At 74.6% G+C, this 115,343-nt stretch carries 85 protein-coding genes and 1 pseudogene (1 of these 86 running past the window's edge); 47 read left to right on the plus strand and 39 right to left on the minus strand.

Annotation, left to right across the window (positions count from 1 at the left end):
* Positions 1–1,538 (plus strand): ATP-binding cassette domain-containing protein (locus QP089_RS34745; protein ID WP_285917556.1); only part of this gene is annotated, 1,538 nt, incomplete at its 5' end.
* An 896-nt stretch (positions 1,539–2,434) separates the two neighbouring features.
* Positions 2,435–3,016 (plus strand): annotated as a pseudogene (locus QP089_RS34750) (ATP-binding cassette domain-containing protein); the annotation flags it as partial.
* Between the two features lie 261 nt (positions 3,017–3,277).
* On the opposite strand, the gene QP089_RS34755 reads toward QP089_RS34750, so the two are convergent.
* From QP089_RS34755 to QP089_RS34765, 3 genes are all read right to left on the minus strand, one after another.
* Complete coding sequence (locus QP089_RS34755) at positions 3,278–3,883, minus strand: response regulator transcription factor (RefSeq protein ID WP_285917558.1); 606 nt, start codon at positions 3,881–3,883, stop codon at positions 3,278–3,280.
* Between the two features lie 152 nt (positions 3,884–4,035).
* Entirely contained in the window at positions 4,036–4,989 is a 954-nt protein-coding gene (locus tag QP089_RS34760) for an ornithine cyclodeaminase family protein (RefSeq protein WP_285917560.1), read from the minus strand.
* A 58-nt stretch (positions 4,990–5,047) separates the two neighbouring features.
* Positions 5,048–6,040 carry an ABC transporter ATP-binding protein gene (locus tag QP089_RS34765; RefSeq protein ID WP_285917562.1) on the minus strand — a complete coding sequence of 331 codons (993 nt, stop codon included), beginning with the start codon at positions 6,038–6,040 and terminating at the stop codon, positions 5,048–5,050.
* A gap of 323 nt (positions 6,041–6,363) precedes the next feature.
* On the opposite strand from QP089_RS34765, the gene QP089_RS34770 reads away from it, so the two are divergent.
* Positions 6,364–7,443, plus strand: a complete 1,080-nt coding sequence (locus QP089_RS34770) for a S1 family peptidase (protein WP_285917564.1) — start codon at positions 6,364–6,366, stop codon at positions 7,441–7,443.
* Between the two features lie 79 nt (positions 7,444–7,522).
* Here QP089_RS34770 and QP089_RS34775 read toward each other — a convergent pair whose 3' ends face one another.
* From QP089_RS34775 to QP089_RS34805, 7 genes are all read right to left on the minus strand, one after another.
* Complete coding sequence (locus tag QP089_RS34775) at positions 7,523–8,254, minus strand: thioesterase II family protein (protein ID WP_285917566.1); 732 nt, start codon at positions 8,252–8,254, stop codon at positions 7,523–7,525.
* Positions 8,251–8,898, minus strand: coding sequence for a GNAT family N-acetyltransferase (locus tag QP089_RS34780; RefSeq protein WP_285917568.1), 648 nt, complete (start codon positions 8,896–8,898; stop codon positions 8,251–8,253). Before QP089_RS34780 ends, QP089_RS34775 begins: the two co-directional genes overlap by 4 nt.
* Complete coding sequence (locus QP089_RS34785) at positions 8,891–9,100, minus strand: MbtH family protein (RefSeq protein WP_285917569.1); 210 nt, start codon at positions 9,098–9,100, stop codon at positions 8,891–8,893. Before QP089_RS34785 ends, QP089_RS34780 begins: the two co-directional genes overlap by 8 nt.
* 11 nt (positions 9,101–9,111) lie before the next feature.
* Positions 9,112–13,038, minus strand: coding sequence for a non-ribosomal peptide synthetase (locus QP089_RS34790; protein WP_285917570.1), 3,927 nt, complete (start codon positions 13,036–13,038; stop codon positions 9,112–9,114).
* Positions 13,035–20,789: a non-ribosomal peptide synthetase gene (locus QP089_RS34795; protein ID WP_285917572.1), complete on the minus strand. Its 7,755-nt coding sequence runs from the start codon at positions 20,787–20,789 to the stop codon at positions 13,035–13,037. Before QP089_RS34795 ends, QP089_RS34790 begins: the two co-directional genes overlap by 4 nt.
* Positions 20,786–30,358, minus strand: a complete 9,573-nt coding sequence (locus tag QP089_RS34800) for a non-ribosomal peptide synthetase (protein WP_285917574.1) — start codon at positions 30,356–30,358, stop codon at positions 20,786–20,788. The genes QP089_RS34795 and QP089_RS34800 overlap by 4 nt, the downstream gene beginning before the upstream one ends.
* Before the next feature lie 491 nt (positions 30,359–30,849).
* Positions 30,850–32,364: an amino acid adenylation domain-containing protein gene (locus QP089_RS34805; RefSeq protein ID WP_285917576.1), complete on the minus strand. Its 1,515-nt coding sequence runs from the start codon at positions 32,362–32,364 to the stop codon at positions 30,850–30,852.
* 277 nt (positions 32,365–32,641) lie between these two features.
* Here QP089_RS34805 and sbnA point away from each other — a divergent pair, with 277 nt between their 5' ends.
* Both sbnA and sbnB read left to right on the plus strand, forming a co-directional pair.
* The gene (sbnA, locus tag QP089_RS34810) at positions 32,642–33,598 is read left to right on the plus strand and encodes a 2,3-diaminopropionate biosynthesis protein SbnA (RefSeq protein ID WP_285917577.1); all 957 of its coding nucleotides are present in this window, start codon (positions 32,642–32,644) and stop codon (positions 33,596–33,598) included.
* A gap of 38 nt (positions 33,599–33,636) precedes the next feature.
* Complete coding sequence (gene sbnB / locus QP089_RS34815; protein ID WP_285917579.1) at positions 33,637–34,662, plus strand: 2,3-diaminopropionate biosynthesis protein SbnB; 1,026 nt, start codon at positions 33,637–33,639, stop codon at positions 34,660–34,662.
* Between the two features lie 48 nt (positions 34,663–34,710).
* Here the strand turns inward: sbnB and QP089_RS34820 are convergent, their stop codons facing one another.
* Positions 34,711–35,289: a Uma2 family endonuclease gene (locus QP089_RS34820; RefSeq protein WP_285917580.1), complete on the minus strand. Its 579-nt coding sequence runs from the start codon at positions 35,287–35,289 to the stop codon at positions 34,711–34,713.
* 161 nt (positions 35,290–35,450) lie between these two features.
* Between QP089_RS34820 and QP089_RS34825 the strand changes: the two genes are divergently transcribed.
* The gene (locus tag QP089_RS34825; protein WP_285917582.1) at positions 35,451–35,693 is read left to right on the plus strand and encodes a hypothetical protein; all 243 of its coding nucleotides are present in this window, start codon (positions 35,451–35,453) and stop codon (positions 35,691–35,693) included.
* A 169-nt stretch (positions 35,694–35,862) separates the two neighbouring features.
* Positions 35,863–36,954, plus strand: coding sequence for an acyl-CoA dehydrogenase family protein (locus QP089_RS34830; protein WP_285917583.1), 1,092 nt, complete (start codon positions 35,863–35,865; stop codon positions 36,952–36,954).
* Here QP089_RS34830 and QP089_RS34835 read toward each other — a convergent pair.
* The gene (locus tag QP089_RS34835) at positions 36,938–37,348 is read right to left on the minus strand and encodes a DUF2000 domain-containing protein (RefSeq protein WP_285917584.1); all 411 of its coding nucleotides are present in this window, start codon (positions 37,346–37,348) and stop codon (positions 36,938–36,940) included. The genes QP089_RS34830 and QP089_RS34835 overlap by 17 nt on opposite strands.
* Before the next feature lie 84 nt (positions 37,349–37,432).
* Here QP089_RS34835 and QP089_RS34840 point away from each other — a divergent pair, with 84 nt between their 5' ends.
* The 3 genes from QP089_RS34840 to QP089_RS34850 all read left to right on the plus strand — a co-directional run bounded on the left by QP089_RS34840 (position 37,433) and on the right by QP089_RS34850 (position 40,160).
* Positions 37,433–38,239: an AraC family transcriptional regulator gene (locus QP089_RS34840; RefSeq protein ID WP_285917585.1), complete on the plus strand. Its 807-nt coding sequence runs from the start codon at positions 37,433–37,435 to the stop codon at positions 38,237–38,239.
* 15 nt (positions 38,240–38,254) lie between these two features.
* Positions 38,255–39,253 (plus strand): ADP-ribosylglycohydrolase family protein, encoded by a 999-nt coding sequence (locus tag QP089_RS34845; RefSeq protein ID WP_285917587.1) that lies wholly within the window; start codon positions 38,255–38,257, stop codon positions 39,251–39,253.
* A 106-nt stretch (positions 39,254–39,359) separates the two neighbouring features.
* Complete coding sequence (locus QP089_RS34850) at positions 39,360–40,160, plus strand: alpha/beta fold hydrolase (RefSeq protein ID WP_285917589.1); 801 nt, start codon at positions 39,360–39,362, stop codon at positions 40,158–40,160.
* On the opposite strand, the gene QP089_RS34855 is transcribed toward QP089_RS34850, so the two are convergent.
* From QP089_RS34855 to QP089_RS34865, 3 genes are all read right to left on the minus strand, one after another.
* The gene (locus QP089_RS34855; RefSeq protein WP_285917590.1) at positions 40,157–40,579 is read right to left on the minus strand and encodes a TIGR03668 family PPOX class F420-dependent oxidoreductase; all 423 of its coding nucleotides are present in this window, start codon (positions 40,577–40,579) and stop codon (positions 40,157–40,159) included. The genes QP089_RS34850 and QP089_RS34855 overlap by 4 nt on opposite strands.
* Positions 40,580–40,689: 110 nt before the next feature.
* Positions 40,690–41,493 carry an enoyl-CoA hydratase gene (locus QP089_RS34860; protein ID WP_285917592.1) on the minus strand — a complete coding sequence of 268 codons (804 nt, stop codon included), beginning with the start codon at positions 41,491–41,493 and terminating at the stop codon, positions 40,690–40,692.
* Between the two features lie 33 nt (positions 41,494–41,526).
* Positions 41,527–42,171, minus strand: a complete 645-nt coding sequence (locus QP089_RS34865) for a class II aldolase/adducin family protein (protein WP_285917594.1) — start codon at positions 42,169–42,171, stop codon at positions 41,527–41,529.
* A gap of 72 nt (positions 42,172–42,243) precedes the next feature.
* On the opposite strand from QP089_RS34865, the gene QP089_RS34870 reads away from it, so the two are divergent.
* Complete coding sequence (locus tag QP089_RS34870) at positions 42,244–43,161, plus strand: carbohydrate kinase family protein (RefSeq protein WP_285917596.1); 918 nt, start codon at positions 42,244–42,246, stop codon at positions 43,159–43,161.
* 184 nt (positions 43,162–43,345) lie between these two features.
* Here QP089_RS34870 and QP089_RS34875 read toward each other — a convergent pair whose 3' ends face one another.
* Together QP089_RS34875 and QP089_RS34880 are read right to left on the minus strand one after the other, a co-directional pair.
* Positions 43,346–44,899, minus strand: coding sequence for an AMP-binding protein (locus QP089_RS34875; RefSeq protein WP_285917597.1), 1,554 nt, complete (start codon positions 44,897–44,899; stop codon positions 43,346–43,348).
* A 65-nt stretch (positions 44,900–44,964) separates the two neighbouring features.
* Positions 44,965–45,603 carry an ACT domain-containing protein gene (locus tag QP089_RS34880; protein ID WP_285917598.1) on the minus strand — a complete coding sequence of 213 codons (639 nt, stop codon included), beginning with the start codon at positions 45,601–45,603 and terminating at the stop codon, positions 44,965–44,967.
* Between the two features lie 181 nt (positions 45,604–45,784).
* Here QP089_RS34880 and QP089_RS34885 point away from each other — a divergent pair, with 181 nt between their 5' ends.
* From QP089_RS34885 to QP089_RS34925, 9 genes are all read left to right on the plus strand, one after another.
* On the plus strand, positions 45,785–46,510 hold the full coding sequence (locus QP089_RS34885) for a nucleotide exchange factor GrpE (protein WP_285917599.1): 726 nt from the start codon (positions 45,785–45,787) through the stop codon (positions 46,508–46,510).
* Between the two features lie 7 nt (positions 46,511–46,517).
* Positions 46,518–48,101 carry an Hsp70 family protein gene (locus QP089_RS34890; RefSeq protein WP_285917600.1) on the plus strand — a complete coding sequence of 528 codons (1,584 nt, stop codon included), beginning with the start codon at positions 46,518–46,520 and terminating at the stop codon, positions 48,099–48,101.
* Positions 48,102–48,114: 13 nt separating this feature from the next.
* Positions 48,115–50,763, plus strand: coding sequence for a SaeA-related protein (locus QP089_RS34895; protein WP_285917601.1), 2,649 nt, complete (start codon positions 48,115–48,117; stop codon positions 50,761–50,763).
* Complete coding sequence (locus QP089_RS34900) at positions 50,763–52,004, plus strand: TRAFAC clade GTPase domain-containing protein (RefSeq protein ID WP_285917602.1); 1,242 nt, start codon at positions 50,763–50,765, stop codon at positions 52,002–52,004. The genes QP089_RS34895 and QP089_RS34900 overlap by 1 nt, the downstream gene beginning before the upstream one ends.
* 2 nt (positions 52,005–52,006) lie before the next feature.
* A complete protein-coding gene (locus QP089_RS34905) occupies positions 52,007–54,364 on the plus strand; it encodes a GAP1-N2 domain-containing protein (RefSeq protein WP_285917603.1) in 2,358 nt (785 codons plus the stop codon).
* A gap of 4 nt (positions 54,365–54,368) precedes the next feature.
* Positions 54,369–56,147 (plus strand): TRAFAC clade GTPase domain-containing protein, encoded by a 1,779-nt coding sequence (locus QP089_RS34910; RefSeq protein WP_285917604.1) that lies wholly within the window; start codon positions 54,369–54,371, stop codon positions 56,145–56,147.
* Between the two features lie 124 nt (positions 56,148–56,271).
* Positions 56,272–56,880, plus strand: a complete 609-nt coding sequence (locus QP089_RS34915) for a malonic semialdehyde reductase (protein WP_285917605.1) — start codon at positions 56,272–56,274, stop codon at positions 56,878–56,880.
* Entirely contained in the window at positions 56,873–58,111 is a 1,239-nt protein-coding gene (locus QP089_RS34920; RefSeq protein ID WP_285917606.1) for a multidrug effflux MFS transporter, read from the plus strand. Before QP089_RS34915 ends, QP089_RS34920 begins: the two co-directional genes overlap by 8 nt.
* A 19-nt stretch (positions 58,112–58,130) precedes the next feature.
* Positions 58,131–59,033, plus strand: coding sequence for an LLM class flavin-dependent oxidoreductase (locus QP089_RS34925; protein WP_285917607.1), 903 nt, complete (start codon positions 58,131–58,133; stop codon positions 59,031–59,033).
* On the opposite strand, the gene QP089_RS34930 is transcribed toward QP089_RS34925, so the two are convergent.
* Positions 59,030–59,671: a TetR/AcrR family transcriptional regulator gene (locus QP089_RS34930; protein WP_285917608.1), complete on the minus strand. Its 642-nt coding sequence runs from the start codon at positions 59,669–59,671 to the stop codon at positions 59,030–59,032. The two genes, QP089_RS34925 and QP089_RS34930, sit on opposite strands and share 4 nt — an antisense overlap.
* Positions 59,672–59,772: 101 nt before the next feature.
* Between QP089_RS34930 and QP089_RS34935 the strand changes: the two genes are divergently transcribed.
* The 4 genes from QP089_RS34935 to QP089_RS34950 all read left to right on the plus strand — a co-directional run bounded on the left by QP089_RS34935 (position 59,773) and on the right by QP089_RS34950 (position 65,020).
* Positions 59,773–60,750, plus strand: a complete 978-nt coding sequence (locus QP089_RS34935; RefSeq protein WP_285917609.1) for a phosphotriesterase family protein — start codon at positions 59,773–59,775, stop codon at positions 60,748–60,750.
* A gap of 129 nt (positions 60,751–60,879) precedes the next feature.
* Entirely contained in the window at positions 60,880–61,965 is a 1,086-nt protein-coding gene (locus QP089_RS34940) for a S1C family serine protease (protein WP_285917610.1), read from the plus strand.
* Positions 61,966–62,018: 53 nt separating this feature from the next.
* A complete protein-coding gene (locus QP089_RS34945; protein WP_285917612.1) occupies positions 62,019–64,295 on the plus strand; it encodes an FdhF/YdeP family oxidoreductase in 2,277 nt (758 codons plus the stop codon).
* 62 nt (positions 64,296–64,357) lie between these two features.
* The gene (locus tag QP089_RS34950) at positions 64,358–65,020 is read left to right on the plus strand and encodes a DUF1707 domain-containing protein (protein WP_285917613.1); all 663 of its coding nucleotides are present in this window, start codon (positions 64,358–64,360) and stop codon (positions 65,018–65,020) included.
* A gap of 45 nt (positions 65,021–65,065) precedes the next feature.
* Here the strand turns inward: QP089_RS34950 and QP089_RS34955 are convergent, their stop codons facing one another.
* Positions 65,066–66,085, minus strand: a complete 1,020-nt coding sequence (locus QP089_RS34955) for an aldo/keto reductase (RefSeq protein ID WP_285917615.1) — start codon at positions 66,083–66,085, stop codon at positions 65,066–65,068.
* Positions 66,082–66,528 (minus strand): VOC family protein, encoded by a 447-nt coding sequence (locus QP089_RS34960; protein ID WP_285917617.1) that lies wholly within the window; start codon positions 66,526–66,528, stop codon positions 66,082–66,084. The genes QP089_RS34955 and QP089_RS34960 overlap by 4 nt, the downstream gene beginning before the upstream one ends.
* 69 nt (positions 66,529–66,597) lie before the next feature.
* On the opposite strand from QP089_RS34960, the gene QP089_RS34965 reads away from it, so the two are divergent.
* Positions 66,598–67,251 (plus strand): TetR/AcrR family transcriptional regulator, encoded by a 654-nt coding sequence (locus QP089_RS34965; RefSeq protein ID WP_285917618.1) that lies wholly within the window; start codon positions 66,598–66,600, stop codon positions 67,249–67,251.
* An 18-nt stretch (positions 67,252–67,269) separates the two neighbouring features.
* On the opposite strand, the gene QP089_RS34970 is transcribed toward QP089_RS34965, so the two are convergent.
* Positions 67,270–67,965 carry a TetR/AcrR family transcriptional regulator gene (locus QP089_RS34970; RefSeq protein WP_285917619.1) on the minus strand — a complete coding sequence of 232 codons (696 nt, stop codon included), beginning with the start codon at positions 67,963–67,965 and terminating at the stop codon, positions 67,270–67,272.
* 162 nt (positions 67,966–68,127) lie between these two features.
* Here QP089_RS34970 and QP089_RS34975 point away from each other — a divergent pair, with 162 nt between their 5' ends.
* Complete coding sequence (locus tag QP089_RS34975; protein WP_285917620.1) at positions 68,128–69,141, plus strand: alcohol dehydrogenase catalytic domain-containing protein; 1,014 nt, start codon at positions 68,128–68,130, stop codon at positions 69,139–69,141.
* On the opposite strand, the gene QP089_RS34980 is transcribed toward QP089_RS34975, so the two are convergent.
* Positions 69,128–70,522 carry an amidase gene (locus tag QP089_RS34980; RefSeq protein WP_285917621.1) on the minus strand — a complete coding sequence of 465 codons (1,395 nt, stop codon included), beginning with the start codon at positions 70,520–70,522 and terminating at the stop codon, positions 69,128–69,130. The two genes, QP089_RS34975 and QP089_RS34980, sit on opposite strands and share 14 nt — an antisense overlap.
* A gap of 5 nt (positions 70,523–70,527) precedes the next feature.
* Positions 70,528–71,556, minus strand: a complete 1,029-nt coding sequence (locus tag QP089_RS34985) for a D-2-hydroxyacid dehydrogenase (RefSeq protein WP_285917623.1) — start codon at positions 71,554–71,556, stop codon at positions 70,528–70,530.
* Between the two features lie 259 nt (positions 71,557–71,815).
* Between QP089_RS34985 and QP089_RS34990 the strand changes: the two genes are divergently transcribed.
* The 7 genes from QP089_RS34990 to QP089_RS35020 all read left to right on the plus strand — a co-directional run bounded on the left by QP089_RS34990 (position 71,816) and on the right by QP089_RS35020 (position 77,796).
* Positions 71,816–72,298 carry a DUF3830 family protein gene (locus QP089_RS34990; RefSeq protein ID WP_285917854.1) on the plus strand — a complete coding sequence of 161 codons (483 nt, stop codon included), beginning with the start codon at positions 71,816–71,818 and terminating at the stop codon, positions 72,296–72,298.
* Between the two features lie 16 nt (positions 72,299–72,314).
* Entirely contained in the window at positions 72,315–73,076 is a 762-nt protein-coding gene (locus QP089_RS34995) for a maleate cis-trans isomerase family protein (protein WP_285917624.1), read from the plus strand.
* Between the two features lie 49 nt (positions 73,077–73,125).
* Positions 73,126–73,890 carry a maleate cis-trans isomerase family protein gene (locus tag QP089_RS35000; RefSeq protein ID WP_285917626.1) on the plus strand — a complete coding sequence of 255 codons (765 nt, stop codon included), beginning with the start codon at positions 73,126–73,128 and terminating at the stop codon, positions 73,888–73,890.
* 16 nt (positions 73,891–73,906) lie between these two features.
* Entirely contained in the window at positions 73,907–74,566 is a 660-nt protein-coding gene (locus tag QP089_RS35005) for a GntR family transcriptional regulator (RefSeq protein ID WP_285917627.1), read from the plus strand.
* Positions 74,567–74,635: 69 nt separating this feature from the next.
* Positions 74,636–75,889: an aspartate aminotransferase family protein gene (locus QP089_RS35010; RefSeq protein WP_285917628.1), complete on the plus strand. Its 1,254-nt coding sequence runs from the start codon at positions 74,636–74,638 to the stop codon at positions 75,887–75,889.
* Between the two features lie 40 nt (positions 75,890–75,929).
* Complete coding sequence (locus QP089_RS35015; RefSeq protein ID WP_285917630.1) at positions 75,930–76,622, plus strand: TetR/AcrR family transcriptional regulator; 693 nt, start codon at positions 75,930–75,932, stop codon at positions 76,620–76,622.
* Positions 76,623–76,656: 34 nt separating this feature from the next.
* A complete protein-coding gene (locus QP089_RS35020; protein WP_285917632.1) occupies positions 76,657–77,796 on the plus strand; it encodes an acyl-CoA dehydrogenase family protein in 1,140 nt (379 codons plus the stop codon).
* 59 nt (positions 77,797–77,855) lie between these two features.
* Here the strand turns inward: QP089_RS35020 and QP089_RS35025 are convergent, their stop codons facing one another.
* Positions 77,856–78,713, minus strand: a complete 858-nt coding sequence (locus tag QP089_RS35025) for an esterase/lipase family protein (RefSeq protein ID WP_285917634.1) — start codon at positions 78,711–78,713, stop codon at positions 77,856–77,858.
* Between the two features lie 251 nt (positions 78,714–78,964).
* Positions 78,965–79,624: a TetR/AcrR family transcriptional regulator gene (locus tag QP089_RS35030; RefSeq protein ID WP_285917636.1), complete on the minus strand. Its 660-nt coding sequence runs from the start codon at positions 79,622–79,624 to the stop codon at positions 78,965–78,967.
* A 54-nt stretch (positions 79,625–79,678) separates the two neighbouring features.
* Here QP089_RS35030 and QP089_RS35035 point away from each other — a divergent pair, with 54 nt between their 5' ends.
* Both QP089_RS35035 and QP089_RS35040 read left to right on the plus strand, forming a co-directional pair.
* Positions 79,679–81,121: an MFS transporter gene (locus QP089_RS35035; RefSeq protein WP_285917638.1), complete on the plus strand. Its 1,443-nt coding sequence runs from the start codon at positions 79,679–79,681 to the stop codon at positions 81,119–81,121.
* Positions 81,118–81,498, plus strand: a complete 381-nt coding sequence (locus QP089_RS35040; RefSeq protein ID WP_285917640.1) for a cupin — start codon at positions 81,118–81,120, stop codon at positions 81,496–81,498. The genes QP089_RS35035 and QP089_RS35040 overlap by 4 nt, the downstream gene beginning before the upstream one ends.
* Before the next feature lie 44 nt (positions 81,499–81,542).
* Here QP089_RS35040 and QP089_RS35045 read toward each other — a convergent pair whose 3' ends face one another.
* On the minus strand, positions 81,543–82,685 hold the full coding sequence (locus QP089_RS35045) for a CaiB/BaiF CoA transferase family protein (RefSeq protein WP_285917642.1): 1,143 nt from the start codon (positions 82,683–82,685) through the stop codon (positions 81,543–81,545).
* A 137-nt stretch (positions 82,686–82,822) separates the two neighbouring features.
* A complete protein-coding gene (locus QP089_RS35050) occupies positions 82,823–84,358 on the minus strand; it encodes a hypothetical protein (protein WP_285917644.1) in 1,536 nt (511 codons plus the stop codon).
* 381 nt (positions 84,359–84,739) lie between these two features.
* Here QP089_RS35050 and QP089_RS35055 point away from each other — a divergent pair, with 381 nt between their 5' ends.
* A complete protein-coding gene (locus QP089_RS35055; RefSeq protein WP_285917646.1) occupies positions 84,740–86,395 on the plus strand; it encodes a serine/threonine-protein kinase in 1,656 nt (551 codons plus the stop codon).
* 22 nt (positions 86,396–86,417) lie between these two features.
* On the opposite strand, the gene QP089_RS35060 is transcribed toward QP089_RS35055, so the two are convergent.
* Complete coding sequence (locus tag QP089_RS35060) at positions 86,418–87,368, minus strand: threonine ammonia-lyase (RefSeq protein ID WP_285917649.1); 951 nt, start codon at positions 87,366–87,368, stop codon at positions 86,418–86,420.
* Between the two features lie 16 nt (positions 87,369–87,384).
* The gene (locus QP089_RS35065; RefSeq protein WP_285917651.1) at positions 87,385–87,564 is read right to left on the minus strand and encodes a hypothetical protein; all 180 of its coding nucleotides are present in this window, start codon (positions 87,562–87,564) and stop codon (positions 87,385–87,387) included.
* An 18-nt stretch (positions 87,565–87,582) separates the two neighbouring features.
* On the opposite strand from QP089_RS35065, the gene QP089_RS35070 reads away from it, so the two are divergent.
* Complete coding sequence (locus tag QP089_RS35070) at positions 87,583–88,296, plus strand: hypothetical protein (protein WP_285917653.1); 714 nt, start codon at positions 87,583–87,585, stop codon at positions 88,294–88,296.
* Here QP089_RS35070 and QP089_RS35075 read toward each other — a convergent pair.
* The 5 genes from QP089_RS35075 to QP089_RS35095 all read right to left on the minus strand — a co-directional run bounded on the left by QP089_RS35075 (position 88,202) and on the right by QP089_RS35095 (position 96,520).
* Positions 88,202–90,415: a transglutaminase TgpA family protein gene (locus tag QP089_RS35075; RefSeq protein WP_285917655.1), complete on the minus strand. Its 2,214-nt coding sequence runs from the start codon at positions 90,413–90,415 to the stop codon at positions 88,202–88,204. The genes QP089_RS35070 and QP089_RS35075 overlap by 95 nt on opposite strands.
* Positions 90,388–91,518, minus strand: a complete 1,131-nt coding sequence (locus QP089_RS35080; RefSeq protein WP_285917657.1) for a DUF58 domain-containing protein — start codon at positions 91,516–91,518, stop codon at positions 90,388–90,390. The genes QP089_RS35075 and QP089_RS35080 overlap by 28 nt, the downstream gene beginning before the upstream one ends.
* Position 91,519: 1 nt before the next feature.
* Positions 91,520–92,503 carry an AAA family ATPase gene (locus tag QP089_RS35085; protein WP_285917659.1) on the minus strand — a complete coding sequence of 328 codons (984 nt, stop codon included), beginning with the start codon at positions 92,501–92,503 and terminating at the stop codon, positions 91,520–91,522.
* Entirely contained in the window at positions 92,503–94,674 is a 2,172-nt protein-coding gene (locus QP089_RS35090) for a fibronectin type III domain-containing protein (RefSeq protein WP_285917660.1), read from the minus strand. Before QP089_RS35090 ends, QP089_RS35085 begins: the two co-directional genes overlap by 1 nt.
* 253 nt (positions 94,675–94,927) lie before the next feature.
* The gene (locus QP089_RS35095; RefSeq protein WP_285917662.1) at positions 94,928–96,520 is read right to left on the minus strand and encodes a CocE/NonD family hydrolase; all 1,593 of its coding nucleotides are present in this window, start codon (positions 96,518–96,520) and stop codon (positions 94,928–94,930) included.
* A 231-nt stretch (positions 96,521–96,751) separates the two neighbouring features.
* On the opposite strand from QP089_RS35095, the gene QP089_RS35100 reads away from it, so the two are divergent.
* The 6 genes from QP089_RS35100 (at position 96,752) to QP089_RS35125 (ending at position 104,992) form a co-directional block, all read left to right on the plus strand.
* Complete coding sequence (locus QP089_RS35100) at positions 96,752–97,498, plus strand: M50 family metallopeptidase (RefSeq protein ID WP_446474112.1); 747 nt, start codon at positions 96,752–96,754, stop codon at positions 97,496–97,498.
* A 58-nt stretch (positions 97,499–97,556) separates the two neighbouring features.
* Positions 97,557–98,849: an SWIM zinc finger family protein gene (locus QP089_RS35105; protein WP_285917666.1), complete on the plus strand. Its 1,293-nt coding sequence runs from the start codon at positions 97,557–97,559 to the stop codon at positions 98,847–98,849.
* Positions 98,846–100,429, plus strand: a complete 1,584-nt coding sequence (locus QP089_RS35110; protein ID WP_285917667.1) for a DUF5691 domain-containing protein — start codon at positions 98,846–98,848, stop codon at positions 100,427–100,429. Before QP089_RS35105 ends, QP089_RS35110 begins: the two co-directional genes overlap by 4 nt.
* Positions 100,426–101,535 carry an ATP-binding protein gene (locus QP089_RS35115; protein WP_285917669.1) on the plus strand — a complete coding sequence of 370 codons (1,110 nt, stop codon included), beginning with the start codon at positions 100,426–100,428 and terminating at the stop codon, positions 101,533–101,535. Before QP089_RS35110 ends, QP089_RS35115 begins: the two co-directional genes overlap by 4 nt.
* On the plus strand, positions 101,496–103,787 hold the full coding sequence (locus QP089_RS35120) for a DUF5682 family protein (RefSeq protein ID WP_446474113.1): 2,292 nt from the start codon (positions 101,496–101,498) through the stop codon (positions 103,785–103,787). Before QP089_RS35115 ends, QP089_RS35120 begins: the two co-directional genes overlap by 40 nt.
* A 62-nt stretch (positions 103,788–103,849) precedes the next feature.
* The gene (locus QP089_RS35125; RefSeq protein ID WP_285917855.1) at positions 103,850–104,992 is read left to right on the plus strand and encodes a VWA domain-containing protein; all 1,143 of its coding nucleotides are present in this window, start codon (positions 103,850–103,852) and stop codon (positions 104,990–104,992) included.
* A 16-nt stretch (positions 104,993–105,008) separates the two neighbouring features.
* Here QP089_RS35125 and QP089_RS35130 read toward each other — a convergent pair whose 3' ends face one another.
* Positions 105,009–106,727 (minus strand): serine/threonine-protein kinase, encoded by a 1,719-nt coding sequence (locus QP089_RS35130; protein WP_285917673.1) that lies wholly within the window; start codon positions 106,725–106,727, stop codon positions 105,009–105,011.
* A gap of 129 nt (positions 106,728–106,856) precedes the next feature.
* Between QP089_RS35130 and QP089_RS35135 the strand changes: the two genes are divergently transcribed.
* Genes QP089_RS35135 through QP089_RS35145 form a run of 3 tightly spaced genes read left to right on the plus strand, consistent with a single transcriptional unit; the run spans position 106,857 to position 109,431 of the window.
* Positions 106,857–107,987, plus strand: a complete 1,131-nt coding sequence (locus QP089_RS35135) for a DUF6777 domain-containing protein (protein ID WP_285917674.1) — start codon at positions 106,857–106,859, stop codon at positions 107,985–107,987.
* Between the two features lie 23 nt (positions 107,988–108,010).
* On the plus strand, positions 108,011–108,400 hold the full coding sequence (locus QP089_RS35140; protein ID WP_285917675.1) for an ArsR/SmtB family transcription factor: 390 nt from the start codon (positions 108,011–108,013) through the stop codon (positions 108,398–108,400).
* Positions 108,397–109,431: a cation diffusion facilitator family transporter gene (locus QP089_RS35145; RefSeq protein WP_285917677.1), complete on the plus strand. Its 1,035-nt coding sequence runs from the start codon at positions 108,397–108,399 to the stop codon at positions 109,429–109,431. The genes QP089_RS35140 and QP089_RS35145 overlap by 4 nt, the downstream gene beginning before the upstream one ends.
* A gap of 131 nt (positions 109,432–109,562) precedes the next feature.
* Here QP089_RS35145 and QP089_RS35150 read toward each other — a convergent pair whose 3' ends face one another.
* The 4 genes from QP089_RS35150 to QP089_RS35165 all read right to left on the minus strand — a co-directional run bounded on the left by QP089_RS35150 (position 109,563) and on the right by QP089_RS35165 (position 114,282).
* Positions 109,563–111,074 (minus strand): cellulase family glycosylhydrolase, encoded by a 1,512-nt coding sequence (locus tag QP089_RS35150; RefSeq protein ID WP_285917678.1) that lies wholly within the window; start codon positions 111,072–111,074, stop codon positions 109,563–109,565.
* 21 nt (positions 111,075–111,095) lie between these two features.
* A complete protein-coding gene (locus QP089_RS35155; RefSeq protein WP_285917680.1) occupies positions 111,096–112,238 on the minus strand; it encodes a GH12 family glycosyl hydrolase domain-containing protein in 1,143 nt (380 codons plus the stop codon).
* A gap of 173 nt (positions 112,239–112,411) precedes the next feature.
* Complete coding sequence (locus QP089_RS35160) at positions 112,412–113,320, minus strand: amidohydrolase family protein (protein WP_285917682.1); 909 nt, start codon at positions 113,318–113,320, stop codon at positions 112,412–112,414.
* A gap of 17 nt (positions 113,321–113,337) precedes the next feature.
* Positions 113,338–114,282: an alpha/beta hydrolase gene (locus tag QP089_RS35165; protein WP_285917684.1), complete on the minus strand. Its 945-nt coding sequence runs from the start codon at positions 114,280–114,282 to the stop codon at positions 113,338–113,340.
* A 164-nt stretch (positions 114,283–114,446) separates the two neighbouring features.
* Between QP089_RS35165 and QP089_RS35170 the strand changes: the two genes are divergently transcribed.
* On the plus strand, positions 114,447–115,343 hold the 5' portion of the coding sequence (locus tag QP089_RS35170; RefSeq protein WP_285917685.1) for a diacylglycerol/lipid kinase family protein. The gene runs 90 nt beyond the window's last position; only the first 897 of its 987 coding nucleotides appear in the window; it begins with the start codon at positions 114,447–114,449; its stop codon lies off the right edge, out of view.

Raw genomic sequence — 115,343 nt, forward strand, 5'->3', positions numbered from 1 at the left:
CGCCCGGCGGGCCGCCCGCCGCCGCCGCGCTGTGGCCATGCGTCGCGCTCGTCGCGGTGGCGGCCGCCGCCGAGATCCTGTCCGAGTTGGCCACCGGCTGCGGCACGGCGCGCGCCACCGCGTGGCTGCGGCACCGGCTCGTCCGGCACCTGCTCGCCGCCGGCCCCGCGCTGCGCCTGCCGCCCGGCGACGCGGCCGCCCGCGTGGTGGGCGGCGCCGCCGAGGCCGGGACGGCGCCCGCCGCGGTGATCGAGGCGGCGGCGGGGCTGCTGCCGTCCGCCGGGGCGCTGGCCGCGCTGGTCCTCATCGACGGGCGGGCGGCGATCGCGATCGCGGTGGCGCTGCCCGCGATCGCGCTGCTGCTGCGGATGTTCGTCCGCGACGTCACCGCCTCGGCGCACCGCTACCTCGACATCCAGGGGACGATCGCCGGGCGCCTCGCCGAGGCCCTCGCCGGCTCCCGCACGATCGCCGCCGCCGGCACCGCCGAGCGCGAGGCCGCGCGCGTCCTGGCGCCGCTGCCCGGCCTGCGCGCGGAGGGCGAGACGATGTGGCGGGTGCAGGGCTCGATCGCCGCGCGCGGCCTGCTCACCCTGCTGCTGCTGCAGGTCGCGGCCGTCGCGGTCGCCGGGACGGAGCTGGCCGCGGGCCGGATCACGCCGGGCGAGCTGGTCGCGACCGTCCAGTACGCGGGCCTGGCCGCCGGGTTCGGGCCCGTGCTGACGCAGGTGCTGCGGCTGGGCCGGGCCCGCGCGGGCGCCCGCCGCGCCGCCGGGATCCTCGCCGTCCCGGCCCGCGCGCACGGCACCGCCGCGGTGCCGCCCGGGCCCGGCCTGCTGGAGTTCCGGGGGGTGCGCGCCGGCGGCGTGCTGGACGGCCTCGACCTCACCGTGCCGGCCGGGCGCGCCGTCGCGGTCGTCGGCCGGTCCGGCTCCGGCAAGTCGCTGCTCGCGGCGCTCGCCGGCCGGCTCGCCGACCCCGACGAGGGCGAGGTGCTGCTGGACGGCGCGCCCCTGCCCCGCCTCGCCCGGACGTCCCTGCGCCGCGAGATCGGGTACGCGTTCGCGCGGCCCGCGCTGTTCGGCGCGACCGTCGAGGACGCCCTCACGTTCGGGCCGGCGCGGCCGCCCGCCTCGTGGCTGCGCGAGTCGGCGCGCGCCGCGCAGGCCGACGCGTTCATCCGCCGCCTCCCGGACGGCTACGCCACGCCGCTCGCGGACGCGCCGATGTCGGGCGGCGAACGGCAGCGGATGGGCCTGGCCCGCGCCTTCGCGCACGCCGGGCGCGTCCTGGTCCTGGACGACGCCACCTCGAGCCTCGACACCGTCACCGAGGTCCAGATCACCGACGCGCTGCTGACCCGGTTCGCCGGCCGCACCCGCCTGCTCATCGCGCACCGCGCCACGACCGCCGCGCGCGCCGACCTGGTCGTCTGGCTGGACGGCGGCCGCGTCCGCGCCACCGGCACCCACCTGGCCCTGTGGGACGACCCGGACTACCGCGCCGTCTTCACCGCGCCGGCGGCGGACGGCGCATGAGCACGGGGCGCGGGGAGCTGATGCGGACGGTGCGGCGAGCCGTCGCGGGGGTCGTCCGGGCGCACCCCCGGGCCGTCGCGGCCGGGCTGGGATGGTCGGTGGTGGAGGCGGTGCCGACGGCGGTCCTCGGGACGGCGGTCGGGCGCGCGACCGACGCGTTCCGCGGCGGCCGGACGCGGGACGCGGCGGTGTGGCTCGCGGTGCTGGCCGCCGCGGCCGCCGTCGGGGCGTTCGGCAGCCGGCGGCTGTACCGGGCGCTGGCGGCGCTGGTGGAGCCGTTCCGCGACGAGCTGGTGCGGCGGGTCGTCCGGGGGGCGCTGCGCCGGTCGCTGGACGGGGCGGCCGACACCGGCGCGGTGGCGCGGCTCACCCACCAGGTGGAGATCGTCCGGGACGCGTTCGGGGGGCTGCTGATCGTCGCCCGCGGGTTCGCGTTCTCGGCCGCGGCGGCGCTGCTCGGGCTGCTGGCGCTGATGCCGGAGGTCGCGGGGCTGGTGCTGCCGCCGCTGCTGGCGGGGCTCGCGCTGTTCTGGGCGGCGTTCGGGGCGGCGGCGGTCCGGCAGCGCGCGCTGGTCGTCGGCGAGGAGGCGATCGCGGCGCAGGCGGCGGAGCTGGCCGGCGGGCTGCGCGACGTGGCGGCGTGCGGCGCGGAGGACGCGGTGCGGGACGCGCTGGGCGGTGCGGTCGACGCGCAGGCGGCGGCCGGGAACGCGGTCGCGCGGTTCGCGGCGTTCCGGGCGCTGGCGCTCGCGGTGAGCGCCTGGGGGCCGGTGCTGGCCGTGCTGGCGGCGGCGCCGTGGCTGATGCGGCGCGGCGCCACGGCGGGCACCGTGATCGGGGCGCTCACCTACGTGCTGCACGGGCTGCAGCCGGCGCTGCGGACGCTGGTGCAGGGCATGGGCAGCAGCGGGCTGCGGCTCGCCGTCACCCTCGGCCGGATCGAGGAGACCGGCGCGACCGGGGCGCTCGTCCCGGCAGTGCCCGCGCGCGCGGAACGGAGCGGCGCGCCGCGGGCGCCCGCCGTCGAGCTGCGAAAGGTCACCTTCGCCTACGGGAATGGCCGGGAAGTGATCAGCGAGCTCGATCTGACCATTCCGCACGGTGATCATCTGGCGGTGGTGGGGCCGAGCGGCATCGGCAAATCGACGCTCGCCGCATTGTTCGCCGGAACGCTCTCGCCGACCGGCGGAGAAGTGCTCGTGGAAGGCGCGGCGGCGGGCGATCCACGGATTCGTGCGCTCATTCCGCAGGAGGCCTACCTTTTCTCCGGCACGGTCCGGGAGAACCTGACGTATTTCGCGCCGGACGCGGACGTGCCGGAGGTCTGCCGGGCGGTGGACGCGGTGGGCGCGGGACGGCTCGTCCGGGACCTCGGCGGGCTCGGCGCGGACCTGGACCCGGCGGCGCTGACCGAGGGGCAGGGCCAGCTGCTCGCGCTGTGCCGCGCCTACCTGTCGCCCGCGCCGGTGGTGATCCTTGACGAGGCGTCCAGCCGGCTGGACGCGGCGGCGGAGGCGCGGGCGGAGGCGGCGTTCGCCGCGCGCGGCGGCACGCTGATCGTCATCGCGCACCGGATCGCGTCGGCGGCGCGTGCGCGCAGGGTGCTGGTGCTGGACGGGACGCGCGCGCTGGTCGGGACGCACGCCGGGCTGCCGCGGGTCTCGCCGCTCTACCGGGACCTGGCCGGGCGCTGGGAGGCCGGGGCGCCGCCGCCCCGCCCGGGGCCTGAGGGCGCGGGCTCAGAGCCATCCGGCGTCCTCGGCGATCCGGATGGCGTGCACCCGGTTCCGGGCGCCGATCTTGCGGTTGATGCGGGACAGGTGGTTGCGGACCGTGCCGATCGTCAGGACGAGGTGCTCGGCGATCTCGGCGGCGGTGGCGCCGCGTGAGGCGAGCGCCAGCACCTCGATCTCGCGCTCGGTGAGCGGGCCGCGGGCCGAGCCGAGCTCGGTGAAGGCCATGTCGGCGTCGATGACGCGGGCGCCGGAGGCGGCGCGGCGGATGGCGTCGGCCAGCTCGCCGGGCGAGGTGTCCTTCAGCACCAGGCCGGCCGCGCCCGCGGCCACCGCGCGGCGCAGGTCGCCGCTCCGGCAGCGGCCCGCCATCAGGACGGTGCGGCACTCCGGGACGGTCTCCTTGAGCGCGCACGCGGCGGAGAAGCCGTCCAGGCCGGGCAGCCCGACGTCGACCAGCGCGACGTCGGGGCCGCACCGGCGGGCCGCCCGCAGCACCTGCTCGCCGCGGTCGACCGAGGCGACGACCTCCAGGTCCGGCACGCTCTCGAACAATGCGACGAGTCCGCCGCGGAGCAGCTGCGCCCCTTCGGCGAGCAGAATCCGAATCATCTTCGACTCCCGAGGCAGCCGGCGTCGCCTTGACAGGGCGCGGTCAGGGGCAGCGCATACCCAGTGAAGTTAACACTATTCTGCATAGCGCCGTAAAGATACGACGGATTCCCACAAAGCACGACATCGGGTATTCCGCGAAATGCAGAGTCTCACTCCAGGAAGTCCATTTCCCGGCCGGTTCCGGACGCGCGGGCGGCCCGGTAGGCGGTCCAGCTCAGCACGAGGTCCTGCCACGGAAGCCCGACCGGTGCGTACACGGTGACCTCGCCGTCCTTCACCCGGCCCGGGACCTCGCCGAGCAGCAGGTCGCGCAGCGTCCCGGCGGCGTGCTTGACGTCCAGGCCGGCTCCGGCCAGCACGCCCATCTCGACCGCGAGCGGCACGTCGTCGACCACGACGCGGGCGCCCTCCAGCAGGTCGGCGGCCAGCTCGGCCTTGCCGGGCTCGTCGGCGCCGAGCGAGGTGACATGGGTGCCCGGCGGGACGTCGGCGGCGTGCAGCAGCGGCCGGCGCGCCCACGTCGCGACGACGACGATCCCGGCGCCGCGCACCGCGTCGCGCGGGTCGGCCGCGACGGACGCCCGCGCGCCGAGCCGCGCGCCGTGCCGTTCGGCGAACGCGGCGGCGCGTTCGGCGTCCAGGTCGCAGACCGTCAGCCCGCGCACCGGGCGCAGCTCGGCCAGCCCCCGCATCACCAGCTCGGCCTGCGCCCCTGCGCCGATGACCGCGACGGTGTCGGCGGCGGACCGGGCGAGCGCGTGCGTGCCGAGCGCGGCCGCGAGGCCGGTGCGCCACGCGGTGACGGTGGCCGAGTCCAGCAGCGCGAGCAGCTCGCCGGTGGCGAGGTCGTGCAGGCACACCACGCCGCGCAGCGCGGGCCGCGATCCGGGGAACTTGGCGTTCACCTTCACCGTGTAGGCGGGGACGTCCTCCACCACGCCCGGCAGCAGCGCCGTGGCGGTGCCCTGGCCGGGCACCTTCGCCACGACGCGGCGCGCGACGGACTCGTTCCCAGCGGCGGTGAACCCGCGGCGCAGCGCGCCGAGGCACTCGGTGGGCACGAGCAGCGATTCCAGGTCCGAACGGGACAGAAGCAATGTCACCGGTCCATTCTCCCGGCCGCGGCCCCGGCTGTCACCCGCGCCTCCGGCGCCGCCCGCGTCACTCCGGGCGGCGGCGGGCCGCGGTCAGCTCGTCCCACCCGGCCATCCAGTCGTTGCCCTGGCCGTCGATGAACGACCCGGGCGGCGGGGTCACCCCGTGCTCGCGGAGCCAGGCGCCCGGGCGGCGCATCGAGGGCCGCACGCTGCCGTCGCTCGGCATCAGCTGCGGCGGGATCGGCCCCGGCATCGCCTGCGGGAGCCGCTCCTCCTCCGCCGCGTCCGCCTGGTCCTTCTCCTCGGCCATCCCGATCGGGCCCTCGCGGCGGGCGTTGAAGAACTGGTTGACCGCCGGGTGCGTGCTGGACAGCACCATCTCGCGCGGGCCGAACATCACCAGCCCGCGGCGGAACAGCAGGCCGAGGTTGTCGGGCAGCACCCGGGCGGTGCCGATGTCGTGCGTGACGATCAGGAACGTCGCGCCCATCTCGGCGTTGAGGTCGACGAACAGCTGGTTGAGGTAGGCGGTGCGGACCGGGTCCAGGCCGGAGTCCGGCTCGTCGGCGAGGATGATGTCGGGGTCCAGGACGAGCGCGCGGGCCAGCCCGGCGCGCTTCTTCATGCCGCCGGAGATCTCGCCGGGCAGCTTGTGCTCGGAGCCGGCGAGGCCGACCATGTCCATCTTCTCCAGCACGATCCGGCGGATCTCGGTCTCGCCCTTCCTGGTGTGCTCGCGCAGCGGGAAGGCGATGTTGTCGAAGACGTTCATGGAGCCGAACAGGGCGCCGTCCTGGAACAGCACGCCGAAATGGCGGCGCATCTCGTACAGCCGGTTCTCCGCCAGCCGCGGGACGTCGCCGCCGCCGACGTAGACGTGGCCGCGGTCGGGGCGCAGCAGCCCGACGAGGTTCTTCAGGAACACCGACTTGCCGGTGCCGGACGGCCCGAGCAGCGCGGAGATCTCGCCCGCCGGCACGGTGAGCGACACGTCCTCCCAGATGACCTGGCGCCCGAACGACTTCTTCAGCCCTTCCACCCGGATCTCGACTCCCATGGGCACTCCCGTGCCGGGGAACCGGGGGCGGGGGGATCCGCGTCGTATGTCCGGTCCCCCGCCGTCTCGACTGTACGACGCGGGCCGCACGGCCGGGAGGCCCACTGGACGCCGCGTCCAGCCGCGGCCGGTGCGCCCCGGCCCGGTTCCGCGCGCCCGAAGACGCCCCACCGCCCGCGACCGGGCGCGCGTACCCATTGTGACAATCCGTTCACCGGCGCTTAGGCACTTTCTTCCCTTTCGTCCCCATTGGGGCTTCTTCCACCATGTGCGGTGACCTCCGGCGCACCACTCGGGTGCGCCCGCTCCCCCCTGGAGGCACAGTGAAGTTCCGTCACGCACGCATCGGCGGCGCCGCCACGCTGACGGCGACCGGGCTGCTGGCGACCGCCCTCGCCGGCGGACCCGCCGCGCACGCCTCGACCACGGCCGCCGCGGCGCGCACCGCCCCGGCCGCCGACGCCGCGGCCCGGCAGGGCGCGGTCGCCACGGCGCTCGCGCAGCGGCTCGGCTCCCGCACCGCTGGCTCCTACCTGAAGGGAGGCAAGCTGGTCGTCACGGTGGCCGACGCCGCGTCCGCCCGCGCCGTCCGCGCCGCCGGCGCCGTGCCGCGGACCGTCGCCCGCGACGGCGGCGACCTGAAGAAGGTCATGGCCGCGCTCAAGCGCGACGCGGCCGTCCCGGGCACCGCCTGGGCCGCCGACCCCGCCACCGACCAGGTCGTCCTCACCATGGACAGCACGGTCAAGGGCGCCGCGCTCAAGAAGGTGAAGGCCGCCGCCGCCAAGCAGGGCGCGGCCGTCCGCACCGAGCGCGTCGCCGGGACGTTCCGCACGTTCACCCGCGGCGGCGAGGCCATCTACACCAGCGGCGCCCGCTGCTCGCTCGGCTTCAACGTCCGGCGCGGCAGCACGTACTACTTCCTCACCGCAGGGCACTGCACCAACATCGGCTCCACCTGGACGGACTCGTCCGGCCGCACGCTCGGCCGCACCGCCGGCAGCAGCTTCCCCGGCAACGACTACGGCATCGTCCAGTACACCTCCACCCCCACCGACACCCAGGGCTCCGTCAGCCTCTACGGCAGCGGCACCCGCGACATCACCGGCGCCGCGAACGCCACGGTCGGGCAGACCGTGTACCGCAGCGGCAGCACCACCGGCGTGCACAGCGGACGCGTCACCGCCCTCAACCAGACGGTGAACTACCAGGAGGGCAGCGTCAGTGGCCTGATCCGCACCACGGTGTGCGCCGAGCCGGGCGACAGCGGCGGCTCGCTGTTCGCCGGGTCCAGCGCGCTCGGGCTGACCTCGGGCGGCAGCGGCAACTGCTCCTCCGGAGGGACCACGTTCTTCCAGCCCGTCACCGAGCCCCTGAGCGTCTACGGCGTGTCCATCTACTAGATCGGCACCTAATAGATCGGCACCGCTCTCGGCGGCGGGCCGGTGGTCACCACACGTCCGGCCACCGGCCCGCCGCCCGTCAGACGGGGATCTCGAGGGTGCGGTGGATCTCGGCGACGACCTGCGGCTGCCGGTCGTTGAGGTAGAAGTGCCCGCCGGGCAGCACCTTCAGCGCGAACCGGCCGGCGGTGACCTGCGCCCAGCCCTTGGCCTGCGCCTCGGTCACGTGCGGGTCGGCGTCCCCGATGATCGCGGTGACCGGGACGGTCAGCCGCGTCCCGTCCCGGTGCGCGTAGTCCTCGATCAGCGCGAAGTCGTTGCGCACGTACGGCAGGACGAGCTCGCGCAGCTCCGGGTCGCGCAGCGCCTCGGCGTCGGTGCCGCCGAGCTTCAGCATCGCCTCGACCACGCCGTCGTCGTCGCGTTCCGCGACCCGCTCGTCGCCGCGGTCGTGCGGGGGCCGGGCGCCGGAGGCGAAGACGTGCACCGGCGGGGTGCCGCGCTCCTGCAGCAGCCGCGCCACCTCGTAGGCCAGCACGGCGCCCATGCTGTGCCCGAACAGCGCGGCCGGGCGGTCCATCAGCGGTGCCATCGCGCCGGCGATCAGCCGGGCGAGCTGGTGGGCGTCGGTGACGAACGCGTCCACCATCCGGTCGGCGCGGCCCGGGTACTGGACGGCCTGCACCTCCAGGGCCGGGCTGACCGCCTTCACCCAGGGCCGGTAGAACACCGCGGACCCGCCCGCGTGCGGCAGGCAGAACAGCCGCATCGACGCCCACGGCCGGGGCTCCGGGCAGCGGAACCAGCTCACGTGATCAGCTCCTCCTCCTCGTGCCGGCGGGACGCCGCGCGCGGGTCCCGCGGCAGCGGCCACGGCGCGATCCGCGGGTCCGGGACCAGCTTCGGCGCGGTCGTCTCCGCCGCCACCTTGAAACCCCGGCGCCGGTAGTTCGCCATCGCGTTCGGGTGATCGAGCGTACTGGTGCGCAGCCACACGCGCGAGGCCGGACCGCTGCCGCGGGCCCACAGCTCGCCGCGCCGCCACGCCCGCCGGGTGCACTGCTCGACCAGGTGGCCGCCGCAGCCGCGGCCGACGAACGCCGGGGTCAGCCCGACGAGGTGGATCTCGGTGTCGCCGCCCGGCTGGGCCTCCAGCTCGAAGAACCCGGCGATCGTCCCCTCGGCCGTCACCAGCCAGGTGGACAGCTCGGGGCGCTCCACCCAGGCGCACCAGTCGGCGTGCGACCAGGGGAAGCGGTCCGTCCAGCAGACGCGGGCGCCGACCATCGCGTACAGGGCCCGGCTGACGTCCGCGGACGGCACCCCGGCCAGGGTGACGGTCATCTCGACGCCGGGCGGCGGCGCGGGCCGCAGGTCGGCGGGGTCGAGCATCTCCATCGCCCACTCGGTGACCGCGGGGATCTCCAGCGCGCGCCCCGCGCCCGGGTCACTCACCCATGGCCTCGACGAGGCTCTTCGGGCGCATGTCGGTCCAGTTGGCCTCGATGTACTCCAGGCACGCCTGCCGGGTGTCCTCGGCCTTGGCGACCGTCCACCCGGCGGGGACCTCGGCGAACGACGGCCACAGCGAGTGCTGGCCCTCGTCGTTGACGAGGACGGTGTAGGTGCCGTCGGCGTCCTCGAAGGGGTTCGTCATCGGTGTCCCTTTCACTGCTTTCCGAGCGTTCGGTCGTTGACGTGGAGTTTGTCGAGCTTGGCGGCGAGCACGGCGCCCATCTCGGCGGCCGGTCCGGGCTCCAGCAGGAAGTGGTGCTCGACGTCCAGGGGGTAGTCCTCGATCTGCCCCTCGACGAGCGGACCCCAGTTGGACGGGCCGGTCGGCGAGTCGGGGGTGCGGCCCTGCAGGGCGGTGAAGAACACGACGTCGCCGCGGTACCGGCCGGGCCGGTACCGCTCGGCCTGGTGGAGCCCGTTCTCGTAGTTGCGGTAGACGTTGACGAGGTCGTCCTCGCGGAGGGTGGCGAGGGCGTCGTCGCGTTCGGCGAGCACCGCCATGATCTGGGCCATGTCGGGGTTGCCGTCGTCGGCGACCATCTTCGCGTCGATCCCGATGGACTCCAGCAGCTCCGGCAGGATCTCCCGCTTCTCCGACTCCAGGTCCTGGCTGTGGTAGGCGTCGATGAGCGCGAGCAGCCCGACGCGTTCGCCGGCGGCCTGGAGCCGGACGGCCATCTCGTAGGCGATGAGGCCGCCGAGCGACCAGCCCACGAGGTGGTACGGCCCGGACGGCTGCACGCTCCGGATCTGCTCGATGTAGTCCTGCGCCATCTCCTCGACCGAGCCGGGCAGCTCGGAGCGGGTGAACGCGCTGCCCTGCAGGCCGTAGACGGGCTGGTCGGGGCCGAGGTGCCGCTGGAACTGCAGGTAGCTCCAGGCGAGCCCGCCCGCCGGGTGGACGAAGAAGACCGGCGGCCGGGTCCCGGTGGTGCGGATCGGCAGCAGGATCTCGAAGCCGAGCCGGTCCTCGGGCTCGCCGGCGTGGACGAGCGCCTCGACGGTCTGGTGGGTGAACACGTCGCGGGGGGTGAGCTCGATCCCGGCCTGCCGGGCGCGGGTGACCAGCTTCAGCGCGGCGATGCTGTCGCCGCCGAGGTCGAAGAAGCTGGCGTCGGCGCCGACCCGGTCGAGGCCGAGGACGTCCGCGACGATCCGGCAGAGCGCCTCCTCCTCGGGCGTGGCCGGGTCGCGTCCGGCGGAGGCGGCGTAGTCGGGCGCGGGCAGGGCGCGCCGGTCGAGCTTTCCGTTCGGGCCGACGGGGAAGGTGTCGAGCCGGACGAACGCGGCGGGCACCATGTACTCCGGCAGCCGCGCCGCGACGAACTCCTTCAGCTCCTCGGTGTCCGGGGCGATGACGTAGGCGACGATGGTCTTGACGCCGGGGGCGTCCTCGCGGGCGACGACGGCGGCGTTCGCGACGGCCGGGTGCGCGGTGAGGACGGCCTCGATCTCGCCCAGCTCGATCCGGAACCCGCGGACCTTCACCTGGAAGTCGACCCGGTCGACGTACTCCAGGGTGCCGTCGGGGCGGTGCCGGACGAGGTCGCCGGTCCGGTACATGCGGGTCCCGGGCGCCCCGAACGGGTCGGGCAGGAACCGCTCCGCGGTGAGGGACGCGCGCCGCAGGTAGCCGCGGCCGAGCCCGGGACCCGCGATGTAGGCCTCGCCGACCACGCCTGGCGGGACGGGCCGCAGCCCCTGGTCCAGGACGTACACGCGCCGGTCGTCCATCGGCCGGCCGAGCAACGCGGTCGTCTCGGACGGGTCGGCGAGCCGCGCCCGCTGCCGGTCGACGGTGGTGTAGGTGGTCGCCTCGGTGGGGCCGTAGACGTTGCCGACCTCGGTGTCGGGGCACGCGGCGAGGACCTTGCGGATCGCGGCCGTCGACCCGGCCTCGCCGCCGGTGAGGACCTCGCGGAGCCCGGCGAACGCCCGCGGCCGCTCGTCGGCGACCAGGTTGAACAGCGTGGTGGTGATGAACAGGCCGGTGACGCCGTGCGCGCGGGTCAGCTCCTCGATCGCCTCGCCGGTCAGGTGGCCGGGGGGCGCGACGACGACGGCGCCGCCCTGCAGCAGCGGCGTCCAGATCTCGTAGACGTGCGCGTCGAACGCGTGCGGCGAGTGGAACAGCACCCGCTCGTGGGCGCCGCCGCGCAGCTCCCCGTCGGTGGCGAGGCTGACCGCGTCGCGGTGGCGGAGCATGACGCCCTTCGGCACGCCGGTCGAGCCGGAGGTGAACAGCACGCAGGCGAGCTGCTCGGGATGGCACGGGACGTCCGGGGCCGTGGCGGGCTGCGCGGCGGTCTCCGGGTCGTCGTCCAGGACCAGCACGTGCGCGGCGGTGCCGAGGCCGGCGACGCGGCCTCGCATCGCGGTGTCGACGAGCAGGACGGGCGCGTCGACCTCGGCGACGGCCCACGCCGTCCGCTCGGGCGGGTAGGCGTGGTGGATCGGCGCGTAGGCGCCGCCGGCCTTCAGGACGGCCAGGGACGCCACGACGGTGGAGGCCGACCGCTCCAGCAGGACGGCGACGGGCGTCTCGCGGCGGACGCCGAGCCCGACCAGCCGGTGCGCCAGCCGGTTCGCGCGCTCGTCCAGCTCCGCGTAGGTGAGCGACTCCTCCCCCGCGGCGACGGCGACGGCGTCCGGGGCGGCGGCGAGCTGCTCGGCGAAGCGGCCGGTCACGGTGCCGGGCCTGCGCTGGGTGTCCGGGCCCTGCCAGGCGCGCTGGACGAGGTCGCGCTCGTCGTCCTCCAGCACGTCGATGCGGCCGAGCGGCAGGTCGGGGCGGTGGGCGACGGACTCCAGGATGCGGACGAACCGGCGCATCAGCCGCTGCGCCTCGTCCTCGCCGAACAGGTCCGTGCGGAAGTCCAGCCGCAGCGACAGGCCCGCCTGGCCCGGCACGGCGGCGAGCGCCAGCGGGTAGTGCGAGGCGTCGTAGCCGTCGACGTCGTGGAGGGTGAGGCCGCCGAGGTCGGTGCCGGCGGCGTCGGGGTCGAACGGGTAGTTCTCCAGGACGGTCATCGTGTCGAACAGCGGGCCGGTGCCGGCGAGCCGCTGGATGTCCGACAGGCCGAGGTGGTGGTGCGCCATCAGCGCGGCCTGCTCGTCCTGCAGGCGGGTGAGCGCCGCGGCGACGGTGTCGCCGGGCCGGACCCGCACCCGGACCGGCAGCGTGTTGATGAACAGGCCGATCATCTGCTCGACGCCGGGCAGCTCGGGCGGGCGCCCGGACACGGCGGCGCCGAACACCACGTCGCCGGAGCCGGTGAGGCGGCCGAGCAGGGCGCCCCAGCCGAGCTGGAGCACGGTGTTGAGGGTGACGCCCTGGGCGCGGGCGCGCGCCGACAGCGCCGCGGTGAGGTCCTCGGTGAGCCGGATCCGCACCCGTCCGGGCGCGGCGGCGCCGGAATCCGAGGGGCCGCGCTCACCGGCGCCGGGCGCGACGAGGGTCGGGCCGTCGACGCCGTGGAGCGCGCGGCGCCAGGCGTCCTCGGCGGCGGGCCGGTCCTGCGCGGCGACCCACGCGAGGTAGTTCTTGTACGGGGTGACGCGCGGCATGCCGGTGTCGTCGCCCCCGGCCAGGTACAGCGCGAACAGCTCGGTCTGCAGGACGGGCGTGGACCAGCCGTCCAGCAGGATGTGGTGGTTGGTGAACACCATCCGGTGCAGGCCGTCCGCCAGCCTGATCAGCAGGAAGCGCAGCAGCGGCGGCCGGGCCATGTCGAACGGGCGGGTCCGCTCGGCCTCGGCCAGCTCCCGCGCCCGCGCGTCCCGCTCGGCCGCGGGCAGCCCGGTCAGGTCGGCGTCCCGCCACGGCAGCCGGACGGTGCGGTGCACGACCTGGACGGGCGAGCCCTCCTTGCGCTGCCGGAACCCGGCGCGCAGGTTGGCGTGCCGGCGCAGCAGGGTCGCGGCGGCGGCGCGCAGCGCGTCCGCGTCGAGGGGGCCGCGCAGGTCGAACGCGATCTGCGCGGTGTAGACGTCGTGCCCCGAGTCGTAGAGGGCGTGGAAGAACAGGCCCTGCTGCAACGGGGACAGCGGGAGGATGTCCTCAAGCTGCGACGTGGTCAATCCAGCTCCCATTCACCGTCGAGTTCGGCGGCGAGTTCGTCGATCTCGTCCTGGCTGACGTCGACCAGGGACAGGTCGGAGGGGGTGAACCCGCCGACGGGCCCGTCGGCGGGCGCGTCGAGGACGTGCGCGACGAGGCCGCGCAGCGCCGCGAACCAGCGTCCGGCGAGGTCGCGGACGGCGTCCTCGCCGAACAGGCCGCCCGCGTAGGTCCAGGTGGCGCTCAGCTCGGGGCCGCCGGGCAGGTCGCGGGTGTGCGCGTTGACCTCGATGGCGTGGACGAGGCCGAGCGCGCCGTCCTGGCCGCCGCCGAGCGCCCCGGCGTCGGCCTGGCCGGCGGGCCCCCAGTCGGTGGCCTCGGGCACGGCGGACCGGCCGAGGTAGTTGAACGCGATCTGCGGGTGCGGGCGCCCGCCGAGCCGCCGCGCGGCGGCCGGGTTGAGGTGGCGGAGCAGCCCGTACCCGATGCCGTTGTCGGGGATCTCCCGCAACTGCTCCTTGACCCGTTTCAGGGCGGTGCCGACGGCCTGGCCGCCCTCCCGGACATCGCCGGGCTCCAGACGGCCGGCGTCCAGCCGCACCGGGTAGATGGCGGTGAACCAGCCGGCGGTGCGGGACAGGTCGACGCCCGGCACGATCTCCTCGCGGCCGTGGCCCTCCAGGTCGATGAGCACGGCGGTGTCGTCGGAGACGCCCCGGTCTCGCCGCCATTCGGCGACGGCGAGGGCGAGGCCGGTGAGCAGGACGTCGTTGGCGCGGCCGTGGAACGCGGCCGGGACGTCGGTGAGCAGCGGCCCGGTGACGTCGGCGGGCAGGTCGAGGGTGAGGTGCCGGGCCGTCGCGAACGTGTCGGCCTTCGGGTCGAGCGGGCGGGCGCCGAGGACCGGGTCGGGGGTGGCGAGGACGTCCTCCCACAGCGGCAGTTCGGCGGTGCGGGACGGGTCGGACGCCTCGGCGACCAGGCGCTGCGCCCAGCGGCGGAACGAGGTCGGGACCGGGTCGAGCGTCCCGCCCGCCCAGGCGGTGACGAGGTCGGGCAGCAGGATCCGCCAGGACACGCCGTCCACGACCAGGTGGTGCAGCGTCAGCAGGAGGCGGCCGGACGCGGCGGGTCCCGCGTCGAACCACACGAGCTGCGCCATCATGCCGGCCTCGGGGTCGAGGCGGTCGCGGGCGGCGCGGGCGTGCTCGGCGAGGACGGCGCGCAGCGCGTCGCCTTCCAGGCCCGTCACGTCGACGCGGTGGACGAGCGGCGCCGCGTCGACCGCGCCCGGCTCGGCGACCTCGAACTCGCCGTCGCGCACCCGCAGGCGCAGGACGTCGTGGTGATCGAGCAGCGTCTGGAGCGCGGCCGCCAGCCGGTCGACGCCGAGGTCCGGCGGGACCTGGAGCAGCATCCGCTGGCTGTAGCCGGAGACGGGGCCGTCCAGTTCCTGGAACCAGCGCATGATCGGGGTGGCCGGGATCTGGCCGACGCCCGCGCCGGGCGGCTCGGCCTCGACCCGCTCGTCCTCGCCGACCGGCCGCGCGACCGCGGCGAGGTCCTCGACGGTCTGGTGCTGGAAGACGTCGCGGGGCGTGATGACCAGGCCCGATTGCCGGGCCCGCGACACCAGCTGGATCGCGATGATCGAGTCGCCGCCCAGGTCGAAGAACCCGTCGTCGACACCGACCCGCTCCAGGCCCAGCACCTCGGCGAACAGGCCCGCGAGGGTCTCCTCCTCGGCGGTGCGCGGCGCCCGCGACGACGCCTTCGCCGAAAAGTCGGGCGCGGGCAGCGCCTTGCGGTCCAGCTTGCCGTTGGCGGTCAGCGGGATCGCGTCCAGCTCCACCACGGCGGCCGGGACCATGTAGTCGGGCAGGTCCCGGCCGGTGAACGCGCGCAGCTCGGCGGGATCGGCCTCGCCGGTGGTCACGACGTAGGCGACCAGGCGGTCGTCGCGGACGACCACGGCCGCGTCCGACACCGCCTCGTGCCTGGTCAGCGCTGACTGGACCTCGCCCGGCTCGATACGGAAGCCGCGCAGCTGCACCTGCTGGTCGCTGCGGCCCAGGTATTCGAGGGCACCGTCGCCACGCCAGCGGCCGAGGTCGCCGGTGCGGTACATGCGGGTGCCGGGGGCGCCATGCGGGTCGGCGACGAACCGCTCGGCGGTCAGCGCCCGCCGGTTGAGGTAACCGCGCGCCAGGCCCGCGCCCGCGACATACAGCTCCCCGACGACGCCCGGCGGGACCGGCTGGAGACGGTCGTCCAGAACGTAAACGCGCAGGTCGGGGATGCCGATGCCGATGACGCTGCCGGGCGCGGTCGCGGCGTAGGCGCGGTCCAAGGCGATGTACGAGACGTGGACGGTCGTCTCGGTGATCCCGTACATGTTGACGAGCGTCGGCGCGTCCTCGGGACGCCGCGCGTACCAGTCTTCAAGCCGGCCGAGGTCGAGCGCTTCGCCGCCGAAGACGATGTACCGCAGCGCCAGCTCGGTGCCCGGGTTCGCCTTGTCGGCCGCCATCAGCTGGTAGAACGCCGACGGCGTCTGGTTCAGAACCGTCACCCGCTCGTCGACCAGCAGCTTCAGGAACTCATCCGGCGAACGCGACGTCAGGTACGGCACGACGACGAGACGCCCGCCGTGCAGGAGCGGCCCCCACAGCTCCCACACCGAGAAGTCGAAGGCGTAGGAGTGGAAGAGCGTCCACACGTCGTCGGGCCGGAAGTGGAACCACTCTTTGGTGGAGCGCAGGAGCCGGACGACGTTCTGGTGCGGGATGACGACGCCCTTGGGGCGTCCGGTCGATCCCGAGGTGTAGATGACGTACGCGGGGTGGTCGGGCGAGATCGCCACGTCCAGGTTCGCGTCGTCGTAGCCGAACGCATCGAGGTCGTCCGGGCCGAGGGCCAGGACGGGCGCGGCGTCCTCGACCATGTACTTGATCCGGTCGTCCGGGTAGGTCGGGTCGATCGGGACGTAGGCCGCCCCGGCCTTCAACACCGCCAGGATCGCCACGACCAGATCCGCCGAACGCGGCAGCTTCAACGCCACGAACTGCTCAGGCCCAACACCCTGCTCGACCAGGCGACGCGCCAACCGGTTCGCCCGCGCATTCACCTCGCCGTAGGTCAGCGACACACCCTCGAACGTCACCGCCACCGCATCCGGACGCACCGCAGCCTGCGCCTCGAACAACACCGGAATCGTCGACCGCTCCACCTCGGGCGCCTTGCCGCCCGCCCACTTGCGCAGGATGGTGCGGCGTTCCGAACGTTCCAGGATCTCGGCGGTGCCGATCGGCGCGTCGGGGTCGGCGAGGAGGTCGCGGACGAGCCGCTCGAACCGTCCGGCGATCGCGACGGCCGTGCCGGGGTCGAACAGGTCGAGGGCGTACTCCAGACCGGCCTCGATCCCGGCGGGCGCGCCGTCGCCGGCGTGCCGTTCCTCCAGGTAGAGGGACAGGTCGTACTTGGCGGCGCCGGCGGTCAGGGGTTCGGCGCCGCCGGTCGTCCCGTCCAGTTCCAGCCGTGCCTCGGGGTTGTTCTGGAACGACAGCGCGACCTGGAACAGCGGGTGCCGGGCCATCGACCGGGTCGGGTTCAGCACCTCGACGAGCCGCTCGAACGGCAGGTCCTGGTGGGCGTAGGCGGCGAGGTCGGTCTCCTTGACCCGGGAGATCAGCTCGCGGAAGGAGGGGTCGCCGGAGGTGTCGGTGCGCAGGACGAGCATGTTGACGAACATGCCGACGAGGTCGTCCAGCGCCTCGTCGGTGCGGCCCGCGATCGGCGACCCGATCGGCACGTCCGTGCCCGCCCCGAGCCGGGTCAGCAGCGCGGCGTAGGCGGCCTGCATGACCATGAACAGGCTCGCGCCGCTCTCGCGGGCGAGCCGCAGCAGGCCCGCGTGCAGGTCGGCGTCCAGCTCGAAGGCGTGCGTGCCGCCCCGGTAGGACGCCTCCGCCGGGCGCGGCCGGTCGGCGGGCAGATCCAGTTCCTCGGGGAGCCCGGCGAGCGCGTCGCGCCAGTAGGCGATCTGCTGGGAGATCAGGCTCTCCGGGTCGTCCTCCGAGCCGAACAGCTCGCGCTGCCAGAGGGTGTAGTCGGCGTACTGCACCGGCAGCGGCGCCCACTGCGGCGCGCGGCCCTCCGCGCGGGCCGCGTAGGCGAGGATCACGTCGCGGGCCAGCGGCGCCATCGACCAGCCGTCCGCCGCGATGTGGTGCAGCACCATCGCCAGGACGTGGCCGCCGCCGTCGAGCGCGAACAGCCGGGCCCGCAGCGGCGGCTCCACCGACAGGTCGAAGCCCCGCCCGACCTCGGCGGCCAGCGCGGCCGGCAGCGCCGCCTCGCCGGTCGGGACGACGTCGAGGCGCGGCCGGGCGGCGGCCGGGTCCAGGACGAGCTGGCGGGCGCTGCCGGACCCGTCCGGGAAGATCGTCCGCAATGACTCGTGCCGTTCGACGACGTCGGCGAGGGCGGCGCGCAGCGCGTCCAGGTCCAGGGCGCCGTCCAGCCGCAGCGCGACCGGCATGTTGAAGGTCGCGGACGCGCCCTCGAACCGGTTGAGGAACCACAGCCGCTGCTGCGCGTACGACAGCGGCACGACCTCGGGGCGTTCGGCGCGCACCAGCGGCGGCCGCACGGTCCCGCCCGCCCCGGCGAGCCGTTCGGCGAGGCCGGCGACCGTCGGGGCCTCGAACAGCGCCCGGACGGGCAGCTCGGCGCCGAGCGCGGTGCGGACCTTGCCGACGAGGCGGGTCGCGGTGAGCGAGTCGCCGCCGAGGTCGAAGAACCCGTCGTCGACGCCGACGCGCGGCACGCCGAGGATCTCGGCGAACAGCCCGCACAGGATCTCCTCCTGCGGCGAGCGCGGCGCGCGGCTGACGGACGCGCCGCCGCCGGGCGCGGGCAGCGCGGACCGGTCCAGTTTCCCGTTGACGGTCAGCGGCAGCGCGTCCAGCACGGTGAACGCGGGGACCATGTAGTCGGGCAGCCGCTCGGCCGCGAACCTCCGCAGCGCGGCGACGTCCAGGGCCTCGGGCAGGGCGGCGGGCACGACGTAGGCGGCGAGCCGCCGGTCGCCGGGACGGTCCTCGCGGACGACGACGGCGGCCTGCGCGACGCCGTCGAACGCGGCGACGACGTTCTCGATCTCGCCGGGCTCGACCCGGAAGCCGCGGATCTTGACCTGGTCGTCGGCGCGGCCGAGGTACTCGACCGTCCCGTCCGGCAGCCACCGGGCGAGGTCGCCGGTGCGGTACATGCGGTCGCCGGGGGCGCCGAACGGGTCGGCGACGAACCGCTCCGCCGACAGCGACGGGCGCCCGAAGTAGCCGCGCGCGAGCTGCGCGCCCGCGAGGTACAGCTCGCCGGGGACGCCGGGCGGGGCGGGCTGGAGCGCGGCGTCCAGCACGTAGGCGCGGGTGTTGCGGTGGGGCGCGCCGATGGAGACCCGCTCCGCCCGCGCGACGACCTGGTTCATCGTGTCGATCGTCGACTCGGTCGGGCCGTAGAGGTTGCGGGTGGTCACGCCGGGGAGCTCGCGCAGGTCCGTCCAGAGGCCGTCGCTGAAGGCCTCGCCGCCGAGGAGCAGGTGCGTGGGCAGGTGGCGTCCGTCGTCGCTGAGCAGGCCCGCTTCGCGGAGGGAGGCGAAGTGCGACGGCGTGGTGTTGACGAGGTCGATGCGCGCGCGAGCCACGTATGCGGTGTACGCCTCGACGTCGCGGCGGGTCGCGTCGTCGATGAGGTGCAGCTCGTGGCCGTGCATCATCCACAGCAGGCCGTGCCAGGAGGTGTCGAACGAGAACGACGCGAGGTGCGCGAACCGCATCCGGCGGCCGCCGGCCGCCTCGACCGCCGGGTCGATGAACGCGTCCCGGTGCGCCTCGTAGTAGTTCAGGACGCCGGTGTGCGGGATCGTCACGCCCTTCGGCCGTCCCGTGGAGCCCGAGGTGTAGATGACGTAGGCGGCGTTGGCGGAGCGCAGCGGCCGGACCCGCTCCGCATCGGTCGGGTCGTGCGCGGGCCGTCCGGTGCCCTGCGGGAAGTCGCCGGCGGTGATGGTGAGGGCGGGACGGCAGTCGTCCAGCATGTAGGCGATGCGGTCGGCTGGGTACTCGGGGTCGATCGGCACGTACGCGGCGCCCGCCTTCAGCACGCCGAGGATCGCCACGACGATCCCGGGAGTGCGGGGCAGGACGATCGCGACGCGGTCCTCCGCGCCGATGCCGCGCGCGATCAGCTCGTGCGCGAGGCGGTTGGCGCGCTCGTTCAGCTCGGCGTAGGTGAGGGCCGTTCGGTCGCAGACGAGCGCGATCTCGTCCGGCGTGCGGGCGGCCTGGGCCTCGAACAGGGCGGGGAGGGTGCCGGCCGGGACGCCGGCGGACGTGTCGTTCCAGCGCGCCAGGGTCGCGCGCTCCTCGTCGCTCGCCAGGCCGACGGCGCCGATGAGCTGCGACGAGTCCTCGGCGAACGCTTCGAGGAAGCGGCGGACGCGGGCCAGCAGCGCCTCGACGACCTCGTGCTCGAACACGTCGGGCCGGTAGTGCAGCCGCAGCGACAACCGGTCGTCCGGGACGGCGACGAACGACAGCGGGAAGTGGGTCGCGTCGTAGGAGTCGGCGGCGGCGATGCGGACGCCGTTCAGCGAGCCGTCCAGCATGGCCGGGTCGAACGGGTAGTTCTCCAGCACCGTCATCGTGTCGAACAGCGCGCGGCCGTGGCCCGCGACCCGCTGGATGTCGGTGAGGCCGAGGTGGTGGTGGGCCAGCAGCGCGGTCTGCTCCTCCTGGAGCCGTTCCATCAGCGCGGCGAGGGACTCGTCCGGGCGGTGCCGGACGCGGATCGGCAGCGTGTTGATGAACAGGCCGATCATCTGCTCGATGCCGGGCAGCTCCGGCGGGCGGCCGGAGACGGTCGCGCCGAACACGACGTCGTCGCTGCCGAGGAACCGGCCGAGGACCAGGCCCCATGCGCCTTGGAGGACGGTGCTGAGCGTGACGCCGTGCCGGCGGGCCGCCCGGGAGAGGCGGCGGGTCGTCCGCTCGTCCAGCTCGGCGATGGTGCGCTCCGGCGGGCGCGGCGCGCGGTCGGCGGCCTCCGGCGCGACGAGGCTCGGCTCCTCGACGCCTTCGAGGGCGCGGCGCCAGGCCTCCTCGGCGGCGGCGCGGTCCTGCTTCGCCAGCCACGCGAGGTAGTTCTTGTACGGGGTGACGCGCGGGAAGCCGGTGTCGTGGCCGCCCTGCACGTACAGCATGAACAGCTCGGTCGCCAGGATCGGCGTGGACCAGCCGTCCAGCAGGATGTGGTGGTTGGTGAGGACGAGACGATACTGCGCCGCGCCCGTCCGGACCAGGACGAAGCGCAGCAGCGGCGGCGCGGTCATGTCGAAGCCGCGCGCCCGCTCCCGCGCCACGATCGCGTCGGCCTCGGCGGCGTCCGCCGCGTCGGTCTCCTCCCACGGCAGCTCGACGGTGCGCGGGACGACCTGGACGGGCCGCGACAGGTCCTCGTGCCAGAACGCCGCCCGCAGGTTGGAGTGCCTGCGCAGCAGCGTCTCGGCGGCGGTCCGCAGGGCTCCGGCGTCGAGCGGCCCGTCGAGGTCGAGGACGAGCTGCGCGGTGTAGACGTCCCGGCCGGACGCGCCGTCATCGGCGCCGGTGCCGCCATCGGTGCCGGTCTCGGCGTCGAACAGCGCGTGGAAGAAGAAGCCCTGCTGCAAGGGAGACAGCGGCAGGATGTCCTCGAGGTCCCCCCGGTTCACGTCTGCTTCCTCCAGGCGCTCTGCAGCTTGTCGATCTCGCTCTGATCCAGGTCCACGAGCAGGTCGGACGGGGTGAACCCGCCGGCGGCGCCGTCATCGCCGGCGGCGGCGACGTGCGCGACGAGGCCGCGCAGCGCGGTGAACCAGGCGTCGGCCAGCTCGCGGACGGCGGCCTCCTCCAGCAGCCCGCCGGGCCACGTCCACGTCGCCGACAGCACCGGGCCGCCGGCCGCGTCGCGGGTGACCGCGTTGATCTCCAGGACGTGCGCGACCGGCATCCGCGGGTCCTCGCCTGCGGGAGTCTCCTCCGGCGCGAGCGTCCAGTCGCCGTCCCCGTCGCCGGGCGCGACGCGGCCGAGGTAGTTGAACGCGATGGGCGCGGCGGGCGGCTCGGCCAGCTCCTCGGCGGCCTCGCCGCCGCCGTACCGCAGCAGGCCGTAGCCGATGCCGCCGTCCGGAATGGCCCGCAGCTGCTCCTTCACCTTCTTGATGGCGGTGCCGACGGAGGCGCCGCCGTCGCGGACCTCCGCCCAGTCGACGGTGCCCGCGTCGAGCCGGACGGGATGGATGGAGGTGAACCAGCCGGCCGTCCGGGACAGGTCGACGCCCGGCACGACGTCCTCGCGGCCGTGGCCTTCGAGGTCGATCAGCACGTCGGTGCCGCGTCCCGCGCCGTGGTGGCGGCGCCACTGCGCGACGGCGAGGGCGAGGCCGGTGAGCAAGACGTCGTTGGCGCGGCCGTGGTAGGCGGCGGGCACGTCGGTGAGCAGCGGGCCGGTGACGTCGGCGGGCAGGTCGACGGTCAGCGACCGGGCGCGGGCGGCGATGTCGACGCGCGGGTCCAGGGCGCGCGGGGCGAGCCGCTGCGGCGGGCCGTCCACGATGTCGAGCCAGTCCTCCAGCTCGTCCTCGCGGTCGGCGGCGGTGGCGGTGAGCCGCTGCGCCCAGCGGCGGAACGAGGTCGGGACCGGGTCGAGCGCGCCGCCCGCCCAGGCGGTGACGAGGTCGGGCAGCAGGATCCGCCAGGTGACGCCGTCCACGACCAGGTGGTGCAGGACGACCAGGAGGCGGCCCTGGTCGTTGCCCGCGTCGAACCAGACGAGCTGCGCCGTCATCCCGGCGACCGGGTCGAGGCGTTCGCGGGCGGCGACGGCCTGCTCGCCGATGACCACGGCGCGCTTCTCGGCGTCGAGGCCCGCGATGTCCACCCGGGTGACCAGGGCGGCGGCGTCCACCGTGCCGGGCTGCCGGACGACCGGCTGCCAGCCGCCGTCCTCGACGTCGAGGCGGAGCCGGAGGACGTCGTGGTGGTCCAGGACGGCCTGGAACGCGGCGGCGAGCCGGTCGGCGCCGAGCGCGGGCGGGGTGCGCAGCAGCATCGACTGGTGGAAGCCGCTGATGAGCGTCGCGTCGCCGTCGACCCGGTCGCGCAGCCAGGCGACGATCGGCGTGACGGGGATCGGCCCGACGCCCGCGCCGGGCGCCTCGGCCTCGACCCGCTCGTCCTCGCCGACCGGCCGCGCGACCGCGGCGAGCTCCTCGACGGTCTGGTGCTGGAAGACGTCGCGCGGTGTGATGACCAGGCCCGACTGCCGGGCCCGCGACACCAGCTGGATCGCGATGATCGAGTCGCCGCCCAGGTCGAAGAACCCGTCGTCGACACCGACCCGCTCCAGGCCCAGCACCTCGGCGAACAGACCCGCGAGGGTCTCCTCCTCGGCGGTGCGCGGCGCGCGCGACGACGCCTTCGCGGAGAAGTCCGGCGCGGGTAGCGCCTTGCGGTCGAGCTTGCCGTTGACGGTGAGCGGCAGCGCGTCCAGCTCCACGACCACGGCCGGGACCATGTGGTCGGGCAGGTCGCCGCCGGCGAATTTGCGCAGGTCCGTCGGGTCCACCGGCGCGGAGGCGACCACGTAGGCGACCAGGCGGTCGTCGCGGACGACCACGGCCGTGTCCGACACCGCCTCGTGCCTGGTCAGCGCGGACTCGATCTCGCCCAGCTCGATACGGAAGCCGCGCAGCTGCACCTGCTGGTCGCTGCGGCCGAGATATTCGAGGCGGCCGTCGTTCAGCCACCGCCCGACGTCGCCCGTGCGGTACATGCGGGTGCCGGAGGCGCCGTGCGGGTCGGCGACGAACCGCTCGGCGGTCAGCGCCCGCCGGTTGAGGTAGCCGCGCGCAAGGCCCGCGCCCGCGACATACAGCTCCCCGACGACGCCCGGCGGGACCGGCTGGAGACGGTCGTCCAGAACGTAAACGCGCAGGTCGGGGATGCCGATGCCGATGACGCTGCCGGGCGCGGTCGCGGCGTAGGCGCGGTCCAAGGCGATGTACGAGACGTGCACCGTGGTCTCGGTGATCCCGTACATGTTGACGAGCGTGGGCGCGTCCTCGGGATGCCGCGCGTACCAGTCTTCGAGCCGTCCGAGGTCGAGGGCTTCGCCGCCGAAGACGATGTACCGCAGCGCCAGCTCCGTACCCGGGTTCGCCTTGTCGGCGGCCATCAGCTGGTAGAACGCCGACGGCGTCTGGTTCAGAACCGTCACCCGCTCGTCGGCCAGCAGCTTCAGGAACTCATCCGGCGAACGCGACGTCAGGTACGGGACCACGACGAGACGCCCGCCGTAGAGGAGCGAGCCCCACAGCTCCCAGACGGTGAAGTCGAACGCGTACGAGTGGAACAGCGTCCACACGTCGTCCGGCCCGAAATCGAACCACTCTTCGGTGGAGCGCAGCAGGCGCACGACGTTCTGATGCGGCACCACGACGCCCTTGGGCCGCCCGGTCGAACCCGACGTGTAGATGACATACGCGGGGTGGTCGGGCGAGATCGCCACATCCAGGTTCGCGTCGTCGTAACCGAACGCATCGAGGTCGTCCGGGCCGAGGGCCAGGACCGGTGCAGCGTCCTCGACCATGTAGGCGATCCGGTCCTCGGGATAGTCCGGGTCCATCGGCACGTAGGCCGCCCCGGCCTTCAACACCGCGAGGATCGCCACGACAAGCTCCGCCGAGCGCGGCAGTTTCAACGCCACGAACTGCTCGGGGCCCACACCCTGCTCGACCAGGCGGCGCGCCAACCGGTTCGCCCGCGCATTCACCTCGCCATACGACAGCGACACACCCTCGAACGTCACCGCCACCGCATCCGGACGCGCCGCAGCCTGCGCCTCGAACAACGCCGGAATCGTCGACCGCTCCGCCTCGGGCGCCTTGCCGCCGGCCCATTCGCCGAGGATCAGGTCGCGCTCGGCAGGGTCGAGGACGGCGGCGGCGCCGATGGGCGCGTCGGGGGCGGTGAGGAGTGCGGTCAGGATCCGCTCGAAGCGGGCGACCAGCCGCTGCGCGGTGGCCGGGTCGTAGAGGTCGAGCGCGTACTCCAGCTCGCCGTCGAGGCCGTCCTCGCGCTCGGTGAGGATCATCAGCAGGTCGAACCGGGACACCCCGGCGTGCAGCGGCTCCACCTCGGCGGTGAACCCGGGCATCTCCAGCCGCGCCTCGGGGTTGTTCTGGAACGTCAGCCCGACCTGGAACAGCGGGTGCCGGGCGAGGTGCCGCGGCGGGTTGAGGACCTCGACGAGGCGCTCGAACGGGACGTCCTGGTGGGCGTAGGCGGCGAGGTCGGTCTCCTTCACCCGCGCGACCAGCTCGCGGAACGTCGGGTCGCCGGAGGTGTCGGTGCGGAAGACCAGCATGTTGACGAACATGCCGACGAGGTCGTCCAGCGCCTCGTCGGTGCGGCCCGCGATCGGCGACCCGATCGGCACGTCCGTGCCCGCCCCGAGCCGGGTCAGCAGCGCGGCGAACGCGGCCTGGGCGACCATGAACGGGCTGGCGCCGGTGTCCAGGGACAGCGCGCGCAGCGCGGCGTGCACCTCGGGGCCGAGGCGGAAGCGGGCCGTCGCGCCCCGGTAGGACGCCTCCGCCGGACGCGGCCGGTCGGCGGGCAGCTCCAGCTCCTCGGGAAGCCCCGCCAGCGCGTCGCGCCAGTACGCGATCTGCTGGGAGATCAGGCTCTCCGGGTCGTCCTCGGAACCGAACAGCTCCTGCTGCCAGAGGGTGTAGTCGGCGTACTGCACCGGCAGCGGCGCCCAGTCCGGCGCGGCGCCGTCCGCGCGGGCGGCGTAGGCGGTGATGAAGTCGCGGGCGAGCGGCGCCATCGACCAGCCGTCGCCGCCGACGTGGTGCAGGAGCAGCAGCATGACGTGCTCGTCCGGCGCGAGCCGGAACAGGTGCGAGCGCAGCGGCGGCTCGGCGGAGATGTCGAAGGCGTACCCGGCGGCCATGGCCAGCCGCGACGGCAGCTCGGCCTCCGCGGTGGCGGTGATCTCCAGTTCCGGGCGGGCGGCGGCCGCGTCGAGCACCTGCTGGCGCGGCACGCCGCCGCTGTCCGGCAGGATCGTGCGCAGCGTCTCGTGCCGCTCCACCAGGTCGCCGACGGCGGCGCGGAGCGCGTCCACGTCGAGCGGGCCGCGGATGCGCAGCGCGATCGGCATGTTGTAGGTGGCGGACGGCCCCTCGAACCGGTTGAGGAACCACTGCCGCTGCTGCGCGTACGACGGCGGGACGGTCTCGGGCCGCTCGCGCGGCTCCAGCGCGGGGCGGCCCGGCGCGGCCTCCCGGCCGTCCAGCAGCGCGGCGAGCCCGGCGACGGTCGGCGCCTCGAACAGCGCGCGGACGGGCAGCTCGGTGCGCAGCACCCGGCGGATCCGGCTGACGACCCGCATCGCGATCAGCGAGTTGCCGCCGAGCGCGAAGAAGTCGTCGTCGGCGCCGACGCGGTCGAGGCCCAGCAGGTCGGCGAAGACGGCGGCGACGGCCTCCTCCCGCTCCCCGGACGGCGCCCGGTAGGCGGTCGCCGGGACGGCGGGGGCGAGGTCCGGCTTCGGCAGCGCCTTGGTGTCGACCTTGCCGTTCGGGGTGAGCGGCATCTCCTCCAGCACGACGACGGCGGCGGGCACCATCGACTCGGGCAGGTGCGCGCGGACGTGGGCGCGCAGCTCCTCGGGGTCGACCGCCGCGCCGGGCGCGGCCACGACGTAGGCGACGAGCCGCTTGACCGCCGGGCCCTCCGCGGGCTCGGCGACCTGGACGAGGGTGACGCCGGGCAGGTCGAGGCCGTCCACGGTGACGGCGGCGCGGGTCGCGGCCACCTGCTCGAGGATGCGCAGGTACCAGCCGGTGAGGCGCTCGGCGGTGCCGGCGTCGAACAGGTCCCGCGCGTACTCCAGGGTGCCGGCGAGGCCGCCGTCCGGGGCGTCCTCCAGCAGGAACTCCAGGTCGAACTTCGCGACGCCCGGGTCCACCGGCTCGACCGCGACGTTCAGGCCGGGCAGCTCGACCGACGGCTCGGGGTTGTTCTGCAGGGTCAGCATGACCTGGAACAGCGGGTGCCGGGCCAGCGACCGGACCGGGTTCAGCACCTCGACGAGCCGCTCGAACGGGACGTCCTGGTGGGCGTAGGCGCCGAGGTCGGCCTCCCGGACGCGGGCGAGCAGCTCGGCGAACGACGGGTCGCCGGAGGTGTCGGTGCGCAGCACGAGCGTGTTGACGAACACGCCGACCAGGTCGTCGAGGGCCTGGTCGGTGCGGCCCGCGATCGGCGAGCCGATCGGGACGTCGGTCCCGGCGCCGAGCCGGGTGAGCAGCGCGGCGAGCGCGGCCTGCAGCACCATGAACACGCTGACCTGGTGGCCGCGGGCGACGGCGCGCAGCCCCTCGTGCAGGTCGGCCGGGACCTCGAAGGCGGCCCGCCCGCCCCGGTAGGAGGCGCGCTCGGGGCGCGGCCGGTCCAGCGGCAGGGCGATCTGGTCGGGAAGCCCGACGAGGGCGTCCTTCCAGTAGGCGATCTGGCGGGCGGCGAGGCCGTCCGGGTCGTCCTCGGAGCCGAGCAGCTCGCGCTGCCAGAGGGCGTAGTCGGCGTACTGCACCGGCAGCGGCGCCCACTCCGGCGCCTTCCCGTCGCTGCGCGCCAGGTAGGCGGTGATGACGTCGCGGGCCAGCGGCGCCAGCGACCAGCCGTCGCCGGCGATGTGGTGCAGGACGAGCAGCAGCAGATGCTCGTCCGTGCCCGCCTCACCCGTGCCCAGCCGGTACAGGTGCGCGCGGACGGGCGGCTCGGACGCCAGGTCGAATCCGCGCGTGGCGTCGGCGAACAGCGTCCCGAACAGGTCGCCCGGGTCGGCGTCGCCGACCGTCAGCGGCGGGTCGGCGTCGGCCGGGTCCAGGATGATCTGGACCGCTTCGCCGTCGGCGTCCCCGAAGACGGTGCGCAGCGACTCGTGCCGGGCGACGACGTCGCGGAGCGCGGCGCGCATGGCCTCGACGTCGAGCGCGCCGGTCAGCCGGAGCGGGATCGGCATGTTGTAGGTGGCGGTGCGGCCTTCGAGCCGGTTGAGGAACCAGAGGCGCTCCTGCGCGTGCGACACCGGCAGCGGGTCGGGCCGCTCCATCGGCCGCACCGCCGGGCGCCGGGCGTCCGTCGCGGACGCGGCGATCCGCTCGGCGAGGCCCGCCACGGTCGGCGTCTCGAACAGCGCCCGGACGGGCAGCTCCACGTTCAGCGCGGCGCGGGCGCGGGCGACGACGCGGGTGGCCTTCAGCGAGTCGCCGCCGTGGTCGAAGAAGCCGTCGTCGACACCGACCCGGTCCACGCCGAGGACGTCGGCGAAGATCCCGGCGAGGATCTCCTCGCGGGCGTCGCGCGGGCCCCGCGCGGACTCCGGGGCGGCGAGGTCGGGCTCGGGCAGCGCGGCCCGGTCGAGCTTGCCGGCCGGGTTGAGCGGCATCGCGTCCAGCACCACGATCGCGGACGGCACCATGTAGCCGGGCAGCGTCCGCCCGACGAACTCGCGGAGGGCGGCGGGCTCGGGCGGGCCGCCCGCGGCGCCGACCACGTAGCCGACGAGGACGGTGTCGCCGGCGGCGTCGCGGCGCGCGACGACGACGCTCTGCGTCACGCCGGGGTGCGCCGCCAGCGCCGCCTCGATCTCGCCCAGCTCGATGCGGAAGCCGCGGACCTTCACCTGGTGGTCGAGGCGGCCGAGGTACTCCAGGTGCCCGTCGCCGATCCAGCGGACGAGGTCGCCCGTCCGGTACATCCGCTCGCCGGGCCCGCCGAACGGGCAGGCCACGAACCGGTCGGCGGTCAGCGACGGGCGGCGCAGGTACCCGCGCGACAGGCCCGTGCCGGCGATGTACAGCTCGCCGGGGACCCCGACCGGGACGGGCCGCAGCCGCGCGTCCAGCACGTACACCCGGGTGTTGGCCAGCGGCCCGCCGATCGGCGCGACCGCGGCGGGGTTCCCGTCGTCGAACCAGCCGGTCACGACGACCGTCGTCTCGGTGGGGCCGTAGATGTTGGAGATCCGCGCGTCCGGCAGCAGCGCCCGGACGTCCTTCAGCAGCCGCGGCGGCAGCGCCTCGCCGCCGAGCGCCATGTCCTGCACCTCGAGCCGGAAGTCGCCGCGTCCCAGCAGCGCCGACATCGCCGACGGCACGCCGCCGATCAGCGAGCCCGACCAGCCGCCGCGCTCGGCGACCTCGAGGAGGTCGCGGACGACCTCGATCTCGCCGCCGGCGGTCAGCGGGACCAGCCATTCGAGCACCGACAGGTCGAAGTTCAGCGACGTGGCGAACAGCACGCGGCGCAGCCGGTCGGCCCCGTAGGCCGCGAGCGACCGGGCGTGGAAGCCGGCGAAGTTCTCGTGCGAGATGGGGACGCCCTTCGGGCGCCCCGTCGAGCCCGAGGTGTAGATGATGTAGGCGAGGTTGCCGGGGCGCAGCGGCCGGACGCGCTCCGCGTCGGTCACATTCTCCCCGGGGAGGTCGTCGAGCGCGAGGGCGTCCAGCTCGACCCGGGGGGTGCCGGCGGGCAGCTCGCCGGAGCGGGTGGTGATGACGCAGGCGGGGCCGGCGTCGGCCAGCATGTAGGCGACGCGGTCTGGCGGATAGGTCAGGTCGATCGGCTGGTAGGCGGCGCCGGCCTTCAGCACGGCCAGCGCGGCGACGACGAGGTTCTCGTCGCGCGGATGGGCGAGCGCGACGAAGTCGTCGGTGCCGACGCCGCGCGCGATGAGGTGCCGGGCCAGCCGGTTCGCGCGCGCGTTCAGCTCGGCGTAGGTGAGGCGGGCGTCGCCGGCGATGACGGCGGTCCGGTCGGGCGTCCGCGCGGCCTGCGCCTCGACCATCTCCGGTGCGGTGCGGGGGTCGACCGGGTGCGCGACGTCGTTCCACCCGCGCAGCACCAGGTCGCGCTCGGCGCCGTCCAGCAGCTCCACGTCCCCGAGCGGCGTGGACGGGTCGACCTCGCCGAGCGTGCGCAGGAACCGGAGGTAGCGCTCCTGGTGCGCGGCGACCTGGTCCTCGGTGTACAGGTCGGGGTGCGCCTCGAAGTCGACGCGGATGCCGGCGCCGTCGAGGTTGTCGTAGATGTTGATCGCGAGGTCGTCGATCGGCCCGATCGTGAGGGCGTGCATCCGGGCCGGCAGGCCGGCGAAGTCGAGCCGGTAGTCGAACGCCATGATGTTGATGACCGGCCCGTACAGGCGGCGCCGCTCGCCGAGCAGCTTCAGGTCGCGCAGCAGGTCCTCGCGGCGGTAGCGCTGGTGGCGCAGCGCCCGCGCGCTCGCCCGCGTCGCGGCGCGGACCAGCTCGTCCACCGTCATGTCCGGGCGGACGTGCACGCGCAGCGGCAGGACCGTCGACAGCATCGCCGGCGTCTCCCTGGCGATCTGCGTGGTGCGGCCGCTGACCGCGAGGCCGAGGATGACGTCCTCGGTGCCGGTCATCCGCGCCACGTACGCGGCGGTCGCCGCGATCGCGAGGCCCTGCGTGGCGGTGCGCAGCCGCCGCGCGCCGGACGCGAGCGCCGCGGACTCCCGCGCCGGGACGACGGCGACGCGGCTGATGAAGTCGGCGGTCGGCTCGGCCATGTCGTCGGCGAGGCTCACCGCGACCGGCTTGTCGGCGAACCGCTCGGTCCAGTACGCGCGGTCCCGCTCGAACCGCTCCGACGCCCGGTACTCCTCCTCCTCGGCGAGGACCCGGCGGTAGTCGCCGAGTTCCGCCGGGACGTACTCGCCGCCGTTCGCCAGCGAGGTGTAGACCTCCGCGGCCCGGTGCATGATCAGCGGTCCGCTGTGGCCGTCCTGGATCGCGTGGTGGGTGCGGATGAACCACCGGTGCAGGACGGGCGACAGCCGCAGCATCGCGGTGACGAACAGCCGGTCGCCGTCCAGCGGCATCGGCTCGGCCATCCGCGCCTTCATCCACGCCCGCGCCGCCGCGTCCGGGTCGGGCTCGCCGGACAGGTCCACCAGGGGGACGGAGACGCTCGCGTCCGGGTCGAGCACCTGCCGCACCACCCCGTCCCGCTCGGCGAACCGGGCGTGCAGCGCCAGCACCTCGTGCGCGCCGATTCGCGCCACCCGGTCGAAGAGTTCGTGGTCGAGCGGGCCCTCGATCTCGATGTACTGCGCGATGTGGATCGGCGTTTCGGGCGCCAGCTGCTGCGCGTACCAGACGCTCTGCTGAGCGGCCGAAAGAGGGACGTACTCGGTGGACGACATCAAGTGCTTTCCCGGTCGAAGGGGGTTTGCTTTGTGCCAGGCATCGGCGCCCGGAAGGCGCCGGCGGGCGGAAATTCAAAGGAAATGACCACAGAACTGATCGGGCTGCTCCCCGTCCCCTTTCACCCGAGTCCCTTCCGGAACGCGGCGGTGCGCGGACCCCGAGGATCGACGCCCCGTGATCCCGCCCGTACAGAGCGCCGCCGCTTTCCGCCCTCGACCGGGACCCGCCCCGCGCCCCATCGTCCTACTCAGGAGTAGCGGGGCCACAGTTAACCAGCCTGTCACATGCCTCGCAATCCCCTCGAAAGTAGAACTTGACCCCGCCAATTGCTCACGGGAGTGACAAAAGAGCCGGTCACCGGCGGGGTGCGCCGCGCGCCCGACGCTCATCCGGTGACAAAGGTTGGCAACCCAACACGGACAATGCGATTACACAGCGTTATATGATCACCGTTTCCGACGCCCGGCGGCCGCGCCATCCGGCCGCGCTACCCGGCCGGGTACTCGTGCACGACGACCGCCGCGGCGCCCACCGCGGGGTGCCGCTGCAGCACCGCCTCGATCTCGCCCAGCTCCATCCGCACGCCGGAGATCTTCACCTGCCGGTCCACCCGCCCCAGGTACTGCAGGGTGGGGCGGTCCGCGCCGCCGGCCCCGGCGGGCAGCAGCCGCACCGCGTCGCCCGTCCGGTAGAGCCGGCCGGTCGGCGACTCCCCGAACGGGTCGCGGTAGAACGCCTCCCTGGTCCGCTCGTCGTTGCCCAGGTAGCCGCGGCCGACGGCGACGCCGCCGACGAACAGCTCGCCGGTCTCGCCGGCGTCGCACGCCGCCCACGTCCCGTCGTCCTGCGCCCGCAGGACGTACAGGCGCGCGTTCACGATCGGGACGCCGATGGGGAGCCGCAGCAGGTCCAGGTCCCCGGCGGTCACGGTGTGGTGGGTGACGTCGTCGGAGCACTCGGTGGGGCCGTAGGCGTTGAGCAGCCCGGCGTGCGGCATCGCCTCCAGCCAGCGGCGCGCCAGCTCAGCCGGCAGCTCCTCGCCGGTGGCGATCATCCAGCGAAGGCCGCCCAGGCTTCCTTCAGGGGCGTCGGGCAGGTCGTCCAGCAGGTGGCGGACCATGGTCGGGACCAGCTCGACGACGGTGATGCCCTGCCCGTCCACCGCGCGGGCGAAGGCGACCGGGTCGTGGCCGACCTCGTCGCCGATCACGTCGACCCGGCCGCCGACCAGCAGCGGGCACAGCATCTGCCAGATCGAGATGTCGAAGCCGAGCGGCGCGGTGAAGGCGACCACGTCGTCCCCGGTCAGCCCCAGGTCGACGATCTTCGCCCACAGGTGGTTGACCATCCCCTGGTGCTCGACGACCGCGCCCTTCGGCAGGCCCGTGGACCCGGAGGTGAACAGCACGTACCGGGGGCGGTCGAGCGCGTCCAGGCGCGGCGCGCCGGCCCAGGGCTCGCGGCCCGCCGCGTCGGCCGCCCGCAGCACCCGGCAGCCGGCCTCGGCGGCGCCCTCCAGCAGCGCCGGGGCGCTCTCCGCCTCGTCCGCGACGACCAGCACGGACGCGCCCGCCTGGTCGAGGACGTCGCGGACCCGGCCCGCCGGCCAGGTCTCGTCGGCGGGCACGTACAGCGCGCCGATCAGCTCGATGGCCAGGAACGCCGCGACCACCGCGGCCGAGCGCGGGCCGCCGACGCCGACCACGGTGCCGGGCTCGACGCCCGCGTCCTCCAGCAGCGCGGCCAGCCGGCGCGCCTCCCGGGCGAGCCCGCCGTAGGTCAGCGACCGGGCCGCGTCGGTCACCGCGGGCCGGTCCCGCTCGGCGGCGAACCGCTCCACCCGGGTGATCACCGGGTCGGCCAGGTCGACCTCGCGCTCGGACACCATCGCGTGCCGCGCCGCCAGCTCCCGCGCCCGCTCCGCCTCGGCGGCGGGCACGGCGAGGACGGGCAGGCCGTCCAGGGGCAGCAGCCGGTCCACGGCCGGGCCGCGAGCGCTCATCTTCACTCTCCGTGATGTCGTTCTGCTCCACCGTCATCGGAAAAGGAGCGGAGGTCATAGCTTATGTCCGGCCCCGGTCGGTGATGCTCCGGATTGCGGGGATTGGATGCTACTCGCCGGTAATCGGGGGTTGCGACGGAACATGCCCGAAGGTACGGTGAGGCTCCGCCATGACCCTGGCGTGAGGCTCGCGGCGTACTCGGGGGAAGATGAGGGAATTGCTTCTTCATTCAAGGGTGACAGCGTGCCGATAATCACCTCGCCGCAGGATTTCAACGTGGACGACCTTTACGTCGATCTGCGCCGCGTCATCGACCGCCCGCTCTTCCTCAAATGCGAGGGATTCAATTTCGCCGGATCGGTGAAACTGAAGGCCGCCGCCGCGATGGTGGAGGCCGCCGAGCGCGACGGCGTGCTCGCGCCCGGCTCGACGATCGTCGAGTCCTCCTCCGGCAACCTCGGCATCGCCCTCAGCCTGATCGCCGCCGACCGCGGGCTGCGGTTCGTCTGCGTCACCGACCCGCGCTGCAACCCCGCCTCCGTCCGGCTCATGCGCGCGCTCGGCGCGGAGGTCCGCGTCATCTCCGCCACCGACGCCAACGGCGGCTTCCTGGAGAGCCGGATCCGGTACGTCCGGAACCTGTGCGACTCCGACGAGCGGTACGTCTGGCTGAACCAGTACGCCAACCGCAACAACTGGCTCGCCCACTACCGCGGGACCGCTCCAGCGATCGACAGGCAGTTCCCCGACCTGGAGGTCCTCTTCGTCGGCGCCGGCACCACCGGCACCCTCATGGGCTGCGCCCGCTACTTCCGCGAGCACCGCCGGCCCGTCACGATCGTCGCGATCGACGCGGTCGGCTCGGTCACCTTCGGCGGCATCCCCGAGCGGCGCCTGGTGCCCGGCCTCGGCACCAGCGCCCGGCCCGCGCTGGTCGACGAGTCCTACGTCGACGACGTCGTGCACGTCGCCGAGTCCGACACGATCCGCACCGTGCACGCGCTCGCCTCGCGCGGGTTCCTGTTCGGCGGCTCGACCGGCACCGTCGTGTCCGGCGCGTCCCGCTGGCTCGAGGCCAAGTACCCCGGCGAGGAGCCGGTCGCCGTCGCCATCGCGCCCGACCTCGGCGAGCGCTACCTGGACTCGATCTACGACGAGACCTGGCTCGGCGAGCACTTCGGAGAACTGCTCCCCGGCCTCGATCTCCCGGCCGCCGGTATTCTCGGCGTCTGATCATCCCGAGCACCGCGAAAAGGACACGGAGTTCCCCCATGACGCAGGCCCCCACGTTCGCCGTGATCTCCGGCGCCCAGGTGCACGACGCGATCGCCGGGCGCGAGGAGCAGGTCATCGGCATGGTCGAGGCCGCCTACCGGCTGCACGGCGAGGGCCGGACCGTCAACCCGGACTCCTACTTCCTGCGCTTCCCCGACCGGCCGTCCGACCGGATCATCGCGCTGCCCGCCTCGGTCGAGGGCGACGTGGACGTGCACGGCATCAAGTGGATCTCCAGCTTCCCCGGCAACGTCGCGAACGGGATCCCCCGCGCGTCCGCCGTGCTGATCCTCAACGACGCCGGGACCGGCTACCCGTTCGCGTGCCTGGAGAGCTCCATCATCTCCGCCGCGCGCACCGCCGCGTCCGCCTCGCTCGCCGCCGCGACCCTCGCCGACAGGCGCGGCGACCGGCCCCGCCGCGTCGGCTTCGTCGGCGTCGGCCTCATCGCCCGCTACATCCACACCTACCTGGCGGGCAACGGCTTCGCCTTCGACGAGCTCGGCGTCCACGACCTGTCACGCGAGCACGCCGAGGGGTTCCAGGGCTACCTCGAACGCTCCGAGAAGGGCGCGATCACGATCCACGACTCGGCCGAGTCGCTGATCCGCTCGTCCGACCTGGTCGTCTTCGCGACCGTCGCCGGCGAGCCCCACGTCCACGACCCGGCCTGGTTCGCGCACAACCCGCTCGTCCTGCACGTGTCGCTGCGCGACCTCTCCCCCGAGATCATCCTCGCGTCCTACAACGTCGTCGACGACGTCGAGCACTGCATGAAGGCCAGCACGTCCCCGCACCTGGCCGAGCAGAAGACCGGCAACCGCGACTTCGTCGCCGGGACCCTCTACGACGTCCTCACCGGCGCCACCACCCCGCCCGCCGACAAGCCCGTCGTCTTCTCCCCGTTCGGCCTCGGCGTCCTCGACCTCGCCGTCGCCAAGTACGTCCACGACCAGGTCACCGCCGCCGGGAACCTCCACACGATCCCCGGCTTCTTCCACGAGCTGAAGCGCTACGGCTGACACCCGCGCCTCGGATGGGACACCCGTCCGCACGGCGTCCCACCGGCCTCACGCGAACTCGGACGTGTCCAACTCGAACCCGAACGGCTCCGGCAACGGCAGCCCCTTGCCGAACGGCACCTGGTGGGCGCGGCTGCAGTCCTTGCCGTCAGGTTCACTGAAGAGGATCGCCTTCTGCTGCTCCCGGTCCACGAGCAGGTAGAGCGGTATGGCCGCCCGAGCGTACCCGCGCCGCTTGACCTCCCGATCCAACTCCGGTCGAGACGATGTCACCTCGACCACCAGGCAGAGGCCCGCAGGCTGGATCCAAGAGTCCTCGTTGTCGAAGACATCGAGCTCGAGGGGGGCGAAGGTCGCATCCGGGATCACCAGGTTGACCTTGTGCTGGACATCGCTCGGCACCCTGAGACCCTTGTTGGGGACGTATTCGAGCTCGCTCGAACTCTTTCGCGCCACCTGGAAGACGATCTTCCCGATGTTCCTGTCGTGCCTACTGCTGGGGGGTGGGGTCACGACGATCTCTCCGTCGATGAGTTCGGCTCGATAGCCCTCGGGGAGGTCGAGGGAGAGGAAGTCGTTCAGGAGGATGTCCTCCTGGCTCCGGGGCTCATGAACCATCGCCGTCATGCCCTGCTCCTTTCCTCGCGGGCGAGTATATGAGCAGAGCGCCACCCTTCGCATACAGATCGTAGCCATCGGTGCGTTCGTCCTCAGCCTACGATCCCCCGTGCGCCGGCGTCCGCACACTCGCCGGCAATAGAACGGCGGGGAGCGGGCACGTTCTCGTCATGGACGAGCAGGATGCCGGGCGCGGGGACGTTCAGGAGCTGAGCGACTTCGAGCTGGCGGTGTACGAGACCGTGGCGGAGATCGACGTCGAGGGCCGCGCGGCCGACTTCGAGACGCTCGAACGGCTGATGGAGGCGCCCGAGGAGGACCTCTGGGCGGCGCTGGGCCACCTGGTGTCGATCAACCACCTGCACTCGACGCCGAAGGGTTACGTCCTCGGCCCACACGACTGGGACGCGTAACCGTCGACTTGCGGCGAGTCGTCGTTATGAGCCGTCCTATAACGACGACTCGCCGCAAGTGAACGTGGTTCGGGGGCGTCCCGGTGAGCGGGAGCGGGCGGTCGCGGGGCGGGGCGGCGCGGAAGGATGGTCGACTGCCGTACACGCGTCTGGTCAGGGAGGCCGCCGGATGGAGCTCGTCGTCACCGAGGAACAGCGGGAGCTGCGCGACGCGCTGCGGCGGTTCTTCGCCGACCGGTCGCCGTCCGCGGAGGTGCGGCGGCTGATGGAGACGGCCGAGGGCTACGACGCCAAGGTGTGGGCGCAGATGGCCGAGCAGCTGGGTCTGCAGGGCCTCGCGATCCCCGAGGAGCACGGCGGCGCGGGGTTCGGCATGCGGGAGCTGGCCGTCGTGTTCGAGGAGATGGGGCGGGCCGTCGTGTGCGCGCCGTTCCTCGCCACGATCACGGCCGCGGCGGCACTGCAGGCCGGGGACGGCGGGCACGACCTGCTGCCCGGCATCGCGGACGGCTCGACCATCGCCACGCTCGCGGTCGCGGAGGACGGCGGGAGCTGGGATCTCGACGCCGTGGAGACGCGGGCCGAGGGCGGCGCTCTGCGCGGGACCAAGAGCTTCGTGGTCGACGGGTGCGTCGCCGGGCTCGTGCTCGTGGCGGCGAAGGACGAGGACGGCGTCGGGCTCTACGCGGTGGACGCCGACGCCGAGGGCATGGCCAGGACGTCCATGCCGACGCTCGACCAGACGCGGAAGCTGGCGCGGATCGAGTTCGACGGGACCCCGGCGCGCAGGGTCGGCGGCGCGGACGCGGTCCGGCACGCGCTGGACGTCGCGGCGGTGGCGCTGGCGGCCGAGCAGCTCGGCGGCGCGCAGCGGACCCTGGACATGACCGTCGAGTACGCGAAGGTGCGGCACCAGTTCGGGCGGCCGATCGGGTCGTTCCAGGCGATCAAGCACCGGTGCGCGGACATGTTCGTGCTGGTGGAGTCGGCGCGGTCGGCGGTGCTGAACGCGGCGGCCGCCGCCGACGAGAGCCCGGAGGAGCTGCCGCACGCGGCGGCGCTGGCGAAGGCGTACTGCTCGGACGCGTTCTTCCACACGGCGGGCGAGGCGATCCAGCTGCACGGCGGCATCGGGTTCACCTGGGAGCACGACGCGCACCTGTACTTCAAGCGGGCGCAGTCGTCGCGGCAGCTGTTCGGGTCGCCGGACGCGCACCGCGAACGCCTCGCCGCGCTCGCCGGCATCACGGGTGCAGGCTGAGCCCTTTCAGGACCTTGTCGACGCCGTTCTTCGGACCGTGCACGGCGAACCCGACGAGCGGCATCTCCTCAGCGGTGACGGCGCGGACGGTGGCGCGGTTGGCCTCGTCGTGGCCGGTCTTGAACATGTCCTCGATGTAGACGGCGACGTCCATCTCCCGAGCGAGCGCCCGCACGTGGGCGGCCTTGATGGCCTCGGCGTCGGCCTCGTAGACGAGGACGGGCTGGCGGAACATCGCGAGATAAGCGTTGCCGGAGGCGTCCTCGTAGGGGTCGCCGATCACGCCGGGCGCTCCCCCGGCCACCGCGCTCGCGAGGAACGCGGTGACGTTGAGCCGCTGCCACGCGGCCAGGTCGTCGCGGACGACGATGCCGATCTTGGTGTCGAAGCGCATGCCGTCCAGGCTGGCGGGACGCGCGGGCGGCGGTCTTGAACGCTCGTGCGCCGAGCCGGTCCGGAAGCAGGCCAGACTGGAGGCGTGGACTGGAGCAGGTACTGGCGGGCGGCCGACCGTCCGCTGGAGGCGATGCACGCGCACTTCGAGCGGCACGTCTACCACCGGCACAGCCACGACACGTACTCGTTCGGCGTCACCGAGGACGGCTACCAGGCGTTCAGGTGCCGGGGCGGCGCGCACACGAGCGCGGCCGGGATGGTCATCGCGTTCAACCCCGACGATCCGCACGACGGCCACGCTGCGGACGATCTGGGTTTCACCTACCGCATCGTGCACATCGGGCCGGAGCTGGTGTCGGAGGTGCTGGCCGACATCGCGGGAAGTCCGGCCGGGCCGCCGCTGTTCGACGCCCCGGTGGTCGGCGATCCCGTCCTCGCGCGGAACCTGCGGGCGCTGCACGCGGCGCTGCTCGGCGGTGCCCCGGCGCTGCGGCGCGACGAGCTGCTCACCGCGACGGTCGGGGCGATGGTGAACCGGGCCGCGTCCGATCGGCTCCGCGTCGGGCCGTCGTCGGGTGCGGCCGCCCGCGCCCGGCGCCGTCTGGAGGGGTCCTACCTGGACGACGTGGGCGCGGACGAGCTGGCGGAGGCGGCGGGGTGCAGCCGGTTCGCGCTGTACCGGTCGTTCCGGCGGGCGTACGGGATGGCGCCGAGCGACTACCAGCGGCAGCTGCGGCTGCGCGCGGCGCGGCGGCGGCTGGCGCGCGGCGAGCCGATCGGGGACGTCGCGGCGGCGACCGGGTTCGCCGACCAGAGCCATCTGACGCGGTGGTTCGTCCGCTGCTACGGGATGACGCCGGGGAAGTATCGGGCTGCTTGCGCAGGTTGAGGCAGAATGCCGCTCATGATGCGGGCGAGCGGGGCGATGTTCGGGCTGGCGTACGGCGACTCCCTGGGGGCGCCGACCGAGTTCCTGGACATGGAGCAGATCCGGCGGCGGTTCGGTGAGCACGGGCCGACACAGCTGAACGGCGATCCCGCGCTCGTCACCGACGATACGCAGATGGCGATCGCGGTCGGCCTCGCCCTCCTGGACGCCCTGGCGAACCCTCCGCTCACTCCGGACCTGGTCACGCCGATGTGGCGGCGGAGGTTCGTGGACTGGCTGAACAGCCCGGACAACAACCGGGCGCCCGGGAACACGTGCCTGCGAGCGTGCGGGGGCCTGGCCGCCGGGAAGCCGTGGGTGGAGGCGACCGTGGCGGGCTCGAAGGGCTGCGGCGCGAACATGCGGGTGGCGCCGGTCGGCTTGGCGCCGGGCCTGTCGGACGAGACGCGCGCCGGCGCGTCGCAGTTGCAGGCGGCGTTGACGCACGGGCATCCGACCGGGCTGGCGGCGAGCGAGCTGACGGCGTTCGCCGTCCGATGGCTGGCCGACGGCATGGCGCCCGGCGACCTGTCCACCGCGCTGCGCGCCCGCTGCCACGAGCAGCGGGCCGTCTACCACGAGCGATGGCTCGGCACGCTGTGGCGGCAGCCCGGCATGGACGCGCCGGAGACGTTCATCGCGCGCGGCTGGGACGAGTGCCTGGAGGTCCTCGACCGGCTGGACGAGGCCGTCGCGCGGGGCGACCGCGCGTCCGACCCGTGCGCGATCACCGGTGCGGGCTGGTGCGCGGAGGAGGCCCTCGCCACGGGGCTGCTGTGCTTCCTGCTGTTCCCGGACGAGCCCGTCGAGGCGATCTGGCGCGGCGCCGCCAGTTCCGGCGACTCCGACTCGATCGCGTGCCTGGCGGGCGCGTTCGCGGGCGCGCATCTCGGCATGGACGCCTGGCCGCGGGAGTGGGCCGGGCGGATCGAGTACGCGGCCGAGCTGACCAGGATCGGGAGCGCCTGGGACTGACGTCCGGACGGCCGTGCGGAACCACCTCGCAGAAGAGGGTTGACCCTGCATAGCTCGTAAGCTAATGTTCTTAGCTATAGAGCTACACCGAATTACGGAGCACGCGATGAGCGACCAGACGCAGTACCTCGACCTCCCCGGCGGGCGCCTCGCCTACGACGACAGCGGCGAGGGGCCGCTCATCGTGTGCCTGCCGTCCATGCTCGACCTGCGCTCGCAGTTGCGGTTCCTCAGGCCGCGGCTGCTCGAGGCCGGATACCGGGTCGTCACCGTCGACCAGCGCGGGATGGGCGACAGCAGCGCCGACTGGCCCGAGTACGGCAGCACGCCCCTCGCCCACGACCTGATGGCCCTGCTGCGGCACCTGGACGCCGGCCCGGCGCTGGTCTACGGCTGCTCGAACGGGGCAGCGGCCGCCGTCTACGCCGCCGCCGAGGCGCCCGAGCTGATCAGGGGCCTGGTGCTGGCGGCGCCGTTCGTCCGCGACGGGAAGGCGGGCCTCGCGCAGAAGCTCACCATGGGCCTGTTCCGGATCCCCGGCCTGGCGGTGCCGCTGTACCTGTCGTACTACCCCAAGTGGGAGCCCAAGCGCCCGGCCGACTTCGACGAGCACAAGGCGCTGCTGAAGGCCAACCTCAAGGAGCACGGGGGCGGCAAGGTCATCGCGTCCTACATGGGCATGTCGCACGCCGAGGCCGAGGCGCGGCTGGACAGGGTCACCGCGCCCGTCCTGGTCATCATGGGCACCGGCGACATCGACTGGCCCGACCCGGCCGCCGAGGCCGAGTGGGTCGCCGGACGCCTGGACGGCAAGCTCGTCATGCTGGACGGCGCCGGGCACCACCCGCACGTGGAGTACCCCGCCGAGATCGCCGAGGCCGTCCGCACCTTCGACGCGGGCCTCTAGGGGACGGCGGCCCAGCCCGTCCAGGCGTCGATGGTGACCGCGATGACCGGCCCCTCGGGCGGCCGGTCCCGGTACTGGGCGTAGCGGCCGGCGAGGAGCCGGACGGGCTCGGCGCGGCGCGCGTCGTCCTCGACCACGGCGGCGTGGCCGTCGACGCGGACCCACCACAGCCGGTCCCAGTCGTCCTCGTAGTGGTCGGCGAGCAGCGCGACGCGCGGGTTGGCGCGGATGTTGGCCAGCCGGCGCAGGTCCCGGGTGCTCTTCGGCTTGTGGTCGACGGCGGTGTAGACCGACCCGCGGTGCACGGCGAAGGTGACGGGGACCAGGTGCGGGCGGCCGTCCTCCCCCACGGTCGCGAGCCGCGCGACGGGGACGCTCGCGAGCAGCCGGCGCGCGTCGTCCGGCGAAAGCCTGGGCATGGGCGGCAGCCTGCCACGGCGCGGCGGCGGATCCCAGCCTCCCCGCGCGGGCGAGGCGGATCGCCTCGGCGCCGCCGCCTTCCGGCCGGCGCCGCGCCCGGCCCGCCGCGTCAGTCCTTGAAGTCGGGCGGGCGGTTCTGCTTGCGCGCCGCGATGGCCTCGTCGAAGTTCTGCGTGGTGAGCCGGACGTACAGCTGCCCGAGGCCCTCCTGGCCCATGTGCGCGTCGAGGCTCGACGCGTCCAGCCCGGACCACAGCGACCGCTTGGTCAGCTCGACGCCGGGACGGCTGAACGCGGCGATCCGCTCGGCGAGGTCGTAGCAGGCGTCGAGCAGCTTGTCGCCGGGGACGGTGCGGGAGACCAGGCCGATCCGCTCGGCCTCGGCGGCGTCGACGTCCCGGCCCGACAGCATGATCTCGAACGCGCGGGACGCGCCGATCGCGCGCGGCAGCAGGTAGCTGAGGCCGAGCTCGCTCGCGGTCAGCCCGTTGTTGATCCCGGCGGCGCGGAACAGCGCGGTCTCGGCGGCGAGCCGGATGTCGGCGGCCAGGCCGAGGCACATCCCGCCGCCGATCGCCGGCCCGTTGATCGCCGCGATCACCGGCTGGTGGACGCGGCGCATCGCCCGGACGACGTCGTCCAGCAGCTCCATCGAGCGCAGCGCGATCGTCGACAGCGTCAGCCCGTCGATGCCGGGGGGCGCGCCGGCCGACTCCAGGTCGGCGCCGGAGCAGAAGCCGCGCCCGGCGCCGGTGATGACGACGGCGCGGGTGTCGTTGTCGCGGCTCACCTCTTCGAGGGCCTCGCGGAAGGGCACCATGACGTCGAACGCCATCGCGTTCATCCGCTCGGGCCGGTTGAGGGTGATGAGCGTGACGTGCGGGCGCGGCTTGTCGATCAGGACGAAGGGCAAGATGACCTCCCGGGTGGCCTAGCAAGCGCTAGGTTACACAGGCGGGAACTCCGGGGGCGCGAGGCCCCGCTCGACCACCTTCGCCAGCTCCTCGTCGGTCAGGATGCGCGGCTCGCCGACCATCTTGGCCCGCACGTAGACGCCGCACAGCCACTCCAGCAGCCGCGCGTTCTCGAACGCCTCGTCCAGGTCGCGGCCGATCGTGACGCCGCCGTGGTTGGCCATCAGCGCGGCGCGCTTGCCGCCCTCCATCGCGACCCGGACGTTCTCGGCCAGCTCCGGCGTCCCGTACGTGGCGTATTCGGCGACCTTCACCACGCCGCCCAGCAGCAGCGTGTTGTAGTGGATCGGCGGCAGCTCGGTCATGGTCGTCGCCACGACCGCACCGTACGTCGAATGCGTGTGGACGACCGCCGCCGCGGGCGTCTCGCGGTACAGCGCGAGGTGCATCGGCGTCTCCGACGACGGGGCGCGGTCGCCCTCGACGAGCCGGGCGTCCAGGTTCACGACCGGGCAGTCCTCCGGCCGCATCCGGTCGAGCATCATCCCGCCCGGCGTCACCGCGACCAGGTCCCCCGACCGGACGCTGACGTTGCCGGACGCGCCGGTCACCAGTCCCGTCCCGGCCAGCCTGCGGCCGACCGCGCACAGCGCGCGCCGCTCGTCCTCCAGCAACATGCGAATCCCTCTCACGTTCTAGGCCCTGCCCGTCGTACGCTACGGCCCTGACGATCACGAGGGAGACCCGGCATGGCAACAGTGGTCACGGTCGGAGCGCACATCCTGGACGTGCTGGCCCGGCCCGTCGACGGCATTCCGGACGGCCAGGACACCGTGGTCGTCGACCAGATCAGGGTGACCGCCGCCGGCGCCGCCGCCGGGACCGCCGTCGCACTCGCCCGGCTCGGCGACCGGGTCGTCTCGGTCGGCGCGGTCGGCGACGACGACCTCGGCGACCTGCTCGTCACGATCATGACCCGGAACGGGGTGGACGTGACCGGGCTCGTCCGCCGCACCGCCGAGCAGACCAGCGCGTCGATCCTGCCGATCCGCCCGGACGGAGGCCGGCCGAGCTTCCACGTCCCCGGCGCGAACCTCACCCTCACCGCGCACGCGGTCGAGCCCGGCCTGCTCGCCGCCGCGAACGCCGTGCACCTCGGCGGCCCGGACGTCACGTTCGGGCTGAACGACCCGGACTTCTTCGCCGCGCTCGACGCGGCCCGCGCGTCCGGCACGGTCGTCACGATGGACCTGCTGTCCAACATGCCCGACCTGGTCCGGGGCGCCGCCGCGTTCCTGCCCCACGTCGACCACTTCCTGCCCAACGAGGAGCAGGCCGCGGCGATGACGGGCGAGGACGACCCCGAGAAGGCCGCCCGCGCCCTGCTCGCCCAGGGGCCCGCCACGGTCGTCGTCACGCTCGGCGGGGAGGGCAGCCTCGTCGCCACCGCCGGCGGCGTGCACCGGCTGCCCGCCCTGCCGGTCGAGGTCGTCGACACCACCGGCTGCGGCGACGCGTACTGCGCAGGGTTCATCACCGCCCTCGGCCGGGGCGAGGACGTCCTGGAGGCCGCCCGGTGGGGCACCGCCGCCGCCGCGACCGTCGCCCAGGGCCTCGGCTCCGACGCCGGCCTCACCGACCTCGACTCCGTCCTCGCGCTGCTTTGATTGCATTGCCCTCGGCGGTCGGGCGCTGGACGCCCTCCCTTCAACGGGCAATGCGTGCGATCGCTGCATCGCTCCGGCTCGCCCAGGGGCTCGCTGCGCGATCAAGTTCTCGCAAGCTCGAACTTGGCTTCGCTCGCGATCGCAGCGCTTGCGGTGGGAGCGTGGCCGGTGCACGGGCGGATGCTCAGCGGGCGTCCTGCCAGTAGGGGTCGCGGAGGAGGCGCTTGTAGAGCTTGCCGGTGGGGGTGCGCGGCATCGCGTCGACGAAGTCGATCGAGCGCGGGGCCTTGTAGCCGGCGAGCGAGGCGCGGACGTGCTCGATCAGCTCGCCGGCGAGCGCGTCGGACGGCTCGGCGCCGTCGGCGAGCTCGACGGCGGCCTTCACCTGCTCGCCGAACTCCTCGTCCGGGATGCCGAACACCGCCACGTCGCGGACGGCGGGATGGGTGATCAGCACGCCCTCGATCTCGGCCGGGTAGATGTTCACCCCGCCGCTGATGATCATGTCGATGACCCGGTCGGCGAGGAAGAGGTAGCCGTCCTCGTCCAGGTAGCCGGCGTCGCCGGTGGTGAACAGCCCGTTCGCGCGGTGCACCGAGCGGGTCTTCTCCTCGTCGCCCCAGTACTCCACGTCGTCGCCGCTGGCGTAGCGGAACCAGATCTGGCCGCGCTCCCCCGGCGCGGCGGGCTCGCCGTCCTCGCGCAGGATGTGCACCTCGGTGGTGGGCAGCGGGCGGCCGACGCTGCCGGGCCGCTCCAGCCACTCCGAGGCGGTGATGACGCTGTTCACCGACGCCTCGGTGGAGCCGTAGTACTCGTGGACGATCGGGCCGAACCAGTCGATCATCCGGCGCTTGACGTCCGGGGAGCAGGGCGCGGCGCCGTGCCAGACGACCTTCAGGCTGGAGCCGTCGAACGCCTTGCGGGCCGCCTCGTCCACCCGCAGCAGCCGGACGAACTGGGTGGGCACCAGGTGCACGTTCGTGATCGCGTGCTCGTCGATGAGCCGCAGCGTCTCGGCGGCGTCGAAGCCCCGGCGCATCACCACCGACCGCCCGCCGAGCAGGAACACGTGCGACCACAGCCACTGCGCCGAGTGGTAGACGGGTCCGACGAGCAGGGTGCGGCCGTGCTCGGGGATCTGCAGCACGCCCGCCATCAGGTCGCCGAGCAGCCTGGCGTTCTCGATCGGCCCGCCGGCGTCGGTGAGCTTGCGGGTGACGCCCTTGGGGCGGCCGGTCGTGCCGGAGGTGTAGAACATCGGCAGCCCGGTGGACGGGTCGGCGATCTCCTCCTCGGCGCCCGTCGCGAGGAACTCCTCGTACGGGGCGAACCCCTCGACCGGCTCGCCGAAGGCGATCCGCGCGGTCAGGCCGAGGTCGTCGGACGCCTCGCGCGCGACGTCCCCGAAGGCGTCCTCGGAGAACAGCACGCGGGCCTTGGCGTCCTGCAGGACGTAGCGCAGCTCGTCGGCGGTCCAGTGCCAGTTGACCAGGACGTAGCGCAGGCCGATGTGGCCGGCGGCGCACATCGCCTCGAAGAACTCGCGGCGGTTGCCGGAGTGGATCGCGATGACGTCGCCGGTGCCGAGCCCCAGGCCGCGCAGCGCGTTCGCCAGCCGGTCGGTCCTGGCGTCCAGCTCCCGCCAGGTGGTGGTGCCGCGCTCGTCGGTCAGCGCGGGCTCGTCCGGCCGGGCGTCGGCGTGCGGGCGGAGCAGTTCGGCCATCGGTCGCCTCATGGAACGTGACAAATCCTAGAACGCGACTCTAGAACTACCTCGGCCGCGACACCAGGGGCCCCTCCTCAGGATGTCCGGACGACGTCGGTGGCCAGCACCGCCTCCGCCGCGTTCACCAGCTGCTCCAGCCGCAGCACCTCCGTCCGGTGGAAGGGCGGCGCCCCCGTCCGCGCGACGACGATCACGGCGCGGCCCGCCGACAGCGGGCAGACCGCGTACTCGGTGCCGTCCGGCGCGGTGAAGGCGCGCGGCCGCAGCGGCGGCAGCACCGGCAGCTCGGTGCCCGCCATCCCGCCGACGCTGGCGTGCACCAGCACCGCGGTGTCCCGCTCCCCCACCTCGGCGAGCCCCGCCCAGTCGGCGCTGAGGATGCCCGGGACCGCGTCGGCCAGCGTCGCCGCGCCGCGCTCGGGCAGCGCCGCGATCTGGCCGATCACGGCGGCGTCCGGGAACGCGCCCTGCGGCTCGACGGTCGGCCAGACGCCGAGGATCTCGACGCCGGGCACCGAGCCGAGGCCGTCGCGCAGCCGCTCGACGCCCGCCCCCGCGGGCCACAGGACGGTGAAGTCGTCCAGCGCCCGCCCGTTGTCGCGTTCCAGCACCGCCATCTGGACGACGTCGGCGCCCGCGGCGCCGAGCGTGCGCGCCACCTGTCCCAGCGAGCCCGGTCGGTCGGGCAGCCGGACACGGATCCTCAGCAACATCGCCACCTCCCTCTCCATGCGTCGCGTCCAGCTTCGCCGCGACGCGTTTCCCACGTGTTACCCATCGGTGTCGACGCGAAGAAGTCGGTGCTGGAATGGCGGGGAGGCGTCAAACTAGAGTCCAATGAAGGTCAACAGCAGACCTATCGCCTCTGCCCCCTCATCATTAAGGTGACTGCACGTGTCGAGCGACGGGGATCGCACAGTCAACGCCGAGGCCGGTCCGGGCGCGGACGGCGCCGCGCCGCCGGCGGCCGACGGCGCCACGGAGGCAGCAGAGAGCACGGGGGGCGCAGAGAGCACAGAAGGCACCGAAGGCGCGGAGGGGGACGGCCGCGCCGCGTTCGAGGCCGAGGTCAGGGACGCCCTGGCGGGGCTGACCGCGCGGCTGGACCGCGAGCACGAGCGCGCCGCGCACCGCGAGGCGGTCATCGACCGGCTGCACGAGGAGAACCAGCGGCTGCGGCGCGGGGAGCTGCAGGCGATGCTGGAGCCCGTCCGCACCGCGCTGTACCGGCTGCACGACCAGGCCCGCCGCGAGGCGTGCCGGCTGTCGGACCCCTCGCTGGCCGAGCCGCCCGACCCGGTCCGCACCGCCGGGCTGCTGTCCGCCGTCGCCGACGACGTGGCCGACGCGCTGGCGCGGCTCGGCGTCGAGCGGTTCGGCGCCGAACCCGGCCAGCCCTACGACGCCGCCCGGCACCGGCCCGTCGCCGTCACCCCGGTCACCGACCCGGCCCGCGACGGCCTGGTGACCGGCGTCGAGGCGGACGGCTTCGAGCAGGGCGGCCGGGTGCTGCGCAAGGCGGCCGTCAGCGTGGCCAGGCTCGACCGGGGCTCCAACGGAACCACCGCCGCCGCGGGGCGCGGCGAGACGACGAACAACCGACTCGGCACCGATGGGTGAGAGGGACATGACCGTCTACGGGATCGACCTGGGAACCACGTACTCCTGCATTGCCTCGATCGACGACGTGGGGCGGCCGGCGGTCCTGCGGAACCTGGAGGGCACCGACACCACGCCGTCGGTGGTGTACTTCGAGAGCGGCGAGAACGTCGTCGTCGGCGCCACCGCGAAGGACACCGCGGTGCTGGAGCCCGACAACGTCGTCAGCCTGATCAAGCGGGACATGGGCCGGGACGTGACCCGCCCGATCCACGGGATCGACTTCACCCCCGAGGAGCTGTCGGCGTTCATCCTGCTGAAGCTGGCGACGGACGCGCGGACGACCACCGGCGAGGAGACCCGCGACGTCGTCATCACCGTCCCGGCCTACTTCGGCGCGGCCGAGCGGGACGCGACCCGCAAGGCGGGCCGGATCGCGGGGCTGAACGTCATCGACATCGTGTCCGAGCCGATCGCCGCCGCGATGACCTACGGGGTGCTGAACCCCGACACCGACCGGACGATCCTGGTGTACGACCTCGGCGGCGGCACGTTCGACACGACCGTCATCGCGCTGCGCGGCGGGCACATCGAGGTGGTGTGCACCGACGGCGACCACGAGCTCGGCGGCGCCGACTGGGACGCGCGGCTGGTGGAGTACCTGGCCGAGCGGTTCCGCGCCGAGCACCCCGACGCGGGCGACCCGCTCGACGACAAGCAGACCGAGCAGCAGCTGCGCCGCGACGCCGAGGACGCCAAGAAGGCGCTCACCACCCGCACCGCGCACACCGTCCGGGTGATGCACGCCGGGCGGGTCGCGGCGATCGAGGTGACGCGGGAGAAGCTGGAGGAGCTGACCAAGGACCTCCTCGACCGCACCATCGAGATCACCGGGCGGACGCTGTCGACCGCCGCGGAGAAGGGCGTGCACGACTACGACGACCTCGTGCTGGTCGGCGGGTCGACGAAGATGCCGGTGGTGGCGGCGCGGCTGGAGACCGAGCTCGGGCTGTCGCCGCGCCTGCAGGACCCGGACCTCGCCGTCGCCAAGGGCGCCGCGCTGTACGCGTTCGAGGAGACCTACCGGCGGCTGATGCGCGAGGGCGACGCCGAGCGCGCCGAGGAGATGGCGAGCCGCGCCGGGCTGTCGGCCGAGCAGCAGAAGCAGATCGCGGGGCGGCAGATCCGCACCGTCGCCTCGCACGCGTTCGGGATCGTGGTGGTCGACCGGGAGTCGGGCGCCGAGCACGTCGCGCACCTCGTGCACGCCAACGACGCGCTGCCCGCCGCCCGCACCGAGGACTTCTTCACCGTCTACGACGACCAGACCTCCGCCGACGTCCGGGTGATGGAGCAGGCGGGCAGCGTCGAGTCCGCCGAGCTGATCGACAACACCGAGATCGCGACCGGGGAGATCCGCGTCCCGCCGGGCAAGAAGGCGGGCTGGCCGATCGGGGTGACGTTCGCCCTCGACTCCTCGGGGCTGCTGAACGTGACCGCGGTGGAGAAGGAGTCCGGCGAGCGGCTGGAGCTGAAGGTGGACGTCGGGGGGATGTCGGAGGAGGAGGTCGAGCGCTCCCGCAAGGCCCTCTCCCGCGTCCAGGTGAGCTGATCCGGCGCCTTCGGTGACCTTCGACGAGGAGTACCGGCGGGAGGTGCTGGAGCCGGCGCGGGCCGCCGGCGACCAGCCGCCCGAGGACCTGCGGGTGCGGTACGCGCTGGCCGACCCGCTGACGGCGCGGGGCGTCGAGGCGCGGGTGAAGCAGGTGCGCCAGTGCTGGCGGCGGGCCCGCGGCCAGCTGAAGTACCGCAGGCTGATCGACCGGCTGGAGGCCGAGCACCGGGAGCTGGCGCCGCTGTTCACCGCCGCCGGGCGCGGCGACCTGCGCGCGCTGGACGAGCGGCTGGCGGGCGGCCGGGAGCGCACCGAGCGGCGCCGCGCCCAGGCCCGCGCGGGGCTGGCGGACGCCGCCGGGTTCCTGCGGACGGTGACGCCCGCCGAGGTCGAGGCGATCGCCCGGACGGGCGGGGTCGCGCGCGCCGAGCTGGAGGCGCTGGCCGCCGCCGAGGGCATCGCCGTGCGGGAACCGGACGCGCTGCCGGCCGCCGCGCCCTACCCGGCGTACCGCAAGGTGCGCGAGTCGCTCGGCGTGCTGGGCAAGCGGCATCTGGCCGACTTCGTGTTCGGGGCAAGGATCGCCGGCCCGATGCGGGTGCTGGACGGGTTCGCGGCGCCCGCGGCGCCGGGCGCGCCGGGCGCGTCCGCGCTGCGCGGCGGCCTGCTGCGGCTGGACGCCGGCGCGGTCGCCGCGGCCGGCGAGGAGTGGGCGCGCCGCAGCCGCGACACCAGCACCACGCACGCCGGAACGGTCCTGGCGGCGCTGCGGTCGGGCGCCGACCTCGCCGAGCTCGTCCGGTACGACATCGTGGACCGGCTGCGGGAGCGGTTCCGGCAGCGGGCGTCCGAGCGGGCGCTGCTGCGGCACGCGACCGAGGACCTCGGCGTCCACGCCGAGGACGCGCGGCGGCTGGTGTTCGCGGTGGTCCGGGAGACCGGGCCGGGCGGCGGGCCCGCCGGGCGGCTGCGCGCGCTGCTGGACGCCGGCGAGGTGTTCGCGGCGGCGGAGCTGGCGGACGCGTCCGGGATCGCCGCCGCCGCGGAGGGCGAGCCGTCGGAGGAGGAGGTGCTGGCCGCGGAGGCGCGGCACCGCCTGGACACCGCGCTGCGGCTGCGCGAGTCCGCCGTCGCCGAGCCGGACCCGGACCGGGCGTGGCGGCTGCTCGCCGACGCGCTGCGCCTCGTCCGCGACCTGCCCGGCGCCCGCGACCACCAGCGGCGGCTGCCGCCCCGTCCCGTGCCGGTGCTGCACGCCGACGTCGACACCGACGGCGGCGGCGTCCGGCTCTCGTGGGAGGCGTCGCCGTCGACCGCCGGCGAGATCGGCTACCACCTGGTGCGGCGGGCGGGACGGCCGCCGCGCGGGCCGGGCGACGGCGAGGCGATCAGGGGCGAGCGCGACGAGCGGCCCCCGGTGAACGTGCCGCTCTACTACGGCGCGGTCGCGGTGCGCGGCGAGGCCGCCGCTCCGCCCGCCGTGGCGGGGCCGGTCGTGGTGCGGCCGGAGCCGCGCGAGGTGGAGCTGCTGTCCGGGGACGGGCAGGTCACCGGCCGGTGGCGGTGCCCGCCGGAGGCGGCCCGGGTCGTCGTCGTCCGCGACGGGACGCCGGTCGAGGCGGGCCGCGAGGGGTTCCGCGAGCGCGTCCCGAACGGCCGCACCCACCACTACCGGATCAGCGCCGTCTACCTGGACGGGGCGGGACGGGAGGTCGCCACGCCGGGCGTGCGGGCGTCGGTGACGCCGAGCGCCCCGCCCGAGCCGGTGTACGAGCTGGACGCCGAGCCCGACCCGTCCGACCCGGGCGTGCTGCGGGTGCGGTTCGCGCCGCCCGCGCACGGGACGGTGGAGCTGGTGCTGTCGGCCGGGCCGCCGCCGTGGCCGCGCAGCGCGCTGGTCCCGGTGGAGGAGGTGCGGCGGGAGACGCGGCGGCTCGCGGGCGCGCCGACGGCGGGCGGGCTCGCGGTGCGGCCGGGCGCGGGCGGCTGGCTGCTCGCCGTCACGGTCGCCGAGGGCACCGCCGCGATCGGCGCCTACCACCGGCACGTGAACCTGCCGCCGCCGCGCCGGCTCGTCGCCGAGCGGCGCGGCGACCACGTGCACGTCGGGTTCGACTGGCCGCCGGACGTCGCGGAGGTCGACCTGGTGTACCGGGTCGGCCGCGACCCGCTCCGCTCGTCCGACGGCGAGGAGGCGCGGCGCGCGACCGTGACGCGGGCCGCCTACGACACCCAGGGCGGCGTCCGGCTGCCCGTCCCCGAGGACGCGCCGGTCGAGCTGTCGGTGGCGGCGGCGGGCACCGTCGGCGGGGCGCGGGTGACCGGCCCGCCGGTGACGGCGCAGGTCGGGGCGCGCGCCGTGGTCCGCTACGACCTGGAGCGGTCGGGGCCGCCGTGGCGGCGGTCGCTGACGCTGCGGTTCACCTGCGCGCGGCCGCTGCGGGTGGCGCGGCTGTCGCTGGTGCTGCGGCGCGGCCGGGTGATGCCGCACCGGGCGGGCGACGGCGAGACGCTCGGCACGTGGGAGCAGGTCCCGGTGCCGGGCGAGCTGTCGGTGGCCGTTCCGCGCGCTTCCGGGCCGTATTGGCTGCGCTGCTTCGCCGATGATGATGTCATCGAACTCACCGATCCCCCGATCCGCCGACTCCAGGTCCCGTGATGACCAGACCGCTCGCCCGGCTGCCGGGCGCGTCCGCGCGGCTCTTCCCGCGGCAGGGCGTCACCTGCCCGTACTGCTTCGCGTCCGTCGCGCCGCAGCGCATCCTGTTCCGCTGCCGGGGCCAGGCGGGCCGGCGGCAGGGCTGCGCGCCCGTCCTGGACGAGGCGCTGGCGGCCTACACCGGCTCGACGGCGGGCGCGTCGCTGCCGCCGGTGTTCGCCGCGCCGGGACGCAAGGGCCGCGCCGACTGCCCCACCTGCGGGGTGCCGACGGGGAACCGGGCGTGCCCGGAGTGCCACAACCCGCTGCCGTCGGCGTACTGCGACTCCCCCGGCCGGATCGTCGCGCTGGTCGGCGCGAAGAACGCCGGCAAGAGCACCTACATCGCGGTGCTGCTGCACGAGCTGATGAACCGCGTCGGCACGGAGCTGGACGCCTCGCTCGTGGCGTGCGACGACCGGACCATCGAGCGCTACAAGCGCGACTTCGCGCGGCCGCTGCTGGAGGAGCGGCGGCTGCTGCCCACGACCGCGAGCGCCGCGACCGGCCCGCGCGAGCCGCTGGTGTACCTGCTGACGCGGACGCGGCGCACCCGGTTCGCGCGGGCGCGCAACGACTCGCTCGCGCTGGTGCTGTTCGACACCGCCGGCGAGGACCTGCGCAGCCGCGAGGCCACCGACCTGCACCTGCGGTACCTGGAGGCGGCGGACGCGATCATCTTCCTGGTCGATCCGCTGGAGCTGCCGGGGGCGCGCGGCGGGGTCTCCGACTCCGTCCCGGAGCCCCGTCCCGGCGACGATCCCGACAGCGAGCCGCTGAACATCATCGCGCGGGTCACCGACGCGCTGCGGCAGCGGCACGGCACCCGTCCGGGCGAGCCGCTGCCGGTGCCGGTCGCGGTCGCGCTCACCAAGATCGACGCGCTGCGCCCCGACCTGCTGCGGCAGTCGGCGCTGCGCCGGTCCCGGTCCGGGACGGGCGTGCTCGACCTCGACGACCGCGACGCGGTGAACGAGCAGGTCCGCGCGCTGCTGCACGAGTGGCAGGCCGGGCAGCTCGACACCTACCTCGGGCAGCAGTACGCCGAGCACGCGCTGTTCGGGCTGTCGGCGCTCGGCGGCGTCCCCGAGGACGGCCGGGTCGGCGCGGGCGGCGTCCGCCCCCACCGGGCCGAGGACCCGCTGCTGTGGCTGCTGTACCGGTTCGGGATGCTCGACGGCGTCCGGCCCGGAGGTGCGTGAGCGTGGCGTGGCAGCTGCACTACACCTCCGCGCGGCGCGGGCCGACCGGCCGGGCCGGGTTCCAGTTCGTCGCCGAGACGCCGGGCCTGCCCGACGGGGTGCGCGCCGCCGTGACGCCGTACATGTCGTACCGTCCGCCGCCGGACGCGCCGCTGTCCCCCGACGACGCGGAGCTGAGCGGGTTCCCCGTCTCGCTGCTGTACGACCGGGTGGACGGCCGTCCCCTGCTGCTGCGCTGCCGCTATCTGGGCCGCGACTACTCCGGCAGGTACGGCAACTTCTTCGCGCACGCGGTGGTGGCCGAGCCCGACGAGCTGGAGGGGCTGCGTCCCGCCGAGCTGTGGCACGCGCCGCTGTGGACGCCGCTGCCCGGCGACGCCGACCTCGACGAGCTGGACGACCTCGCGCCCGGCGCCGCCCTCGACCCCGACTCGCTTGCCGCGTGGCTCGAGGTGTCCGGGCCGGCCGACGCCTACGGGACCCTCGCCCGGCTGGTCGACGCGGTCGCGGGCGTCCTCGGCCGGGGCCACGGCCGGATCGTGCTGGTCGCCGCCGACGTCGAGCTGATCGCGCGCTGGATCGCGGTGGTGTCGTACTCGCTGCCGGTCGCGGCGGCGGCGCGCCTGTCGTTCGTCACCTACACCGCCGATCCCGACGGTGCCGCGCAGCGCCTCGTCGGCACCACGCCGGACGTGTGGGCCGCCGTCCGGCACCACGCGTCCCACGCGCTGGCCGTCGACCTGCACACCGGCCTGAGCGGCACGGACGGGACGTCCCGCTTCGCCCGCACGATCGCGGCGTGCTGGCGGGACGCCGACTTCCCCGCCCTGGACGGCCTCGGCGAGCTGGCGCTGCCGGACGGCGCCGCGCCGTCCGACCCGGCCGTGCTGGAGGGCGCCGCGACGCTGCTGGCGCTGTGCCGGCGCGACCCGACGGTCACGGCGGGCGAGGAGGGCGCGGCGGCGGCGCTGCTGTCGCGGCCCGGCGTCCAGATTCCCGAGTGGGTCTGGCGCGATCTCGCGCCCGGCATCGCCGCCATGGGGCTGGAGCTGGCGCTCGCCGTCCACGAGCGGGCCCTCGCGGCGGGCGCGACCGGCGCCGCGCGCGACTGCGCGGCGCGGATCGCGCTGCTGGCCCTGTCGGACCCGGCCGCCCGCGACCGGATGCCCGAGCTGCCGGAACGCGCCGGCGAGCTGGAGCCGCGCGTGTCGCAGGCGCTCGCGGACGCGCCCGACCTCGCGGAGGTCGCGGCCGTGGCGGCGGTCGCCGCGCGCGCCGGGACCCGCCTCGACCCGGAGGAGCTCGCAGCCGCCGCGGCGGGCCGGGCACGGCTCGGCGCCGCGGACCTTCCCGCCGCCCACCGCGCCTGCCCGGCGGCGGCCCGCGACGCCCTGCTGGACGGCGTCATCGCCGGCCTCGCCGGAGCGGAGGACCGCGACCGCGCCGCCGCGCTCACCCCGGGCACGTGCGACCTGCTCTACGAGCACGCCGCCGAGCGCCTCCGTGCCGTCCCGGCGGTCGCCGTGCCCGTCCTCGTCTCGGTCGGCCGCCGCGACCTTCCCCGCCGCATCGCGATCACCGCGGAACTCCTCCGCCTGACCGGCACGACCGCCGCGCCGCACACGGAAGCCGAACGCGCGGATCGCGGGACGGACGTCGACGCGGCGCTCGCGGAGGTATGGGCCGCGCCGCCCTCGGCGGCCGAGTGCGTCGACCTGCTCGACGCGTTCGGCAAGGACCTGGCGGACGTCCCCGCGCTGGCCGCGCTGCCGTCGCGGACGTTCGAGCGGCTCGGCGCCGACGCACTCGCCGACGCGCAGACCCTGCAACTGGCGGCGCGCGTGCTGTCGGTGCTGCCGCACGGGCGGGCCGGCGCCGACGCGGCCGCCGTTCGCGCGTACGCCGACGCGATCACCGCGGGACGGCCGGGCGAGGCAGCGCGGGCGATGGACGCGCTGGCGGGCGCCCGCGGCGGGTCGGCGCGGCTGGCCGCAGAGACGTTCGAGGCGGCCGCGCGGCGGCTGTGCCGCCGCCCGCCGGCGTTCCGGGCGGAGCTGCTGGCCGCGGTGCCCGCGCCGGTGCGGGCCCGGATCGCCGCCCGCTGGACCGCGGAGCTGCCCGCCCGCGCCCGCGCCGGCCGCGCCCCGCTGCGCGGCGCAGACGCCGGGCACCGCAACGACCTGGTCGAGGTCGCGCTGCGGCTGCGGGCGCGCGGCATCGCCGAACCGGAACTGGAGGCGTGGGCGCGGACCGCCGCCGCCCGCTGGCTCGCCTCCCGGCAGCTCGAGGCGCACCTGGCGGACCGCCCGGAGCTGCGCGCCGCGCTGCGCGGCCTCCTCGCCGGCGACGAGGGGAGGTGAGCCCGTGCAGGTCCTGATCGGGCTGCTGCTGGCCGCGGTGTGGGCCGGTGCGATGTGGCTCGGGTTCTGGTACGTGTTCCCGGTGCTGTTCCCGGCGACGCTGGTCGTCGCGGGCGCCGCCGCGCTCGGCGTCTACTACCTGAACGCGTGCCGCACGCTCGCCCCCTCCACCCTGGACGGCCCGTCCCCGGTCGCCGCGCCGGACGTCGCCTACCGCAACTACCTGCTGGTCCAGGTGTGGCGGGACTGGTGGACGATCAGCCGGACCGTCGTCCCGCAGGTGTACCGGATCGCCTCCGGCATCGTCGTGCGGCTGACCCGCACGCTGCTCGGCGGCCTGTGGGGGTTCTTCGCGTTCCCGATCTGGCTGGCGCTGTGCGCGGGGATCGTGGCGGCGGCCGTCCCGGCGGCGGGGTTCGTGCTGGCGCTGACCGTGCTCTACGGGGTCGTCGCGGCGGTGGGGCTGGCGGCGTGGCTGGCGTGCGTGCTGGTCCTCGCGGCGGTCGAGCGGATCTTCATGGCGTACGGGCGGATCCTGCAGACCTGCCCGCATCCCTTCTGCTACGAGCGGATCGGCCTGCCCGAGTACGAGTGCCCGGGATGCGGCGCCCGGCACAAGCACCTGTCGCCGGGGGCCGCGGGCGCGTTCCGGCACGTGTGCCGGTGCGGCGCCCGGCTGCCCACCACCGTCCCGCTCGGCCGGTTCCGGCTCGCCGCGTACTGCCCGCACTGCGGCGGGCGCCTGCCCGAGCGCATCGGGCGCGTCCGCGTCGAGCCGCTGCCGTTCGTCGGCGGGCCGGCCGCCGGAAAGACCACGTTCATGTTCCTCGGCATCCGGGCGCTGCACGCGCGCGCCCGGTCGCTCGACGGGCGGCTGGCGTTCGTGGAGCAGCGGCACGCGCAGGCGTACGCGGGCGCGATCCGCGAGTTCGGGCACGGCGGGCGGCCCGCCAAGACCGGGCCGGAACTGCCGCTCGCCACGATGGTCGACGTCGACCTGCCCGGCCGCGCCCGCCGCATCCTGTACCTGTTCGACCCGGCGGGCGAGCACTACACCGGCGCCACCGAGGTGGAGTCGCTGCGCTACCTCGACCACGGCGAGGCGCTGCTGTTCGTCGTCGACCCGTTCGCGCTCCCCCAGGTGCGGCGCGCCCTCACGCGGGACGAGCGGGACCTCGTCGACCAGGCCGCCGTGTCGTCGGAGGAGGACCCCGCCGACACCCTCCAGCGGGTGCTGAACGACCTGCGCTCCCGCCCCGACCACGGCCGGCAGAAGCGCGTTGCCGTCATCGTCACCAAGACCGACCTGCTCGTCCGCACCGAGATCGGCCGGTGCCTCGGGCACGGCGACGGCGAAGCGGCGGACCCCGGCGACCCGGCCGACCCGGGCGAGCCGGCCGACGCGGACGTGCGGGCGTGGCTGAGCGGGGTCGGGCTCGGCAACACCGTCCGCACCCTCGACCAGGTCGCCGGGCAGGTCCGCTACTTCGCCTCCGGCCTGGCCACCGAGCCCGCCAAGGTCGCCGACCTGCTCGGCTGGGCGTCCGGCCTCGCCCCCGCCGCGCCGTCCGGCGGCGAGCACCCCCTCACCGCCGGGGACGCGCAGGAGGTGCCGGGCACGGCGCCGCTGCGCGCGCCCTGGCCGGTCCGGGGGCGCGGCTCCGGCCGCGTCCCCGCCGGCTACCAGGCCGGACGGTGGGCCGTGCTGTGCGGGCTGTCGGTGCTCACCGTCGCGGCCGTCGCCGGCGCCGTCGTCGCCGCGGCCGAACGGTTCCCGTACTGACCTCGGGTGCCGCGGCATGTGACGCATCGCACTCTCTGACGTGGCAGATAACGTACCGTCATCCGGTTACAGCCTCTCGGAGCCGTCCGGACCGCGGCTCCCCAGCCGACCGAGAGGTGAGGACATGACGACGATCGCGCCCGAAGGACTGCTCGCCATCGACGAGGCCGCCCAGGACCTGCTGTTCCGCGAGGCCCGCACCGCCAACACCTTCAGCGCCGAGCCCGTCACCGACGAGCAGCTCCGCGCGATCTACGACCTGGTGAAGTGGGCGCCGACCGCGATGAACGCCCAGCCGCTGCGGCTCGTCGCCGTCCGCAGCCCCGAGGCGCGCGAACGCCTCGTCCCGCTGATGGCCGAGGGCAACCGGGCCAAGACCGCCTCCGCGCCGCTCACCCTCATCGTCGCCGCCGACGAGGACTTCCACGAGCACCTCCCGGTCACCTTCCCGCACAAGGAGGGCGCCCGCGAGGCGATGGCGGCCAACCCGGGCCGTCCCGCCATGGCCCGCTTCAACGCCTCCATCCAGCTCGGCTACCTCATCCTCGGCATCCGCGCCGCCGGCCTCGCCGCCGGTCCGATGGCCGGCTTCGACGCCGCCGCCGTCGAGAAGGAGTTCCTGGACGGCAGCCAGCGCGCCATCGCCGTGGTCAACGCCGGCAAGCCCGGCCCCGACGCCTGGTTCCGCCGCAACCCGCGCCTGGACTTCGAGCAGGCGGTGAAGGTTGTCTGATCCGGTCGCCGGGACGGCCGCGCCGGCCGGCGCGGCCGCCCGGACGGACCGGCGGGTGCTGCTGATCGGCGTGCTCGGCGCGCTGACCGCGATGGCGCCGCTGTCGATCGACATGTACCTGCCGGCCCTGCCCAGGGTCGCGTCGGACCTGTCGACCGGGGCGATGCAGGCGCAGCTCACGCTGACCTCCTGCGTGGTCGGCCTGGCCGTGGGCCAGGCCGTGGCGGGGCCGCTGAGCGACGCGCTCGGACGGCGCAGGCCGCTGCTCGTCGGGCTCGCCGCGTACGCCGCCGCGTCGCTGCTGTGCGTCGCGGCGCCGAACGTGGAGACGCTGATCGCGCTGCGGGTCGTGCAGGGTGCGGCCGGGGCGGCGGGGATCGTGATCGCGCGCGCCGTCGTCCGCGACCTGTACGACGGGGTGGCGGCGGCGAAGTTCTTCTCGACGCTGATGCTGGTGAACGGGCTGGCTCCGATCCTCGCGCCGGTGATCGGCGGGCAGCTGCTGCGGATCATGCCGTGGCCGGGGGTGTTCGGCGTCCTGTCCGGTATCGGCGTCGCCCTGTTCCTGGCGGTGCTGGCCGGGCTCGGCGAGACGCTGCCGCCCGAGCGCCGCGAGACCGGCGGGCTGCGCGCGACCGCCCGGACGTTCCGGGCCCTCGCCACCGACCGGTCGTTCGTGGGGCCGGGGCTGGCGCTCGCGCTGGCGTTCGCCGCGCTGTTCACCTACATCTCCGGGTCGCCGTTCGTCCTGCAGGACATCTACCACCTGTCGCCGCAGGCCTTCAGCATCGCGTTCGGCGTGAACTCGCTGGGCATCGTCGCGGCCGGGCAGGTCAGCGGGCGGCTGGCCGGGCGCGTCGCGCTGGGCCGGCTGCTGGCGGCGGGACTGGCGATCGTCGCGGCGGGCGGGGTCGCCCTGCTGGTCGCGGTGCCGGCCGGCGGCGGGCTGCCCGCGGTGCTGCCCGCGCTGTTCCTCGTCGCGTCCGGGCAGGGGCTGATCATGCCGAACGCGACGGCGCTGGCGCTGGCGGACCGTCCGCCGCAGGTGACGGGGAGCGCGTCGGCGCTGCTCGGGCTGTCGCAGTTCGCGCTGGGCGGGGCCGCCGGGCCGCTCGCCGGGATCGCCGGCCCGCGCACCGCGCTGCCGATGGCGGTGACGATCGCGGCGCTGTCGCTGCTCGCCGCCGCTGCCGCCGCGATCGCGCCGCGGAGGGTTGCGTCAGCGAACTGACCGTGCGTACGGTCGGGACGTGATCGTTCGCATCGGCATGGCGCCCGCCTCGGGCGCGCTCGGCCCGGACTCCCTGACCGCCCTCGCCCGCGGCCTCGAGCGCGAGGGCTTCGACTCCCTGTGGGTGTCGGAGCGGGCGTCCGGCGCCGTGCTCGACCCGGTCGTCGTGCTCACGCACGCCGCGGCGCTGACCTCGAAGATCAAGCTCGGCACCGCGGTGATGACGGTGCCGGGCCGTTCCCCCGCGCTGCTGGCCAAGGAGCTGGCGTCGCTGGACGTGCTGGCGCGCGGCCGGCTGCTGCCCGCGTTCGGCCTCGGCCAGCGGCTGCCCGCCGAGCAGCAGGCGTTCGGCGTCCGCCGCGAGGAGCGCGCCGCGATCTTCGAGGAGGCGCTGCCGCTGCTGCGCCGGTTCTGGGCGGGCGAGGCCGTCACCCACGACGGGCCCCGCTTCCGCTACGACGGGCTGCGGATCGCGCCGCGGCCGGTCAAGGGCGGCTTCGACGTGTGGATGGGCGGGACGTCGGAGGCGGAACTGCGCCGCACCGGACGGCTGTCGGACGGCTGGCTCGCCGCGTTCACCACGCCCGCGGAGGCCGAGCGCGGCCGGATCGCCGTGCAGGACGCCGCCGCTGCCGCCGGGCGCGAGATCGAGGAGGAGCACTTCGGCGCCGTCGTCCCGTACCGGCGCGGCCCGCTGCCGGAGGAGGCCGCGGCGCGGTTCGCGCGCGTCCGCAGGATCAGCGGCCCGGCCGATCCCGCCGACGTCGTCCCCGACCTCGACGGCCTGGAGGCGCACCTCAAGCGGCTGATCGAGGCGGGCCTGTCGAAGTTCGTGCTCGCCCCGCTGTCCGCCCCCGCCGACTGGGACGCCGAACTCACCGACGTCCGCGACGCCGCCCTCCCCCTCCAGATCCGCCGCTAGTCGAGGGCGGCGAGGATGAAGTCGGCGACCTCGGCGGCCAGGTCGGCGGCGGGCTTCGGGCCGTCGGCGCGGTACCAGCGCGGGAGCTGGTTGACCATGCCGAGCGCGACGATCGTGACGGTGTCGGCGGGCGTCGGGGTGGTGAACGAGCCGTCCCGCTTGCCCTGCTCGACCAGGCCGCGGAAGGTGTTGTGGTAGCGGCGGCGGTCGGCGCGGACGGCGTGCATGCGGGCGTCGTCGAGGCGGTGCATCTCGCGGCCGAACACCTTCGCCTCGTCGATGTGCTCGGCGGTGCTGAGGATCAGCCCGGTCAGCACCCGGCGGACGGCCTCGCGCGGCGGCAGGCCCTCGGCGAGGACGGCGTCGAGGTCGGCGAGCTGCCGGGCGATCAGCGAGTGGTAGATCTCGTAGAGCAGCGCGTCCTTGGAGTCGAAGTAGTGGTAGAGGGCGCCCTTGGTGACCTCGGCGGCCTCGACGATGCCCTGCACGGACGTCCCGTCGAAGCCGCGCTCGGCGAACAGCCGCAGCGCGGCGTCCAGGATCCGCCGCTCGACGGGGCTGCGCCGGACCGGCGCGGGGTCCGCGCCGGAATCCGCGACGGCGTCCGCCGCGACGTCCGTAGGCTGGGTCTCGGTCATCGGCGTTCCTCCCATTGACGCGCCCGCGTCCACGGACATAGCTTGCCAGAAACCGACCGGTCGGTATGCACCCGTCCCGCCTGGATCGAGGGAGTCCCCTGATGCCCGCAGTCGAGACCGTCCGCGGACCCGTCGACGTCGCCGCCCTGGGCCGCACGTACATGCACGAGCACGTCTTCTGCCTCAACACCGAGCACGTCGAGAACTACGGCGCGGGCGACTGGTGGGACGAGGAGGAGAAGGTCGCCGACGCGGTGGCCAAGCTGCACGAGCTGCCCGCCCGCGGCATCACCACGATCGCCGACCCGACGGTGTGGGGCCTCGGCCGCTACATCCCGCGCATCCAGCGGATCGCCGAGCAGGTCCCCGAGCTCAACATCATCGTGGCCACGGGGATCTACACCTACAACGACGTGCCGTTCCAGTTCCACCTGCGGGGGCCGGGCACGCCGCTGGACGGCCCCGAGCCGATGATCGAGTACTTCGTCCGCGACCTGACGCAGGGCATCGCGGGCACCGGGGTCAAGGCCGCGTTCCTCAAGTGCGCGATGGACGCGCCGGGCCTCACCCCGGGCGTGGAGCGGGTGCTGCGGGCCGTCGCGGGCGCGCACCGGGAGACCGGCGCCCCGGTCACGGTGCACACCGAGAGCTCGATCCACGCGGGCCGCACGGTCGTGGAGATCCTCGGCAAGGAGGGCGTCGACATGAGCAAGGTCGTCGTCGGCCACGCCGGGGACAGCAACGACCTCGACTACCTGATGGAGCTGGCCGACACCGGCGCGATCCTCGGCATGGACCGGTTCGGCCTGGACGTGATCAACCCGACGGCGGACCGGGTCCGCACCGTCGCGGCGCTGTGCGAGCGCGGCTACGCCGACCGGATGGTGCTCAGCCACGACGCGAGCTGCTTCATCGACTGGTTCGGGCCCGACCCGGAGACCGTCCCGGCGTTCGCGCCCAACTGGAACTACCGGCACATCAGCGACGACGTGCTGCCCGCGCTGCGCGAGGCCGGGGTGCCGGACGCCCAGGTCGACCAGATGCTCGTGGAGAACCCGCGCCGCTACTTCTCCCGCTGACGCCCCCCGGCGCCGCCCGTCCCGACGTCGTCGATCTCTTCCCGAGCAGGTCGGAGCCCTGCTCGGGGGAGGTCAAGGACTAATCCCCTTGGATCGGGAATCATGGGAGGAAACTGCTAGGAGGCGCCGGTGAACGAGGTCTTCGAGCGTCGCGGGCCGCGGGCCGCGATCCCCATGGTCCTGGCCGCGCTGCTGGTCCTCGTCGCGCCCGGCTGCCAGGCGCTGAACGGCGGCACGGGGCCCGAGGACGTCCCGCCGCCGGTCAAGACGCCCGTCGCCAAGCACGAGAAGCCGAGCGGGCGGCGCCCCGGCGTGGTCAACGTCGACACCGAGCAGGGGCTGAGCAGCACCCGCGCCGCCGGGACCGGGATCGTCATGGACTCCTCGGGGCTGGTGCTGACCAACAACCACGTCATCCAGGGCGCCACCACGATCAAGGGCACCGACACCGACAACCGGCGCTCCTACACCGCCCAGATCGTCGGCTACGACCGGCAGAGCGACATCGCGGTGATCCGGTTGTACGGCGCGTCCGGGCTGAAGTCCGCGGTGTTCGGCGACCCGTCCTCGACGGGCGTCGGCGACCCGGTCACCGCGGTCGGCAACGCCGGCGGCAAGGGCGGCACCCCGACGGTCGTCACCGGCAAGGTCACCTCCCTGGACCAGACGGTCACCGCCCGCGACGACAGCGACGGCACCTCCGAGCGGCTCACCGGCATGATCGAGACGAGCGCGCCGATCAGGCCGGGCGACTCCGGCGGCCCGCTGCTGAACTCCCGCGGCCGGGTCATCGGCATCAACACCGCCGCGTCCGCGTCGTTCACCGTCGGCAAGTCCAAGCCGAAGGGCACCCACCGCGGCTACGCCATCCCGTCGGACCGGGCGCTGTCGATCGCCCGGCAGATCGCGCGCGGCCAGGCGTCGGCGACCGTGCACATCGGCAGGACCGCCATGCTCGGGGTGAAGGTGCGCTCCGGCGCGACCCAGGGCGCCCAGGTGGTCGAGGTCGTCCCCGGCACCCCGGCCGAGGAGGCCGGCGTCCCCACCGGCGCCACGATCATCTCCCTCGGCGGCGCCACCGTCGACTCGCCCACCACGCTGACGGGCCTGATGCTCGCCCACCATCCCGGTGACACCGTCCGGCTGGAATGGTTCACCGCGCAGGGCGCCCGCATGGCCGCCACACTGCAACTGGCCGACGGTCCGCCGCAGTAGAACGGGCCGTGGCGTGCGAGAGTGGAGGGACCTCGATCGTAAGGACGTGAACGATGACCCGCCGCGCGCCCGCCGACGACTTCGACGACACCGGGATGCGAGTGTCGAAACCGAAGACGTGGGCGGCCGGAGTACCGGGGGTCTCGGCGGCGCTGAAGCAGTCCTACGACCAGATGGGCGTCCGCCGGACCGCGCTGACGCTGCTGCGCGTCAACCAGAAGCAGGGGTTCGACTGCCCGGGCTGCGCGTGGCCCGAGGGCGACCACCGGCACGTCGCCGAGTTCTGCGAGAACGGCGCCAAGGCCGTCGCGGAGGAGGCGACGACGCGCCGTGTCACCCGCGAGTTCTTCGCCGCGCACACGGTCGGCGAGCTGGCGGAGCGCTCCGACCACTGGCTCGGGCAGCAGGGCCGGCTCACCGAGCCGATGCTGAAGCGCGCCGGGTCTGAGCACTACGAGCCGGTGTCGTGGGACGACGCGTTCGGGCTGCTGGCGTCCGAGCTGAACGCCCTGGACTCCCCCGACGAGGCCGTCTTCTACACCTCGGGGCGCACCAGCAACGAGGCCGCGTTCGCCTACCAGCTGTTCGCCCGCGCGTTCGGCACGAACAACCTGCCCGACTGCAGCAACATGTGCCACGAGTCGTCCGGGTCGGCGCTCGGCGAGACGATCGGCATCGGCAAGGGCTCGGTGCTGCTGGAGGATCTCGACAAGGCCGATCTGATCTTCGTCGTCGGGCAGAACCCCGGCACCAACCACCCGCGGATGCTGTCGGCGCTGGAACGGGCCAAGAAGGCGGGCGCGCGGATCGTCGCGGTCAACCCGCTGCCCGAGGCGGGGCTGATGCGGTTCCGGAACCCGCAGCGGCCGTCCGGCGTCACCGGGCGCGGCACCGCGCTCGCCGACCGGTTCCTGCAGATCCGGCTGAACGGCGACCTCGCCCTCTTCCAGGCCCTCAACCGGATGCTCCTCGAATCGGACGCGCCCGACGCCCTCGACCGGGAGTTCCTCGACGCCCACGCCCACGGCTTCGCGGCGTTCGAGAAGCACGTACGCGCCCTGGACTGGGACGACGTGCTGGAGGCGACCGGTCTGACCCGCGACGAGATCGCCGCGACGCTCGGCGACGTGCTCGCCTCCAAGCGGATCGTGGTGTGCTGGGCGATGGGCCTCACCCAGCACCGCAACTCGGTGCCGACGATCCGCGAGGTCGTCAACTTCCTGCTGCTGCGCGGCAACATCGGCCGTCCCGGCGCGGGCGTCTGCCCGGTGCGCGGCCACTCCAACGTCCAGGGCGACCGGACGATGGGCATCTACGAGAAGCCCAAGCCGGAGTTCCTCGACGCGCTCGCCGCGGAGTTCTCGTTCGAGCCGCCGCGCGAGCACGGCCTGGACACCGTGGACGCGATCCGCGCCATGCGCGACGGCAAGGCGAAGGTGTTCTTCGGCATGGGCGGCAACTTCGTCCGCGCCACCCCCGACTCCGACGTCACCGAGAAGGCGCTGCGCTCCTGCCGGCTGACCGCGCAGGTGTCGACGAAGCTGAACCGCTCGCACGCGGTGACCGGCGAGCTCGCCCTCATCCTGCCGACGCTCGGTCGCACCGAGCGCGACGAGCAGGCGTCCGGGCCGCAGTTCGTCTCCGTGGAGGACTCGATGGGCATGGTGCACGCCTCGCGCGGCCGCCTCGCCCCCGCCTCGGAGCACCTGCTGTCGGAGGTCGCGATCGCCTGCCGCCTCGCGCGGGCGACGCTCCCCGGTTCGGGCATCGGCTGGGACGCGATGGAGCGCGACTACGACGTGATCCGCGACCACGTGTCCCGGGTCGTCCCCGGCTTCGCCGACTACAACGCCCGCGTCCGCGCCCCGTCCGGCTTCGTGTTGCCCCACGCGCCGCGCGACGAGCGCCGCTTCCCGACCGCCACCGGCAAGGCGAACCTGACGGTGAACGAGCTGGAGGTGCTGCGGGTCCCGGAGGGGCGGCTGCTGCTCCAGACCGTCCGCAGCCACGACCAGTACAACACCACCATCTACGGCCTGGACGACCGCTACCGCGGCATCAAAGCGGGGCGCCGCGTCGTGTTCGTCAACCCCGCCGACCTGTCCGACCTCGGCATCGCCGACGGCGCCACGGTCGACCTGGTCTCCGAGTGGACCGACGGCGTCGAACGCCGGGCTCCCGCCTTCCGCGTCGTCGCCTACCCGACCGCGCGCGGTTGCGCGGCGGCCTACTTCCCGGAGACGAACGTCCTGGTCCCGCTCGACAGCACCGCCGAGATCAGCAACACCCCGACCTCCAAGTCCGTCACCGTCCGCCTGATCCCCGCCTGACCGGTACGGCATGGCGTCCGCAATGCCGGTCGCGCCGTTCCGCGCTGGTTTAGGCTCAGGGCATGACGAACCTGCCGGAACATGCCGGTACGCCCGGCACGCCGGAGATGCGGGCGGGCGACGCCGACCGGGACCGGGTCGCGCAGGTGCTGCGTGACGCGGCCGGGGACGGGCGGCTCACGCTCGACGAACTCGACGAGCGGCTGGACGCGGTGTACGCGGCCAAGACCTACGCCGACCTGGAGCCGCTCACCCGCGACCTGCCGGTGGCCGGAACGTCCGCCGCGCCCGTGTCCCAGACGGGCGCGGACTGGCGGCCGGTCGACGGGGCCCCGTCCTGGTCGTCCGGCATCGGGATCATGAGCGGGTTCACCCGGACGGGCGTGTGGAACGTCCCGCGCTCGTTCTTCGCGTTCGCCTTCTGGGGCGGCGGGAAGATCGACCTGCGCGAGGCCCGGTTCACCGAGGACCAGGTGACGATCCGGGCGTTCGCCGTCATGGGCGGCGTGGACATCGTCGTCCCCGAGGACATCACGGTGCACGTCAAGGGCATCGGCATCATGGGCGGTTTCGATCACGGCGCGAGCGCGGTCGGCGTCCCCGGCTCCCCGACGGTCGTCGTCAGGGGCTTCGCGTTCTGGGGCGGCGTCGACGTCAAGCGCAGGGCCCGCCGCCAGGAGAAGAAGCTCCGCAAGGAGCTGAGAAAGCGCGGGAACGACTCCTGACCCGCCCGCGGAGCCACCCCCCCCGCGGTCTCGCCCGGCGTGCGGCTAGGGCGTTGTCGTAGGCCGGTCGATCAGCGCGGAGCCGAAGACCCACGGGGACGTCTGGGCGATGAAGTCGTTCGGGAATCCGAGGGTGAAGCCGGTGGCCTCCTCCAGGCGGGCGACGGTCTCGGTCGGGAGGGTGAGGTCGGCGGCGGCGAGGTTGTCGCGGAGCTGGTCCGCGGTACGGGCTCCGACGATGGGATGGATAGCGCCTGAGCGGTTCATCGTCCAGGCGATCGCGACCTGCGAGGGCGCGGCGCCGATCTCGTCGGCGACGTCCTGGACGACCCGGGCGACGGCGTGGTCCCTGTCCGAAAGGGACGCCGAGGCCAGCCGGCCGCCTGCGGCGGACTCCGGGCGGCTGTACTTGCCGGACAGGACCCCGCCGGCCAGCGGGCTCCACGCGGTGACGCCGAGGCCGAGCGACTCGGCCATCGGCAGCAGTTCGCGTTCGATGTCGCGCTGAAGCAGGCTGTAGGGAACCTGCAGGCCGACGAACGGGCTCCATCCGTGCCACTGCGCCAGCGTGTTGGCACGGGCGACGACCCAGGCCGGTGTGTCGGAGATGCCCACGTAGAGCACCTTGCCCGCCCGTACCGCGTCGTCCAGCGCCCGCATCGTCTCCTCGATCGGCGTGTGCCGGTCCCACATGTGCACCCAGTAGACGTCCACGTGGTCGGTGCGCAGGCGGCGGAGGCTGGTCTCCAGGGATGCGCGCAGGTTCTTGCGATGGTTCCCGGCGGCGTTGGGGTCGGTACGGTCGCGGGAGACCGTGTACTTCGTCCCGAGCACGAACGACTCGCGGCGCCCGGCCAGCAGCTCCCCGAGGAACTCCTCGCTCGCCCCGTCCCGGTAGTTGACGGCGGTGTCGATCATGTTGCCGCCGGCCTCGGCGTACAGGTCCAGCATCCGCCGGCATTCGGGCATCGGCGCGCCGACCCCGCCCTGCTCTCCGAACGTCATCGCGCCCAGGACCAGGTCCGAGACGCGAAGGCCGCTGGTCCCGAGGGTGCGGTACCTCATGCCGTCGCCGATCCGCCGAACAGCTCGGCGGCCCGCTCGGCGATCTCCGCGGGCGGCACGTCCCGCACGTGCTGGTCCAGCGCCCAGCGGTGCCCGAACGGGTCCAGGAACTGGCCGGTGCGGTCGCCCCAGAACGCATCGTGGACCGGCTCGAAGACCGTGGCCCCGGCCCGCAGCGCGCGAGCCGAGGCGGCGTCGGCGTCGGGGACCCCGACGTGCAGGGCGGCGGGCGTGCCGCCCAGCGCGGCCGGGGTGCGCATGCCCCGCTCGGGCATCTCCCCCGCCACCGCCAGGACGGTGTCGCCGAGCCGCAGTTCCACGGTCAGCGTGTGGCCGCCGGGGAGCGTGAGGCGGCTCGTCTCCTGCGCTCCGAGCGCCTCGGCGTACCAGGAGGCGGCGCGGTCCGGGTCGTCGACGACCAAATGAATCGCTATCTGCGTCATGCCATGACCATACACACTGTCTGAACATAATGTCCATACAGTATGTATGGCCCTGGCTATGATGGGCGCATGCCCTCGAGACGACCCGCGAGCCCCACCCGTCGGTCCGGCCCGTCCCCGGCCTCCGCCGAGATCCGGGAGCGGATCCTGTCCGCGACGCGCGAGTTGCTGCGGGAGCACCGCTTCGACGGCCTCAGCGTGGCCGACATCCTGGCCGCCGCCGGGGTCTCCCGGGCCAGCTTCTACTTCTATTTCCCGAGCAAGCAGGCCGTGCTCGGCGAGCTGGTGCGCGAGGCCGTCGCGCAGGGGCGGCAGGCGGCGCGCCCCTGGATCGACGAGGAGCGGGATCCGGTCTCCGCGCTCCGGGCGGGCGTCACCGACGGGGCCCGGCTGTGGCGCGACAACGCCGGCGTCCTCATGGCCATCGTGGAGAACTGGGCGTCCGACGAGGGGCTCCGAGAGCTGTGGCTCCAGCAGATGGACCTGTTCACCGACGCCGCCGCCGCCCGTATCGAATCCGACCCCCGCGCCCGCGGACGACTCGGCTCCCTGGACACGCGCTCCGTGGCCGCATCGCTGACCTGGCTGGGCGAGCGCCTCTACTATCTCGCCGCGGCCGCAGTCCCGCCGTTCGACGACGAGAAGGTCCTCATCGACGTCCTCACCAACGCCTGGACCTCCACCCTCTACGGCGACGACGCGCCTCGCCCGCCGGCCGCGTGAGGTTCGACGCGGTGGGTGTCAGGTGGCGAGGCGGTCGAGCCATTCGGAGAGGAGCGCGGTCTCGGCGGGGGTGAGGCCGGACGGCGGGGAGGCCGACAGGGCGGCGCGGAGGGCGAGCGCGGAGGCGGTGCGGGCGTCGGGGGGCGCGGGCCGGTCCGCGGGGCCGTCGGGAACGGTGACGGCGGCGAGGACGGCCTCGCGGGTGCGGGCGGACAGGTCGCCGCCGTCGTCCCCGTTCGCGATCAGGAAGAGCACGACGCCGACGCCGGCGGCCTGGATCATCTGCGCGGCGGTCTCGACGGGGACGCGGAGCCGGCCCGCGCGGGCGACGGCACCGACGAGGCCGAGCAGGATCGCGTACGCCTCGTCCGCGGCGGGCGGGGTGCGCGGCGTGCCGTACATCAGCGCGTAGACGGCGGGGTGCGACACCCCGAACTCGACGTGCACGTCCCAGCCGTGGCGCAGGTCGTTGAGGGGGTCGCCGGTGCCGCGCTGGGCGCGCTTGCTCGCCAGGTACTCCTCGAAGCCGTGCGCGGCGACGGCGTCCAGCAGCCCCTGCTTGTCGCCGAAGTGGTGGTAGAGGGTGGGCGCGCCGACGCCGGCGGCGGCGCAGACGGCGCGGGTGGACACGGGCTCGCCGCCCGACTCGGCGATCAGCCGGGCGGCCGCCCGCAGGATCCGGTCCCGCCCGTCGGCGTCCTTCTGCGCGCTCACAACATCGATGTTACAGAGTTTTCCGGAGCGTCGTTAAACGGGCTGACGTGGGCATACGCACCAGACGACGGCAACTGTCGTGTAGCGTCACTACAGAAGCCGGTATATCGTTGATTTCAGCGGCCGGCGCTCCGGCCGCTGACGACCACGAGAGGAACACCGATGCGCAGCGCCGTTCTCACCGCACAGGGCAAGCCGCTGGAGATCGTCGAGCGGGAGGTGCCGGAGCCCGGACCGGGCGAGGTCCTGGTCAAGGTCACCGCCTGCGGGATGTGCTTCTCCGAGGTCGGCCTGTTCCACGGCCACTACCCGTTCGCCCGGTTCCCGACCGTCCCGGGGCACGAGATCAGCGGGGTCGTCGCCGCGCTCGGCCCGGGCGTCGACTTCCCCGAGCCCGGCACCCCGGTCGGCGCGCAGTGGCTCTACGGCTCCTGCGGCCGCTGCGACCAGTGCGTGCGCGGCGACCAGATCCTGTGCACGGGCGCGCCCCGCCGGGTCACCGGCATCACCGACGACGGCGGCTACGCCGAGTACCTCCTGGCCCGCGCCGGCTTCGTCACCCCGCTGCCGGACGGCCTGGACCCGGTCGCGGCGGCCCCGCTGATGTGCGCCGGGATCACCGCGTTCAACGGGCTGCGGCACGCGGGGGCGGTGGCCGGGTCGCGCGTCGCGGTACTCGGCACCGGCGGCGTCGGCGAGATGACCCTGCGGTTCGCGGCGGCGATGGGCGCCCGCGTCGCCGTGGTGTCCCGCTCGCGCCGCGCCGAGGAGGAGACCCGGCGGCGGGGCGCCGAGCTCTACGTCGCCACCGACGAGCAGGACCCGGCCGAGGCGCTGCGCGCCTGGGGCGGCGCCGACGTCATCGTCAACACCACGCCGAGCACCGCGCCGGCGCAGGCCGCGCTCGGCGGCGTCGCCCCGGACGGCACCCTGCTGATCGTCGGCGTCGGCGCCGACGACCTCGCGGTGGCGCCCGCCGCGCTCGTGATGAACCGGGTGCGGGTGATGGGCAGCCCGTCGGGCTCCCCGCACGACCTGCGCGACACCCTGGCGTTCGCCGCCGCGCACGGGATCGTCCCCGACGTCACCCCGGTCACGCTGGACGAGGCGCCCGGCGTGCTCGCCACGATGGTCGAGGGCCGCCACCACGGCCGCTCGGTCATCACCTTCGAGTGAACCGCCTCCACGGCCTGGCCCGCTCGTAGGCGCGGCAGGCGGCCATGACCAGGGCGTCGGCGTGCCGGGCGCCGACGACCTGGAGGCCGATCGGCAGCCCGTCCGCGGTGAACCCGCACGGCAGGCTCGCGGCGGGCTGCTGGGTCATGTTGAACGGGTAGGTGAACGGGGTCCAGGACGTCCAGCGCGGCGACGGCGAGCCGGGCGGGACCTCCTGCCCAGCCTCGAACGCGGGGATCGGCACGGTCGGCGTGAGCAGCAGGTCGTAGCGCTCGTGGAACAGGCCCATGATCCGGCCCAGCTCCATCCGGCGCGCGGTCGCGGTGAGGTACTCGACGGCCGAGTACCGGGCGCCCTGCTCGCAGATCTCCCGCAGGCCCGGGTCGAGCCGCGCGCGCTGCTCGGCGGTGAGGTGCTCGACGACCTTCGCGGCGCCGGCGAACCAGAGCACCTCGAAGTCGGCGACGGGGTCGCCGAACCCCGGGTCGGCCTGCTCCACCTTGGCGCCCAGCTCAGCGAACGCCTCGGCCGCCGCAGCCACCGACGCGGCCACCTCCGGGTCGACCCGGGCGAACCCGAGGTCGGGGCTGAAGGCGACGCGCAGGCCGGTGAGGTCGTGCGGGCCGCCACCGGTGAACGGGGCGATTGGCGGCGGCAGGGACGACCAGTCCCGGCCGTCCGCGCCGCACACCGCGTCGAGCAGGAGTTCCGCGTCCGCGACGGTGTTGGTCATCGGGCCGGTGTGCGCGAGGGTCCCGAACGGGCTGGCCGGGTAGTGCGGGATCCGGCCGTAGGTCGGCTTGATGGTGAAGGTGCCGGTGAACGCGGCGGGGATGCGCACCGAGCCGCCGCCGTCGGTGCCGAGCGCGAGCGGCGCCATGCCCGCCGCGACGGCCGCCGCCGCGCCGCCGCTCGACCCCCCGGGCGTGCGGGAGGCGTCCCACGGGTTGCGGGTGACGCCGGTCAGCGGGTTGTCGGTGACGCCCTTCCACGCGAACTCCGGCGTGGTCGTCTTGCCGACGAAGACGGCGCCCTGCTCGCGCAGCCGCGCGACCGACGGCGCGTCCTCCTCCCACGGCCCGGCGCGGTCGATGGTCGTGGACCCGCGCAGCGTCGGCCAGCCGCGGGTGAGCAGCACGTCCTTGATCGACACCGGCACGCCGTCGAGCGCGCCGAGCGTCTCGCCGCGCCGCCACCGCTCGGCCGAGGCCCGCGCCATCCCCAGCGTGGTCTCCGGGTCGAGGAGGCAGAACGCGTTGAGCCGCGGATCCTCGCGCCCGATCCGCGCAAGGACGGCCTCGGCGGCCTCGACGGGCGAGAGCGTCCCCGCCCGGTACGCCTCCAGCAGTTCGACGGCGGTCAGGTCTGCCGCGTCCGTCATGGCCGCTACCTCCTCTGCCCGGCGTGCGGGACCGGTGCTCCGTTCGCGCCGGGGCGCACGTAGCCCAGGCGCTTGTCGACGACGTTGCGCAGCTCGCGGCCGTGCACGAAGCGGTCGAGGTTGTCGGTGAACAGCCGGACCAGCTCGTCCCGCCAGCCCACGGCGTCCCCCGACATGTGCGGCGAGACGATCACGTTGGGCATGCCCCACAGCGGGGAGGAGGGTGCGAGCGGCTCGTCGGCGAACACGTCCAGCGCGGCGCCCGCGATGCGCCCGGCGCGCAGCGCCTCGATCAAGTCGCCCTCGGCCACCAGGTGACCGCGCCCGACGTTGATCAGCCGCGCGGACGGCTTCATACGGGCGAGGGCGGCGGCGTCGATCATCTCCCGCGTGTCGGGGGTGAGCGGCGCGGCGAGCACGACGTAGTCGGCCTCCTCCAGCGCGTCGTGCAGCCGCTCCATCGGGTGGACGACGCCGAGGTCGGGATCGGCGGCGCGGGCGGTGCGGCCGGCGCCCGACACCCGCAGGCCGGCGGCGGCCAGCCGGCGCGCGACGGCCCGGCCGATCGGGCCGGTCCCGGCGACGAGCGCGCGGGCGCCGGTGATCCGCTCGGTCTCGCGGTGCCGCCAGCGCCGCTCGTCCTGGAGCCGCACGGTGGCGGGCAGGTCCTTGGCGAAGGCCAGCACCAAACCGAGGACGTATTCGGCGATCGGCTCGTCGAAGACACCTCGCGAATTGGTGACGATGGTGTTGCCCTCGACCAGCGCCGGGAAGAGCAACCGGTCGACGCCCGCGCTGGCGATGTGCACCCAGCGCGGCCCGCCCCCGCGCGGCCACGCCGCCGCCAGCGCGTCCGACCAGAAGTCCCACATGAACAGCGCGTCGCAGCCGGGAAGGGCCTCCGCGAGCTGGGGTTTCCGCACGTAGACGACGTGGGCGAGGCGTTCGGCGGCCTGCATTCCGGGCGGCGGGACGTCGTCCCGGAGCACCACCACGCGGGGCGGCTCACCGGGCACGTGCGGACCATGCTCCATCGGCGGTCACTTTCGGGGTTCCGGAATTTACGGGACGGCAACACGGGAGGGCATTGACACGCTAGGAACGCTTCGTAGGATTGTCAACAATCAGCGGGGACGAACCGCCAGGTGACCGCGCTGATCGTGCTGCAAGACCGTCGCAACCGTTTAGCCCAAGGCCAGGACGGGTCCCAGAGCGCTCCAACGCAAGAGTCCTTTCGGGTGGCGACGCTCTCGCCCACCCCTGTCCACGGGGAGGTCCGGCATGCCCAAGCTCATGACCATCGCTCTGGAGAAGCGCGGCGTGTCCTGCGTCGCCGAGCTCCTGGAGAAGGACGCGCCGCGCACCTGCGAGGCGGTGTGGAACGCGCTCCCCCTCGGCGGCGACGCCTACCACGCCAAGTACGCGCGCAACGAGGTCTACACGATGGTGGAGCGGTTCACCCCGGAGGAGGTCGGGCTGGAGAACCCGACCGTGACCCCGATCCCCGGCGACGTCGTGTACTTCTCCTTCCCCGGCGGCATGCTCGACCGGGCGTTCAAGGAGGAGAAGAACATCCACGCGCTGCCCGGCGTCATCGACCTGGCGATCTTCTACGGCCGCAACAACCTGCTGCTGAACGGCGACGTCGGCTGGGTGCCCGGCAACGTGTACGCGACGATCGTCGACGGGCTGGACCGGATGGCCGAGGCGTGCAACGACGTCTGGCGCTCCGGCGGCGTCGGCGAGCGCCTGGTCTACCGCCGGAACGGGTCCTAGGGCGGTGGCCGCGCAGATGACATTCGACCCCACGCTGGTCGTCGGTCCCGAGCTGGTCGCCCAGCAGGGCGTCGGCGTGGTCGCGCCGTTCGACTTCGCCCTCGACCGCGAGCTGTGGCGGTGGACGCCCGACGACGTGTCGCTGTTCATGACCCGGCTGCCGTACGTCCCGGTGCCGGTCACCGTCGAGATGGCCTCGGCCCTGTCGGACCAGTCGATCGTCCGGCAGGCCGTCCGCGACGTGCTGTCCCCCGAGCCGCTGGCGGTCGCCTACGCCTGCGCGTCCGGCAGCTTCATCCGCGGCAAGGCCGGCGAGCTGCAGCTGCACCAGGCGATGCGCTCGGCGGGCGCGCCCGCGGCTACCACCACGTCCGGTGCGCTGGTGGAGTCGCTGCGGCTGCTGGACGCGGGCCGGATCGCGGTGGTGACGCCCTACATCGACGCGGTCACCGAGCGGCTGGTGTCCTTCCTCGGCGAGTACGGCATCGAGGTGGTGGCGTCGGTCGGGATGGGGCTGCTCAGCCACATCTGGAAGGTCGGCTACGGCGAGATCGTCAGCGCGGTGTCGTCGGTGGACCGGCCGGAGGCCGAGGCGGTGTTCATCAGCTGCACCAACGTGCCGACCTACGACATCATCGCCCCGCTGGAGCAGCGGATCGGCAAGCCGGTGCTCACCGCCAACCAGGTCACGATGTGCTCGGCGCTGCGCGCGATGGGCCGCTCGGCGGCCGGTCCGGGGCAGTCGCTGGTGCGGCTCGCCCGCCCCACCGCGGCCTGATTCCATGATCGGCGAAGAGATGATCGATGAAGGTAGGATTGTCGACAACATGCACCACGGTCCGGTCGCCGGGTTCCTCTACCCCGGCCACAGCGCCGAGGACGACTATCCCGCGATCGAGCGCGCCCTCGGCGGCGTCAGCCTGCCGGTCGTGCACACGCTGATGCGCGAGGACGCCCACCGGGTCGACGCGCTGCTGGACATCGGCGGCGACGACGTGCTCGGCGAGGGCGCCCGCGCGCTGCGCGCGATGGGCGTGCGGGCCGCCGTGTGGGCGTGCACGAGCGGCAGCTTCGTGTTCGGCTGGGACGGCGCCGCCGCGCAGGTCCGGGGCGTCCGCGAGGCCGCCGGGGTGCCCGCGTCCAGCACGTCGTTCGCGTTCGTGCACGCGGCCCGCGCGCTCGGCCTGCGCCGGGTCGCCGTGGCCGCGACCTATCCGGCCGACGTCGCCGAGCGGTTCGGCGCGTTCCTCGGCCACGCCGGCATCGAGGTGGTGGCGCTGTCCTGCCGGGGCATCGTCACCGCCGCCGAGGTCGGCACCCTCGGCCGCGACGAGGTGCTGGAGTTCGTCGCGGCGAACGACCATCCGGGCGCCGAGGCGGTGCTGGTGCCCGACACCGCGCTGCACACCGTGTCCTGGCTCGACGAGCTGGAGGCGCGGGTCGGCAAGCCGGTGCTCACCGCGAACCAGGTGAGCGTGTGGGAGGGGCTGCGGCTCGCCGCGGGCCCGGCCGGGCTCGCGCCGCGCGCCGGCCTCGGCCGGCTGTTCGCCGCCCCCGCCCGGGCACCGCAACGAGATCCCTGGCACCTATGACGAAGGGGGCCCTCCGATGGGCCGGTTGGGTGAGCTGGAACCCGTCCCGCGCAGGTCGACGGTCGAGATCGTGTCCGACGAGCTGCGCTCGGCGATCATGTACGGGGCGCTGGAGCCGGGCGCGCAGCTCGGCGAGGCGGAGCTGGCCGCGCGGCTCGGCATCAGCCGCGGCCCGCTGCGCGAGGCGATGCAGCGCCTCGTCCAGGAGGGGCTGCTGGTCAGCGAGCCGCACCGCGGCCTGTTCGTGATCACCCTGGACGAGGGCGACGTCGAGGACGTCTACCTCACCCGGCTGGCGATCGAGCGGGCCGCCTGCCAGCTGATCATGCAGCGGAACCGGGGCGAGGCGGTCGCCCGGCTCACCGAGGCCCTGGAGGCGCTGATCGGCGCGGCGCGCGAGCGCGACCGGGTCAAGATGAGCGACGCCGACCAGGCGTTCCACGAGGTGCTGGTCAGCTCGTCCGGCAGCCCCCGGCTGGAGCGGATGGCGCACACGCTGCTGGTGGAGACGCGGATGTGCCTGAACGCGCTGCAGGACACCTACCCCGAGCCGTCGGAGCTGGTCGAGGAGCACCGCCGGCTGGTGGACGCGATCGGCGACGGCGAGGAGGAGCGGCTGCTCCAGCTGATCGAGGAGCACATGACCGACTCCATCCGGCGCCTGCGCACCTCGTAGCGGCCGCACTGGACAACGGGTCCCGGGCGACCTAGCGTGCAGATTGTCGACAATCTACCGGAGGACGCGATGGCTCAGCTCTCACCCCTGCTCAAGCAGGCCACCCCCGTCCTGGCCGAACGCGGCGAGGGCGTGTACCTCTACGACGCCGACGGCCGCCGCCATCTCGACTTCACCGCCGGCATCGGCGTCACCAACACCGGACACTGCCATCCGCGCGTCGTCGAGGCGGCGCGCGAGCAGGTGGGCACGCTGATCCACGGCCAGTACACGACGGTGATGCACCGCCCGCTGCTGCGGCTGGTCGAGGCGCTCGGCGACGTCCTGCCCGCCGGCCTGGACTCGCTGTTCTTCCTCAACAGCGGCAGCGAGGCCGTCGAGGCGTCCATCCGGCTCGCCCGGCACGCCACCGGGCGGCAGAACATCGTCGTCTTCCAGGGCTCGTTCCACGGCCGGACGATGGGCGCCGCCGCCCTCACCACCGCGGGCACCAAGTTCCGCGCGGGCATCGGGCCGCTGATGCCCGGCGTCGCCGTCGCGCCGTTCCCGCAGACCTACCGGTACGGCTGGGACGAGGACGAGGCGACCCGCTTCGCGCTGCGCGAGCTGGACTACGCGCTCGCCACGTCCAGCCCCGCGTCCGACACCGCCGCGTTCGTCGTCGAGCCGGTGCTGGGCGAGGGCGGCTACATCCCGGCGCCGCCCGCCTTCCTGGAAGGGCTGCGCGAGCGCGCCGACCGGCACGGGATCCTGCTCGTCGTCGACGAGGTGCAGACCGGGTACGGCCGGACGGGCCGGTTCTGGGGGCACCAGCACTCGGCGGCCCGTCCCGACGTGCTCATCACCGCCAAGGGCCTGGCCAGCGGTTTCCCGCTGTCGGCGATCGCGGCGCCGACCGCGCTGATGGAGCGGGCGTGGCCGGGCTCGCAGGGCGGCACCTACGGCGGCAACGCGGTGGCGTGCGCCGCCGCGCTCGCCACCCTGGAGGTCATCCGGGACGAGAACCTGGTGGAGAACGCGGCGGTGCTCGGCGCCCGGCTGCACGAGGGCCTGCGCGAGGCCGCCGCCGGCCGTCCGGAGATCGGCGACGTGCGCGGGCTCGGGCTGATGCAGGCCTGCGAGTTCACCGCGCCGGACGGCGAGCCCGACACCGCCGCCGCCCAGCGCGCCCAGAGCGCCGCCGCCGAGCACGGCCTGCTGCTGCTCACCTGCGGCGCGTTCGGCAACGTGGTCCGGATGATCCCGCCGCTGGTGGTGGACGCCTCGCAGATCGACGACGCCCTCGCCCTGTGGTCCAAGGCCCTCGCCGACGCGGCCGGCTAGGGACCGCGCCGAAGTAGCACGGACGTGCTATAAAAGGGGGATGCCGAAGATCGTCGATCCCGAGGCCCGCCGCCGCGAGGTGGCCGAGGCCGTCTTCCGCGTCGCCCGCCGGGACGGCCTGGAGCAGGCGTCGCTGCGCAACGTGGCGGCCGAGGCGGGCCTCGCCATCGGGTCCGTCCGGCACTACTTCGGCGGCCAGGCCGACATCATGATCTTCGCGATGCGCTACTTCGCCGAGCGGGCCGGCGAGCGGCTGCGGCTGCGCGCGGGCCACCTGGCGGTCCCCGACCCGGCGGCCCCGCCCGCCGAGCACGCGGCCGCGCTGGAGGCGCTGTTCGCCGAGCTGCTGCCGCTGGACGCCGAGCGGCGCGAGGAGGCCGAGGTGTGGCTGGCGTTCGTCGTCGGCGCCCGCACCCGGCCCGAGCTGCGGCCGCTCGCCGGGGAGATGCAGGACGACCTGCGCTCGGTCGCGCTGCGCGTGCTGCGGGCGGCCGGCGGGGCCGGCGTCCTGCGGCCCGGCCTGGACCTGGAGGCCGAGGCCGCGCGGGTGCACGCGCTGGTGGACGGGCTGACCCTGCACGCCGTCCTGCACCCGGAGAGCACCGGCCCGCGGGAGATGCGGACGGTGCTGCGCCGGCACGTCGGCGAGCTGACCGGCGTCCCCGCCGGGGACCTGCCCGCGCCGCCCGGCCTGGACGACCTGCGCACCGGGCCGGGCCGCGGCGCCTGCTAGATTCCGAACCTCGTTCTAATCACGAGGAGGCGCGTTGAACCCCTGGCAGACCCCCGAGCGCGCGGCGCTGCGCGAACTCGTCCGCGACTTCACCGCGCGGGAGATCGTCCCGTCGCTGCCGGAGTGGGAGGACGCCGGGGAGCTGCCCCGGTCGCTGCACCGCAGGGCCGCCGAGGCGGGCATCCTCGGCGCCGGGTTCCCGGAGGAGGCCGGCGGCTCGGGCGGCGACCTGTTCGACGCGCTGATCGTCGCCGAGGAGGTCATCCAGGCGGGCGGGTCCGGCGGGGTCGTGGCGTCGCTGTTCACGCACGGGATCGCGCTCCCCCACCTCGTCGCGTCCGGCGACGAGGACCTGATCGACCGGTTCGCGCGGCCGGTGCTGGCCGGCGAGAAGATCGGCGCGCTCGGCGTCACCGAGCCCGGCACCGGGTCGGACGTGGCCGGCATCCGCACCACCGCCGTCCGCGACGGCGACTCCTACGTCGTCAACGGCGCGAAGATGTTCATCACCTCCGGCGTGCGGGCCGACTTCGTCACCACCGCCGTCCGCACCGGCGAACCGGGCTTCGGCGGGATCTCGCTCATCGTGATCGAGAAGGGGACGCCCGGCTTCACCGTCTCCAAGGCGCTGCGCAAGATGGGCTGGCAGTGCTCCGACACCGCCGAGCTCGCCTTCGACGGCGTCCGGGTGCCCGCCGCGAACCTGATCGGCGAGGAGAACAGCGGGTTCCTGCAGATCGTGCAGAACTTCGTCACCGAACGGCTCTCGCTGGCCGTCCAGGCGTACGCGACCGCGCAGCGCTGCCTCGACCTCACCATGCAGTGGATCCGGGACCGCGAGACGTTCGGCCGGCCGCTATCGTCGCGCCAGCTCGTCCGGCACAAGGTCGCCGAAATGGCCCGGCAGGTGGACGTGGCGCGCGCCTACACCCGGTCGGTCGCCGAACGGTACGCCGCGGGCGAGGACGTCCTCACCGAGACCGCGTACGCGAAGAACACCGCCGTCTACGCGTGCGAGCACGTCGTCCACGAGGCCGTCCAGCTGCACGGCGGAATGGGATACATGCGGGAATCGGAAGTGGAGCGCCATTACCGGGACGCCCGCATTCTCGGCATCGGCGGCGGCACCAACGAGATCATGAACGAGATCGTCGCCAAACGGCTCGGGCTGTAGCACGGAACGGCGCCCGGCGGTGAAAGGGGTGACCGCCGGGCGCCGCTTCTCCGGAAAGGTCAGCCGAGCGGGTTGTTGCAGTCGATGGGCCAGTACGGGCCCCAGATGTCGAGCGAGTTCTCCACGAACTTGATCATCACCGGGTCGAAGGCGATGCCGACGTGCGCGTTGGTGTCGTTCGCGCACTTGTCCTGCAGCAGCACGTTCTGCGCGTTGGAGCCGTTCAGGAACTCCGAGGTGTAGGGGGTGACGACCTCGTCGTACTTGGTGGACAGCACGATGTACTGCGGGCCGGGGACGGTGTCGCCGCCGGCGTTCAGCTTCTTCAGGAAGTCGGAGTCGGTGATCTGCTCGCCGGCCGCCGGCGCGGCCTTCACCACGGCCTGCGTGATGCCGAGCAGGCTGCCGAGTTCCACCAGCCCGTCGAGGTTCGTCCCGTGGTTGGACGGCACGATGCCGATGAGCTTGTTGACCTTCGACGCGCCGCCCAGGAACTTCATGTAGTACCGGGGCATCATCCCGCCCTGCGAATGGCCGACCATGTCGACCTTGGACGTGCCCGTCGAGGCCAGCACCTTGTCGACGAACGCCGCCAGCTGGCCCGCCGACTCGGCGATCTCCCCGGTGCCCTGGATCGGGGCGTCCTTCGCGCCGCCGTAATTGAGCGCGTAGACGCAGTATCCGGCCTTCTTCAGCGCCGGCGAGAGCTTCTGCCAGTTGAACGCCATGTTCTCGAACGTGCCGTGCACCAGCACCACCGGGCGGGGGTGCAGGAACGACGGCTTGCAGTTCCAGTCGTTGGCGCCGTCCGGGCTCGTCTCGGCGTGGGCCGCCGGGGCGGCCAGCGAGGTCAGGCCGATGGCGGTGGGGATCGCGGCGGCGATGACGGCCCAGGACTTGAGTCGCCTGAAACGCATGTTCATCTCCCTAAAGCGGGCACGCCGAAAAGCGCCGGGAACCCGCGCAGCGGGAATGCGGGCTCCGGTCGCGAATCGTCGTGGAGTCGGGGGTGGGTGCGGCGCCGTGTGATCACCTGAGGTGCTGACAAGGTACGGCGGCTTTACCGCTCGGTCTTGTAGCAAGACTCGCCACTTGACCCGGAGGAATTGTCAGGCGGCTCACAATCGGCCCGCCCCGGACGCTTCCCGACCTGCGGCTGGAGTCCTTCCTACGGCGCGCCCACGAGCCCGTTCACCAGCGCGCGCAGACCCTCGGCGTAGGTGTCCTGCGCGGTCAGCGCCGCCCAGCGGTCCGCGACCTGGGCGAGGCCGGGCAGTTCGGCGGGGTCGATGTCGGCGAACACCCGCTCGCGGTAGGTGGGCCGCTCGTCGCCGGCCCGGCGCCGCGCCGCCGCGGCCCGCACGATGATCTCCCCGGCGGTGTAGTACCAGATCGCCCGGTACCCGTGCACGGCCGCCTCGGGGCTCAGCCCGCACTCCCGCAGGCCGCCCAGGATCTGCTCGACGAACCACAGCGCCGACCGCGACATGAGGTCGTCGGCGGTGAGCACCTCCGTGATCCAGGGGCAGGCGGCGAGCGTCCCGCGGATCGCGGTCGCCGCCGCCACGACCCGCTCGCGGGGGTCGGCGGGCAGCTCGGGCTCGCGCGCCATCCGCGCGGCGTAGTCGTCCAGCAGCAGGACGAGCAGCTGCTCCTTGTCGCGGACGTGGTGGTACAGCGCCATCGGCGTGCTGCCGATCTCCTTGGCGAGCCGCCGCATCGTCAGCCGGTCGACGCCCTCCTCATCCACGATCCGGCGCGCGGTCTCGACGATCTCGGCGCGCGAGATCCGGGGCGGCCTGCCCCGCTGGGCGGACGGTTGCGGCATGCCCCCATCATCGCGGACTCGACAGCCGGGCCCGCCGCCGGTTAGTTTTTGTACATGTATAAAAAAGAACGGGCCCGCCCCTGGGCGGTGCTCGCGGCGGCCTGCGTCGCCCAGTTCGTCTTCGCGCTCGACATGGCGGTCATGAACGTCGCGCTCCCGGCGATCAGGACCGCCCTCGGCTTCGCACCGGTCGGCCTGTCCTGGGTCGTCCACGTCTACGCGCTCACCTTCGGCGGGTTCCTGCTGCTCGGCGGCCGGGCCTGCGACCTGTACGGGCGGCGCCGGATGTTCGTCCTCGGACTGGCCGTGTTCGGGCTGTGCTCGCTCGCCGGCGGGCTCGCCCAGGCGCCGTGGCAGCTCGTCGCGGCGCGCGCCGGCCAGGGCCTCGGCGCCGCCGCCGCGGCCCCCGCATCACTGGCCCTGCTGACCACCACGTTCACCGAAGGACGCGCCCGCGTGCGCGCCCTCGGCGTGTGGAGCGCGATGAACGCGGCGGGCGGCGCCCTCGGCGTCCTCGCCGGGGGCGTGCTCACGGAGTACGCGGGCTGGCGGTGGGTGATGCTGGTCAACCTGCCGTTCGTCGCGCTCACCCTCGCGCTCGTCCCGGCGGGCGTGGCCGCCCACGCCCGCACGGGCCCGCGCGAGCGGATGGACGTCCCCGGCGCGGTGCTGGCGACCGCCGGGTTCGGGCTGCTGGTCTTCGGCGTGGTGCGCACCGACACCATCGGCTGGACGGCCCCGGCGACCCTCGCCTGCCTCGGCGCCGCCGCCCTGCTCCTCGCCGCCTTCGTCGCCGTGGAGGCGCGGGTCCGCGCGCCGCTCGTCCGGCTCGGCCTGCTGCGCGGCCGCTGGGTGGCGGGCGCGAACCTGATCGTCTTCCTTGCGGCGGCGGGCCAGTTCGCCGCGTTCTACTTCGTCTCCCTCTACATGCAGCAGGTGCTGCACATGGGCGCCGCCGAGACCGGCCTGGCCTTCCTGCCCTTCTCGGCCGGCGTCGTGCTCGGCACGCTGCTCGCGACCCGGGTCGTCGGGAACCGCTCGCCCCGCGCGGCGCTGGTTCCGGGCAGCCTGCTCGCCGCCGCGGGCCTGGCCTGGTTCACCCGGATCAGCCCGGACGGCGGCTTCCTCACCGACGTCCTCGGCCCGTCGGTGGTGGGCAGCGTCGGCATCGGGCTCGTGCTCGCCCCGGTCGCCGCCGCCGCGACCACCGGGGTCGCGGCCCGGGAGGCCGGGATGGCCTCGGGGCTGCTCAACAGCTCCCGCCAGCTCGGCGGCTGCGTCGGCCTCGCCGCCCTCGCCACGGTCGCCGCCCACCACACCGGCGATACGTCCTCCCCGACCGCCTTGAACGGCGGCTACGCCCTGAGCCTCACCGTCTCCGCAGCCCTGTTCGTGATGGCCGCCCTCGTAGCGCTGTCCCTCCCCCGCAGGCAGAAGGCCGCGCCCGTACCGTCCGCCGCTCCGGTGGAGAACCGACTGGAAGGAACACCGTCATGACGCAGCCCATCGACATGTTCGCCCTCGCCCTCAACTTCTACCCCGACGGCGCGGTGAACAGCGCCGAGCGCCGCATGACCACCGACGACGGCGGCTGGCAGGTGGCGGCGTTCCACGTCGAGACCGACGCGGACGTCCACTCCGACCACTGGGAGGTGCACCCCGCGGCCGAGGAGGCGGTCTGCTGCCTGGCCGGCGGCGGGTTCCGCATGTACTTCCGTCCCGAGGAACCGGGCGGAGAGGAGGAGATGGTCCGGCTCCCGGCGGGCAGTGCGGTGATCGTGCCGCGGGGCCGCTGGCACCGGCTGGAATTGGACGGCCCGAGCGACATCATGTCCATCACGCTGCGGCGCGGCTCCCGGCAGGAAGGGCGCTGACGCGCGGAGGCGCCCGGCGGGAAACCCGCCGGGCGCCTCCGGGGTCAGGCCTGGGCGACGGCGCCGTTGGCGAGGAGGGCGTCGGCGTCGTCGAAGCCGAAGTCCTCCAGGATGGCGCGGGACTGGCCGCCGGGCAGGACGGGCAGGCCGTCGGTGTCGGTGGCGGTGCGGGAGAAGCGCGGCGCCGGAGCGGGCTGGCGGTGGCCGGCGCGCTCGGGGAAGACGTCGCGGGCGGTGTTGAAGGGGTGCTCCTTGGCCTCGTTCATCGACAGGACGGGCGCCACGCACGCGTCGCTGGGCAGGAAGACCTCGGTCCACTCGTCGCGGGTCCTGGCCTTGAAGGCGGCGGCGAAGCGCTCGCGCATCTCGGGCCAGCGGGCGCGGTCGTACTGCTCGGGCAGGCCCTCGGTGTCGACGCCGAGGCGGCGGAGGAACTCGGCGTAGAACTGCGGCTCGATCGCGCCCACCGCCATGTGCTTGCCGTCGGCGGTCTCGTACACGTCGTACCAGGGGGCGCCGGTGTCGAGCATGTTGACGCCGCGCTGGTCCTCCCAGATGCCGCCGGCGAGGAAGCCGTGGATGAAGGTGGACAGGTGGGCGGCGCCGTCCACGATGGCGGTGTCGACGACCTGGCCGCGCCCGCTGGTCTTGGCCTCCAGGAGCGCGGCGAGGACGCCGACGACCAGGTACATGCTGCCGCCGGCGAAGTCGCCGAGCAGGTTCAGCGGGACCTGCGGGGGGCCGCCGGCGCGGCCGATGGCGTGCAGGGCGCCGGTGATGGCGATGTAGCCGATGTCGTGGCCGGCGCTCTGCGCCAGCGGGCCGTCCTGGCCCCAGCCGGTCATCCGGCCGTAGACGAGGCGGGGGTTGCGGGCGAGGCAGTCGTCCGGGCCGAGGCCGAGGCGCTCGGTGACCCCGGGCCGGAACCCCTCGAGCAGGACGTCGGACTTCTCGGCGAGCCGGAGCACGACCTCCTTGCCCTTCTCGCTCTTGAGGTCGATGGCGATCGAGCGCTTGCCGCGGTTGGTGAAGTCGGTGCCGCCGGTGGCCTCGCCGCGCACCGCCGAGGCGCGGTCGACGCGGACGACGTCGGCGCCGAGGTCGGCCAGCAGCATCGCGGCGAACGGCCCGGGCCCGATCCCGGCCAGCTCGATCACCCGTACTCCGGAGAGCGGCCCCTTGCCCATCTGCGCCCCTTTCGGCCCCCACGCCTCCCGACGGAGTCGGCCCGGGGGTGTGGGGGTCGTCCCCTCGGGCAATGCTGAATCCCGTTCGGTAACCCTAGTGTGCCCGATGGCAGTAAGTGGATTCTGACGGGGGCCGTTCAGCGGGACGCGGCGGTGAGGACGACGGGCGCGCCGGGGCGGCGGTCCGGCCGGGCGACGAGCAGCCGGTGCGCGACGGTGGACGTACCGATCGGCCCCCGTGCACGCGGCACGAGGCCGGCCCCGGCGGCGGCCAGGTAGTACCAGCGTCCGGACGGGGCCTGCCACCAGGTCCCCGACACCGGACGGCGGTCGTCGCAGGCGCCGGTGTCGTAGGCCGTGCGGGCGAGGAGCGCGGACGCGCCGTCCGCACCGCCGTCCGCGTAGGCCGTGCGGGTGCAGAACCAGTCGGCGGACGGGCCGCCGTGCGGGAGCGTCCCGGACCAGAAGTTCCAGGCCATCGCGGCGGTGACCGGCCGTTCCCGCGGCGGTGCGACACAGCCGAGGCGGTTCCATGCCCTCACCGCGCCGGGGCCGAGCCGGGCGGGCGGGGACGGGCGTCCGGACGGTTCGTAGGCGGGCGAGTGGAAGGTGAGGACGGCGGCGCGCGCGCCGCCGAGGTCGCCGTACGTGCGGTCGCCGAGGTGGAACAGCGGGCCGCGGCCGCAGGGCGTGCGGGCAAGCGCGGGCGCGACGACGCCGTCCCGCACGGCCAGGGCGGCGCCGTCCAGGGTGCGCGGCGCGGCGGCCCAGGGGGCGAGGAGGTAGCGTCCGCCGCCGAGGGCGATCGGGGCGGACGGGTCGGTGCTGGCGGTGGCGACGTCCAGGCCGGCGGGGGTGTAGCGGGCGATGCGGTCGCCGTGCCGCATCAGCGCGAGCGGCGCACCGCCGGCGTGACCCGCGAACAGAAGCTGGGCGGTGCCGCCCCTGGGCCTGCGGTCACCCTTGGCTTCGGCCCACGCGGCGGAGGCGCGGCGGAGGAACGCCCGGTCGCCGGTGAGGTCGCCGCGCGCCGGCCATGCGTCCAGGGTGCGGGCGCCGCTCCTCCAGGCGGACGGCGCCGCCGGGACGAGCCGCAGGTCGCGGGCGGCGGCGCGGTTGCCACCCGAGTCGGCGGTGTCGGCGGCGCCCAGACCGCCGGATCCGCTGTGGACCAGGACGCCGAGCAGCCCGGCGGTGAGGGCGGCGGCGGTCACCAGCGGCAGCACCGAGCGGGTCCGGACGGGCCGCAGGTGCGCGGGGTCGAAGCGCTCGGCGCGGCGCGGGACGGGGATCGCCACGGCGCAGGCGGCGTCGATGACCGCCCACGGGTCGCGCACCCGCAGCTCCCGGAGCTGGTCGCGGACGGCGTACTTGGGCAGCCCCTCGATGCGCAGCAGCACGTAGGCGACCCGGACGGAGGGGTCGAGCTCGGCGAGCGCGGCGGTCAGCGCCGGGTCGGGCAGCCGCGCGGGCAGCGCGCGCAGCCAGGGCCCGAGGCCGATCTGCAGCCGGCGGGAGGGGCGCAGCGCCCGGCGCAGCACGCGGGTGCGGCGGCGGGCGAGGCCGGGGCCGGTGCGGTCGCGGGGCCCGCGGGCGGTGCCGTCCACGATCCGGCGGGCGATCGCCAGCCGGTAGACGCGCTTGCCCCGCCCCGGCAGAACGAAATACGCCATCCGGACGAGATTTCCATAATCCGATTTCGTCGGCGGCGATTCCCGCTCCGGGCTCGCAATGACATCCTCCGTCACGGCGGGCTGGTCCCCTTTCTCCTGGCGCGGCGTTCCTGGCATCGCGGAACCCGAGGTTAGGCGGCACCGGCGGGCGGCGGAGCGGAATTGGGGCAACGATGAGGAAGGGCAAAAGAAATGTCACGGTATTTCGGGACGGAGGCGGCGGGCGGGCGGGGGCGCCCGGCCGCCCGCGATCCGAGACCGCCCACGCCCGATTCGTCCCCGTACTACGCTGTTGGCCTCCGGGGGCTCCCCCGGCCGCCGCTCGCGCCCCCGCCGCGATGGTGCACACCACCGGACGAGACGGAGAAGGACCCCCCGCCCATGACCGAGGACGTCCCGGGCTACCGGGTGCTGGAGCAGGTCGGCGAGGGCGGCTTCAGCGTGGTCTACCGCGCGCACCAGGAGCGGCTCGACCGCATGGTCGCGCTGAAGGTGCTGTCGATCAGCTCGGTCGACGACGCGGCGATGCGCCGCTTCCAGCGCGAATGCAAGATCACCGGACGGCTGTCGGGACATCCGAACATCGTGACGGTGCTGGACACCGGGACCGCCCGGTCCGGCCGCCCCTACATCGCGATGGAGTACTTCGAGCACGGCGCGCTCACCGACCGGCTCGCCCGCGAGGGGCCGCTGCCGGTCGCCGAGACGCTGCGGATCGGCGTGAAGATGGCGGGCGCGCTCGCCGCCACGCACGAGACCGACGTGCTGCACCGCGACGTCAAGCCGCAGAACGTGCTGGTCTCCCGGTACGGGGAGCCGGCGCTGGCCGACTTCGGCATCGCCCGGCTGGTCGACTCGTTCGACGCCACCCACACCCAGGCGTTCACCCCGCACCACGCGGCGCCGGAGGTGCTGGAGGGCAGGCCGCCGGGCGTCGGCGCCGACATCTACTCGCTCGGCTCCACCCTGTACCAGCTGCTCGCCGGGCGCCCGGCGTTCAAGGGGCCGCCGGGCGAGGGCATCGCGCCGCTGATGCTGCGGATCCTGAACGACCCGCCGCCGCCGATCCCGCGCCCGGACGTGCACCCGGCGGTCGCCGAGGTCATCGGGCGCGCGATGGCGAAGGCGCCCGAGCACCGCTACGGCTCGGCGGTGGAGTTCGCGCAGGCGCTCCAGCAGGTGCAGGGCGAGCTGGGGCTGCCGATGACGGACGTGGCGGCCACCGGCGTGTCGGTCCTGCCGCAGCCCGCCGGTTCGCGGTCGGCGCTGCCGCTGCAGGACGCCTCGTCGTCCGGGTCGCATCCGTCCCGGCTGTCGTTCCCGGAGATCTCGGGCCCTCCGCCGGTGCCGGACTGGGCGCCGACCACCCCGGGGACGTCCCCGGCGCCTCCGGCCGCCGCCCGGCCGCCGAACGGGAGCCGGGAGAGCACCGACCCGCGGCCGCACGGCACCGCCACGTCGCCGAACATCGCGGCCACGTCGCCGAACACCGCGCCCGCGCCGCCCCCGCGCGGCCTTCCGGACGGGCCGCCGCAGGACGGCCCCCGCCGCGGGCTGATCATCGCGGCGGCGGTCGCGCTGGCCGGCGGCGCGGCCCTCGGCGTCGGCGCGCTCGCCCTGTCCGGGAAGGGCGGCGACCGGGAGCCGCCCGCCGCGAGCCGGAGCACGGGCGGGTCGTCGCCCGCCGCGTCGGGGCAGCGCGCCGGAGGCCCGGAGCAGCCGCCGACCGTCGCGCAGCTGAACGCCGCCCGCCCGCGCCGCCTGGCCGCCCGCCCGGCCGGCGGCACGGCGGTGCTCACCTGGACGCTGCCGGAGGCGGCGCGCGGGCTGCCGCTCCTCGTCCGGCGGCAGCCGGCCGGGACCGCCGCCGTCCAGCCGGCCCCGGCGAACACGCGGTCGTTCACCGTGCCCGGCCTGCGGGCGAAGGTCCGCTACTGCTTCAAGGTCGGCGCGGTCGTGCGGCTCCGGCAGGGCAAGGCGCCGGACGTGGCGTGGTCGCAGCCCGCGTGCGTCCGCGGTCCGCGCACCGCGTCGTAACGGCTCCCGCCGGACGGGGCGTTCAGGCGTCGCGGAGGGCGTCGACGTAGGCCGGGACGGTGATGTTGCGGCCGGACACCACCACGACCGGCCGTCCGGCGACCTCGACCTTCCCGGCCAGCACCGCCGCGACGCCCGCCGCGCCCGCGCCCTCGGCGACCAGGCCGTGCTCGGCGTACAGCCAGCGCAGCGCGGTGCGGATCTCCTCGTCGGTGACGGCGGTGAGCGCCGCGCCGGTCCCGATCACCTCCGGCGTCACGCAGCCGGCCTCCAGGTTGCCGGGCAGCCCGTCGGCGAACGTCTCGCCGACCTCCACCTCGACGACCCGGCCGGCCGCCACCGACGCCGACACGCCGCGCGACACCGCCGACTCCACCCCGACGATCCGCACGTCGGCGCGTCCGCGCGCCCACAGGCTCAGCCCGGCGAGCAGCCCGCCGCCGCCCACCGGCGCGATCACGGTGATCGGCCCGTCGAGCTCCCCGTCCAGCTGCCCGTCCAGCTCGCGGCCGATGGTGCCCTGCCCGGCGATGACCGCCGGGTCGTTGTAGGGCGAGACGTAGCGTCCGGGCAGCGTCAGCGCGTGCGCCTCCGCCTCGTCGTAGGTGTCGCCGTGCTGGACGAGCCGCACCGGGAACGCGCCGATCCTGTCGACCTTCACCCGCGACGCCCGCCTCGACACGACCACGGTCACGTCCGCGCCGGACCGCGCCGCCGCGTACCCCACGCCGAGGCCGTGGTTGCCCGCGCTCGCGGTGACGGCCGGCTCCCCGTCCGGCAGCGCCGCCAGGGCCGCGAGCGCGCCGCGCACCTTGAAGGACCCGGTCGGCTGGAGGGTCTCCAGCTTCAGCAGCGCGTCCGGCGCGAGCCCGGACGCCACGACCGGCGTCGGCGCGAGCACCCCGGACACGGCCTCCCACGCCAGCTCCAGGTCGACCCCGCCGGGCGCGCGGACCCGCCGCACCGCCGTCACGCCCCGTCCCCCGCCATCACGCCCCGTCCCCCGCCGTCTCGTCCAGCCGCTCGTGCAGCCGGTTCCGGATCTCCTCCGGGGTGTAGGCGCGGCGCCGCCGCTCGGAGCGCACGATCACCGCCCCGGTCGCCGCCACGCCGACGAACCCCGCGACGCCCAGCGCCTTCCACAGGCCGGCCCTTCTCCACCACCGCATACCGCTACGGTATCGATCATGCCGGGTACGAGCATCACCCTGGACGAGGCCGCCGACCTGACCCGCACCGGCGACGTGTGGCTGTTCCGCGGCCGCACGGCCGCCGACCGCGCCATCCGGGTGACGACCAACAGCCCGGTGAACCACGTCGGCATGGCGCTGGTCGTCGACGACCTGCCGCCGCTGATGTGGCACGCCGAGCTCGGCCGTTCGCTGCCGGACCTGTGGTCGGGCGGCCACCAGCGCGGCGCGCAATTGCACGACCTGCGCGACGCGGTGCTGACCTGGGGCACCCGCTACGGGCAGCGGGCCTGGCTGCGGCAGCTCGACCCGCCGGCGTCGCGGGCGATGGAGGACGCGGCGCTGCGCGCGGTGGCCCGGCTGGACGGCACGCCGTTCCCGTCGACGTCGCGGCTGGCGTCGCGGTGGCTGCGCGGCCGGATCCCGATCCGCCGCCCGGCCGAGCGCGACCCGGACCTGGAGACGGCGTTCTGCGCGGAGATCGTCGCGGTGACGTACCAGGCGATGGGGCTGCTGCCGAAGGGCCGCCGCCCGAACTGGTTCGACCCGGGGCGGTTCTGGAGCGGCGACGACCTCGGCCTGGAGTCGGGGGCGGCGCTCGGCGGCGAGATCGCCGTCAGCCTCCCGGCCGCGTCCGGGCGCGGCGGTCGCGGAGCGACCGGGGGTGCAGGCGGCGGCGCAGGCGGCGCAGGCGCCCGGCCCTCGCGGTGACGAGGCGGCCGAGCCGGTCGGTGTGCCGCCAGGCCTCGTCGGCGGCGCGCGGATCGGGGCCGGACGCGGCGAAGCGGCTGCGGTTGACCAGGTCGGCGAGCGGGTCGAGGTGGCCGCGGGCGTCCTCGCCGACGCGGGACGCGCCGAACCCGGCGACCTCGTGCGCGGTCAGTGTGCGGGCGGTGGACAGGCCGACGTCCGCGAGGTGGTCGAGCGCCTGGTGCCAGGCCCCGGTGATGCGGTCGGCCGGTGCGCCCGTCCGGCGGCGCCTGCGGCGCAGGACGGGCGCGAGCAGCACCGCCACCAGGTAGGCGACGACCAGGGCGGCGGCCGCGAACGACGCGAACACCCACCACGGCGTCGGGGCATCGCGGGACGCGGCGGGCTTCTTCGGCGGCGTCTTCTGCGGGGTCCTGCCCGGCCCGGAGCCGCGCGTCTGCGCGGCGGCGTTCTTCTGCGCCTGCTCGAGCTTCTTCTCCGTCTCGCCCGCCGCGACCGAGTCGTTCTTCCTGGAGCGGCGCGCGCTGTCGGGCAGCGGGTCGAAGCGGATCCAGCCGAGCCCGGCGAACTTGATCTCTGGCCACACCATCACGTCCCCGGACCGGTACCGGACGGTGTCGCCGGCGCGGCTCCCGCCGTCGAAGCCGACGACGACGCGGGACGGGAGCCCGAGCGTGCGGGCGAGCAGCGCGTAGGCGGTCGCGAAGTGCTCGGGCGTGCCGCGGCGGCCCTCGCCGAGGAAGTAGTCGAGCTGCCGGTAGCCGTGGCCGGGCGGCGCGGTCACGTCGTACCTGGCGTACCGCTTGAGGTACTCGGCGAGCATCGCGGCCTTCTGGATCGGCGACACCGCGCCCTGTGTCGCGGCCTGCGCGAACCGGCGGAACTCGGCGAGCTGGACGGGCGGCCTCGTCGCGCCCGGCCCCCACGGCAGCCGCCGGTCGGCGCGGGCCTCGGTGTCGTCGGCGACGCCCGCGCCCGCCAGGTCGTCCGCCGACCACTCCGGGACCTCGGACCCGACGGTGTAGCTCTGACCGGCGGCCGGCGGCTTCGCGGAGGCCAGCGCGCCGCTGGCCGGGTCGACGACGACGCCGAGGCCGTCCACCTCCCGCGGACGGTCCGGGGCGGGCACGTACACGCCCGGCAGCGCGCCGAGGGTGACGCGCTGCACGACCTCGTGCTTCTTGCGCGGCTTCGGCCCTTCGGGCACCCGGCTCCCGGTCGGGACGAACCGCGCGGTGGACGTCCACGTCACGCCGTCGAAGGCGTCGAGGACGGCGAGCCGCTCGATCTCGGTCCGCTTCGACCGCACGGTGAACATCACCTGGTCCGGGCTGAGCAGCCAGCCGCCGACGCGGTCGAGCGGGCTGACGCTGTCGCGCTGCTGCGGCGGCGGCGCCTGCACCTGCTCGCGCGGGTCGTACGGTTCGGCGCTGACCGGCACGACGGGGCCGACCGCCAGCGCGAGCGCGCCGAGGGCGGCCGCGGCGGGCAGCCCGACCAGCAGCGGACGCCAGGCCGGCCCGGAGGCGGGGCCGTCCGCGCGGACGAGGACGAGCACCGCTATCAGCACGACGGTCGCGGCGGCGAGCGGCACGTTCGAGCCGGGCCCGTCCACCCCGAGCAGCAGCGCGGCCGCCCAGACCGCGAGCGGCGGGACGGCCGGCAGCGCGCGCAGCCGCGTCCGCAGCGCGATCTCCGCGGACGCGACCGCCGCCAGCCACACCAGCACGTTCACCAGGACGAGGTATTCGGGCTTGGCCGGGGCGGGCAGCAGCGTGGTGAGGATCGACTTCCACGAGCCGAGCACCCCCTCGCGCAGCGCCTGCGGGAACGTGCCGTCGCCCAGCGCCGGACGCAGGACGGTCACCGCCGCCGTGCCCGCCCACGCGACCACGGCCAGCACCAGCGAGATCCACAGCGGCCACGGGCGCCCGCCCTTGCGCGGCCCCGACAGCAGGCCCGCCAGCACCGTCGGGACGGCGGCGGCGACCACCGCGACCGGCAGCACCGGCCCGAGCCCGAAGACCCGCTGGAACGCCAGCCCCGCGACGGCGGACAGGCACGCCGTCACCGCGAGCGAGGCGTACCGGGTCACCGGCCGCCGCCGATCCGCCGCCACGCCTCCGCGAGACCGTCCAGGTCGGCGACGTCGACCAGGTGCACGCCGGGCGGCGCCGGCGCGGGCAGCTCCGGCCGCACCCGCAGCACCACGACCCGGTCGAACCGGCTCCGCACCGACGCGATCCGGCCCAGGTCGGCGCCGTCCCGCGTGATCACGACGAGCGAGCCGCCCGTCGGGACGCGGCGGGCCACGTCCACCGCCGACCGCGGGCCCGGCTCGGGCGCGACGGCGGTGAGCCGGTCCAGCAGCAGCTCGGCGTCGCCCGGCCCGCCGCGCGTCTCCGCCACCGGCCCCGCCCCGGTCAGCACCCGCACCGGGAAGCTCGCCGCCGCGGCGCCCGCCGCCACCGACGCCGCCGCGTCCACGGCCAGCTCGAAGTCGTCGGGCTCCGGCCACGCCTCCGGGCGCGCGTCCAGCACCACCGTCGTCACCGGGAGGCTCGCGTCCACCAGCTGCCGGACCATCAGCGTCCCCGTCCGCGCCGACGACTTCCAGTGGACGTGCCGCAGCTCGTCGCCGATCACGTACTCGCGCAGCGCGTGGAACGTCGCCGTTCCCGCCGGGGACCGGTCGCTGGTCGGGCCCTCCAGATGGTGCGCGCGGCCGGACGGCAGCAGCGCGAGCGGCACCGTCCGCGGCCGCACCAGCAGCGTGCGCGGCGTCCCGTACTCGCGCACCCGGCGCGCCAGCCGCAGCGGGTCCGCCCGGACCAGCCGCAGCGGCCCCACCGGGATCTCCCCGCGCCGCCCGGTCGGCAGCCGGTAGGTCACGCTGCGGCTTCCGCCTGAGCGGAGCCTCGGGAGGTCCACGGCCACGTCCTCCGGGCCCGCCGCGTCCCGCGCGCTGAGCCCGCGGACGGCGCGCCCCTCGTTCGTCACGTGCAGGACGCCGACCGCCGGGTCGCCGCGCGCGACCTTCACCGGCGCGATGTCCCGGCGCACCGTCAGCCTCGGGCTCGGCAGCGTCCACACCACCGCCGCCGCCACCGCCGCGAGCCCCGCGACCGCCAGCATCGCCGGCTCCGGATACCCGAGCCACCAGCCCGCCGCGTACAGCACCGCCGACACGGCCGCCGTCCCCCACCCCAGCGGCGTCAGCACCTCACACCCCTGCGGCCTGCGGGGTCGGCACGTTCCCGAGGACCTCCCCGACCACGTCGGAGCCGGTGCGGCCGCGCAGCTCCGCCTCCGGCGTCACGATCAGGCGGTGCGCGATCACCGGCACCGCGAGCGCCTTCACGTCCTCCGGGACGATGTAGGACCGGCCGGCCGCCGCCGCCCGCACCCGCGCCGCCCGCAGCAGCGCCACGCTCGCCCGCGGGCTCGCGCCGAGCCGCAGGTCGGGGTGGTCGCGGGTCGCCGCGACCACCCGGACCACGTAGTCGTACAGCGGCGGCGCGACGTGCAGCCGCTGCGCGAAGTCGATCATCCGGGCGAGGTCGTCGCGGCCCATCACCGGCGGCATCCGGTCCAGCATCGCGCCGGTCGGCGCGCCCGCCAGCAGCGCCACCTCCGCCTCGTGGCCGGGATACCCCATCGAGATGCGCATCAGGAACCGGTCGAGCTGCGCCTCCGGCAGCGGATACGTGCCGTCCATGTCGACCGGGTTCTGCGTCGCGATCACCATGAACGGGCGCGGCACCGGATGCGGCGTCCCGTCCACCGTCACCCGGCGCTCCTCCATGACCTCCAGCAGCGCCGACTGCGTCTTCGGCGACCCCCGGTTGATCTCGTCCGCGACCGCCAGGTTCGCGAAGATCGGGCCCGGGTGGAACTCGAACCCGTTCGTCCCCTGATTGAAGATCGACACCCCGGTGATGTCGCTCGGCAGCAGGTCGGGGGTGAACTGGATGCGCGCCCACTGCGCCTCCACCGACGCCGCCATCGCCCGCGCGAGCGTCGTCTTGCCGACGCCCGGCACGTCCTCGACGAGCAGGTGCCCCTCCGCCAGCAGGCAGACCAGCGCCAGCTCCACCTTCTCCCGCTTGCCGCGGACGACCCGCTCGATGTTCTGCGCCAGCGCCCCGAACATCTGCGCGAACCGCCCCGCAAGCGCCTCAGGGTCCGTTCCGGCGATCTCGGTCATCAACTGCACCCCCAGACGGTCGGCGCGGAAAGGGTTCCGGCGTCGGAGTTCGGCGTCGTCACGTAAAGGTCACTGACCCACCGTTCCCGGCCCCCGTAGTTGATCTTGTCCCACACGCTGCTCTTGAGGCTGCTGTCGTTCGCGTCGACGATCTGGTCGCCCATCTGCTGGCAGATGACGGTCACCGAGCCCACGAAGCCCTTGGGGAACTGACCGTCATGTGCCGATGTGCTGCTCGGGCCCGTGTGCAGCCATGTGTTGGTGTTCTCGTTGTGATGGCCGTTGTAGGAGTTCGGGTGCTGGGCCGGGTCGAGGGTCACCGAGGCGTTCGCCGGAGTGGAGTCGCCAGCCCCGTTGTACGCGGTCACGGTGATCGTTATCGGCGTGGTTCCGTTGGTCAGGCCCGTGATGGTCTTGGAGGTGCCGGTGGCCTTGGTCGAGCCGGTCGAGCCGCCACTCCAGGCGATCTTGTACGTCACGGCGTAGCCGGCGGCCTTGCCCCAGGTCAGCTTGGCGCCGTGGTTGAGGCCGGTGGCCGTGAGCGCGGTGGGCGGGCCGGGGGCCTGGCAGGCGGTGGCGCCGACCACGCCGGACGGGCTGTACGCCGTCTTGCCGTTCCTGCCCCTGTACTGGGCGGCCACCTTGTACTCGTACGTCCTGGCGTCGCAGGTCAGGCCGCTCACCGTGAACGTCCCGCCGGGCGAGTCGCCGGCGAACTGGGCGGGCGTCGCGCCCTTGGCGGGCTGGTCGTTGGCGTCGAGCAGGACGAACCGGGTGACCGGGTAGACGCCCTGCGGCTGCGGTGCGGGTGTGAACCGCACCCGGATCGAGCCGTTGTCGCCGGACGCGAGGGGCGTCGGCGGGTCGGGGGCGGTCGGGTCCTGCTTGGCGGGCGGTTTCGGGGGCCGTCCGGTCGGCGGGACGGGGTCGCCGCCGCCGTGGCCGGGGCCTCCGGCGTTCCGGTTGCCGTTGCCGTTGCCGGGGTCGGCGCGGACCGGGATGGGCCAGCGGTTGCTGCCGGGCACGTGGTCGTCGTACTTCTGGATGCGCTTGATCGCGCCGTTCGGGTCGAGGGCGAGGGCGGTGGCCCCGGTGGGGTCGTTCACCCAGAGCATGTGGTCGCGGGTGATGACCTCGATCGTGCCGCCGGGCCGGGTCGCGGTGATCGGCGCCTCCCAGGCGCCCCGGTCGGTGTTGAAGACGAGGAGGCGGCCGGCCGTGCGGTCGGGCAGGTAGACGCGGGGGCCGAGGACGTGCGGCGCCTCGAACGCGTGGTGCGGGACGCGCAGCGCGACGGACTCGACCCGCCCGGTGCCGGTGTCGAGCAGGTACAGGGAGCCGCCCGCGCCGAGGATCGGCACGGTCCGGCCGTCGGCGACCGGCGGGACCCGGACGCCGTCCGCGGCCTTCGACACCTGTGCGGGCAGGGTGACGCGCTGGGCGCCCTCGGGCCGGACGACGAGCGCGGTGGCGGAGGTGCCGTCGACGATGACGGGCGTCCCGGCGGCGATCGTGAGGGCGAGCCGGTCGCCGGCGCGCCCGGCGGTCACGGGCGTGCCCTGCCGGCCGTTCTGGAACGGGACGACCTGGCCGTTCTGCGGCACCGGCACCCACAGGTTCCCCCCGGCGTCGATGCCGGCCTGGCCGAGCGGTGCGGTGAGCGTCGCGGACGGCCCGACCGGCGCGAGGCTCACCGGGTCGATCCGCTGGACGAGGCCCTTGACGGAGTCGATGGTGTACGCGGCGCCGGAGCCGGCGAGGACCTGCAGGGCGGGGCCGCCCGCCGCCCGGCTCGTGGTGATCTTCAGCTGGGACGGGTCGATCCGGCTGACCACGCCGGTGTCGGTGTCGACCAGCAGCACCGTCGTGCCGTCCTGGACGATCTTGATGTGGTGGCCGCGCATCTGCGGGACGACGGCCGCCTTCCCGTCGACCTTGCCGGCGAGCCCGTTGGCGTGCACGACCAGGCCCTTGGCGCTCGCGCCCAGCCAGGCGCCCACGTCGGCGAGCCGGTACCGGGCGCTCGCCGTCCCGACCCCGTAGACCAGCGCGCTCACGCAGAGCACGCCGGCCAGGCCGATCGCCAGTTGACCGGTGAGCCGGTCGCGCCGGAAATACCTGAGCACCCCGCGCGGGCCCGCGTCCCGTGCGGGGGATCGATCCCCGCCCAATTCCCGTCACCTCTCGTCGCGCCGGGGCCACCCGCTCCGGAACTCGCGGTGGCGCTTGCGGCCGGCGCCGTCCCCGCCGCGCCGCCGACGGCGCCGGCGGGCGGGACCCTGCGCCGGAAGAATCTGGGAACCTCGGCGCGATGGGCACCCTAACGACTGTGCGGGTCACACCGTAAGGGGATTCTTCACATCTCACCAGGCGAATCGCGATATTGCGGGGGTTACGCGGCGGTAGGCATGACGCGGGTCACCGTCACCCGAGGGGCAGGTCCAGCCTCGACGGCGAGCGGACGGTGACGGTCGAGCCGGGCACGCCGGCGTCTCCGTAGAGCGGGTCGGTGGTGTCGACGACGAGCATGAGGCGGTGCCCGGCCGGGACGTCGTACGCGGCGGTCTGCAACCGCACCGGCACCTTCACGGTCTTGCCCGGCACCGCCTTGAGCAGGGTGTAGGCGTCCTGGCTGATGAGCCGGCCGGTGCCCTTGGCGTCCACGTCGTAGAGGTAGGAGACGAGCGTCGCGGTCTTCGCGGACGGCGTCACCGACATGGCCAGGTCCGGCGCGCCGCGCAGCCGCCGCGTCGCGGTGAGGACCGGTGTCGTCCACACTCCGGCCGCCTGCCGCGAGATGCGCGCGGTGTCGGTCTGGTTGGGGACGCCGAAGGTCTGGAGGCCGTCGCTGACGATCGGGATGCCGGCATTGGCGCCGCTGTCCCTGCCCGCAGGCAGCGGCTTCGCCCAGCCGCCGGTGGTCGCGGTCGTGAGCGATCCGGCGGCGCCGAGGTTCAGGCGTTCGGTGCGGCTGGTCATGGCGGCGACGGTCCGGTACTTCTCGATCTTGCGCGTCCAGGCCGTCTCGGACGCGACCGCGGGCTCCCGGTCGATGCCGTTGTCCGCGCCGGTGAGGTAGTGGTCGAACCAGCGGTGCGCGTCGTCCCAGGTGCGGGAGGGGACGCCGAGGATGCCGGTGGCGTTGGCGGTGGCGTGGTCGCCGATCGACAGGTCGAGGCGCTTCGGGCCGGTCAGCTTCGCGAAGTGCGCGAGGAGCTGGTTCGGCGGGAAGAGCGTCTCGCCGTAGGAGTTGCTGAAGAGGATCGGGACACTGCGGGCGTTCAGCCGCGCCCGGTAGGTGCCGGGCGACCGGACCGCGCCCCACTTGATCAGGTTCGGCACGTTCCGGTTCGCGCCGAAGTCGTCCATGACCTTCGCCGTCTGCGGGCTGAACCGCCCGGTGAGCCGTCCGGCGACGTTGAGCAGCGCGTACGCGGCCATGTGCCGGGTCTGGTTGGCGTACAGGGACTGCACCAGGTCGCCCCAGGTGTCCATCGCCACGACGGCCGCGACCCGGTCGTCTTGAGCGGCGACCATCTGGCTGATGCCCGACCCGTACGACAGGCCCGCCATGCCGATCCTGGCGCGGTCCACGTCGGTGTGCGCGATGAGCCAGTCGACGGCCTTGGAGCCGTCCGCGCGGTCGTCCGGCCCTGCCACGTCGATGCCGCCGCCGGAGTTGTAGAAGCCGCGCGCGGTGTAGCTGAGGACGATGTAGCCCTTCTCCGCGAACCTGGCGGCCTGGGCGATGTACTCGTGGTCCTCCAGGGACCAGCTGGAGATGAACACGATGGCGGGGTGCGGCCCGGGCGTGCGCGGGACGAAGACGTTGCCGTCGAGCTTCACGCCGCCGGTGCTCGGGACGGTGATCTCCCGGTAGTCGTACGGCACCGCGTAGTCGTACGGGAGCGGTGCGCGCCGCACCGGCGCGGCGTTCGCGGCGGCGGGCCCCGCCGCCGCGAGCGCGCCCCCGAGAACGCCGGCGAGCCCGATCGCCGCAGCCTTCCGTCCGATCACGTGACCGCTCCTCACGCCGCCGGTAAGTGGTTACTGACAAGGAGAACGGCGCTCAGCATCGCAGAGCGGACCGGGCTTGTCACGGGTGATCCGCGCCTCATTTTGGACGAGTCGTCCAATGTCGCCCGGCGGCGGGCATCGCCGGGCCCCGGGCGCCCCGAACCGAACGCGAACGTTATCCCCGACGTCCTAATGTTGGGCATCTCCCCGACGACGACCCCCGAGGTGGACGTGGAACACGCAAGCATCGCCGACCTGTGGAACCGGGTGACGGGAACGCAGCCGGACCCCCCGTGGTGGCTGGTCGTCCTCGTCGGCGTCGTCGCGCTGGCCTCGGTGCTGCACGGGCCCACCTGGCGGGTCGCCCGCAACACCATCACGATCGCGCACGAGGGCGGGCACGCGCTGATCGCCCTGCTCACCGGCCGCAAGCTGGACGGCATCAAGCTGCACTCCGACACCTCCGGCGTCACCGTCTCGCGCGGCAAGCCGCACGGCCCCGGCATGATCTTCACCGCGATGGCCGGCTACGCGACGCCGCCGCTGCTCGGCCTGTTCTTCGCGCTCCTGCTGGCCGACGGACGCATCACGCTGATGCTCTGGTTCACCCTGGCGCTGCTCGCCGCGATGCTGGTGATGATCCGCAACGCCTACGGGGCCCTCTCGGTCATCGCGACCGGCGCGGTCGTCTTCCTGGTGTCGTGGTTCGGCGGCGCCGAGGTGCAGGCCGGGTTCGCCTACCTGGCCGCCTGGTTCCTGCTGCTCGCGGCGACCCGCCCGGTGATCGAGCTGCAGCGGATGCGCGCCCGGCACATGGCGCCGAGCTCCGACGCCGACCAGCTCGCGCACCTCACCGGCGTGCCCGGCCTGGCCTGGGTCACCCTGTTCGGCGCCACCGCCCTCCTCGCCCTCCTCTGCGGCGGCGCCCTGCTGTTCCCCGACGTCTCCGTCCACCTGCCCGCCCTCGGCGGGCGGTGACGCGGCCGTGCAGGAACGTCACGCGGAGACTGTCGGACGGGGCGGATAGTTTCGTGGTGTGAGCGGTCGATGGGATCGGGGGCGGGTCGCCGCCCTGGCGCCGGACGCGGCGTCCGCGAAGGCGGCCGAGGGCGTCGCCCGGCCGGCCAAATGGGGCGGGACGGGCTGCGACGACGAGGCCGTCTGGGGCGAGTGCCAGGGCAGCGGTAAGAGCGTCTACCGGACGTGCGCCGACCTGGCCGGGCCGGCGTTCCGCTGCACCTGCCCGAGCCGCAAGATCCCGTGCAAGCACGTCATCGGGCTGCTGCTGCTCTGGTCGGACGGGTCGGTCGCGTCCGGGGCGCGTCCCGGCTGGGCCGCCGAATGGGTCGAGCAGCGCCGCGAGCGGGCCGAACGGGCGCAGGAGCGCAAGCCGGCGCCGGCGGCGAAGGCGCGCGACCCGAAGACGGCGGAGCGGCGCGAGCGGCGGGTCGAGGACGGCCTCGCCGAGCTCGACCAGTGGCTGCGCGACCAGGTCGCGCACGGGCTCGCGCAGGCGGAGAAGGCGCCCTACGGGCTGTGGGACGAGGCCGCGCGGCGGCTCGTCGACGCGCAGGCCGGGGCGCTGGCGGGGCAGGTCAGGGCGCTCGCGGCGATCCCCCGGCAGCCGGGCTGGCCCGACCGGCTGCTCGAGGAGTACGCGCTGCTGCGGCTGCTCGTCCGCGCCTACCGGCGGCGCGACGAGCTGCCCGCCGGGCTGCGCGACACCGTCCGCTCGCGGGTCGGGTTCACCGTCCCGCAGGACGACGTGCTGCGGGACGGGGAGCGCGTCCGTGACCGCTGGTGCGTGACCGGATCCCGCGACACCGCGCAGGACCAGCTCACCACGCGCAGGGTGTGGCTGCGGGGACGCGAGACGGGGCTGCCCGCGCTGGTGCTGTCGTTCGCCGCGCCCGGCGCCGCGCTGGACGCGTCGCTGGTCGTGGGCACCGAGGTCGACGCAGACCTGGCCTTCTACCCGGGCGCCCAGCCGCTGCGGGCGCTGGTCGCCGAACGCCACGGCCCGGCCGTCCCGGCCGCGCCCGCCGGAACGTCCATCGCGGGCTTCCTGGACGAGCACGCCGCCGCGCTGGCGAACGACCCGTGGCTCGACCGCTGGCCCGCGACGCTGGACGGCGTGCGCCTCGCCCAGGGCGACGGGCTGCACGTGGTCGACGAGGCGGGCGACGCGCTGCCGGTGCGGATGGCCGACCCGTGGCGGCTGCTGGCGGTGTCCGGCGGCGGGCCCGTCGCCTTCGCCGGCGAGTGGACCCCGGACGGGCTGCGGCCGCTGGCCGCCTGGCAGGACGACGAGGGGGCCGTGCTGCTGTGAGCGGCTGGAACGAGCACGTCACCGCCGCGCTCCTCGGCACCGAGCGCCGCGACCCGCCCGTCCTGCCCGAGGCGCCGGACGGCCCCGGCGGCGACAAGGCGGGCCGGCTGCTGGACCAGGCCGCCCTGCTGGCCGTCGCGCGGCGGGCGGGCCGCGTCCCCCGGCACGGCGCCCCCGAGGTGATCGCCCCGGCGCCCGCCGAGGACGCGCCGGCCGTCCCGCCGGCGGCGGCCGCCCGGCTCGGCCGGATCCTGCGCGGCGAGCACATCCAGGTGCTGCCGGAGTGGCTGGACGCGGCGGCGGAGCGGGGGCTGCGGGTGCCCGCGCGGCTGCTGCCCGAGCTGCTCGAACGCGGCCGCGGCGACCGGATGCTGCGCCCGTCGATCATCCGGGCGGCCGGGCGGCGCGGCGTCTGGCTGGCGCTGCGCAACACCGACTGGGCCTACCTCGTCGGCGCGGGCGGCGACCCGGGCGGCGGCGCCGAGGTGTGGGAGACCGGCACCCGCAACCAGCGCGCCGCGTACCTGACCGGGCTGCGCCGCACCGACCCCGCCGCCGCCCGCGAGGCGCTGCGGGAGACCTGGGCGAAGGAGCCGGCGCCCGACCGGGCCGCGTTCCTGGCGACGTTCCGCGACGGCCTGTCGCCCGGCGACGAGGAGTTCCTGGAGGCGGCGCTGGAGGACCGCGGCAAGGACGTCCGGCAGCTCGCCGCCGACCTGCTCGCGCGGCTGCCCGGCTCGGCGTACGGGCGGCGGATGGCCGCGCGGGCCCGCGCCTGCCTGGCCCCGCGGGTCCGTACGGTCCGGGGCCGCGAGCAGACGTGGATCATGGTGGAGCCGCCGCGCGCGCACGACGAGGAGCTGGCGCGCGACGGCGTCCCGTTCCATCCGAGCGGGTCGTTCGCGCCGGGCGGCGGGGGCGGCCCGGTCGGGACGCGGGCGGCGTGGCTGCGCGAGATCCTCGCCCGCACCCCGCTCGGCACCTGGACCGGCCTGTTCGGCCTGCCGCCGATGGAGATCGTGTGCCTGCCCGTCGCGTCGGCCGCCGGGGCGTCGTCCCCGCAGCACGACGCGGGCGACGCGCGCGACGTGCACATCGGTTGGGCGCGGGCCGCGTTGAAGCAGCACGACACCGAATGGGCGCGGGCGCTGCTGAAGGGCGGCGTCATGGTGGACGAACCGGGCGCGCTCGCCGACCTGCTGGCCGTCCTGCCGGCCGGCGAGCGGGACGCCGCCGCGGCCGGCCTGATCCGCTGGGTCGAGGGCCGGTCCGACATGCTGCTCGTCCTCGAGCGGGTCCCCGGGCCGTGGACCGGCGACCTCGCCGCCGCCGTGGTCGCCACGCTCGCCGCGTCCGCCGGCCGGGCCGGCGCGCCCGGCCGGCACCGCGACGAGCACGCCCTCACCCAGCTGTGCCGGCTCGCCGAGCAGCGGCTCGACCCGTCCGCCGCGTCCCGGCTGGAGGACCTGGCCGCGCGCCGCCCGCCGGACGAGCCGGAACGGGCCGTCCCGCGCGCCGTGACCGCCCTGATCGCCACCCTGCGCTTCCGCGACGAGATGCTGAAGGAGCTCGCCCCGTGACCGAACCCGTGACCGGAGACCCCGTGCCGGCCGAGGTGCTGCGCCCGCACGCCGAGCAGGAGTACGCCGGCGAGCTGGCGCGGCTGGCCGAGCACGACGACCGGCCCCGGCCGCCGGGCTGGCGGCTGTCGCCGTGGGCCGTCACCGCCTACCTGCTCGGCGGCGAGCTGCCCGGCGGCACCGTGATCACGCCGAAGTACGTGGGCCGGCGGCGGCTGATGGAGGTCGCGGTGGCGACGCTCGCGACCGACCGGGCGCTGCTGCTGCTCGGCGTGCCCGGCACCGCGAAGACGTGGGTGTCGGAGCATCTCGCCGCGGCGATCAGCGGCGACTCGACGCTGCTGGTGCAGGGCACGGCCGGGACGGCGGAGGAGGCGATCCGCTACGGCTGGAACTACGCGCGGCTGCTGGCGGAGGGCCCGTCGGAGAAGGCGCTGGTGGAGAGCCCGCTGATGCGGGCGATGCGGCACGGGTCGGTGGCGCGCATCGAGGAGCTGACCCGGATGCCGTCCGACGTCCAGGACGCCCTGATCACGGTGCTGTCGGAGAAGACGCTCCCGGTGCCCGAGCTGAACACCGAGGTGCAGGCGCGCAAGGGCTTCACCGTCATCGCGACCGCCAACGACCGCGACCGGGGCGTGAACGAGCTGTCCAGCGCGCTGCGCCGGCGGTTCAACACGGTGGTGCTGCCGCTGCCCGACACCGTCGAGGACGAGGTCGACATCGTCTCGCGCCGCGTCGACCGGATCGGCGCGTCGCTGGAGCTGCCGCAGGCCCCGGCCGGGCTGGAGGAGATCCGCCGGGTCGTCACCGTGTTCCGGGAGCTGCGCTCGGGGCTGACCGCCGACGGCCGCACCAAGCTGAAGTCGCCGAGCGGGACGCTCAGCACCGCCGAGGCCATCTCGGTGATCACCAGCGGGCTGGCGCTCGCGGCGCATTTCGGCGACGGGGTGCTGCGTGCAGCGGACGTGGCGGGCGGCATCGTCGGCGCCGTCGTCCAGGACCCGGTGTCGGACCGGGTGGTGTGGCAGGAGTACCTGGAGGCCGTCGTGCGGGACCGGCCGGAATGGCGCGACTTCTACCGCGCCTGCCGGGAGGTGTCTTGACGGCGGGACGGGTCGAGGTCTTCGGGATCCGCCATCACGGGCCGGGCTCGGCCCGTGCGCTGCGCGCCGCGCTGGAGGAGTTCGCCCCGGACGCGGTGCTGATCGAGGGGCCGCCGGAGGCCGACGCGATTGTGGAGCTGGCCGGCGACCCCGGCATGGCGCCGCCGGTCGCGCTGCTCGCCTACTCCCCCGCCGGAGCAGCCGGAGCCGCCAGCAAGGACGACCGCAAGGCCGCGTTCTGGCCGTTCGCGGAGTTCAGCCCGGAATGGCAGGCGATCCGGTACGGGCTGGCGGCGGGCGCGGCCGTCCGGTTCTGCGACCTGCCCGCCGCGCACCAGCTCGTCCCGATGGAGCGGGAGGACGAGGAGCGGCCGGAGCAGGACGACGGCGAGCGGCCGGAGGAGGACGTAAGGCTCGACCCGCTCGGCACGCTGGCGAAGGCCGCCGGCTACGACGACGCCGAACGCTGGTGGGACGACGTCGTCGAGCACCGCCACGAGGGGCCGTCGCCGTTCCCGGCGATCGCCGAGGCGATGGCGGAGCTGCGCGAAACCGCGGGGCTCTCGCGCGCCGACCCGCGCGAGGAGCAGCGCGAGGCGCACATGCGCCGAACGGTGCGCCGCGCCCTCAAGGAGGGGTTCCAGCGGGTCGCGGTCGTCTGCGGCGCCTGGCACGTGCCCGCGCTGCGGGCGAAGGTGCCCGCGGCGCACGACGACCGGACGCTGCGCGGCCTCCCCAAGACGAAGATCGCGATGACGTGGGTGCCGTGGACGCACGGGCGGCTGGCCGGCCGCTCCGGCTACGGCGCGGGCGTGCGCTCCCCCGGCTGGTACCACCACCTGTTCGCGGCGCCGGACCGGCCGATCGAGCGGTGGCTCACCGCGGCCGCCCGGGTGCTGCGCGAGGAGGACCTGCACGTCTCGTCCGCGCACGTGATCGAGGCGGTCCGGCTGGCGGAGACGCTCGCCGCGCTGCGCGGCCGCCCGCTCGCCGGGCTCGACGAGGTCACCGAGGCGACCCGCGCGGTGCTGTGCGAGGGCGCCGAGCTGCCCGTCGAGCTGATCCGGAAGCGGATGGTCGTCGGGGAGCGGCTCGGCGCCGTCCCGGACCGCACGCCGATGGTGCCGCTGCAGCGCGACCTGCAGGCCGAGCAGCGGCGGCTGCGCCTCAAGCCGTCCGCGCTGGAGAAGGAGCAGGACCTCGACCTGCGCAAGCCCACCGACCTGGAGCGCAGCCGGCTGCTGCACCGGCTCCGGCTGCTGGACGTCGACTGGGGCCTCCCCACCGAAAGCCGGTCGAAGGGGACGTTCCGCGAGACGTGGACGCTGATGTGGCGGCCCGAGTTCGACGTCGAGCTGATCGAGGCGAGCGCGTGGGGCACGACCGTGCGGGACGCGACCACGGCCCGCGCGGAGGCGTTGGCGGCGCAGGCCACCGCGCTGCCGGAGCTGACCTCGGTCGCGGAGCGCTGCCTGCTCGCCGACCTGGGCGACGCGCTGCCCACGGTGATGCGGGCCCTCGCCGACCGGGCCGCGCTCGACACCGACGTCGCGCACCTGATGGCGGCGCTGCCCGCGCTGGTGCGCGCGCTGCGCTACGGGGACGTGCGCGGCACCGCGACGGGACCGCTGCGCACCGTCGTCGACGGGCTGGTCGTCCGCGTCTGCGTCGGCCTGCCGCCCGCCGTGTCGGGGCTCGACGACGACGCCGCCCGCGACTTCCTCGGCCGCGTCGACGCCGTCCACGGCGCCCTCGCCCTGCTCGCCGACGACGGCCACCTGGACCGCTGGCGCGCCGCCCTGGAGAGCCTGATCGCCCGGCCGGACGCCCTGCACGGCCTGCTGGAAGGCCGCATCACCCGGCTGCTGCTCGACGCGGGCCGGCTGCACGACGTCCCCGCCCGGATGGCCCGGGCCGTGTCGGTGGGCGCCGCGCCCGCCCGCGCCGCCGCGTGGGTCGAGGGGTTCCTGTCCGGCGGCGGGCTCGTCCTCGTGCACGACGAGGAGCTGCTCCGGCTGGTCGACGCCTGGATCTCCGGGCTGCCGGACGACGCGTTCACCGACGTCCTGCCGCTGCTGCGCCGCACCTTCGGCGCGTACGCCGCCGCCGAACGGCGCGCGATCGGCGAGCGGGTCCGCCGCGCCGGCGCGGGCTCCGGGCCGCCGCGCCCGTCCGGCGGCGACGTGGACGACAAGCGCGCGGCCCCCGCCGTCGCCACCGCCCTGCGCGTCCTCGGCTGGGAGGCCCCGTGAACGACGAGACCACGAACCAGGACATCCCCGACGAGGGCGCCGCGCCCGGCGACCGGGAGCGGATGCGGCGCTGGCGGCTGGTGCTCGGCGGCGAGCGCGCCGACGGCACCGGGGTGGGCCTCGCCGGCGACGACGCCCGGATGGACGCGGCGCTGGAGAAGCTCTACGGGGCCGAGGACGCCGCCGGCGACCGGCCGCGCCCGGGCCGCCGCGGCGCCGGGCTCGGCGACTCCGCGCCGTCGGTCGCCCGCTGGCTCGGCGACATCCGCACGTACTTCCCGTCCACGGTCGTCCAGGTGATGCAGAAGGACGCGATCGAGCGGCTCGACCTCACCCGGTTGCTGCTGGAGCCGGAGATGCTCGAGGCCGTCGAGCCGGACGTTCACCTGGTCGGGACGCTGCTGTCGCTGAACAAGGTCATGCCGGACCGGGCCCGGGAGTCGGCGCGGGCCGTGGTCCGCAAGGTCGTCGACGAGCTGGAGCGGCGGCTCGCCGAGCGCACCCGCTCGGCGGTCGGCGGCGCCCTCGACCGGTCCGCGCGGGTGCTGCGGCCCAAGCGGCTCGCCGACGTCGACTGGGACCGGACGATCCGCGCCAACCTGCGGCACTACCTGCCCGAGCACGGCACGCTCGTACCGGAGCGGATGATCGGCTACGGGCGGCGCCGGCAGGCCGTGCAGCGGGACGTGGTGCTCGCCATCGACCAGAGCGGCTCGATGGCGGCGTCGGTGGTGTACGCGAGCGTGTTCGGCGCGGTGCTGGCCTCGATGCGGTCGCTGCGGACGTCGCTGGTGGTGTTCGACACGGCCGTCGTCGACCTCACCGACCAGCTCCACGACCCGGTGGAGGTGCTGTTCGGCACCCGGCTCGGCGGCGGCACCGACATCAACCGCGCCGTCGCCTACTGCCAGGGCCTGGTCACCCGGCCCGGCGACACGATCCTGGTGCTGATCAGCGACCTGTACGAGGGCGGCGTGCGGGAGGAGATGCTGCAGCGCGTCGCGGCGCTGACGGCGGCGGGCGTGCAGGTCGTGGTGCTGCTGGCGCTGTCGGACGACGGCGCGCCGGGTTACGACCACGACAACGCGGCGGCCCTGGCGGCGCTCGGCGTCCCCGCGTTCGCCTGCACCCCGGACGCCTTCCCCGACCTGATGGCCGCCGCGATCGAGCGCCGCGACCTCAGGGAGTGGTCGGAACGGCAGTGATCCGGAACGGCAGTGATCACGACGACCACAGCCCCTGGGCCAGCAGGAGCACGACCAGCGCGGTGAGGGCCGCGTGCCCCGCGAGCGCGGACGGCTGCACGGTGACCAGCGCGCCCCATCCCGCCCACATCGCGACCCGCACGACCCGCGCGGCCAGCACCGTCCACGCCGCCGCCCGGCTGCCCCGCCACGCGACGATCACCGCGACCAGCGTGACGACCGCCACCAGCGCGAACGAGGCGGCGACCACCGGCAGCAGCCCGCCGCGGTGCCCGCTGGTGAGCGCCGGCCGGGCGATCAGGATCGCCAGGGCGGCGACGTCCAGCACGGCGAGCAGCGCTGCCAGCACCAGCCCGGCGACGATGCCCGGTCCGCGCCGCAGCCGCCGGTACGTCCGCGCCGGCACGCCCAAGGTCCCGCCCGGCGCCGGGAGGGTGGCCGCCTTCTGCCCGCCGGCGAACGCCGCCGGCCACGGCGCCTCCGGCGCCGGGCTGCCCCGACCGGTTCCGGACGCCGGTCGGCCGCGCGGGGACCCGCCGGCAGGGCGAGGCTCGTAGGCGGTCCTGGTCACGGGATCCGCCATCTGATCGTCTTCGACGCCGGGGTCGCGCAGCGCCTCTGCTCCGGGCGGGAACCCGGCAAAGCGCGCATCGGCGGTCGGCGCGTCCGCGGCGCCCCCCGTTCCGGATGCCGCTCCCCCAGCGCGCCCGCCGAACGGGAGGGCACCGTTCGAGACGGGACCGGACGGCCCGCCCGCTCCGTCTCCCACGGCGGCCGGTGCCCCAGCGGCGAAACCGGCACCGGCGGGCGTGGTCCAGGTGGCGGTCGGCGGCTCGGGGAGCACTCCGGTGGACGGGCCGGCGGGCGGCGCGGCGGGTGGGGCGGGCAGGTTCAGGCGCGGGTGCGGCGGGTGCGCGCGGTCGCCGAGCAGGCGGAGCAGCACGTCCTCGGAGGTGGGGCGGGCCTTCGGGTCCTTGGCGAGGCAGGCCGCGGCGATCTCGGCGACCGGGCCCGGCAGCGCGCCGAGGTCGGGCGTCTCGTGCATGATCCGGTACATCACGGCGGGCAGCGCGCCGCCCGCGAACGGGTCGCGGCCGGTGGCGGCGAACAGCAGCGTGGCCGCCCAGGCGAACAGGTCGGTGGCCGGCGACACCCGGCCGGCGAACTGCTCGGGCGCCATGTAGGCGGGCGTGCCGACGACCTGGCTGGTCAGCGTGGCGCCGGCGTCGAACGCGCGGGCGACGCCGAAGTCGATCACCCGCGGGCCGTCCAGGCCCATCAGCACGTTCTGCGGCTTGAAGTCGCGGTGCACCACGCCCGCGCGGTGGATCGCGGTGAGCGCGGTGACCGTGCCGATGGCCAGCCGGTCCAGGTCGGCGCCGGTGCGCGGGCCCTGCTCGTGCACGAGCTCGCGCAGCGAGCGGCCCGGCACGTACTCGCTGACGATGTAAGGGCGGTCGCCGTCCATGTCGGCGGCGAGCATCTGCGCGGTGCAGAACCCGGCGACCCGCCGCAGCAGCGCCATCTCGCGGACGAACCGGGCGCGCGCCGCGGCGTTGCCGAGCAGCTGGGCGTGCAGCAGCTTCACGGCGACGCGCGACGGGACGCCGGGGCCCTCCTCGAGGGGCCGGCCGAGGTAGACCACCCCCTGGCCGCCGGTGCCGAGCCGGCCGAGGATCTCGTAACCGCCGAGGCGGGTGGGATCGGCGGCGGTGAGGGGAAGCGGGCTCGCCATTGTGACCCCCGTAGGTCCGCAATACCGGCCGCCGGCCGGCGCGATAATTCTTTATCTTCCCGGGCACTAATCGGCGCCGCCCGGCATCCAAGAGTATAGGTTCGCAGAAGCCGGAGCGGGAGACGACGCATGCTGGAGATCAATTCACCAATTGCGCGGGGGCGCGGCCCGGCGACGGCGGCCGCGGCACTGGTGCTGGCGGCCGGGACGCTGGCCGGCTGCGGCGACGCGGGGGCCGCGATCACGCGGCTGACCGTGGGCTCGCCCGGCCGCGACCCCTACGCGCTGATGTCGAACACCGACCGGACGGGGACCGGGCCCCGGCCGGCGGCGGGCGGGACGAAGGCCGGCGACACGCCGGGCCTGTACGGGGGGACGCGCCTGGCCTCGAGCTGCGACCAACGCAAGCTCGTCGCGTTCCTGCAGGCCAACCCGGGCAAGGCGCGCGCGTGGGCGGGCGTGCAGGGCATCCCGGTCGCCGACATCCCGCGGTACGTGTCGCGGCTGACGCCGGTGCTGCTGCGCACCGACACGCTCGTGACCAACCACGGCTACCGGGACGGGCGGGCGACGAGCGAGCCCGCCGTGCTCCAGGCCGGAATGGGGGTTCTGGTCAATGGCTACGGCGTTCCCGCGGTGAAGTGCAATTGCGGTAATCCGCTGACCCCGCCGGAAAACAAGATCAAAACGTCGGACGCGCGGTACCGTGGCCGAAAGTGGCCGGGATTCGAGAAGCGGAATGTCACCCGGATCCGGCCGCGCGATTCCCGCCGCGGAACGATCGTGGTCTTCGTCCTCGTCGATCCCGGCGGCACGATCGGGTTCGAGCGGCCGCGCGCGACGACGGGCCCCGACGACGGGCCGCCGATGCCGCCGCCGGTCGAGCAGGCTCCGCCGAGCGGCGGGCCGGACGATTCCCCCGCGCCGGCCGATTCGGGCAGCGGATCCCCGGGCACACCGGGAAGCGAGCCGCCGGACTCGGGCTCGCCGGAGCCGCAGGCGCCCGGATCCGGGGCGCCGGGGCCGGAGTCGCCGGGGACGGGCGTGTCGCCGGGCGGCGACCCGGGCGCGGGGACGACGCCCGGCACGGGCGACGGCGGCACCGGTGACGGCGGGACGGGTAGCGGAACCGGTGACGGGGGCGGCGGCGGCACGGGCGACGGCGGCACCGCCACCGGGACGCCCGGCGACGGGCCGCAGAGCCCGGTGATCTCGATGGCGCCGCCCCCGGGATCGGCGGGGTCGCCCGCGGCGTTCTGAGCACGGCTGATACATTTGCTCATATGAGCAGTGCTTCAGATGTCGTCCCCGCGGACGCGTGCGCCGTCCGGGTCGTCGACGCCGCGAAGGTCGCCGCCGTCTCGGCGACGATGCCGGGCGCGGAGACGGTCGCCGAGCTGGCCCAGGTGTTCGGGCTGCTGTCCGACCCGGGCCGGCTCCGGGTGATCACCGCGCTGCTCGAGGGGGGAGAGATGTGCGTGTGCGACATCGCGGCGTCCTGCGGGCAGTCGGAGTCGTCGGTGTCGCACGCGCTGCGGCTGCTGCGCGCCAACCGCGTCGTCCGGGTCCGCCGGGCCGGCCGGATGGCCTACTACCGGCTGGACGACTCGCACGTCCGGATGCTGCTCGATCTCGCCCTCGCCCACGTCGGCCACGGGGAGGAGGGCGCATGACCGCGAAGCCGGAGAACGGGCCGGAGCAGCAGGGGCACGGACAAGGGCAAGGTCACGGGCATGGTCACGGCCACGGGCACGGCATCTCCGCCGGCGCGGACCGGAGGCTGCTCGGCGGCGCGCTCGCGCTGATCGTCGCCTACATGGCGGGCGAGGTCGCGATCGGCCTGCTCGCCGGGTCGCTGGCCCTGCTGTCGGACGCCGCGCACATGCTGACCGACGCGTTCGCGATCGTGCTGGCGCTGGTCGCCATGCGGATCGCGGCGCGCCCGCCGCAGGGCGGGTTCACCTTCGGGCTGCGCCGGGCCGAGATCCTGTCGGCGCAGCTGAACGGGCTGACGCTGATCCTGCTGGCGGCGTTCTTCGTCTACGAGGGCGTCCACCGGCTGGTCGGCCCGCCGGACGTCGACGGGCGGTTCGTGTTCTGGACGGCCCTCGCCGGCATCGCGGTGAACCTCGGCGCGAGCTGGCTGCTGAGCCGCGCGAACCGGACGAGCCTGAACGTGGAGGGCGCGTTCCAGCACATCCTGAACGACCTGTTCGCGTTCGTCTGCACCGCGATCGCGGGCCTGGTGGTGTGGACGACCGGGTTCGCGCGCGCCGACGCGATCGCCTCGCTGGTGGTGGCGGCGCTGATGCTGAAGGCCGGGTACGGGCTGCTGCGGGACGCGGGACGGGTGCTGATGGAGGCCGCCCCGGCGGGCATCGACCCGTCCGAGCTGGGCGCCCGGCTGGCGGAGCGGCCGTGCGTGGAGGAGGTCCACGACCTGCACGTCTGGGAGGTCGGGTCCGGTTATCCGGCGCTGTCGGCGCACGTGCTGGTGGACGCGAAGGGCGACTGCCACGCCGTCCGCCGCGACATGCAGGAGCTGCTGCGCGACTCGTACGGGATCACCCACACCACGCTCGAGGTCGACCATCTGGACGGCCCGTCCCGGCACGGCCACTGCGAGGACTCGCACGGCCCCCGGCACGTGGGCGACGCCGACCAGCCGCACGAGCACGCCGGTACTGCCCCCTGCGACCACTGACGCTGACGGAGTCAGCCCGGGGGGCGCGGGGGTCGTCCCCCCTCGGAGGGTACTGACACTGACGAGGTCCGCTCGGCTGGCGCCCTCCGGCCGGTGCCCCGAAGGCGTGGGGCACCGGCCGGAGGGACGCGTCAGGCGGCGCAGGCCTGGCCGTTGAGGTCGAACTCGTCCGGCATCGCGCCCGCCGAGGGTCCGGTGGCGGTGAAGCCGATGGTGACCGAGGCCCCGGCGCCGATCGTCCGGTTCCAGTCCAGGTTCGAGGCGGTCACGTCCGTTCCGTTCTGCGCCCACGTCGCGCTCCAGCCCTGCGCGATCTTCTGCGCGCCGGGGAAGGCGAACGCCAGCTTCCAGCCGGTCACCGCCGCCGTTCCGGTGTCGGTGATCGTCACTTGGCCGTTGAAGCCGCCGTCCCAGGCGCTCTGGACGGTGAACGCGACCTTGCAGGACGCCTTCTCGGGCGGCGGGGTGCCCGTGCCGCCCCCGGACCCCGCACCGAGCAGGTACGGGTCGAGATAGGCCTGTTTCGTGGTGTTGACGGTCGTCCAGTCGTCGTTCAGGATGCCGCCGGTGTCACCGGAGTTGGGGTTCCACGACCAGTAGGTGAAGGAGATCCCGCCGGTGCCCGTGCCGAGGTAGCTCAGCAGGGTCCGCAGCCAGGTCTGGTCGCGCGGGTCGGCCAGCGTCGTCCCGAACTCGCCGAGCAGGACGGGCGCGACGTTGTTCTTGTACAGGTAGCCCCAGTCCTTGTCCCAGATCCCGGCCAGGTTGGACGGGAAGCTCGGGTCGCTGAACCACGGCTGCGGGTACACGGACGTGGCGTAGTCGTGGGCGGAGTACACCAGCCGGTTCGGGACGTTCAGCCGCACCGGGTACGCGGCCGCGCCTTGGAGGTTGCCGCCCCACCAGTAGTTGTCGCCGTTGTAGCCGTCGATGCCCTCGACGATGATCAGACAGTCGGGGTTGGCGGCCAGGACGGCGTTCCCGGCGCGCTCGGCGGCGAGCCGCCAGTCCTTCGCCTGGTCGCCGCAGCCCCAGCAGGCCGGGGAGTGCGGCTCGTTGTGCAGGTCGGCGCCGATGACCGTGGTGTTGCCGGCGTAGTGCCGCGCGAGCATCGTCCAGTCGGAGATCCAGCGGGACTCGGGGTAGGCGTCGGTGTACCAGAGCGCGGACTGCGCGCCGGAGTCGGGGCGGTGCTGGTCGAGGACGACCTTCAGCCCGATCTGCCCGGCGTACGCGATGATCTTGTCGAGGACCTGCAGCCCGTTCAGGCCGCTGAGGTCGGGGTTCTTGGCGTAGTCGATGCTGTTCGGGGTGCTGCCGGGGTCGAGCATCTGGTTGGAGTACGGCAGCCGCAGCGTGTTGTACTTCAGGCTCTTGATCTGGTCGAGCATGTCCTTGTAGCCGCGCGTCCAGAGCCCGTGCGGGGTGTAGTTCGCGGTCTCCGCGCCGAACCAGTTGATGCCCGTCATGCGCACCGCCTGCCCGTCGGCGTCCAGCAGCTGACGGCCGCTGGTGTGCCAGTAGCCGGTGCCCGCCGCCGCGCGCGCCGGGGCCGCGAACCGCAGGGCCGGGACGAACGCCAGGGCCAGCAGCGCGGCCAGGAGGGCCGCGACGAGGGAGAGCCGCCTGCCACGGAAGATCATGGTTTCTCCTCGGTCCGGGGGTCAGCGGCCCGTGCAGGCGACGGCCGGGGTGCCGGGTGCGGAGCCGCTGCCCTGGAACCCGAAGCTCGTCGAGCCGTGGGCGGGGACGGCGCCGTTGTAGCTCGCGTTCACGGCGTGGACGCTCTGGCCGCTCTGGGTGACGGTGGCGTTCCAGGCGTTCGCCACGCGCTGCCCGCCGGCGAACGACCAGTCCGCCGACCAGCCGCTCAGCGGGGCGTCGCCGGTGTCGGTGACGGTCACCGTCGCGGTGAACCCGTCGTTCCAGGCGTTGTCGACGTGCAGGGACGCCGAGCAGCCGCGCTCGCCGGTCGGCGGCGGGCTCGTGGGCGGCGGGCTCGTCGGCGGCGGGCTCGTCGGCGGCGGGGTGGTCGGCGGCGTCGTGGTGCCGCCGACCGAGACCGAGAACGCGTCGGTACCGAGGCCGGCTCCGCCCTGCCAGATCTCGAAGCCGGCCTCGGCGTCGATGAAGTACCAGTCGTTGCTGATGTAGCCGCGGGACACCGCGTCGCGGGTGAAGGCCCGCAGGTCGAGCCCGCTCACCGACGTCGTCCCGCTGGTGCGGACGTAGGCGATGTAGTTCCAGTTCATCCGGCTGTACCAGACGTCCCAGGTGGCGCCCCCGAACTGCACGCCGCTCGCGATCCGCGATCCGGCCGGGTTGACGCCGCCCCGGTGGTTCAGCCAGATCATCACCTCGGCGCCGTCGGGGTCGCCGGTCGTGGACGGCGCGGTGTCGTACCAGAGGTCGTAGGCCACGTCGTAGGCGCCGGAGGTGGGCTGGGTGGTGCTCCAGTCGCTGGCGACGGCGGGCATGTCCCCGACCCGCACCGGAAGGCCGCTGCCGGTCGTGCACCGTCCCCAGTGGCAGCCCTTGAAGAACGACGGGTAGGAGGCGGGCGCCCCGCTGGTGGAGTTGTTGTGCCCGGACGAGTCCACCGTGAAGGACGTGCCGTCCACGCTGATGCACTGCGGGGTGGAGGCGCCCCAGACATTGTTCTGCGCGATGTATTCGCCGCCGCTCACGGCGACGGTGTCGTTCGCTCCGCACAGCCGCGTCGCGGCGTGCGCCGGTGCGAGGAACGGGAACGGAGCGGCGAGCAGCGCCGCCGCGACGACGGCTGAGCTCTTGAGGGGGATCTTCATGCGGGACCTCATTCCGGGTCGCGCCCGTGACGCCGGTCGGGGCGGGTCGCGGGCTTCGCCGTGGGCGGCGGAGCGGCGCCGTTTTGGGAGCGCTCCCAAGGTGGTCCTCGGGCCGGAAAGAGTCAATGCGGGCGCCTAGCGGACGCGCCTGACCTCGGGTTTCCCGTGAAAACTCATGAAAGTCCCGGCGTCGAGGCCGCCAGGTCGAACAGCGTGTCGGCGGCTTCCCAGCAGACGGCGCGGAGCCAGTCGTCGCCGAAGCCGAGGCCGGCGAGCGCCTCCAGCTGGTGGGCGTACTCGTAGGGGATGTTGGGGAAGTCGGTGCCGAGCAGGATCCGGCCCTGCAGGCCGAGATCGCGGAGCCGGGGCAGGAGCTCGGCGGGGAACGCGCCCAGCCCGCCGAACCGGGTGAACGTCATGGTGGTGTCGAGGTGCACGCCCTCGTGGCGGTCGGCGAGGGCGAAGAAGCCGTCGAACTCCGGCGCGCCGAGGTGGGCGATGATCGTCTTGAGCCGGGGGTGGCGGGCCAGCACGCCGCCGAACGGTTCAGGTCCGGTGAACCCGTTGGCGACGGGGCCGGACCCGGCGTGCACGAGCGCGGGCACCCCGGCGTCGGCGAGGATCCCCCACACCTCGTCCAGCTCCCCCGCCCGCGGGTCGAACCCGCCGACCTGCAGATGGACCTTGAACACGCGGGCGCCGGAGTCCAGGGCGCGCCGCACGTAGCCGGCGACGCCGGGCTCGGGGAAGAACGTCGCGGTCTGCAGGCACTCGGGGACGCGGCGGGCGAACTCGGCGCCCCACTCGTTCAGCGACTCGGCCATGCCGGGCCGGTGCGGGTACACCAGCGCGGTGAACGCGCGGACGCCGAGGCCGCGCAGGAACTCCAGCCGCTCCTTCTCCGAGTCCCGGTAGCGGATCGGCCATTCGGTGCCGATCAGCGGCCCGGCGTCGTCGAAGTAGGCCCAGACCGCGCTCATCAGCCGCTGCGGCATGAAGTGGACGTGCGCGTCGACGATCCCGGGCAGCCCGAGCGCCTGCCAGAACGCGGGGACGGCGGCGTCCGAACGAGGTTCAGTCACGCCCCGACCCTAGCCGCTCAGCCGATCGCGCCCAGCAGGGCGGGCAGGACCGCGCGCAGCTCGCGGCGCCAGTACGGCCAGGTGTGCGTGCCCCGGTAGAAGTGCGTGGAGACCGGGATGCCGAGCTTCTTGAGCTTGCCGGCGAACTCGCGGGACACGGTGCCGGCGAGCGCCTCCACCACGTCGGTGCCGGCCTCGGACAGGGCGCGGTGGGGCACCCGGTCGTACGGGCCGGGCCGCCCGTCGCCCGCGCTGAGGTGCAGGCGGACGCCGGCGAGGCGGTCGGCGAGGTCGAACGGGTTGTGCTGCCGCCACACGACGCGCTGCTCGTCGGGGTCGCCCCACACGTCCGTCCAGTCGCGGGCGGGCTCGGCGATCGCGACGGTCAGCTCGACGAGGTCGGCGACGTCGAGGCCGCGCGGGTCGCGGTGCAGCGTGTGCACCGGGCCGCTGAAGGACGCCGCGGCGCGGAACAGGCCGCGGTGCCGCGCCGCGTAGGCGAGCGCGCCCATCCCGCCGGTCCCATTCCCGGCGACCGCGCGCAGCGTTCCGGCGCGGTATCCGCGTTCGAGTATCTGCCGCAGCTCCGCGAGATGGAACGTCTCCCACTTCGGCGCGCCGCCGTCGCCGCGATTCCACCAGTCGGTGTAATTTCCGCAAGGGCCGCCGTCCGGCATGACCACCATCACATCCGCGCCGCCGGTCAGCTCCTCGATGTCGCCGTGGTCGGTCCAGGTGGTGTGCCCGGCGCCGGATCCGTGCAGCAGCCACAGCACCGGCCACGTCCGGGCGGCGTCCCGTGACCAGCCCGGAGGCAGCAGCAGCCGGACGTGCGCGAGATCGGCCAGGACGGGCGAGCGGACCGCGAGGTCCAGGACGCGGCCGCGGGGCCGGTGCTCGCCGACCACGGTCGCGCCGTCGTCGGCGGGTGCTGCGGACGGGGCGGCGCCCCCGGTGGCCATGGACATATTTCCCGTCCCGGTCATTCAGCTGTGCTTCACCAGTAATGTCCCCACTTCCGGGCATGTTTCAACTCGAAGTAATGGGTTTATAAAGCAGCGGACCCGGATCGCCCGCGGGTGGCGGGTAGGGTGGCGCGAACGAGTGGAGGGGCGGCCGAGTCGGGATGCGGAGCAAAGCGGAGCTGGAGTCGGCGATCGGCAAGGGCGGCCGCGCGGTGCTGGTGATCAACTCGCGGTCCCGGCGGGGCCGCCGGCTGTACGGCCGGGCGCGCCGGCTGCTGGACGAGGCCGGGATCGCCTTCGACCAGGTGTTCCCGGTGACCGACCCGACCCGGCTGCGCCAGCTGTTCGGCGACGTGCTGGCCCTGGAGCCCGACCTGGTGGTCGTCGGCGGCGGGGACGGGACGGTCGCCGAGGCGGTCGGCCACCTCGCGCACCGCGACATCGCGCTCGGGGTGCTGCCGCTCGGCACCACCAACAACTTCGCGCGCAGCCTGGAGCTGCCGCTGGACCTGCCGGGCGCGGTGCGGACCGTCGCGGTGGGCGGGCCGGGCGGCGGGAAGGTCGCCGACGTCGACGTCGGCTGGTTCGAGAGCACCGGCGACCCGCAGGGCGAGGGGCCGGGCGCCGACCGCGAGCACATCTTCGCCAACATGGTCAGCCTCGGCCTGTCGGTGCAGGTCGCCGGGCGGGTCCCGCACATGCTGAAGCGGTTCCTGGGCCGTCCGGCGTACGCGCTGACGGCGGCGGGGCTGCTGCCCCGGCACGCGGCGTTCACCGCGCGCATCACGATCGACGGGGAGACCACCACCGTCCAGACCCACCAGCTGAACATCGCCAACGGCGCGCACCACAGCGGGCAGCGGATCGCCCGCGACGCCAGCCCCGACGACCGGCTGCTGGCCGTCTACCGGCTGGGCGACGAGCGGCGGCTGCGGCTGGCGTCGGCGACGGCCCGGCACGTGCTGACCGGTCCGTGGCGGAGCCTGGACGAGGACGCGTTCCTCACCACCCCGCACGTGGAGATCGAGACCGACCCGCCGATGCGGGTCGACGTCGAC

Origin of the sequence: Actinomadura opuntiae, assembly GCF_030283205.1 — a bacterium.
In the GTDB taxonomy this organism is placed as follows: domain Bacteria; phylum Actinomycetota; class Actinomycetes; order Streptosporangiales; family Streptosporangiaceae; genus Spirillospora.

What these genes read in the sequence shown, in the direction of transcription:
- QP089_RS34755 (WP_285917558.1), bottom strand. Translation starts at nt 3,883, where the DNA reads ATGATTCGGATTCTGCTCGCCGAAGGGGCGCAGCTGCTCCGCGGCGGA.
- QP089_RS34765 (WP_285917562.1), bottom strand. Translation starts at nt 6,040, where the DNA reads ATGGGAGTCGAGATCCGGGTGGAAGGGCTGAAGAAGTCGTTCGGGCGC.
- QP089_RS34785 (WP_285917569.1), bottom strand. Translation starts at nt 9,100, where the DNA reads ATGACGAACCCCTTCGAGGACGCCGACGGCACCTACACCGTCCTCGTC.
- QP089_RS34800 (WP_285917574.1), bottom strand. Translation starts at nt 30,358, where the DNA reads ATGTCGTCCACCGAGTACGTCCCTCTTTCGGCCGCTCAGCAGAGCGTC.
- QP089_RS34805 (WP_285917576.1), bottom strand. Translation starts at nt 32,364, where the DNA reads ATGAGCGCTCGCGGCCCGGCCGTGGACCGGCTGCTGCCCCTGGACGGC.
- sbnB (WP_285917579.1), top strand. Translation starts at nt 33,637, where the DNA reads ATGACGCAGGCCCCCACGTTCGCCGTGATCTCCGGCGCCCAGGTGCAC.
- QP089_RS34820 (WP_285917580.1), bottom strand. Translation starts at nt 35,289, where the DNA reads ATGACGGCGATGGTTCATGAGCCCCGGAGCCAGGAGGACATCCTCCTG.
- QP089_RS34825 (WP_285917582.1), top strand. Translation starts at nt 35,451, where the DNA reads ATGGACGAGCAGGATGCCGGGCGCGGGGACGTTCAGGAGCTGAGCGAC.
- QP089_RS34830 (WP_285917583.1), top strand. Translation starts at nt 35,863, where the DNA reads ATGGAGCTCGTCGTCACCGAGGAACAGCGGGAGCTGCGCGACGCGCTG.
- QP089_RS34835 (WP_285917584.1), bottom strand. Translation starts at nt 37,348, where the DNA reads ATGCGCTTCGACACCAAGATCGGCATCGTCGTCCGCGACGACCTGGCC.
- QP089_RS34845 (WP_285917587.1), top strand. Translation starts at nt 38,255, where the DNA reads ATGATGCGGGCGAGCGGGGCGATGTTCGGGCTGGCGTACGGCGACTCC.
- QP089_RS34850 (WP_285917589.1), top strand. Translation starts at nt 39,360, where the DNA reads ATGAGCGACCAGACGCAGTACCTCGACCTCCCCGGCGGGCGCCTCGCC.
- QP089_RS34855 (WP_285917590.1), bottom strand. Translation starts at nt 40,579, where the DNA reads ATGCCCAGGCTTTCGCCGGACGACGCGCGCCGGCTGCTCGCGAGCGTC.
- QP089_RS34865 (WP_285917594.1), bottom strand. Translation starts at nt 42,171, where the DNA reads ATGTTGCTGGAGGACGAGCGGCGCGCGCTGTGCGCGGTCGGCCGCAGG.
- QP089_RS34870 (WP_285917596.1), top strand. Translation starts at nt 42,244, where the DNA reads ATGGCAACAGTGGTCACGGTCGGAGCGCACATCCTGGACGTGCTGGCC.
- QP089_RS34875 (WP_285917597.1), bottom strand. Translation starts at nt 44,899, where the DNA reads ATGAGGCGACCGATGGCCGAACTGCTCCGCCCGCACGCCGACGCCCGG.
- QP089_RS34880 (WP_285917598.1), bottom strand. Translation starts at nt 45,603, where the DNA reads ATGTTGCTGAGGATCCGTGTCCGGCTGCCCGACCGACCGGGCTCGCTG.
- QP089_RS34890 (WP_285917600.1), top strand. Translation starts at nt 46,518, where the DNA reads ATGACCGTCTACGGGATCGACCTGGGAACCACGTACTCCTGCATTGCC.
- QP089_RS34900 (WP_285917602.1), top strand. Translation starts at nt 50,763, where the DNA reads ATGACCAGACCGCTCGCCCGGCTGCCGGGCGCGTCCGCGCGGCTCTTC.
- QP089_RS34915 (WP_285917605.1), top strand. Translation starts at nt 56,272, where the DNA reads ATGACGACGATCGCGCCCGAAGGACTGCTCGCCATCGACGAGGCCGCC.
- QP089_RS34930 (WP_285917608.1), bottom strand. Translation starts at nt 59,671, where the DNA reads ATGACCGAGACCCAGCCTACGGACGTCGCGGCGGACGCCGTCGCGGAT.
- QP089_RS34935 (WP_285917609.1), top strand. Translation starts at nt 59,773, where the DNA reads ATGCCCGCAGTCGAGACCGTCCGCGGACCCGTCGACGTCGCCGCCCTG.
- QP089_RS34945 (WP_285917612.1), top strand. Translation starts at nt 62,019, where the DNA reads ATGACCCGCCGCGCGCCCGCCGACGACTTCGACGACACCGGGATGCGA.
- QP089_RS34950 (WP_285917613.1), top strand. Translation starts at nt 64,358, where the DNA reads ATGACGAACCTGCCGGAACATGCCGGTACGCCCGGCACGCCGGAGATG.
- QP089_RS34955 (WP_285917615.1), bottom strand. Translation starts at nt 66,085, where the DNA reads ATGAGGTACCGCACCCTCGGGACCAGCGGCCTTCGCGTCTCGGACCTG.
- QP089_RS34960 (WP_285917617.1), bottom strand. Translation starts at nt 66,528, where the DNA reads ATGACGCAGATAGCGATTCATTTGGTCGTCGACGACCCGGACCGCGCC.
- QP089_RS34965 (WP_285917618.1), top strand. Translation starts at nt 66,598, where the DNA reads ATGCCCTCGAGACGACCCGCGAGCCCCACCCGTCGGTCCGGCCCGTCC.
- QP089_RS34975 (WP_285917620.1), top strand. Translation starts at nt 68,128, where the DNA reads ATGCGCAGCGCCGTTCTCACCGCACAGGGCAAGCCGCTGGAGATCGTC.
- QP089_RS34980 (WP_285917621.1), bottom strand. Translation starts at nt 70,522, where the DNA reads ATGACGGACGCGGCAGACCTGACCGCCGTCGAACTGCTGGAGGCGTAC.
- QP089_RS34985 (WP_285917623.1), bottom strand. Translation starts at nt 71,556, where the DNA reads ATGGAGCATGGTCCGCACGTGCCCGGTGAGCCGCCCCGCGTGGTGGTG.
- QP089_RS34990 (WP_285917854.1), top strand. Translation starts at nt 71,816, where the DNA reads ATGACCATCGCTCTGGAGAAGCGCGGCGTGTCCTGCGTCGCCGAGCTC.
- QP089_RS34995 (WP_285917624.1), top strand. Translation starts at nt 72,315, where the DNA reads ATGACATTCGACCCCACGCTGGTCGTCGGTCCCGAGCTGGTCGCCCAG.
- QP089_RS35000 (WP_285917626.1), top strand. Translation starts at nt 73,126, where the DNA reads ATGCACCACGGTCCGGTCGCCGGGTTCCTCTACCCCGGCCACAGCGCC.
- QP089_RS35005 (WP_285917627.1), top strand. Translation starts at nt 73,907, where the DNA reads ATGGGCCGGTTGGGTGAGCTGGAACCCGTCCCGCGCAGGTCGACGGTC.
- QP089_RS35010 (WP_285917628.1), top strand. Translation starts at nt 74,636, where the DNA reads ATGGCTCAGCTCTCACCCCTGCTCAAGCAGGCCACCCCCGTCCTGGCC.
- QP089_RS35015 (WP_285917630.1), top strand. Translation starts at nt 75,930, where the DNA reads ATGCCGAAGATCGTCGATCCCGAGGCCCGCCGCCGCGAGGTGGCCGAG.
- QP089_RS35025 (WP_285917634.1), bottom strand. Translation starts at nt 78,713, where the DNA reads ATGCGTTTCAGGCGACTCAAGTCCTGGGCCGTCATCGCCGCCGCGATC.
- QP089_RS35030 (WP_285917636.1), bottom strand. Translation starts at nt 79,624, where the DNA reads ATGCCGCAACCGTCCGCCCAGCGGGGCAGGCCGCCCCGGATCTCGCGC.
- QP089_RS35035 (WP_285917638.1), top strand. Translation starts at nt 79,679, where the DNA reads ATGTATAAAAAAGAACGGGCCCGCCCCTGGGCGGTGCTCGCGGCGGCC.
- QP089_RS35040 (WP_285917640.1), top strand. Translation starts at nt 81,118, where the DNA reads ATGACGCAGCCCATCGACATGTTCGCCCTCGCCCTCAACTTCTACCCC.
- QP089_RS35045 (WP_285917642.1), bottom strand. Translation starts at nt 82,685, where the DNA reads ATGGGCAAGGGGCCGCTCTCCGGAGTACGGGTGATCGAGCTGGCCGGG.
- QP089_RS35050 (WP_285917644.1), bottom strand. Translation starts at nt 84,358, where the DNA reads ATGGCGTATTTCGTTCTGCCGGGGCGGGGCAAGCGCGTCTACCGGCTG.
- QP089_RS35055 (WP_285917646.1), top strand. Translation starts at nt 84,740, where the DNA reads ATGACCGAGGACGTCCCGGGCTACCGGGTGCTGGAGCAGGTCGGCGAG.
- QP089_RS35065 (WP_285917651.1), bottom strand. Translation starts at nt 87,564, where the DNA reads ATGCGGTGGTGGAGAAGGGCCGGCCTGTGGAAGGCGCTGGGCGTCGCG.
- QP089_RS35070 (WP_285917653.1), top strand. Translation starts at nt 87,583, where the DNA reads ATGCCGGGTACGAGCATCACCCTGGACGAGGCCGCCGACCTGACCCGC.
- QP089_RS35085 (WP_285917659.1), bottom strand. Translation starts at nt 92,503, where the DNA reads ATGACCGAGATCGCCGGAACGGACCCTGAGGCGCTTGCGGGGCGGTTC.
- QP089_RS35120 (WP_446474113.1), top strand. Translation starts at nt 101,496, where the DNA reads ATGGCGCGACTTCTACCGCGCCTGCCGGGAGGTGTCTTGACGGCGGGA.
- QP089_RS35125 (WP_285917855.1), top strand. Translation starts at nt 103,850, where the DNA reads ATGCGGCGCTGGCGGCTGGTGCTCGGCGGCGAGCGCGCCGACGGCACC.
- QP089_RS35130 (WP_285917673.1), bottom strand. Translation starts at nt 106,727, where the DNA reads ATGGCGAGCCCGCTTCCCCTCACCGCCGCCGATCCCACCCGCCTCGGC.
- QP089_RS35135 (WP_285917674.1), top strand. Translation starts at nt 106,857, where the DNA reads ATGCTGGAGATCAATTCACCAATTGCGCGGGGGCGCGGCCCGGCGACG.
- QP089_RS35140 (WP_285917675.1), top strand. Translation starts at nt 108,011, where the DNA reads ATGAGCAGTGCTTCAGATGTCGTCCCCGCGGACGCGTGCGCCGTCCGG.
- QP089_RS35145 (WP_285917677.1), top strand. Translation starts at nt 108,397, where the DNA reads ATGACCGCGAAGCCGGAGAACGGGCCGGAGCAGCAGGGGCACGGACAA.
- QP089_RS35150 (WP_285917678.1), bottom strand. Translation starts at nt 111,074, where the DNA reads ATGATCTTCCGTGGCAGGCGGCTCTCCCTCGTCGCGGCCCTCCTGGCC.
- QP089_RS35155 (WP_285917680.1), bottom strand. Translation starts at nt 112,238, where the DNA reads ATGAAGATCCCCCTCAAGAGCTCAGCCGTCGTCGCGGCGGCGCTGCTC.
- QP089_RS35165 (WP_285917684.1), bottom strand. Translation starts at nt 114,282, where the DNA reads ATGGCCACCGGGGGCGCCGCCCCGTCCGCAGCACCCGCCGACGACGGC.